The sequence below is a fragment of the Asticcacaulis aquihabitans genome (assembly GCF_032490435.1).
GTDB lineage: Bacteria > Pseudomonadota > Alphaproteobacteria > Caulobacterales > Caulobacteraceae > Asticcacaulis.
Window position 1 is genome coordinate 458,241 of the sequence record NZ_JAVGWM010000001.1, and the last position, 110,684, is coordinate 568,924.

A 110,684-nucleotide genomic window follows, 5' to 3' on the forward strand; every position below is an offset into this window, starting at 1 on the left:
ACGGCCGGCTTCAGGTCGGCGGGAATGTCCGGCATGACGCGGATTTGGACGAAGTTGAAGTAGTACAGCAGCCCGACCCACAGAACGCCGCACAGGACGTGTGCCCAGCGCAGCACCGCCATAAGGAAAATTGTGTCGAACCGCCCCGGCGCGTGCATGCCGAAACCGACAATCACCACTACAGCCAGCAGCAAACTGACGATCATCACATTGCGAAAATTGCCCAGAAAACCAGCCATCGCTTCACCCCTGTTTTAAGCCCGACTCCCACCTTAGGCCAGTTTGCCGCCAATGCCAACCAAACGACCGTTCGCAAAGGCCCATCCGTAGGAAAGCAAAAAGATCATGATGACCAATTCGAGAATGCGTTGGGACAGACCGCGGTATTCAATACCTGCCGCCAGTCCGGACAATCCCACGACGCCGACCAGGGCGCACGCGACCCCCAGCCGAAAGAGCCACGCGGCCTGGCTGTGGCGGGCGGCGTAACCTGCAAGCAAAGCCCCCACAAGACCCGCGATATAGCCTGTCCCTCCGATTAGGTCGTGAATGAGTTGAACGGACCCGGCAGCAGTCGGAACGCACCGAAAATCACAGGGATAGAGCGCGCTGGCGATCAGGTCGGCCGCGTACCAGGCGATCAGGCAAAGACTGACCGCGGACAGCAGATGTTTGCGCATATCGAACGCGGCGATAAGACAAAAGGCCGTAATCAGCAGACCACTCGGCAAAAAGCCCCACCAACTTACGGCGGGGCCTGTCAAAGCACCTGTGGCGCCCAGTTCGCTAATGAATTGTCGGCTTTGATCGTAGCCTGGATAATAGGCGCCGCCAACGCAGATCAGGGCGAGAAAGATGCCTTCCCCCATGATCAACAGACTGAACGACGCCTTACGCATGAACACACTCTACAAACGGCGCGGCCTCACAAGCCGCCCGCCACCATTAAATCAAGGCATTTGTGGCGGCTTTTTGCCACCCTTGAACCCGCCCAGATCGACGATTTCCGCATCAGGATCGTTGCGGTTGACACCCCAGATCAAGATGATCGGCAAGGCGACATAGATAGAGGAATAGGTACCAATCAGGATACCGAACACCATGGCGAAGACCAGCGGAAACAGAGCCGGACCACCGAGAAACAACATACCGGCCAGGGCGAGAACGGCCGTCGAGCCAGTGATGATCGTCCGCGACAGACGCTCATTTTCCGACAGGTTGATGATATCGGCCAGCGGCGTCTTTTTGAACTTACGAAGATTTTCGCGTAACCGGTCGAAAGTAATGACTTTTTCGTTCATCGAATAACCGATGACGGTCAGAAGCGCCGCAATGGACGTCATGGTGAATTCGATTTGCAATACTGCCATGATCCCGATTGTCAGAACGACGTCATGCACGACCGCGATCACGGCGCCGGAGCCGAATTGCAGGCCCGACGGGAAACGGATCCAAATATAGATCAGCATCAACAGTAGCGCCGCCCCTAGGGCCAGGACGCCGGAACGCAACAATTCTGAGGATACCTTGGGGCCGACCACTTCCGTGCGTTTGAAAACGACACCGGGAAATGCCGCCGACAGCTTGCTCTTGACGGCTTCAACGCCAGTTTCCGATTGATCGGCTTCTGCGAGCTTGAATTTCAGGATGACATCGCGCGGACCACCAAAGTTCTGCACCGATGCATCTTCGACGCCAAAATCATGCATACGGGCGCGCAAAACACCCAGATCCGCGACGGCCGGCGTTTCGATTTCCAGCACGTTTCCGCCCGCGAAATCGGTCCCAAGGTTCAACCCTTGCAGGAACAACACCGCAATAGTGCCGATGATGCATAGGCCGGAAAAGACGGCAGCAATCGGCGCATACTTCGTGAAGCGAAAGTGGAACTCGGTCGGGAGGTTTTTAATCAAAGGCCATTGCATGGCGGATTACCTTAAATGGGGAGCTTCTTCGGCTTGGTGGCTCGATACCACCAGCCGAGCAGGACCTGGCTGACCAGAATGGCGGAGAAGACCGAGGTGAAAACACCGATCATCAGCGTCCAGGCGAAGCCACGAACCGGACCGGCACCGAAGACGAACATGATCAGCGCGGCGATCAACGATGTGATGTTGGCATCCAAAATAGAGACCAAAGCACGCGAGAAGCCGACGTCGAGCGCAGCGATTGGCTTATGGCCGGTGCGTTCTTCGTCACGGATCCGTTCATATATCAAGACGTTGGCGTCGACGGCGACAGCAAGGGACAAGATCAAACCGGCAACCCCTGGCAGGGTCAGTGTTGCCTGGAAAGCGGTCATAGAGGCGATGATAAGAAGCAGATTGACCAACAGCGCCGCGATCGACACGCCACCGAAAACGAAGCCATAGGCCAGCAGCATGAAGACAACGATAGTGATAAAGGCGATGATCGTCGAGATAATACCCTTATGGACCGCATCCGCGCCCAATTCGGCGCCGACGGTACGCTGGCTTTCGAACTTGAGCGGCGCAGGCAAGGCACCACCATTCAGCACCGCGACCAAATCGGAGGCTTCACGCGCCGTGAAACTGCCTGTGATTTGACCATGCCCGCCGGTGATTGCGCCCTGGATCGTCGGGGCAGAAACGATACGGCCATCAAGGATAATAGCGAAACGCTTGCCGATATTGCGGGCCGTAGCATTGCCGAACTTGGTCGCACCATCGCCATTGAAAGCGAAATCGATGGCGGGGCGATTATACTGGTCAGTCCCTACCGACGCCTTGGTCAGGCTGTTGCCCGACACGAGCACGGCCTTACGGACGACAAGCGGGCGCCCCATGCTTTCGTCCATAAGCGCTTCGGAGCCCGGCGGGATGCGATTGGCAGCCAGATCGGCCGGACTAACGGTCTCATCAACCATCTGGAAGGTCAGCTTGGCCGTCTGGCCGATAATCTTCTTCAACTGCTCAGGATCGCTTTCGCCCGGCGCTTCGACCGTAATGCGGTTGATCCCTTGGCGCGCGATTGACGGTTCCTTGGTGCCGATATTATCGACGCGGCGGCGGATGGTTTCGATCGACGTGTCAACGGCCAAGGCCGAAACGGAACGGATACCGTCCTGGGTCAGGCTCAGAGTAATGGTTTGGTCGTTGCCACGCTGAATATCGATGTCGCGGGCGCTCGGATTCTTAGGCAACGGCGTCGCCAGTCGGCTTAGCAGATTGAACGCTTCCTGAACGCGGGTCGGATCCGTGATGCGAACCGTCACCGTCGTGCCCTTGGACGCCAGCCCCGAGAACTGGATTTTGGCATCGTTGAGGCGCATACGCGCATCTTCGGTCAGGTTGGTTGTCTTTTCGGTGATCAACGCATCCGTATCCACCTCAAGAAGGAGATAGGAGCCGCCTTGCAGGTCAAGACCGAGGTTCAATATCTGGGTGGGCATGTATCCCTTGACCTGATCCCGCACGGAGGCCGGCAGGAAGTTAGGCAAGGCAAAAAGGGTGCCCAGAAGGACGGCGGCAATTACCAGTCCTACCTTCCAGCGCGATAAGTTGATCATGATCGGAATGCTCGGTCTTGAAACTGCAAAAGGAGGGCGCGATTAGCTCTTGGCGTCGTTGGCCGGTGCCGGTTCGCCCTTGACTCGGACCTCGGCAATCAAGGCCTTGACCACGCGAACATTTACACCAGTGGCGATTTCAACCATGATTTCAGCGTCTTCGATGCGGGTCACCTTACCGATGAGGCCGGACGACAGTACGACCGTATCATTGCGCTTCAAGCCGGCCAGCATAGCCTTGTGCTGTTTGGCACGCTGGCTCTGCGGACGGATCATGAAGAAGTACATGGCGCCGAAAAGGACCAGCATCATCGGCAGCATGGTCAAAAGGTCACCGCCGGCGGCGGGAGCGGCTCCGGCCGCTTGGGCAAAGGCGGGTGTTGCGAACACTAACGTCTCCTGAATGTCATTGATTTCTTACGCACGCCCTTTCAAGTGGCGGGTAAAAATGAGTTCGCCATACATAGGCGGAACAAAAAAAAGGTCAATGACATATTTGCCACGCCCTTTTTCGGCGTCGCCCTCGCCCTACCCCTTTATAGATTAAGGCAGTACGAGTGTCGGATCGATCGGCTTGGCGATATCGGTCGACGGCGTATAGCGGATTTCGAAATGCAACTGCGGCTGGTCTATCGTGCCCGTCTGGCCGACCGTACCGATCACCTGCCCCTTCGACACACGCTCATTGTTTCGCACCTTCATGCTCTTGAGGTGGGAATAGCCGGTGTACCAGCCATCCTCATGCTTGATGTAAATGGTGTTGCCCAGTTCCTTGACCTGATCGCCTTCGTAAACGACGACACCATCAGACGCTGCCTTGATCTCTGTTCCCGCGCTTGAGGCGATATTGATACCGTCATTACGGACGTTCGGCGCGAGTTGACCGAAGGGCACGAGAATTCTCCCCTTGACCGGCCATACGAACTTGCCCTTTCCCATCTGGGCGATCTGGGCATTGGCCGGGAAGCCTGCGGTCGGAGCGGGCTTGGTAACAACCGGCTTGGCGGCAGGCGTAGAGGCCGGCGTCTCGACTGTCCGGATAGGCGGGGTGGCCGCCGACGCTGAACCGGGCGGAGGCACGGCGGGCTTTGTGGAGTGGGTGGGCGTCTGGGATGCCATTGCCGGCGCTTCGGCGACAGGCTTAGCGACAGCAGGTTTTGTGCTCCCAGGTGTTGCTGTCGAAGGCTTTGATGTCGACGCGGCGGCGTCATGATGTGCCGGGGCCACGGCGACCGTCGTTGTCACCTTAGTCATCGCCGGCCCACTGGCATGTTCTTCGCTGCCCTTATCGGTTGCCTTGGCGGGCAACAGAACCTTCTGACCGATACGGATCGGGCTGTCGGCCGTGAGGTCGTTGAGCGTGTACAATTCTTTCACCGGCACGCCGAAACGGCGCGACACACCAAACAGAGTGTCCTTGGCCTGCATGACGTAGACATAGGATACGCGCGTTTCCCGTACGGGCGCCGTCGCGGCGGGTTTGGGCGCGGCGGGACGCGGCGAAACCGTTTCTGCAGGCGGAGGTGGTGGTGGTGGCGGATCCAGATCAGCGACATGCACAGTGCCCGACGGCGCAGGCGTCGTCATGGTGGGCGCCTCATCGACAGGTCGCGGCGCAGGCTGGGTGGGCGCAACTGCCACCGGCGCCGGACGGTCCTGCATATAGATGGGATATTTCGGCTTTATCGGCGTGGCGGTGCACGCCTGCAACGCCAACACCAACGCACCGCCAAGGCCCATCATCGCGAACTGAACCGCCGGGCGGCGTGTACGGCGATCCGGGGAGTGGTCGTGCGGGATCATGATAGGCTCCATCTCAGGGAATTAAGGCTTTGCTAGCCATACTCTATGCGAACTTATGGATAACGATTCGTTTACGGAAGCGCGCAGCAGAGCTCGAAATTCGGTCAAAACCGGGGACAGGCACAAAAAAATCAAAATTTTTGCATTTTGCACATCCAAACCCGCCATCGGCGGACATCAAGGTTTGAAAACGGAAAGCGGCGCCCCTTCGCCGCCCGTCAAATTCTTTGGAGACAAAAATGACTGTCGAGCTTTTTACCCATTTCTGGTGGCTAATCTTCCCGATCATGTGGATGATCTTTGGAATCGTACGCCTCGTACTGCGCAGCCTCTATGACCAGCGCAAGCTGGACCTGATGAAAACCTATCTGGCTCAGGGCAAGGACATTCCCGACGCCCTGCGCCGCGAAATCAACCGTTGAGGATTAAGCCATGGCCTTCACGCAACTCTTTTATAGCTTCTGGTGGCTGATCTTTCCGATCGGCGGCATGTTGATGGGGGTGTTCGCCATGATCAGCCGCCATCTTACGCGCACGGAAACGCTCAGGATGATCAAGATGTACGCGGATCAGGGTAAGGAACCGCCCGCCGCCCTGCTTGATGTACTGCGGTCGGACGAGGATCGGGCCTATGACCGCGATCATTACCGGTATCGCCGTCGTTACCGCTGCGGCCGCAGCCCCTGGGGAGCCGTTGTAACGTTCGGCGCGCTCGCCGCCGGCTTCGGCTATTTCGGCCATTATGGTGAAGGTGGCCCTACCTTTATTGCCCTGGCCACCGGTTTTGGCGTGGCGGCTGCCTGCATGTTCGTTCTGGCGATTATCCGCAGCCTGAGCGCGCCACGCTACGGCGATGATCGTATCGACGACGACCTGAAGAAATAAAGCCGGCAATGCCCACCGACCTCCCGTCCCAGGCTGACCTTATCCAGCGCGCGCGCCAGGGATCGGACGAGGCTTTTTCGCGATTGGTGAATGATCATCAACAGGCGGTGCGCGGCTTCGTACGCCGCCTGTGCGCATTGCCGGACGATGCTGACGATTTGGCGCAGGACGCCTTCGTGACCGCCTGGGCCAACCTGCACAAGCTGATTGACGGTGTGTCGTTCCGTACGTTTGTCTGCGGCATCGCCTATCGCAAGGCGCTCAATGATCGTAGGCGGTTTAACCGCTCAGGCGCGCGCGATACCGAGTGGCATGGCCTGACCCCACAAAGCCATACATCAACCGTTGATTCACGCCTGACCGTTCAGGCTGCGCTGGCCCAATTGCCGATTGATCAGCGCGCCGCCGTATCGCTTTGCGTTGCCGGCGACTATAGCCACAGCGAAGCCGCCGAGATTTTGGGCCTTCCTTTGGGCACAGTTAAATCGCATATTCAGAAGGGGCGTGAAAAGCTCAACGCCCTGCTTGGAGTTTCATCATGAGTGAAGACACCTTGAAAGCCCTGTTGATGGCCGACGAACCGACCCCTTCGCCGGCGCGCGACCTGAGCTTCACCATATCTGTAATGCAGAAGATCGAACGTCGCCGCCTGATTGAAAACATGGCACTGTGCACAGGCGCATGCGCGGCCCTAGCCGTCCTGCTCTACATCGTGATGCCGCACCTTACGCCCGGGCTCATCACCTTGGGTCAGGCCGCAACGCCAGCCTTCGTTACGCTCGCCTGCCTGGCCATGGCGGCCTTCGGCTTGTATCAAATGCGCCCGGCCTTACGGGAATTCGGTATCGGGCTTTAATTTTCCCTGGCGACACCGGCGATAAGCGGTACGAAACGCACCTCGCCCAAATCTTCCTTCAGAAAATCATCACCCTGCAATTTGACATAGCGCATGAGCCGCTGTGTCGAGCCTTTCCCCAGGGGCCCGACCATAATGCCCTTGGGCTTTAGCTGTGCCAGCAAAGGGGTTGGCACTTCCGGCAAGGCTGCCGTCACGAGGATACGGTCGAACGGCGCCTGTTCCGGCCAGCCTTCCCACCCATCTCCAAACCGGTAGATGATGTTTTCCAGCATGAGACGCTTGTGGCGGATTTCTGCCTCGACCATCAATGAGCGATATCGTTCGATGGTATAGACGTAGCGCGCCAAACGGCTCAGGACTGCGGTTTGATAACCGCTGCCCGTTCCGATTTCGAGTACGCGATGCCGCCCCTCTAGCTTCAGCGCTTGGGTCATCAAGGCGACGATATAGGGCTGGGAAATGGTCTGGCCACAATTGATGGGAATAGCGGAATCTTCCCAGGACCTGTCGAGGAAAAGCTCAGGCACGAACAGGTCGCGCGGCGTGTATTCCAGCGCGTGCAGCAGCTTTTTATCTGTAATGTCCTGCGCCTTCAGCGTGTCGAGCAGGCGTTGCAGCCGGGTCCGCTCCGGACCGTCATTAGGTTTCTCAGACATCGGCGGCGGTCTCCACTTTTTTTGGCGCCACCCCGCCGAGCGTTTTCTTCAGACGGTGCAGGGTTTCGTAGTGCGTAAGGTCGAGGTGCAGCGGCGTCACCGAGATACGATTTTCGGCAACCGCCTTCAAATCGCTGCCGTCCGCCAGCTTCTGCTCGTAATTATGAAAATCGATCCAGTAGTAGTCACGGCCGCGCGGATCGACACGCTTGACAGCGTGCATCTCATGCAGATCGCGAATGCCCTGCTTCGTCACCTCGACCCCGGTTACGTCGTCGGCACTGCAATTGGGGAAGTTGATATTGATGATGCAGTCCGACGGCCAACCCTGCTGGATCAGGTTGCTGACGACCGGTGCGCCATAAGTCTGCGCGCCTGACCACTGGGCTTCGATATCGACATCGAAATCGAGACATTGCGACAGGGAAATGGACGGAATGCCAAGCGACATCCCTTGCAGCGCCCCCGCCACCGTGCCCGACAGAGTCACATCCTGCGCCAGGTTGAAACCACGATTGACACCGGACAGCACCAGATCCGGCGGCGCATCCATCAGGTCGTTTACCGCAATCTGGACGCAGTCGGTCGGCGTGCCGGTGACGCAGAACCGCTTGTCCCCCAGATGCTTGGCGCGCAACGGATCATGCAGCGTGACGCCCCTGCCCTTGCCCGACTGCTCATATGTGGGCGCACACACCCAGACATCGTCGCTCAGGGCGGTGGCGATATCATAAAGCACCTTCAGGCCAAAGGCCTCAATGCCGTCGTCGTTGGTCAGCAGGATACGCATGCGCCGTTTGTACGGCGATTTGAAGCCCGTGAGCAAGGGGGCAGCGCCCCCTTTTCAGGCCATTTTAGCCGATATGCGTCAGCCCGCCCATATAGGGTTGGAGTACCGACGGAATAGCGATGCGACCGGCTTCGTCCTGGTAATTTTCCATGATCGCCACAAGGGTCCGTCCGACGGCGAGGCCCGAGCCGTTGAGCGTATGAACGAAACGAGTGCCTTTTTCGCCAGCCTTGCGCGTACGAGCATCCATGCGACGCGCCTGGAAGTCGCCGCAGTTCGAACAGGACGAGATTTCGCGATAGGTGTTCTGTGACGGCAGCCACACTTCGAGATCGTAGGTCTTGCGCGCCCCGAAGCCCATATCGCCGGTACACAGCAACATGGTGCGGAAGGATAGATCGAGCTTTTTGAGGACAGCCTCGGCACAGGCGGTCATGCGATCATGCTCTTCACCCGACTGCTCAGGCGTCGTGATCGAGACGAGTTCAACCTTCTGGAACTGGTGCTGGCGGATCATTCCCTTGGTGTCGCGGCCCGCGGACCCGGCTTCGGCACGGAAACAGTTGGTCAGGGCGGTGAGCCGCAACGGCAACTCTTCCTCCGCGGTGATGGCGTCCCGAACCAGATTGGTCAAGGTCACTTCGGCGGTCGGGATCAGGTAACGGTCGTCCGTCGTCTTAAACAGGTCTTCCTCGAATTTCGGCAACTGGCCGGTACCAAACAGGGTTTCCGCGCGGACCAAAACCGGCGGATTGACCTCGGTGTAGCCATGCTCAAGCGTCTGAACATCCAGCATGAACTGGCCGATGGCGCGCTCCAGACGGGCCAACTGCCCTTTCAGCACGACAAAGCGCGCACCGGACATCCGGGCGGCGGCTTCAAAATCCATAAGGCCGAGCGCCTCACCGAGATCGGCGTGATCTTTAGCGGTGAAGGAGAGAATATTGGGCGCGCCATGTTTGCGCACTTCAACATTACCCGCCTCATCCGCCCCATCCGGCACATCCTCGAACGGCACATTGGGCAATTCGGCCAGCTTGCTTTTCAAAGCTTCGCCGAACTCACGCTGCTTTGTTTCTTCGGCTTCAATCGTGGCCTTCAGGCTCTCGACTTCAGCCATCAAACCTTGGGCCCTGGCCTCGTCCTTTTGGGCCTTGGCCTGACCGATCTGCTTAGAGACCTCGTTACGACGGCTCTGCGCGGCCTGAAACGCCGTCTGGGCAGCACGCAGGTCGGCATCCAAAGCCAGAAGCCCGTCGACATCCGATTGCGCCGTTTCGCGGCCACGGCGCGACCAGCCCTGAACAAAGTTCTGAGGGTTTTCACGTAGAGCTTTGATATCGTGCATGGTCTTAGCCTTGATCTATATGCCGTTCATATCACCCACTGCCGGGCGACATATCGCCGATGGGGATAAGCCATTGTGGCAGTGAGGGTCAAGGGGCCTTGGCGGCGCGACGGTCCGGATTACACCGTCACAGCCCGTCGCCTTGCCGGTAGCAGATGCCTTATGCTGCCGCCTTGCCCTTACGATTGAATTCGATAACCTTCACGCACAGGATCGAAATTTCGTAGAGCAGAACGATGGGAATAGCCAGCATGCATTGCGAAATCGGGTCCGGCGGGGTCACGATCGCGGCGACCACGACGATGGCCAGGATAGCGTAACGACGGAACGAGCCCAGCATCTTGGACGTCACAAGCCCCGTCAGGCCGAGCAGGGTCAAAACGACTGGCAACTGGAAACACAGACCGAAAGCGATCATCAGGGTTTCGATCAGTTGCAGATATTCCGACACCTTCGGCATGAACTGGACGACCACGCCACCGGAGGCAACCACCTGCTGGTTCAGCGAAAACCACAACACCATCGGCAGCATAAGGAAATAGACCATAGCCATGCCGGCCAGGAAGAGAATCGGCGCCGCCAGCAGGAACGGCAGAAACGCCATGCGCTCGCGCTTATACAGGCCCGGCGCCACAAAACGGTAAACCTGGAAGGCCAGAACCGGAAAGCTGACGATCACGCCACCGAACATAGCCAGGCGGAGATTGGTGAAGAACACTTCGAGCGGCGCCGTGGCGATCAGCGGGATATCCTTGACGTTGGCAATCGTCTTCAACCCCATCAGAACCAGAATCAAATCGAACGGGCCCGCGTGGCCATGCGCCTGCTGTTCAGTGTAGAGCGACGACGCGACAGCCAGCGGGCGTGTCAGGGCGGACAGAATATGATTATGGAAGCAGTAGCAGCCGATGACGCAGACCAGAAACGCCACAACCATGATGATAATGCGCGACCGCAACTCGATCAGATGATCCATCAGAGGCGCACGTGACGCCTCAATGTCCAGTTCGTCCGGATCGGCGGTCACATAGCCGCGCTTCGCCTTGTCCTCTATAATGGACGTCTCGGCCGCCTTGGGGACCGGCAATTTGATATCGTCGGTCATGTACCGCTTCTCTTGCTGCCGCTTGCCTTGGCGCCCACCTTACCGGTGCTGCGCGATGCGGTCTTTTTTTCCAGGGACGTATTCTGGGGCGTGTCGAGTGTCGAATCGGCGGCTATAGCGGCCTTCGCCTTGCGCGCAGGTTTGGGCTTGGGCGCGGCGACCGCAGTTTCGGCGACCACTTTCGGAGCGACGTGCAGTTCCGGAGCAACCTCGGCCATCGCCTTGGGCTTACGAACACGCTTCGGCTTTGTCGGCGCTTCATCGACCGGCTTACCCTGCGGCGGAAGTCCCGCCATCTGCGGGTCAGACGCTTCGACATGCGTCCCGAAATCGGCGGCATCGGGTGATGCAATGTCGGTCTGCCCAGAGTAATAGTGGGTGTCCGGCTTGATGCTATTATTGATGTCGTTTTCGATCGCCTTCATCTGATGCGTCATGTCGTCCAGACCGGATATTCGCCCGGACCTAAGCGCATCTACTTCCTTGCGTAGGTCATCCAGTTCGCTCTGTCGCGCCATGTCGTCGAAGGACGTCCGGAAATCGTCGGCCATCCGGCGCATCTTGCCGACAAACCGGCCAAGCTGGCGCAAAAGCTTAGGCAGGTCCTTAGGACCCACCACGACCAACGCCACGACAGCAATAAGAATGAGCTCACCGCCCCCGATACCGGGCACCATGTGAAAGACTTTCTCTTAGAATTCTGAGGCCTGCATCACGCGTGATGCCCTAAGCCGTTAGGAAACTCAAGCCTTGGGCTCGTCTTCGGCCTTTTTGGTCTTCACGTCGTCTTCGTCGTCCTTCAGGCCGTTCTTGAACGCCTTGATACCCTTGGCGGCGTCGCCCATGAGTCCCGACAGCTTGCCGCCACCGAACAAAACCAGGACCACGAGACCGATAATCAGCCAGTGCCAGATGCTAAAGCTACCCATTTTAATCTCCTTAAACCTGCTGCCCCCGCCTTAAAGATGGTGGCGCAGGTCCCAAATGTCAGTCCATACGGACAGATTTACGTCCTTATAGTCGCAGAGCGTCCCATCGCGAAAGTCTTTTTTCCACGAGATCCGGACACATCCCGGTCATTCAGTCTTTCTCGAAAAAATCCTGTGCGAACTCGGTCTCTTCCATTTCTTCCAGAAGGAGCGGGTCCTCCGTCGTCTGACCATTGGACGGATCGGGCACCATGAAGTCGGCCGGCACGTTTATATCCAGCAGCCCTGCGGCGCGCATCTCCGCGGCCCCCGGCAGGTCGGCCAGCGACGGCAGCGAAAACTGCTCCAGGAAGTAGTCCGTGGTGCCATATGTCACAGGCCGCCCGGGCGACCGGCGACGCCCCCGCAACTTGATAAGATTCATTTCATGCAACACGTCGAGCGTGCCGCGCGACAACCCGACACCGCGAACAGCTTCGATTTCCGCGCGTGTCACCGGCTGATGGTAAGCAATAATGGCCAGGGTCTCCAGCGCGGCCTTGGACAGGCGGCGCGGCTCCTCACGTTCCTCGACCATCAGATAGGCCAGGTCCGGCGCCGTCCGAAACTGCCAGCGATCGTTGATGATTTCCAACGACACACCCCGACCGGAATAGCGGGCCCGCAAAGCGGCCAGCGCCTTGCCCACCTCGGCGCCTTCGGGCAGGCGGTACGCGATTTCCGATGCAGACAACGGACCGTCGGCGGCGAATAGCAGGGCTTCGATCGCCCGTTCCAGGGTGTCAGGCGTCATTGGACGCTCCGTCGCTCTTGTTGATCAGGGCCTGACGCTTGCGCATGTAAAGGGTTTCAAACGTGGCCAGTTGCTGGAGTTGCAGATGCCCTTCCTTGGCCAGTTCGAGCGAGGCCGACAAGGTCGAGGCGACATAGGAGACGCGACGCGGACCACCGGCGCTGCGGGGCTGCGGGGCCACCTCATCCAGAGCCGTCCAGTTATTGAGCTTCGGCAACTGCGCCCGCAGATTGTCGCGCGCGTCTTCCAGCGAATAGGCTTCGATACGGCGCGTCGGATCGTAATGGCGTTCCAGTTCGCGCCGGCGCTGCGTGACATAGGCGCTCATCAGGTCAAACACATTAGCCTCGATGCGCGAGGACGGGATGATCAGGCGGGCTTCCGGGTCACCGCGCGCAAACACGTCACGCCGCAGTTGCGGGCGCGAGGTCAGCGCCTCCACCGCCTTGCGCATAGCCTCCAGCTTTTTCAGGCGGTAGGCCAGAGACAGGGCCAACTCTTCCGGCGCCGGTTCGTTGCTCGCCTTGCGTTCGGTTTTCGGCAATAGCAGGCGCGATTTGAGATAGGCAAGCCACGACGCCATCACCAGATAGTCGGCAGCCAGGGCAAACCGCAGACGGCGCGCTTCCTGTATAAAGGTCAGATATTGTTCCGCCAGACGCGTAATAGAAATCTTTAGAAGGTCGACTTTTTGCTGGCGTGCCAAGGCCAAAAGCACATGCAGCGGTCCTTCATAGCCATCAAGATCAAGGATCAGCGCCTCATCGCTGGCAATCTCCTCGGCGACCTCGGGACCAGGACCGTCGAAATCGAGACGCCTTTGCAGCACATCGTTTTCGAACCCCCTGGGGGCGGTGTCCCGCGTGCTCATCTCGAACCCTGCGCCGTCACCGGCCTAACCGCCGCCTGACCTTCCGTCGGATCACGATGCAACTCTGCAATGTTACCACGGGCAAGAACGGCATCAAAGCGCGTCCTCGCTTCGACAACATCGAGCGGTTCGGGCGTCTTCAGTATACGGGTCAAGGCGGCCTTTGCCCGCCGAAGGGCCTCACCTTTCAGCTTCGGCGTTTCATTCAGGACCTGCCTCATCTCGTCCATTTCGCCGTTACAATGCAGCAGCACGTCACACCCCGCCCGCAAGGATGCCTTTGCCCGCTTGTTCAGCGAACCTGATAAGGCGTTCATCGACAGATCGTCGGTGACCAAAAGACCATCGAAGCCGATGACGTCGCGCACCAGCTTGAGGCACTTCCGTGAGGTTGTTCCCGGATCACGCCGGTCTATGGCGGTATAAAGCACATGGGCGGTCATAGCGATCGGCATGTCAGCATTGACCTGGAACGGGTAGAAATCGACAGCCATAAGGTCGTCAAGAGAGCCATCGACACGTGGCAGGTCGTTGTGCGAATCGGCCCCTGCCCGTCCATGCCCCGGAATATGCTTGATGACCGGCAGAACCCCGCCCGCCAGTAGACCTTCGGCGCAAGCCCGGCCCATGACGGCAACATCCTGAGCCGTAGGCGCGTAGGCGCGGTCACCGACAACATCGTGCGCGCCGGCTTGCGGGACATCGAGTACCGGTGCGCAGTCAACATTGATCCCCAAGGCGCGCAGGTCGTGCGCCATGAGGCGTGCGCCAAGCCGGATTATTTCCCGCTGCTCCAATGGATCATTACTGACTTCGCCGAAACGGGACGCCGGCGGATAGTCCGGCCAATGCGGCGGCCGCAACCGGCGGACGCGGCCGCCTTCCTGGTCGATCAGAACAAGCGCGTCATGCCCCACCAGGGCTTTCAGCGAAGCCACCAGCGCCTTGACCTGATCCGGCGTCTCAATATTACGGCGAAACAGTATGAAGCCAAGCGGCTGGGCCTCGGTGAAGAACCGGGTTTCTTCCGCCGTCAGCTCCGTTCCGCCCAGACCGAAAATACAGGCGCCGATTCCCTTGGCCATTATTTTACGATGCAGTCATGCCCGGCTGCCTTGAGCGCCGAACAGAAAGACTTGGCCTTTTCAGACGTTAGCCCCGTGAATGCCGTGCGATAAAAGGTGCCGTTAGGCGTCGTGACCTTTTCGATCTTCTTACCGGCACCGCCGACGAAAAGCCCATAGGACGAAGCGACCTTGGCATATTCACTGTTAGCAATATCGGTCGAGGTGAAAGCGCCGATCTGAACCGACGCTGCGCCGGTGGCAGCCGCGCTAGTCAGCTTGAGCGGAGGAGTCGACGACGACGTAGCGGCAGCGACGGGCGCGGCCGACGACGCGGATGACGCAGAGGTCGCCGCCGGTGCCGGGGCCACGCTGGCCGAAGACAGGGCGCTATTGCTGGCTTGGGACGGCAGAGGACCGGTAATAGGTGCGGCGGGCGCCGGCGCAACATCAACCGTTGGTGCCGGACGTTGACCCGGCACTTCCGAACCCGGCGTAAAGGTGGCGACGCTGGTGTCGTTCATATCCTGATCGCTCAGCGGCTTGGCGTCCTGTACCTGGCCTTCCTTGATATCTCCAATCGAATCACCGACTTCTGGCGCAATCTTGCCATGCTTGTTCAGGCCCGAATTGTACAGGATCACCACGACAAGCAGAAGAACCACCAGACAGATACCGCTGACGATCAGGGTTACCGGCGCCTGGTCACGCGAAGACGGCGTCCGGCGCGGTTCGTAACTCAGATTGTCTTCGGTCGGTGGCGAATAGGTGCCGCGATCTTCCCGGTCAAAGTCTGACATGGTGAACTTCCCCAAACCCGGCGTCCTCACACCGGAAAAAACCAACATAATTCTGATTCCGGCACGGGTGTCCCGCAGAATCGGACGCGAACTATAGAGGGTACAGGACGATTTTGGCACCCCTGTGGCCAAAAATGTCCGCAGGTGGCGTGCTGAAGCATCAGACCTCGCCGCGTGCTATTGCCCCTTTATTCCAGGCTTCTTATCTAGATAACGGTCTGAATGCGACCTACAAGGAGAAAATGTCATGACCGGTGTCACGGATAATGCTGCCGAAAGCCAGTTCGAATTGACTGTCGATGGCCATGTCGCCCATGCCGATTACCGGATAACAGGCGACACTCTATATATCGACTATGTCGAAGCGCCCCCTGCCCTGCGCGGTACGGGCGCCGCCGGACGGCTTATGGAAGGGGTGATGCAGGCCGCAGCCGAGCGTCATCTGTCCGTCGTGCCAATATGTGGCTATGCGGCGGCGTGGATGCGCCGGCACCGCACGCTCTAATCCCTCCGGTCCGGCGTCCTAGCCGCCGCCGAGCAGGCGTTGCAGTCCGGCTTGGTAGTTGGCGATCTGTGAGGTCAGATAAGCCGGGGCTACGCCCGTTCCGCTACCCGGTGTCGTGGTTTTTGACGGCTGCGGATCACCATATTTCAGATACGAATAGACCTTTTGCACATTGGTCATGGTCGCCTGAAGCGACTTTATCGCATTGGCGATATTCTGCGTCGAATTGAGATTGAGCGAGCTGTCGAAGCTCAAGCCCATTTCCTTTTGCGACGTCAGGTAATTAGACGATGTGGCGTCCATGGTCTGGCCGGCCGCATTGCTGACGAGGCCCGCCGACAGGCCAAGCCCCTTCAGGGCATCCTTCCCAGCCGGGCCACTAACGAATTCCATAGAGCTGGAGCCATCGGCGGGCTTGATGTCGAGTTGATCCTGCTGCTTGCCCAGGACCTTCTGAACCGTAACCGTCAACTGATAGCCCGAAGCGCGTTCGATCTTGGTCGCCAGAGACGCCATGGTGTCATCGGCGCTGATCGTAATGGTCTGCTTGGCGCCGCTGTTCGGGTCCACCATGTAGAACAGATCGCCGGCTCGGGTGCTGCTATTGGAAACGATGGTGTTCGAGTCGGTCTGCTGCACGGTCCCGATAGGCAAACCCAGCTTGTCGAGCGCGCTCGAGGAATTTTGCGACACAGCGATGGCGTTGGGCGCAACTTCGCCGTCGGTACCGCTGTAGCGTGTCTGGTACTCAACCTGTCCCGTGTCGACATTCAGCCGCGCCAGGTAGGCGTCTTCGCTGCCGATCTTTGTTGTGCCAGCGATGGCGCCGTTCGTCTGACCGGAAATCCATGCCTTACCGTCCATGAACTGAACCTGGGCATTTTTCTCGGTCCCGGCTCCGCCATAAAAGGCCACTTTGTCCTGGTCTGTATTGCTGAGATTGGCGTCAACCGACAGGGCGAACGCATCGAAACCGCCGGAATAGGTGCTGGTGATCGTACCTGTTTTCAGTAGATCGGGCGACCCGCTGCTGCCTCCCAGATAAACCTTGCCGTTATAGACCGAAATGCCGCTGATATTGCCGCCGCCTATCCCCCCGAGATCGCGCGTATCGATCTGCACGGCTTTACCGGATGAGATGTCATAGGAGGTCAGTACGGCGTCATTTTTTTGCAGACTGGCGACATAGAGTGTCGTCCCGCTGACGGCCAGTTGCGCCGTCTGATCGGTTTGCAGCGTGCCGGTTTGTTGAGTGAACAGACTCTTGCCCTGGGCCGAGAACCCCATGACATAGCCATCCCAACCGCCATAAGACCCTGAGGCGCCCGGCACGGTCGACATGGTCTTGCCGCCGACATAGACCGAATCGTCGGCGCCAAAGGCGACCGACGTCGCTTGATCCGCCGCCGTTGCGCCGCGGCGCTGAGTCCACTGTTCGTTGCCGCTAGCATCAAAGACGGTGACGAAGCTGTCGGTCGTTGTCGGACTTTGACCACTCAGGGGCGCGGTGCTGGCAGCAACACCTGTGCTGACCGGCAAGCCTATCGCATTGGTCTTGGTGGTCGGATTGTCGACATTGAGCGCCCCGGTCACAGAACCGGCTATGGCAACCTTGCCGTCAGCTGAGACGCTCAAGGCATAGCCCGAAGCGGTGTCCGAAGCGCCGAGTGTCCGGGTATAGACTATCTTACCGGCAGAATCGTACTTCATCAGGGCCACATCCTGCGTGCCCTTGATGGCCTGGCCGGAGGTGGTGGCGTCCACATTGGCTAGGACATAGACCGAACCATCGGGACCGGCCGCCGTCGCCAGGGCGTTCTGGGTTATGGCATTAGTGGACTTTGTATCGCCGAGCGTCACATTAGCAACGCTGCTCGGCAGATTGGTCTGCTCCGACTCGCCGGCGACGTAATAGGTGTCGCCGATCTTTGAGACGGGGTCTGCTGGAGTTCCACTCGTGTTAGAAATATCGGTCTGGAATTTCAGCAATTGCGAGGTAACGTCTGTCGTCGCGGCGGATGTGGTCGAGGACGTCGTGGACGATGTACTGCTTGTGCTGGTCGCGGTTGGCGTCTTGGTCGGATCGCCGGTCGATTGCGCGACATAGACGGAATCAGCGGTATCTTGCGCGCTGAACGTCAGGGTCTCGAAAGAAGCGCCGTTTATTTGCAGCCCGTAAGACGCCTGCCCAGGGGAAATCGTCACCGTATTGCCGGCGACGGTCTCAGTTTCCGGGACGGCCGGGGTCGTATGGATGGCAAAACGCGTATCAAGTCCGGCGGCCTTCAGCTTGCCGTTCAGATAGGCCGTGACATTCGACATACTACGCGTTTGGTCGCCCATTTCGGACAGATCGAAATTGACGGCAATCGGCGTGGCTGTGCCGGTTCTCTTCACGCTGACCGAAAACTGGACAGTGCCTTCGAAAGCCTTGACGGCATCCGAGGTCGAACCTTGATGGATGTTCTGCGCCACATAGGTGCTGTTTGTGCGAGCGGCGCCGACGCTGTTTTGAAGATCCTGAGTGAGCGTGCCTTCAGTCAGGTTGACGTGATCATATTTCGTCCCCGACAGGTAGGTTTCAACCTCGCTCACGCCTGCCGTGAAGCGGCTCTGATACGATGCCAGTTGATTGGGCGAGACAGTCTTGGCAGATGCGGCGGTGGCTATGCCTTCAAGTGCATTCAGACCCTGGTAGAGGGTAAAGAGCTTGGTATAGTCGGGCGATGATCCAATCACGTCCGACGTCGCCTGGTTCGGATTGATAAAGTTCTGCCCCTGCATGACCGCGCTCACCAGGTCGCTTTCCTGCGGCGCAGTGCTGGCGCCCGACCAGGGCGCAGCGGGCGCGTCGGAAGAGCCGGTGGGCGAAGTGGTCTTGGTTGATGTATCCGTGGTGCCAGCGTTTGTCGTGCCGTTTGTCGACGTGCCATCCGAGGGCGTTATACCGTCCTTGGCGTCATAATAGCTGGTGAGTAGCGACGACATGTCGCTGGACGAGCTTCCACCCGAACCAAACAGAGACAGGATAAAGGATGAATCGAAGCTATTCATGAGCTGCACCAACACGTGTTGGGCAGACTCTACGGCCTCCATTACTTATTTAGTGTAAATAAATCGAATACAAATCTGCCATTTATTGTTACAAAAATGACTGAATTGCTTCATTATCGCCTCATGCATTGCAGCATTGAAACAATCTATCTTATTGGGTTTTGATGCCGTAGCAATAATGGCAGCAAATTACATTAGGATGGCCTGACCGCGACACCGATGACAGCGGCTGCATTGCGCCGAAACCTATGTGCGCAAGCCTTAGTGTGGTTTGAGTATACGCAGAAGAAAGCGTGTTTCGCGCGCATCCGATCTAGCGGTCAGTTCCCCACCATGCGCCTTGGCGATTTCGGAAGCGATATACAGGCCGAGCCCCAGTCCCTGCTGTGCCGGAGAATCCTTCCCGCGCACAAACGGGTGGAACAGGCGCGCCATGGCGGCAGCGGGAATCGGGACGCCGCCGTTCGCGACCGACAATTCAAAACGGCTTTCGCTGCTTAGCGCCGTAACCTGCACAGGCTGGTTCGGGTCGCCATAGGTCAGAGCATTACCCAACAGATTTGAAAACAACTGGGCAATCCGACTGGGGTCACAATCTACCGGCACAGCCAGGTCGTAATCGACAGCAATCGCCCGCTCCGGCCACCGCACGCGTAGTTCGCTTATGACCTGAGTGAGAACATGTTCCAGATTCGCTTCGCGACGAACGTCGAGCGTCACCCCTCCGCCGAGACGGCCGCGCGCGAAGTCTAGGACGTTTTCAATCAACTCAATCATCCGGCCAGCGGATTTGTGCATCATAGCGACCAAGGTTGCGCCGCGCTCGTTCAGGGGCGTCTTCTCAAGCAGCGTAATGCCTGAGGCAATGGCACCCAACGGGTTGCGCAGGTCGTGGCCCAACACGGCGATGAATTGTTCACGCAGTTCTGCGGCGTGTTGTGCCTCAACCAATCGCGTCTCAGACTGGCGCAAACGTTCCTGACCATCGAGATGCTGGGCGATCAATTCGGCGTAAAGCTGAAACATGCCGATGATTTCCGGCCGGTTGATTTTGGCTGGATTTGGATCAATCGCACACAAGGTTCCAAAAACCGTACCGTCTTCGCGTATGATCGGCACCGAAATATAGCTTTTCAGCCCATACATCAGCGGCGTATGGTGACCGGCATATACCGGATCCTTGGAGGCATCGTCGAACACAACCGTCTGACGGTTACGGCAGATGTCATGGCAGATGGTGGTTTCGACCTTCAGTTCCCCGCCGGCGGTAAGGCCAAACCCAATAGTATCGCGAACATCGCACGCAATCCAGCGATCGGGTGTGACACGGGCGACGGCGGCAAACCCCATACCCGTGATCTGGCAAACGATCTCCAAAATCTTTGGAACGACCGCAATCAGACCAATGGCCGTAACGTCCAGCGCAAGGTCTTTAGCGTCTTCAAGTAAGGCATCGCTCATAGGGTTACTTGGTCACATAAGACGATAACAGGCAAACCTTTCGCCCGGCGGAAAGCGGAAGACTATCCGAAATCCGCAACTAATTGCGCTCCTCACCATATTTGCTGTGGAGCGCCGACCTTACGGTCGCGATAATCTCGTCCGAAACCGCCTCATCTTCAACCGCCCGGGCCAGGACCATAGCACCGACAAGCGTTGACAGCGTGACGATCGCCTGTGCGCGCCCCTCCCCCTCATCGGTCAGGACTGATAGAGCTTCCAGATAATCTCCGACGCCATTGCTAAAAACGGTGCGCACCGGCTTTGGCTGACGCGCGACATCGGCCGCTAACGATGGGAACAGGCAGGCATGTTCCGGGACGTCTCGCATCTTTGTGGATAGATAACGCTCGAAATAGGCTGCAAGTGCAGCCCGGCGATCGCCGGTAGCCGCTTTTAGCCGCTCAGCCTGACGCTTCAACGAGGCATCACACGCCTGGGCCGTCAGGTCATCCTTGGACGTGAAATAGGTGTAGAAGGCGCCATGACTCAACCCGGCCGCCTGCATGATGTCAGCAACCCTTACGCCATCGAAACCATGCTTGCGGAAGCCTTCGGACGCAATACGCAAAATCTCCTCACGATTGGCCTCGACCGTGGCTTTCGATGTTTTCATTATTACCTCTCCTAAACGCACTTGACTATACATGATGATTGTCATAAATGCAATTATGATAGCCATCATGAATAAAATCGGGTCGCGATAGGATGTAGCCATGATTTCCACCCGTCTTGCCACCCATCTCATGCGCCGCAATATCCACTATGGGTGGGTAATGGCGGCCGTCACGTTTCTGGTCATGCTGACGACGGCCTGCGCACTAGGCGCGCCGGGCGTACTCATGCCGCCTTTGGAAAAAGAATTCGGCTGGAGTACGGCGGAAATTTCAGGTGCGTTGGCCTTACGCCTCATTCTGTTTGGCGCCATTGCGCCCTTCGCCGCCGCGCTCATGTTGAAATTCGGCCTGAAACGTGTCGTCGCCTGTGCGTTGACGCTTATTCTGGCAGGTCTGGGCCTGTCGATGATCATGCGCGAAATGTGGCAGTTGGTTCTGTTCTGGGGCGTCTTTGTCGGTATCGGCTCTGGCATGACGGCCATTGTCCTGGGCGCCACCGTGGCCACCCGCTGGTTCACTCACCGGCGCGGTCTGGTCATCGGACTTCTCACCGCCAGCTCGGCGACCGGGCAACTGGCCTTTCTGCCCGTGGTCGCAAAGTTGTCGGAAAGCGCGGGCTGGCGCGTGGCCTTGCTCCTGATTTGCGCGTTGCTGGGCATAGCCCTTGCCGCCGTGCTTCTTCTGTTGCGCGACCGTCCAACGGATCTGGGGCTCCTGCCTTATGGCGAAACCGAAGCCCTGCCCGCACCGCCGCCCGCCCAGTTGTCGCCCATAACCATGCTCATGGAAGCCGCGCGGACGCGCACCTTCTGGATTCTCTTCGGCACCTTCTTTGTTTGCGGCGCTTCGACGAACGGCTTAATCCAAACCCATTTCGTTTCCCTGTGCGGTGACTATGGCATGGCGGCGGTGACGGCGGCCGGTGTTCTGGCCATGATGGGCTTGTTCGACTTTTTCGGCACCATCGGCTCGGGCTGGCTTTCCGACCGCATCGATTCGCGCTGGCTGCTATTCTGGTATTATGGCTTGAGAGGATTGAGTCTGCTGTATCTGCCGCACGCCGAATTCACTTTCGGTGGCCTGTCCCTCTTCGCGGTCTTCTACGGCCTGGACTGGATCGCCACAGTGCCGCCGACCCTCAAATTGACGGCGGAAAAGTTTGGTCGCGAAAAAGCAGGGGTTGTGTTTGGCTGGATATTCGCCGGACATCAACTTGGGGCCGCGGCTATCGCCTTCACCGCAGGCTATATCCGTACCGAATTCGGCGCCTACGTGCCTGCCTTCCTCATTGCCGGCAGCCTGTGCCTGATTGCGGCGTTCATCGTCCTGCTCATCGTGCGCGCCAAAACAGCTGCTCCCGCTCCCGCTTGATCCTGCGCTTACATTCAGCGGCTCAGGCGTGTACTGCGCCTTTGCACGCTTTCCGGATAGGTTTGCGCCATCGTCAATGGAGAATCGACATGGCCACCACAACCCAACCGTCTTCCGGCAATAATGGCGTGCTCGTCATAGTGGCCGTCGCCATTATCGCCATCGTCGCCGTCGCGGCCATCTATCTAATGCAAGATCACCGCACGGGCGGGCAGCGGGTCGGCGACGCTATAGAAGCCCTGCCCCACGGCGTCGACAAGGCGGCCAACAAGCTGGACGACCAGCCGCCCGCCCAGAACGTCCAGCGCAATCTGGACGACGCTGGCAAAAAGGTCGAGCGCAAGCTGAACTAGATAGTATTTCGATTCCGACTGAAGCCGATTGGCGCTCCAAGTCTCCACTGTTATCGGAAATTGTGTCACGCTTTTTCTGAAAGTGACCAAGTTTCATCCGACATAAATAACGGCCTATGCATGTGCGCATCGGCCGTTATTCATGTTGGCAGGCCTGGTTGGATTAATCTTTAGGGGGTGGTTGAAGTTATGCTGCGTTGCGGTATGCTGCACGTCGGGTGAGCGGGAAAGGTAGAAATGCGATGAACCGTATCCCGTATTTTGACGGCTGGCGCGGCTTGGCGATCCTGGCGGTGCTGTTCGCTCACTTCGTATTTTCAGGCCACTTCAATGCCGGCCGGTTTGGCGTTGAACTGTTTTTCGCACTCAGTGGCCGCTTGATGGCTGAAATCCTCTTCGTTAAAGGCGCCGGCCTGAAGAGGTTTTATTTCCATCGTATCAGCCGGATATTTCCCGCACTTATTGCCTTTGCGACGATCATCTTCTTGATTTCAGGACCTTTGTCCATGGGCGTTACCCTGCCTGGATACCTGTCGGTTTTGACCCTGACCTACAACTATGCAATTCCGTTTATCGGTCAAATGCCGGCGATCGACCATATCTGGTCCCTATGTATCGAAGAGCACATGTACATTTTTTTGGGCTTGGTGGCCTTTGTGTGCAGGCGGTACGGCTTTAATCCAGTATATTTGATCGCCATCGCCGCTCTCACCTTTATGATAAACGGACTTGTCCAGTCGAGCTTAGGACTGGGGTACTATGCCGTCTATTGGAGGTCCGACGTAAGAGGCGCGTCCATTTTGGCAGCCGCAGCGATGTATCTTTGTTCTCAAGACGCGCGATTCAAGCCCTACTTCGAAGGACAAACCAGTCTGTACATTGCCATAGTTGCAGCGCTTATCATCAATTTCGATGCTGTGCCGGACGAAATAAAGTACACGGCGGGCACATTGTGCATTTCCTATGCGATGGCCAGCCTTCCGCGCGCCAACAAACTCGCGTTATCCCTTCTGTCGTTCAAACCGCTGACCTATTTCGGCCTAACGTCCTATTCCATCTATTTATGGCAACAGCCTTTTGCCTTCAGTTTATTAAAGTTCCTTGAGCCACTTGGCGTTGGATATAACACCAAGCGGTTGCTATTGCTCGTCGGCGCCATAGCCGTTGGCCTGGTGAGCTATTATGTCGTCGAAGGCCCTTCGCGAAGATGGCTCAACAATTTGGCGGCTCGCCGCAATGCCAAATTATTGAAGACGTGAACAATCCGGGTAAACGTAATCCCCTTCACAATACTAATCGTTATTACGGTCGTTGACATCACATCGACACCTGCCATGGCCGGTTCAAAGAGACTCTAGGTCACCGTGCCTGCCTATAAAATGAGCGTATTTTTTAAAGACGTCATCTGAGGTTGCATGTGGCCTCGGGCATTGTTACCTTGGGAGCATAACAACGGGGACGGGGCAAAATGAATCTTACGCAGCGGACCGGCGCGTCTACGCCGCATTTTTACTTCGGCCATAGCCCTGAATTTTTGCTGTTTGCCGCTGCGGTGGCAGTGCTCGCATCTGTTGGCGTAGCCTGTGTTATCAAATCCGGCTTTCCAGACGATCCGAGCGATTTCATGGAGCATGCAAAGTGGGACGCCGTGCAGGCGGTGAAGCGAGCGGGCTTTGATTGTAAAAACCCCGCCTATTTCGACCATAAATACAGCAAGACGTATAATAGTCTTCGCTATGTTTTGAAGTGCGAAAGCGGAACCTACGAAGTGAGTCTTGAGACAGAAGGTAGATATGGCGAGGTTACGCTCCAATCATCACAATGACTTGGCGATGCTCAACGTCCCACATATCGACTGAGGATCAGAAATGTTCAACCCTCATGACAAGGGTTGAACATTCTGGAATAAAGCCGAACACATTCAGCTTCTTATCAAAAAATTGGTAGGCCCGGAGGGACTCGAACCCCCAACCAGACCGTTATGAGCGGTCGGCTCTAACCATTGAGCTACAGGCCCCCGGATATTCCCCGACAATGCGAAGAAACCTTTGGAGGACGGCGTGCCTACCATGCGGCTTCACATATTTAAAGGGTATTTTTCAACTGTCCGCCGTGTTCAGCCCACATTCATGCGCCATCTGCAATTATGCCCTTACCGTAGAGATACGGCGCCTATGACATTTAAAAAAGAAAGACCCATCCATGACCGCCGTCAACTCCCGCCTGCTGAAGTCCTTCGCCCTTGGCGTTCTCACCGCTGGCCTGGCCGTTGCGCCAATGATGGCCGCCGCTCAGACGACATCTACACCTGTTCTCATGATGCCTGCGCCCAGTACATTGTCGCTGTCCGCTGCCGGCGAAGTCGCGGCAACACCGGACATGGCCACCATTCATTTCGCCGTGGTGACACAATCCGGCACCGCGTCCGGCGCCATGAAGGCAAACAGCGTCAAGATGAACGAGGTCATGGCCGCCCTTAAGGCCGCCGGTATCGCCACTAAGGATATCCAGACGTCGAATCTAAATCTCAACCCGCAATACAATTACGCGGATGGCCAGGCGCCCAAGCTGACCGGCTACCAGGCGCAGAACCAGATCACGGTTCGTATAAACGACCTGAACCAGACCGGGACCGTCATCGATGCCGTCATCAAGGCTGGGATCAACCAAGTCGATTCGATCAATTTCGGCCTGAAGAATGACGACGCTGTGCTGGATCAGGCGCGCCAAAACGCCGTCGCCACCCTGCTTAAGCGCGCCAATCTGTACGCGACGGCGACAGGCATGAAGGTCAAACGCATCATTTCGATCGAGGAAGGCGGCCCCGTCTACAACCAGCCGCAACCCATGATGTTCCGCGCCAAGGCGGCAGACGCCTCGACGCCCGTTTCCGCCGGTGAGTTGCAGCTCAGCGTCAACGTGTCGGCAACCTTCGAACTCGAAAAGTAAATACGATTACCGCCCCTCTTTCGCCCGTCACGGTTCTCCCGTGGCGGGCTTTTTCATTTTCCACACACCTAACGGCATATGTTGGCGTGACACGCCGTTAACACTTTGTTAACCTCAATGCATGTTTGGAAAACGCCCCTCTCATATCGCTGCCCGGACGATTGCCGTCGCCATACCGACGCAAGTCTATATCAGCGCCTTTCACCCGGTTCACATCGGCATCTTTCTGGCCGCCCTGCTTTTCGGCATGAATGCCTGATTGATCTTGCCCTGCCCGCCTCACGGGATTAGGACAGGCGCATGAAAACTCCCGGCTCCGTCACCCCGCTTTTTGTCACCAATCTGTATCGCGCTGATCTGGCGGGCCACGGCAAAATCGACGCCCTGCTCGAAGATCTCGACGACACCTGTCGCGCCATTGCCGACGAAGACGAAGCCGGTCAAACCTGGTCCCAGCAAAAAGGCTATCTCGGCTACACCTCCTATGCCTCGCTGAACGACCTGCCGGCGCGGGCCAGCGTGTTCGCCGAGTTGAAAGCCGTATTGGATGGCCATGTCGCCACCTTTGCTGACGCGCTCGATTTCGACCTGCACGGCAAGAAGCTGAAACTCGATTCGATGTGGATCAACATCCTTGAGCCCATGGGGCACCATTCGAGCCACATCCATCCGCACAGCGTCATATCGGGCACCTTCTACGTTTCCATTCCCGAAGGCGCCAGCGCCCTGCGCCTGGAAGACCCGCGACTGGCATTCATGATGCACGCCCCTTTGCGTAAGGCGTCAGGCAAGGCAGAGCACCAGAGCTTCGTCAATGTCACGCCGCAGGCGGGGACCGTTCTTTTGTGGGAAAGCTGGCTGCGTCACGAGGTCCCGATCAATCTCAGCGACGATGTGCGTATTTCCGTGAGCTTCAACTATGGCTGATATCAAAACCGCTCTGGTCGGGTACGGCTACGCCGGCAAGACCATCCATGCGCCGCTGATCCGGGCGGCAAAAGGGCTTGAGCTGGCCACAGTCGTGTCTTCTCGGCCGGATGAGGTGCGTGCCGACCTGCCGGGCGTCACGGTGGCGCCGGACCTGGGCGACGCTCTCGCCGATCCGTCGATTGAGTTGGTCGTCATCGCCACGCCGAACGACATTCACGCGTCTCAGGCCCATGAGGCCCTGGAGGCCGGAAAACACGTCGTCATCGACAAGCCCTTCGCGCTCAGCGTAGCGGAGGGCGAATCGGTACTGACCCACGCGGCACGTGTCGGCCGAATGGTCTCGGTCTTCCACTGCCGTCGCTGGGACAGCAATCACCTGACCTTTCAGGCGCTGCGGCCACGCCTCGGCGATCTGTACCAGTTCGTACTGCGTTACGACCGCCTGCGCCCTGTGGTCCGCGACCGCTGGCGGGAACGTGCAGGCCCCGGCTCCGGAATCTGGTACGACCTCGGCTCCCATCTGCTCGATCAGGCGCTGACCTTGTTTGGCTGGCCGGAATGGATCAGCGTCGACCTAGCCAACCAGAGACCAGGCGCTACCACCACCGATTATTTTCATGCCGTCCTGGGCTACGGCCCCTTACGCGTCATCCTCCACGCGTCGATGATGACGACTATCCCCGGACCGACCGTAGAAGCACAAGGGTCAGCTGGCGCCTTCGTCAAATTTGGCATGGACGCTCAGGAAGACATGTTGAAGGCCGGACGCACGCCGGGCGACGCCGGGTGGGGCGCCGACCCCATCACCGGCATTTTTACGCCGGTCGTCGATCAGTTGCCCGGCACACCCGAGACGATTGTCCCGTGCCCCGGCAATTATCTCGCCTACTACGAAGGCATTGCGGCGGCGCTAAAAGACAACGCGCCCAATCCGGTAACCGGAGAGGACGCGTTGAAAGTCATGAAGCTGCTTGAACTGGGCTTTATCAGCGCGCAGGAAGGCCGCCGGGTGTCCGCTTAAAGCGGAATCACGCGACGCTTTTTCGAGAAGCTCATATAGCCAACATTGGCACCCAGGCGGAAACCGACACCGGCGCGAATCGGCGCCAGGACGATGCCTTCTGCCCGCTGGTAGGTAATGCCCAGGCCGCCAATGAAATAGGCAGACCCTTCGACACCGGGGAATCGGCGATACATGAAGACCGGCTCACGCAGATTGTAGACCAGCGTAAAGACGCGCGAGGCATTGGCGCCCGTATCGAAACCAATCGACGGCCCCTGCCAGAACATGTGCGTCGGCTCCGCGACGTCCTTCATGAACAGGTTGCCCTTGCCATACCGCACACCGATGCCGACAGCGCCCGATGCCTCGGTACCGGCGATATAGGCCGTCGGATGGTCACCGTAATCAGAGAAGATTTTTTCCAAAGCCCCGCCAAGGGCTTCGACAGTGACACCCAGGAAATCAGATCCGGCGGACAGGATTTCATCGCGGGTATAGTAGCGATATTCGGTCTTCTGGGCCGGCTGGCCTTTTTCAGTCGGATAGTCCTGGGCGGCGGCGATGCGCGGCGCCAAACCGGCGATCAGCGGCGTTGCCGTGGCGGCTACACCGGCCAAAAGAAACTGACGACGCTCCATGGCGTTCACTCCTCAATGTGCGATTGGGGTCTATAGCCAAGAAGGTTAATCAAGGATTTACTAACATCCTCTTACGCGGCAATTCCCCAGTAAACTAAACGATGGCAGGACCGTGTGTCCTCAATAGGGCTCAAATTGCCGCAAGCCCGCCATATTATTTAATAAGCGGAGGCAAACCGAGGTAGACTGCGGCCATGCCGCCTCGCCCCGTTCGCCGCAACCCCTTCGTGCCCGTGGCCATCGTCGCCAGCTATTTGCTCCTGGCCGCATTCTTATTCGCACCCATAGCCCAACCCTGCGGAGACCTGCCTACAGTCTATATTCGTTTGGGGCTTATCGCGGCCCTGTGGGGTCTATTTATCTTTACCGCCCTGTCTGGCCGGCGAAAGGCGTTCTGGCTCGCGCCGCAGCTCTTTGTGCTTGCGAGCCTTCTTCTGACATTGCCACAAGAAATAGCCCCACTGAACACAGACATCTGCTTCATCTCGACCTGATATCGGCTTCGTGGACCTTCAACAGCGACTTGGGGGCCTGTTTCAACCAGACCTGACGCAGATTGCCGCGTATCCAGTCCTCATCGATTCGGTCCTTATGCGCCAGAATGCACGGCCAGTTGCGATGGTGATCGGTGGTAAAAAACGTCTCCGGGTCCGCTTCGAGATAAAAGTCGCGCGTTTCGAAATCCATCTTGAAGACCGGCGCATCCCATTTCGGATTCCAGTAAAACATCGCCTTCTTACCGACCTTGACGTTCGGCGCGCCCCACGACTCCGCGGCCTCGGTGCCGGGCAATTCCAGCGCCAGTTCGCAGAGCCGTTGAAGCGTCAGGCTCATTTGCGCTCAGCCGCCGTCTTGTCACGCGCACCCTTGAATTCGGAGGTATCGCGCCAGGTAGGCCAAACCGTCGAATTGGCCAAGGCAGACCCAATGCGGTAATAGAGAGTGGCATCCTCCACCAATCCCGACAAATCCCATTTCGCCGACCATTCGTCGCCCGGCTGATGGTATCGGTTATCGGTATAATCCTTGCTGAAGGCCTCGCCCGCCTTGACGCCCCCCTTGACCATGTCGTCACCTGACCCAGCAACCAGCATGGGCACGCCGCGCTTGACCAGCGGGAAATGGTCAGAGCGGAAGAAACCGCCGGCTTCCGGTCGCGGTTCGGGCGTTATGGTGCGGTGCTGTTCCGTCGCATACAGTTTGACCAAATCATCGAGCGACGACTGCCCCACGCCTTCGACCACAATGTCTTTTGTCCGGCCATTGACATTTAGGGCGTCCATATTGATGCCGGCAACCGTAAGGGCCAGGGGATAGACCGGGTTGTTGGCATAATATTCCGACCCCAGCAGTCCGCTTTCTTCGGCGGTGAAGGCGATCATGACGATGCTGCGCTTGGGCTTCGGCGCTTTTCCGAAGGCGCGGGCGATTTCCAGCAGGGCAGCGACGCCTGTGCCATTGTCCACCGCACCGTTACAGATCTTGTCCTTGGCGTCCGGCGCGCAGATACCCAGGTGATCCCAGTGCCCCGTATAGAGGATGGTGTCATCCGGGCGCTCGGTACCCGACAGGCGAGCGATGATATTGTGGGTCGTGATTTCGGTGGCGGCGACCTTGTAGCTACCGCTCAGCGTGACATTCAAATCCACAGGGCGGAAGTCCCGCGACCGCGCCTTGACACGCAAGGCCGCCAGATCCTGACCAGCCGCCTTGAACAGGGCGTCCGCCGTTTCATGGCTAATCCATGATTCCAGCTTCGGGCTGGCCGTCGACGGATCAGGCCGGACGATATCGAACTTCGACCCGTTATTGGAATTGCGCACCGTATCCCAGCCGTATGAGGCGGCATCGGCGTCATGGATGATCAACACCCCGGCCGCGCCCCGGCGGGCCGCCTCTTCGTACTTGTAGGTCCAGCGCCCGTAATAGGTCATGGCCTTGCCGTTAAACGTCATCAATTGCGGTTCGACGAAGTCCGGATCGTTGATCAATTCGACCAGAATCTTGCCACGGACGTCTATATCTTTGCCGTCCGGGCCTTTGAAATCGTTCCAGTTACGCTCCGGCGCGCTGACACCATAGCCGACGAAGACCAATGGCGCCTTGTCGAAGGTGACATCGCTGGTCGCACCGCGTGTCGAGACGGTGATTTCAACGCCCTGATGCAGATCCACCGTTTTGCCGTCGGCCAGGTTGAAGGCCAGTTTGGGATCGCTCACCACGAATTGGCGCAGATGCACGTCCTGTGTCCAGGTCCCGTTATCGCCGCCGGGCTGAAAGCCAGCCGCGGCGAAGCTCTTGGACAGATAGTCGATCGTCTTCTGCTCGGCCCGCGTGGTGATGCCGCGCCCTTCGAAATCGTCAGCGGAGATTACCTTTATGTCTTGCGAAATGCGGGCCGCGCTTATGACCGGGGCGTTGGCCGCCGGGGGTTTAGCGGTCGCCGGCAGGGCGATCACCAAAGCGGCCGTAGCCAGTAGAACGGACTTGAACATAGGTTGCCTCCACGAAATCGTTGCCGGTGATGCTAGTTTCCGTCCCGCCGGAGTCAAGCTGTAAGCGAAAGTAAGCCGACCGGATGCGACGGCAAGGGATTGAATAAAGAAGTTATAAGGGTGCGATCCGGTTGGCTTGCGCGGGCGTACCTATTTGCAAACGTCCACACCGCACACGGTGTGGCTTACAAAGGAACCGACATGCGCTCTTTTTCACTTCTCGCCCTGATCGCCGCCGCCTCTCTGACCGCCGGCACCGCTAGCGCACAAAATCCGAACCTGCATCAGCCCGATCAGAACCCCGCCCACCAGATGCATTATTCCCAGAAAACGACCGTGGCCACTTCGGGCAATCCGATGGTCGGTGGCGCGGAAATGTACCCAAACCGCAATATCATTCAAAACGCCATGAACTCCAAGGACCATACAACCCTGGTGGCCGCCATCAAGGCCGCCGGTCTGGTTGACACCTTGTCAGGCCCTGGCCCCTTCACCGTTTTCGCACCGACGAACGAAGCGCACGCGGCCTTGCCGGCCGGTACGCTGGATACCCTGCTAAAGCCGGAAAACAAGGCGACGCTGGTAAAGATTCTGACCTGCCATGTCGTGGCCGGAAAAGTGTCGGCGAGCGATTTATCGACATGGATCGACAAGAATAATGGCGCCTACAAGATCACAACCCTGGGCGGCTGCGTCCTGACCGCCACCAAGGACGATGCCGGTATGATCTGGCTAACCGACGAAACCGGCGCCAAGGGGGAAATCACCATCGCTGATGTCCAGCAATCCAACGGCGTCATCCACGTTGTGGACAAGGTTTTGCTGCCCGCCGCTTAATTTCAGTCGTACGGCCAACTTTAACCCCGGCGTTCTCACCCGCGCCGGGGTCTTTTTACGGGCGGATACATCAGGATATCCAAGCCGGAGACAGGTGTTTTCGCATCTTGCCTCCCCGCAGAATCCGGCGCATAAATTCCCGGCGCTGTTAGCGCTAACAAATTATGCAGGGACGCCACCATGATTTCTTTCACACGCCGCGCGGCGTTGATGACCGCCATTGTGTTCATGTGTGCCACGCCGGTATGGGCGCAAACGCCGTCAGGCTGGGTGGGAACGTGGTACTCGGCACAGATGAAAGCGGGTGCGGACAGCCTATTGCCACCAGAGCTATCCAGCAATCTCACCCTGCGTCAGATCGTGCATATCACCAAAGGCGGCAGCGTTTTCCGCCTGCGTCTGTCGAACGCCATGGGCGCGGACCCACTAGCGATTGACAATATCCACCTCGCCCGTGCGCTTTCGCCTACCTCCGCTGACATAGATTCCTCAACAGACCGAGCCGTCACCTTCAATGGCCGCAGCGACGTCGTTATTCCGGCCGGTGCCGATGTCTTATCCGACCCGATACCGCTTGGTGTTTCCGATCAGGCAAACCTGGCCATAACCTTCCACCTGCCGCAGGCGCCGAAGATACAAACCGGCCACCCGGGATCGCGGGCAACCTCCTATGTGGCAGCGGGCGACCGTGCGGCAGAGACCAGCCTGGCAGACGCGACGCCGGTCAATCACTGGTATCACATCGCCGCCATTGAGGTCATGGCCCCCGCGAGCATTAAAGGGATTATCACGTTCGGGGATTCGATCACCGACGGATATGGCATTACACCGAACAGCAATCGCCGTTTTCCCGACTATCTGGCGCAACGTCTCAAAGATAAGCCTTTTACCGTACTGAATGCGGGCATCGGCGGCAATCGCCTGCTGTTGGACGGCAACGGTGCTAATGCTTTGGCGCGTTTTGACCGCGATGTGCTCAGCCAACCCGGTGTGCGTCACGTCATCGTGCTTGAAGGCGTCAATGATCTGGGCATGCTGACCAAGGAAGGCCCCGTCACGCCGGAAGCCCATGCGGCAATGGTTGAGCAGATCAAACAGGCCTATGTGCAGATGATCGACCGCGCCCATAGCCACGGCCTGAAAATATATGGCGGGACCATCATGCCCTATATGGGCATGTCCTTCTATCATCCGGAGCCGGTCAGTGAGGCCGACCGCCAGGCGATCAATCGCTGGATCCGTGAGTCGGGCCGTTTCGATGCGGTCATTGATTTCGACGCTGCGATGCGTGATCCGGCAAACCCGGACCACTTGCTGCCCGTATATGACAGCGGCGACCACATTCACCCGTCGGAAGCCGGTTACAAGGCGATGGCGGACACAGTAGATGTGAAGCTATTCACGGATTGAGCCGACCTCGACCCAACTTAGCGGGCGTTTTCCGCCGTAGCAACTTGGCTGGGAGGGAGTTTCCAGTTGGTCGTGAAGCGCAGCCAGTTTCCGGCTTGATGACCCGGACGCGCGGTATCTGTCTGGGCCCATTTCAGGACCGTAACTGCCAAGCCTTGACCGAGGCCGTATCCAGGCTCGCTTTCTGAAGCAACGACGCAACGCGTCAGATAGCCGTCCTGACCAATCTGGCAATCGACGGCCGCCTGACCTTCGATGGAAGCGATCTTGGCAGGACGAGGATATTCACCCGCGTCGCTAAGATCACTGCCGTCACGAGTAAAGACATGTGAGTCGCCAATTTGCGGCTCACTGGTCGGTGCGCATTTAACGCCGCCGCCATAGGCCGTGGCGTCTTGAGCCCCGGCACCTGTCGCTGCCAGCCCGCACAGAAGTGATATCGAAAGAACAGCCGATTTCATAAGCCCACCTTATTACGCTTTTCGTGCAGTAAGCTACCGATGGCTATAAAGGGGCAATAAGGAGAGTCTGGCAATCGCTAATTTTGGAATGTGGTTAATCGAGGGCGACCTGCCCCTGCCCCCTGCCCTCTTTCTTCTTGCGGCGCATCATGCTATCCGCAGCCCCATGAGCACAGACCTTTCCAAGATCCGCAATTTCTCCATCGTCGCCCACATCGACCACGGCAAATCCACCCTGTCCGACCGCCTCATCCAATTTACCGGCGGCCTGACCGCGCGTGAGATGAAGGAGCAGGTCCTCGACAATATGGATATCGAGCGCGAACGCGGCATCACCATAAAGGCCCAGACTGTCCGCCTGAACTACAAGGCCCATGACGGCGAAACCTACGTGCTCAATCTTATGGACACGCCGGGTCACGTCGACTTTGCCTACGAAGTCTCGCGCTCCCTGGCGGCGTGTGAAGGCTCTATCCTGGTCGTCGATGCGTCACAGGGCGTCGAAGCCCAGACCTTGGCCAATGTCTATCAAGCCATCGACAACAACCACGAAATCGTCCCCGTCCTCAATAAGATCGACCTGCCCGCGGCCGAGCCCGAGCGTGTGCGCGCCCAGATCGAGGACGTTATCGGCATAGACGCGTCCGACGCGGTGCTGGCTTCGGCCAAGTCTGGCCTGGGTATCGAGGACGTTCTGGAAGCCATCGTCACGCGCCTGCCCGCCCCCAAGGGTGAAGAAAACGAGCCGTTGAAGGCTTTGCTGGTCGATGCGTGGTACGACCCCTATCTCGGCGTTGTCGTTCTGGTCCGCATTTTCAATGGTCGTATGCGCCCGGGCCAGCAGGTCAAGTTGATGAACGCCGGCGCGACATACAAGATCGACAAGCTGGGCGTCTTCCAACCCAAGGCCACCGACGTAGAAAGCCTGGGGCCTGGCGAAATCGGCTTCTTCACCGCCCAGATCAAGGAAGTGTCCGACGCCGCTGTAGGCGACACCATCACTGACGAACGCAAGCCAACCGCCGCCGCCATGACCGGGTTCAAGGAAGTGCAGCCGGTCGTCTTCTGCGGCATCTTCCCGGTCGATGCGGCCGATTTCGAAGATCTGCGCGCCGCCATGGGCCGGTTGCGCCTCAATGACGCCAGCTTTTCGTTCGAAATGGAAACGTCTGCCGCCCTGGGCTTCGGCTTCCGTTGCGGCTTCCTTGGGCTTCTGCATCTGGAAATCATCCAGGAGCGCCTGTCGCGAGAATTCAATCTCGACCTGATCGCGACCGCGCCGTCGGTTGTCTACAAGATCTACATGAACAATGGCGATGTCATCGACCTGCACAACCCGGCCGACATGCCCGATCCGGTAAAGATCGACCATATCGAAGAGCCGTGGATCAAGGCGACGATCTTCTGTCCGGACGATTATCTCGGTGCGATCATAAAGCTGTGCCAGGACCGACGCGGCAGCCAGGCCGACCTGTCCTATGTCGGCGCCCGCGCCATGGTCGTTTACTACCTGCCGCTCAACGAAGTGGTCTTCGACTTCTACGACCGCCTGAAATCAGTCTCCAAGGGCTACGCGTCCTTTGACTATACGATCGAAGAATATCGCGAAGGCGACCTGGTAAAGATGTCCATCCTGGTCAATTCCGAGCCGGTGGACGCGTTGTCGATGCTGGTTCACCGCGACCGGGCCGAAACACGCGGCCGTGGCATGTGCGAAAAGATGCGCGAGCTGATCCCGCAACATCTGTTTGTCATTCCGATTCAGGCGGCTATTGGTGGCCGTATCGTCGCTCGCGAAACCGTGCGCGCCCTGCGCAAGGACGTGACGGCCAAGTGCTACGGTGGCGACGCGACCCGGAAAAAGAAGCTTCTAGAAAAGCAAAAGGAAGGCAAGAAAAAGATGCGGCAGTTCGGCAAGGTCGAAATTCCGCAAGAAGCCTTCATCGCTGCCCTCAAGATGGACAACGACTGATATAGGGCCAAGGGCAGGACTTATCGAGACCCTTCCTCCGGTCCGGGATAAAGCCTGTGCTTTCCGGCTCCGTCATTGGCGCCGGAAAGCGTCATCTGCTTATCGACGGCCCTTTAAGGCTTCGGCATCTTCACGCGAAATCGGCTCAATCTTGGAGATGATACAGCGTGTCGGAATGGCAGATGTGACGTCGCCGGTGATCGTAACATCGACCGGACGGCACACGCGTCCACTGCTGTAATATTCGATGCCGATCGCCTCGTTCTTCGACATGCAGTCTCCGGCCATGGTCAACACCACGGAATTGCCGCGGTAATCGGTCATAAGCAAGGTCTTGCGGTCAATAACGATGGTTTGATCGACAGGCGTCGAAATACACTTATCCGGCTTGGCCGGGGTACGGGCATCCGCCACGGCTCGATCGTCATTGGCCATGGATTGCCCGGCGGCGAGCGCTATGCCCGCGGCAAGCAAGGCGCAAATACCGGCGGTTAAAAGTTTGACTTGGGTCATCAGTTGCTCGGGTCCAAATGTTCCGCTTCTTCGCGGCTGATAGGCTGTACGCTGTTGATAATGCACTTAAGCGGGCGTTCGCCGTTCTGCGACCGCAGAAGCATGGCATCGTACGCGCGGCAGATTTGGGTATTGCCACGGAATTCGAAACCGAACTGATCGAAATCGGTCATACTGCGGCACGGGCCGCCTACGCCCACCTTGTAGGGGTTGCCCGACCGGTCGTAGATCAGCAGCGTTTTCTCATCAACGACGTGGAAGCGGCCGGTATTCTGGCCGTCGAGACATTTCGGGGTCTGTCTGGATACGGCGGTGCGCGAATCGTCCCGATCCTGTGCCAACACAGGCACCGCACCAGACAAGGCCGTAACCGCCACAGCCCCGGCTATAAGTCCGCCGGCAATAAAGCCGGCCAGATACATCTTTTTCGCCATAGTTCTGTTCCTTCCTGCGATGCGCTACTTGGCGCGATCGGCCTTGCGTTTCATTACGTAGGGAGCGGCTTCATCACCGGTCAGGTGGCGGACACTCGTCACTGTGCAGCTTTGCACGCGATTGCCGGACAAGTCGCTATAGAAGATTTCGGCATCCATGGGGCCGCAAACGTCGGCCATGCCGAGGCCGCGAGACCGAATACCAATGCGCACACTGGTATCTATGCCCATGCAGGCGCCACCCAGTTCAAGTTCGTATGCCTCGTTCCAATCCGAAACGATGATCATTTTTTGATCGCTGATTGTATTGAAATTCCGCACATGCGCCGGATCAAAACAGGCGCGCGGGTCGCGATTGACACGGCTTTCGGGATTTGGCCTGCCCGCCGACATCGCTCCAGCCGAAACGGCCATGACACCGCTCACAAAAATGACCCCGAGGCCGAGCGCCGCCAGGGGAAGAATGTAGGTGGATTTCGTCATGATGGCACCTCTGTCGCAGAGTGTACGCAGCCTACCTGAACGGCGTATGAACAGCTTTTATACGCTTGACCGGCGGCAATCGATCAGACGATCCGCTTGGCGTTGCAGGACAGAGGTTTCGCACAAAATTTGCGTCATCACTGTCTTGGCCAGCAAGGGTGCCAGACAGAAGCCGCGCGCACCCAGTCCCGTCAAAAGCCACACGCCCGATTCGGCCTGTCCGGCGACGGGCAGATAATCCGGCGTCGTCACCCGCACCGACGCGCGGGACCGTGAGGGCAGTTGCTTCGCCGAAGCCGCACCGGCGGGCATGACCTTGGCGAGATTGGCGATATTCAGCGCGCGATCCTCGGCGCGGATATCAGATCCACGGTCCTCGCGAACATGGGTCGCACCAAACAAGACGCCATCCGCCAGCGGTAACGCATAGCCGCCCCAGCTAATTGCTCCGGCCAGTCCCTCCGCAAGGGCGACGCATTCGACCTGGCCTCGCACCGGCTGAAGTCGTACCCCTTCGCTCGCGAGATCAAGCATCCCCTCACCGCACGCCAGGATGACCGCATCATATCCCGTAAAATCGCGGCCTTCGCCTTGGACGGTCGATGGGGTTACGCCTGTCACACGCAGCTGGATCGATTTCTGACCGCCCAGTAAGGCGTCAAGCACAACGCGCGGCCGCACCGATAGAGCCGTCGCCAGATAAATGCCGCTCGACGGCGGCACATCGGTTGCCTCACCGGCCGAAAACAGACGCAGGTCTCCTTCGGCAAAGCCCGTCTGCATAACGATCCGGGCAAATCGCGAAGCGTCACGATCCGTGGCTTCATACTGATGTACGCCTTCGGAAAGTATCGCCTCCGGGCACAGGCGCCGATACAGCGCCCCCGCATAGGCAAACGCATCGGCATACAGATCGGAAATCGCATTGGCGCCGGCGTCAAGACGCGGCGTAACCAGCGCGCCTTGGTTGCCGGAGGCGCCCGCGCCGGGATTGCCTGCCTCAAACAGGTCAACATCGATCCCCAGAAGGCGGGCCTGATACACCAGGGCACAGCCGGAAATACCGGCGCCAACGACGGCAATTTTATGTGGACGGGCGGACTGAACCGCAACCTCGCCGGTCCGTATGGCTTCCAGGCGTTCGCGCTTGCGCCCGAACCCCGGCTTCTTTTCGACCGAAAATCCGGCCGCCTGGAGTCCGCGTCGCACGAAGCCCGCGACAGTAAAGGTAGCGAGCGGCGCCCCAGCTCTGGTTTTGGCAGCAATCTGGGCGAGGACATCCTCCGCCCACATATCCGGGTTCAGCGCCGGAGAAAACCCGTCAAGAAAAACGGCATCGGCCATGCCTTGCCACGCGGTGAGCGCCGCACGAACATCCATTAGGCCGAGAGTCAGACTGACGCCCCATTGTGGAAAATCCATGTAGTGAAAGCCACGCCGGCTTTTGGGCCATTGCGCCAGAAGCGCCTCACTCATCTCGGCCAGTTCGGGCCAGTTGCGCAGGGCCTGTCCGGCCTCCTGCGCGCTCATAATAAAGCCTTCGATGGAAAATATATGCAGATGCGCGCCGGGTTCACGCGTCTGGGCCCAAAGCTGCATCACGGCGGCGATATTCAGGCCGGTACCGAAGCCCAATTCCATAAGCGAGACATCTGCCCTGCCCCGCCACAGATCCGGCATGCCGCAGCCCGACAGGAAGACTGCACGTGTTTCGCTCAACCCATCCTGCAAGGAATAATAGATGTCGCCAAACCGACCCGACCTCGGTGCGCCATCTTCGGCAAAGTACAGTTCGGGATTTGCGTCGTTTGTCACGGGACCGGTGTATAAAAACAAAAAGAGGGCTGTCTTGCGACAACCCTCTTTCTAAATCAATGCCCAATGGGCGAGAGATTAGGAAGAAGCGGCTTCCGAAGCAACTTCCGAAGCAGCAGCCGATTCAACGACGGCTTCCGAAACGGCGGCCGACGAAGCGGCTTCTTCGGTGGCGGGCTTCGGGGTGCAAGCAGCAACCGACAGGGCGGCGCCGGCAACGGCAGCGATCAGAGCGATACGAACGATCTTGGAGGTCATGGATCAATTCCCTTATTGATAGTGTTGAGGCCCAGGACCAGCTCCTGAACCTATTGCCGAGAGTGACTAAGCACCCCCGTCAAATTCATGAATTAGTGAGAGGCAGCAGCCGAAGCTTCGGCGGCAGCCGGAGAGGCAGCGACAGCGGCGTCGGTCGCAGCGGCGGAATCGCCAGCAGCAGCCGAGTTGACAGTGGCTTCAGCCGGGGCCATGGCGGATTCACCAGCGGCTTCGTCAGTGGCAGCCGGCTTTTGGCAGGCGGCGACCGACAGGGCAGCCACAGCAGCGGCGGCGACCAGGGCGGTACGTACGATCTTGGAGGTCATAGATCAGATCCTATGTCTAACGTGAGAGCGCCAGGAACTGATACCTAGGCCCGAATATTTTCATACTCATTTTGACCGAGTCCCGCAAGCGCTATTTTCACAAAACTGTGATCGCCAATGCCACCAAAATGGTAAATTTCATCGAAAAAGGCGTATTTTTTGCGCGAAAAGGCAATTTTAACGATCCTTAACGGCGAATTGACATGAAAAATGTGATCTGTGATGCCCTCAGCGAGGGCGTCAACGAAAGACATATTGCTTTCTGATCGTGAGATGGGAGGCGTGAATCGCCCCCAAAGGGGTCAGGCCGCTTCCGCCGGAATATTGTTGAGTGCCTCTTCCATTTCGAGGAAGCTGGGTTGCAGGGTGGTTGGGATATTGCCACGGCCAATTTCCACCGAAATCTGCGCCGCATTGCCATGCAGGTGAGCAATCAGAACGGCCTGAATGATTTTGTAAAATGCCGCATCTTCCTCAATCACACCGCCCATGCGGGCGGCGAAGGGGCCGACCAGTCCATAGGACAGGAGGATGCCCAGGAAGGTACCAACCAGAGCGCCGCCGATCATGGCCCCGAGGATTTCCGGCGGCTCGGTAATGGAGCCCATGGTCTTGACGACGCCCAGAACGGCCGCGACGATCCCCAAGGCAGGCAAAGCGTCGGACAGGGCCTGCATGGCGTGTGGCGGATGCATGGCTTCGTGGTGATGCTTTTCCAGCTGCTTTTCCATGGCGTCCTCGACCTGATGCGGATCTTCGAGGTTCATGGTCATCATGCGCAGGGTGTCGCAGATAAAATCGGTGGCGAAGTGATCCTTCACGATTTTCGGGAAGCGATTGAAAATCGACGATTCGTGCGGCTTTTCGATATGGCTTTCCAGGGCGATGACGCCCTTAGACTTCATGGTTTTGGTCAGAAGAAACAGCAGCGAAAGCAGATCACGATAGTCATTGGCTTTCCATTTTGTGCCGCCGAACACCTTCCCCATGCCGCTGCCCATACCTTTAAGCGTCGTCATGCTGTTTGAGATCAAAGTGGCCCCGACAGCGGCGCCACCAATGGCCATCAATTCATGCGGAAGCGCTTCCAGGATCGGCGCCATATTGCCGCCAGAAATAATGTAGCTGCCGAACACCATGCCGAACAGACAGACAATACCGATAATCTGAAACATATTGGAGAAACACCCAGCGACTCACGTTTGAGCGCCCACTATCGGCGTTAATCATTAATCCTGCGTTTAATCTGCGCCGGATCCGGGCCATTTTACCGACGCTGCTGGATTTACTTACCGTGCCTCGGCCGTGCCGCCACGCATGACGACGAACTGATTGGCCAGGTCGAAACTGAGATAACCATCAGCGGTCATATGGTTCGCACGCTGCCAATCCCGGATGGCTTGACGCGTGCCGACGCCGATCACGCCATCTATCGTTCCCGGGTCGAAGCCGGCAGCCTTCAGCGCTTCCTGGGATTTGATGCGCTGATTGAGGCTGAGCGGCAGTTCCACCGGCCATGGTGTCACCGGCGGTGAACGGCCGGCAATCAGGTCGGCGATCAGGCCCACAGCCAGGGCGTAGGCCGTGGAATTATTGTACTTGCGGATGACATAGTGGTTGGGAAGCGCCACGAAGGCAGGGCCTTTTGCCCCCGACGGCAGCAGAATCGTTGCCTGTTCACCCGTTTCCGCCGGCTTCCAATATCCACCATCGGCGCGTTTGACACCCAACTCTGCCCATTCGGCAGGCGTTTTCTTGGCCGTCTCGGCCAGGTAATAGTCGAACCCGACAGGCAGTATCACCTCAACCGCCCATTCCTGGCCCGGCTTCCAGCCCGCCTTGGCGAGCAGGTTGGCCGACGAGGCCAGGGCATCGGAATCCGAATTCCAGATATCGACCTTGCCGTCGTGGTCGCCATCGGCACCCAAGGTCAGGTAGTTGTCAGGCAGGAACTGGGTCTGCCCCATGGCGCCCGCCCACGACCCTTTCAGGGTTTCGCGGCCTATACCCGAATCACGCAGGATCTTGAGACAGGCGATAAGCTCGCTTTCAGCCCAGTCGCGACGGCGGCCGTTATAGGCGAGCGTGGCCAGCGCCGAAACCACATCTATATTGCCTTGGACGCGGCCCAGATCGCTTTCCATCGTCCAGATGCCGCCCAGGAGTTCCGCCGGCACGCCGGAAGTGGCAACAATTTCGGCGACATTCGGGTTAGCGTCCAGACGCGCGCGGGCCGCCGCGGCGCGCGAAGCTGACACCGCCGTCCGCATATAGGAACTGGCGGGTTTGGAGAATTCCGGTTGCTGAGAATCGGACGAAGTGACACCGGCTTGCGGTTTGACGTCCGCCAGAACCTGAGCGGTAAATTCCGGAGCAAATCCCTTGGCAGCGGCCTTGGCGATAAAGCTCTGTTTCCAGTCGTCGAACGTGGCGTTGGCCGGCAAAGGCGCGGTAACCGCCGGCGCGTCCGCCGCCGTGGGCGAAGACGATGATTCGGCGGCGGGTGGCGATGTCGTCGTGGGCGTCGGCGGCGTGTGAACCGGTCCTTGCGGCGCGACCGTCGTACAGGCAGTCAGGACAGCGAACAGACTTACATAACGCAACCGCATCAGGGACCTCTTGATCATGGGGATAGCTAACCTCATTGTGTTCGCCTTTCCAAGTCCTTAAAGACCTCACTTTGTTGTCAGAATGATGTGACGCCGCCAAAAACAGGCAAATATGCCAATTGGACATTGACAAGTCCCCGCCCCTCCCATAGATACCCGCCCTCTATCGAAGTTGGTGCCTGCGTGCGAGCGGTTGCTTGCCCTGTTTCCGGCTTTAACCGCCATTCCAAAGATCAGGTGAAAACCAATGAAAGTCCGTAGCTCGCTCAAGTCGCTCAAGGGTCGCCATCGCGATTGCAAGATCGTGCGCCGCAAGGGCGTTGTATACGTCATCAACAAGACGGATCCCCGCTTCAAGGCGAAGCAGGGCTAAGTTTGTTGCGGCTGCGAAAGCAGCCTTGACACCTGTCAGCGAACAACGCTTAAAGCCCATGGCTTTAGGCGTTTTTTCGTGTGTCCGGAGGACCAGATGGTCAAGGCAGTTCTGTTCGATGTCGGCAATGTCATCATTACCTGGAATCCGGAAAACCTGTATCGCAAGGTTTTGCCGATGCGGACCGCCGTGCCTGGTTTTTGAACACCGTCGTGCCAATGGACTGGCACAATCACCACGACGCCGGTGTCACGTTTGCGGAAAACCGTATCGAGCGCCTGACCACTTTTCCCGACTATGAAGCGGAAATCGTGGCCTATGACACGCGGTTCGAGGAAATGCTGGGCGGGCTGATCCCGGAAACCATCGCTGTGATCGAAGACCTGCATGCCAAGGGTGTCCCTATGTACGCCCTGACCAATATGCCGACGGAAAAGGCCGAGATGGTTTTCTCGAAAAGTCCGGTTTTTGGTTACTTCAAAGACATCATCGTCTCCGGCGTCGAAAAGCTGATCAAGCCCGATCCGGCCATCTATGACCTGACCCTGCGCCGCCTGGGTCTACAGGCGTCCGATATTTTCTTCACCGATGACAATGCCGACAACATCCGCGTGGCGGCGTCACAGGGGTTTGTCACGCACCTGTTCGACACGCCGGCCACCTTGCGGCCTGCCCTGATGGCCGTTGGCCTGCTTTAATCCACAGCTGCGAATCACTTATCCGCAATCCAGACGTTGAGGTCCCGATTCGCAACGGCTATGGTTAAGGCTATCGCATTTTACAGGATACCCGTTCCATGGCCGACGACGCCCCCTCCTTTTCCTCTGACGACGTTATTTCCGGCGCCGCTCAAACCCGCCTGCGCACCATCATCGAGCGCATAGAACGCCTTGAAGAAGACAAGGCCGGCATCATGGGCGACATCAAGGAAGTCTATGACGAAGCCAAGGGTGAAGGCTTTGACGTAAAGATTCTGCGCAAGGTGGTTTCCCTGCGCAAGAAGGACAAGCTCAAGCGTGAGGAAGAAGAAACGATCCTCGACCTCTATCTGACCGCCATCGGCGATCGCTAAAACCTATTGACGATCATGATACGCCGTCCCCATGCTACAGGTATGAGGACGGCTTTTTCATGCGCAGCGGGTTAGGATCAGGGCCATGGCCTTTAAGACACCTGCAAAGGGCGAAAAGACACCTTCAAGGGGTGAAAAGACTGGGCGTAAAGGACTGACGCGCACTACCCCCCTGCAAACCAACAAACCCCTGCAAACCAACAAACCCCTGCAAACCAACAAACCCCTGCAATCCAAGACGTCCCTACAAACAAAAAAACCTATGCAGGCAGGATCGGGTTTCACCGCCAAGCCGATCTCACCCGCCGATCAGATGAAAGCCCAGAAGAAGGCGCTTCAGGCAGCAACGATTCGCCTGCTGGAAAAGGCGCGCCGCGATGCCGCCGAACAGGGCGTCGATCTGTCTGAGTGGGAAAACGCATTTATCGAAGATGTCGGCGAACGGGTGAAAACCTATGGCCGCGCCTTCGCGGATCCGGACAAAGGCGCTTTGAACGGCACGCTCTCCATGCGTCAGGGGCAAAAGCTGAAAGAAATCCGCAAAAAGGTCAAAGCCAAGGGACGAGTTGGGAAATCGAATGAACCGGATACCTGACCTCAGTCTGAAACGGGACGTGGCTTTGCAGTTCGACCGGCGCGCTTTGCTTCTCGCCCTAACGTCGGCGGTCACCTGGCCAGCGCGGCTGTTTGCCCAGGCACGGGCTGAGCGGCAGGTGCTGGTGTTTTACTACGGCTGGTACGGCACTGTGGCACGGTCAGGAGAAAACAGCCATTGGCTTACCCCCGACACACAGACCGAAAAAATCGCCGATGCGCCCGACTATCCGGTGGGTGGCCCTTATGACAGCCTCGACCCTGCCGTCATCGACCGTCAGATGCGCCAGATAAAGGCGGCCGGGATTACCGGGCTTATCGCCTCATGGTGGGGACGAGGTGATCGCACCGATCGTCAATTCCCCCTTTTGCTCGATGCTGCCGCCCGTTACGGCCTTAAGGTCTGCCCCTATATCGAACAGGCCCAAACCATAGAGTCGGTCGCGGCAGATGTTCTGTATCTGCACGGCCGCTATGGCCGCCACGCCGCCTGGCTCCCCCTGGATGGCAGGCCGGTCGTCATCTTCTTCGACCGCCTGATGCAAACCTTGGGCGCCGATGGCTGGAAACAGGCCCGGGCCCGGATTGAAAAACAGGCGCCCGACGCATTGCGCTTCATCGGCACCGCCAACACAGTGGAGGAAATCGCAGCCCGCAAGCCCGTGTTCGATGCGTTGCACATATATTCCATGCAGTTCGAAGCCGCTGAACGTCGCTGGCTTCCAGCGGTGTGGCGCACGCAATTCTATAAGGCTTGGGTCGCCGCCCAGGCGGGCGCCAAGGTAACGACGGCGACCGTCCTGCCCGGCTTCGACGATCGCCTCTTACCCAACCGCCTGAAAAAACGTCCGGTCATCAAGCGCGGCAACGGCACCCCATTTCGGCAATTATGGACGGCCGCCATCGCGGCCCAGCCCGACTGGATATTCATCGTCTCGTTCAACGAATGGCATGAAGCCAGCCAAATTGAACCGTCCACCGCCTTTGGAACGCGTGAACTCGACACCTGCCGGGAGATGAGCGCCCTATTCCGTGCAGCCAAATACTGAAGCGTCGCACCCTATCAAATCAATATTGATTTGATAGGGTGCGATGCCCCAATCTCCCGGCCAGGTTTATGCTATCGCCGCGATGAAGACAGGTTGAGACACAGGGATTGTCTGGTTCTTGGGTTGCAATGTGCCGTCAGATTTCAGTTCAAATATAACGAGATCGTTGCCGCGCTGATGGGCGACCACGACTCGCTTGAGGTCTTCGCGCAGCAGGAAAAAACGTGGCCAATTGCCCAAGGTTGGCGCGATCTGTAGCAGGTCGAGGTGTCCTGAAGCGACGGCAAACACCGCAATGGAATTGTCGCCCCGATTGGAAATATAGAGCCGGTCGCCGGCTTGGTTAAGCAGAATATGAGCGCAGAAGCTCTCCCCGGTAAACCCGCTGGGCAAGGTGGACAGGGTCTGTATCGCCTCGAAACGTCCATCCGTTGTCTTGCGCAACACGATGACCTGGCTCGACAATTCGGTCGCGATAAAGGCATGCGTACCGTCTTTGTGAAAGACCATGTGGCGCGGGCCGCTTCCGGCCGGCGCCTGATAGGCAACAAACGTGTCGCCGACCGCCCCCGTCGCCGCATCGAACCCGTATCCCAGCACCTGGTCAGTCCCGAGATCGACGCTGTAGATATACTCGCCATGGAACTGGACCCAATGGGCGTGCGGTCCTTCCTGGCGATCGGTCTTGGGGCCCTTCCCAGCATTTTGCCGGATGACGGGTGGTTCTATCAGTTCACCGTTAGCGCCCGCCTTGTAAACTGCGATATTACCTGAAGAATAGTTGGCAACAGCGACATAACCGCCCGTTGGGTCGGTGGCGATATAGCAGGGATCGCGACCGTGGCTTGAAACCTCTCCGGTTGCTTTCCAGTCACGTCCATAGGCGGCGACGCGGCCGTCAGCCTTTTCGTTGAGCAAATAGTATCGCTTTGTTTTTCCGTCATAAGTCCCAAAGGAGACATTTTCGATAGCAGGCATCGCCGTCCCCAATGTCCAGCGATCCGCGCGGCGTGAATAGGTCAGCGGATAGATGCCCCGCGCCGCATCCGAACTATAGGTGCCGACGAAAAATTTCACCTGATCTCCGGAAAAACCACTTGCTGTCGTAGCGCACCCCAACAGGCCGACGGCGGCCGTCACACCCATCAAGGCCGTACGGCGATTCGGTTCCGCCTGAGTGAGCTGAACGACAAACGGATAAGGCGGCATGTGAGGACTCCGGAACAGACCTATTTCTAATTTCGCACCTTAGCCACGAATCCGTACTCTGCGCCAGTGCTTCTTGTTCATGACGTTAAACATAAGTTCTAACCATATAATCGACTGAAAATGATCAACTATTTTTTGGTTTACGCGGGTGGGAACGCTTCCGTCGCCGCAACCGAGGCGGTCAGACAGGTTTACGAGTTCATTAACCTAAAATCGCCAGAATAGCGAAAAATTCCCCACAACACGCCTGAAACGGGTGCCCTAATCAATGTCTCAGCCGGTGAGCGACCAATCCGTCCTTCAGGCCTATGAGCCAATTCATGCCCGCGAAGTCGTTAGCTATGGTCTGGGGGATGCGGGCTTCAACCTGTATTGGGCCCCGCTATCGGCGTTCATGATGGTCTATCTCAGCGATGTGGTCGGTTTGAGTTTGGCCAGCATTGCCAGTTTACTTGTCACCATGCGGCTTATTAGCGCCGTAGCCGATCCGATATTCGGTGCAATCGCCGACCGCACGCACACGCCATACGGGCGTTATCGTCCTTGGTTTTTGTGGCTGGCCCTGCCGCTGGCGTCGGCAGGGATCCTGTTCTTTTCCCTCGGAAGTCTAGCGATTGAGGAACGTCTGACCGCTACCTATATCAGCCTGATCCTGCTCAACCTCATCTATACCGCAGCCAATACCGCCTATAATGCCTTATCCGGCGTTATCACGCTCGATTCCGACCAGCGGGGGCTGATTATCAGCGCTCGTTTTGGCGGCGCATTCCTCAGCGCGGCTGTGATCACCTGGGCAACGCCAAAACTGGTGGCCCTAGCCGGACGCGGCAATCACGCCTTGGGCTGGCAATTCGTCATGACCGTTTTCGGCGTAATCGTCGCAGGCATACTGGTCAATCTGTTCCTCCAAACGCGTGAACGCCTTGCGCTGTCATCTCAGCCTAACCGTAATCCGCTAAGGGATATAGGTAACCTGTTCGCCAACCGCCCCTGGACCATTCTCTTTGCCTTTGGCTTTGCCATGCAGTTCGCATTCATGCTGCATACCGCCATGACCCCTTATTTCATGAAGGTCTGTATCGGCAGGCCGGACCTCATCGTCGGTTTCGTCATGACATTCACGTTGGGACTGGCGGCAGGGTCTGCGAGCGCCGCTGCCTTGACCCGTTGGCTGCCCCGTCAATGGTTGATTGCACTGGCGATGACGGTAGCCGGGGCGAGCAGTCTGGCGCTCTATGCGTGCCCCTCGAACCAAACTGTCCTGATGTTCGCACTCGAAGCTATCACCGGCGCCGCCTTTGGGATGGCGAGCACCCTCGCCTTTGTCATGTGCGCAGACACCGCCGACTACAACGCGTGGAAGACCGGTCACCGCGCAACGGCTATGACCTATTCAATGATCATGTTTGGCAAGAAAATTGGCGCCGCCGCTTCGGCCGCACTCATCGGCGCGGTACTGGCGGGATATGCTGCCAACTCTCTCCTGACGCAACACGTGCTGGGTCATATTCGCGCCCTGATCAGCCTGACGCCGGCGGCGATATGTTTTGGGGCAGCCGGGATCATCGCCCTCTACGATCTGACACCGGATCGTGTGGTCAAGTTACAGGCACAGTTGCTGTCCAGCGTGCGTGGAAAGTCGTCTAACCCGCTTCCTTGACCAATCCTTCCAAGCCGCAATCGCGGACCTTGCGATAGAGGGTCGAACGACCGATGCCCAGGCGACGCGCCACTTCCGACATATGACCGGCATAGACGCCTATGGCGTGTTCGATCAGGTCGCGTTCAATGTCTTCCAGTTTGCGCAGGTGCCCGGCCTCATCCAGAATACGAACCGGCGCGTCATGCAAGGCGCTCAAGGCCTCATGATGTTCTTCCAGAACGCGTACGACGCTTTGGGGAGCAGCCTCCGAAGACGTCATGATTGGCGCCACCTGACCGCTGATGGCCGGGAAATCGAAGGCCTGCAGATGCGGGCTGTCGCTGAGGACGATGGCGCGATAGACGGTGTTTTCCAATTGACGCACATTGCCGGGCCAATCGTAGGCCGTCAACATTGACAAGGCGTCGCCCGATACACCGGTCACGCGCTTGCCTTCTTCGATATTGAAGCGGCGGATAAAGTGATCGATCAGCGCGGGAATGTCCTCGCGGCGTTCGCGCAAGGACGGCGCTTCGATCGGAAAGACATTGAGGCGGTAGAACAGGTCCTCGCGGAAGGCTCCCGCCTTGACCTGATCGGCCAGGTTGCGGTTGGTCGCCGAGATAATGCGGACATCGACCTTGACCGGACGCTTGGAACCGACCGGATCGATTTCGCCTTCCTGCAAGGCGCGCAGAAGTTTGACCTGCATGTCGAGCGGCAGTTCGCCAACCTCGTCAAGGAACAGGGTGCCACCATTGGCCTCCTGAAACTTGCCCAGGTGTTTATCGGACGCGCCGGTGAAGGATCCCTTTTCGTGACCGAACAGAATCGATTCAACCAGATTTTCCGGCAAGGCGCCGCAGTTGACGGCGACAAAGGCCTTGCCTGCGCGCTCCGACGAGCCTTGAATGGCGCGAGCGATCAACTCCTTGCCGACGCCGCTTTCGCCAAGGATCAGCACCGGTATCGACGATTTGGCGGCGCGTTCACCCAGGCGGCGCACGATCTGCATCGCGGCGGAGGCACCGATCAAGTCGTCAAATGAGATGCGATTGGCCGTGTGTTTTTTCAGCCGCGCCACTTCGGCGGACAGATCGCCCATCTGGAGCGCATTGCGAACGGAGACCAAGATACGTTCGGGCGATGCTGGCTTGATAAAGAAGTCCTGCGCGCCGGCCTGCATGGCCTTGACGACCGTATCAATGCCGCCCGATGCGGTCAGCACCACGACCGGCGTACGGATGCCGGCAGCGCGAATTTCCTTAAGGGTATCAATGCCCGACTGACCGGGCATGACCAGATCGAGGATAACGGCGTCGATGCCGGAATTCTGCGACAGTCGGTCATAGGCCTCGTTACCGTTTTCCGCGTGCAGGACGGAAAAGCCCTCGCGTTCCAGTACGGCCTGAATCAGCCGGCGCTGTGTCGGATCATCGTCACAGATCAGGATCGTTTTTGCCATGTCACACCATCAATCGTTCTGAATCATTTGACGAACCCATTCGAAATTCGCCTTATTTTGAAACACAACTAGTCCTTTGGGGTGAAAATCGGGTGTAGAACTATGATTAATGTGCCGTTTTCGTACGCCCTGAAACGAGACACATAGCGGCCAGATAGCATCAAGACAGGCGGGACACAGTGACCGGGGGAAGATTTTCCGGCCAGCCTCTCGATTTTGTCGACGTTTATCGCTATGTCCGCAGCATGAACACAGATACTGCCGCTTCGGCCCCGCTGCCCGTTGATTCCGTCACGCAACTCCCCGTCTGGGATCTGTCCGATCTCTACGACGGTCCCGAAGACCCGAAGATCGCGCAGGATTTCGCGCGGGGCGAAGCTCATATCAAGGACCTGGCCAAGCTTCAGGGGCAGTTCGTGTCGGCGCGCGGCAATGCCGAACGATTGGGCCTGCTTATAGACCAGGCAGCGTCGCTGTATGAAAAAGCCATGGACGATATGGGCGGGGCACTGGCCTACGCCACCTTGGCGTCAACCATTGATCGTGAAAACGCGCGCATCGCCAAGATGCAGTCCGACCTCGGCACGCAAGCCGCGATGATCTCCGCCGACAGTCTGTTTCTGTCTCTGGAACTCAACCAGTTGGAAGACTGGGAAATCGAAAATGCCTTCAAAACCGTCGAGAAAGCGCAACGCTGGCGTCCATGGCTGCGTCGCATCCGCGCCTCGCGTCCGCACGAACTCACGCCCGACCTGGAACGGCTGATGCTGGAACGCATGCCGGCCGTCAGCCAGTGGACGCGCCTGTTCGACGAAACCCTGACGCGCCTGCGCGCCAAGGTCGGCAAGGAATCGCTGACGCTCAATGAAGCTCTGACACGGCTGTCTGCACCGCAGGCCCCGATACGTAAAGCCGCCGCCCTCGGCTTGAGCGCGGCGCTTCGGGACAATGCCCCGGTGCTCGCCCTTTCGCTCAATACGCTCGCCTTTGAAAAGCAGGTCGAAGACCGTTGGCGCAAATATGCCGATCCGGCCGCGTCGCGCCACCTGGCCAACGAAGTGGACAAGGATGCGGTTGACGCCATGGCCGAAGCGGTCAGCGAATCCTACGTCAACCTGTCCCACCGCTATTACAAGCTGAAGGCCAAGGTGATGGGGCGAAAGCAGCTTGACTATTGGGATCGCAACGCCCCCCTCACCCAAGACGTCCAAAAGCATTATAGCTGGGAAGAGGCCAGGAAGATCGTCCTCGACAGCTTCGCCCAGATGGGACCGGAATTCGCCGAGCGCGCCGAGCGCTTCTTCGACCGTCCGTGGATCGACGCCGCCCCCCGCCCCGGTAAATCGTCGGGCGCCTATGCCCACCCGGTGACGGCCAACCGCCACCCCTACGTCATGCTGAACTTCACCGGTGACCGGCGCGAAGTCCTGACCCTGGCCCACGAATTGGGCCACGCAGTGCACCAGACCCTATGCCAGCCGCTGGGCTCCATATTGGCCGACACCCCGCTGACCCTCGCCGAAACCGCTTCCATCTTCGCCGAAGGCCTGGTGTTCGAGCATCTGGTCGCCACGGCCACCCTTGAGGAAAAGAAGGCGCTATTGGCCGGCAAGATCGAAGACGGGCTGAACAGTGTCATACGCCAGATCGCCTTCCATCGTTTCGAGGAAAAGTTCCATGCAGCCCGCCTGGAAGGCGAGGTCGCCCTCGATCAGATCAATGCCATGTGGCTCGATGTCATGGGTGAAAGCCTTGGCCCCGCGATCAAGCTGAATGACGGCTACGAAGTTTACTGGTCTTATGTCAGCCATTTCGTTCATTCGCCGTTCTACGTCTATGCCTATGCCTTCGGCGACTTGCTGGTGTCCGCCCTGATGGAAAAACGCCGCGAAAATCCGGCCGCGTTTACGCCGCTCTATCGCGAATTGCTGGCCGGTGGCGGTACGCGGACCTATGTCGAGGCGCTGGCGCCGTTTGGCATGAACCCGCGCGACAAGTCGTTCTGGAAGATGGGCTGTGCCCGTCTTGAAGGTTTGATCGAGGCGTTCGAAGCTCTCGTTTGATGCGCATTCGCCGGCGCGGATGGATGGCAAGCGTCCGTCTGCGCCGATATGACGCGGTAAAACGACAATTGACCTGTGCGGCGAGCTTTTGTAAGAGCGTTGATAATATCTTCGTGCGCGGAGTCAAATCCGCCCTTTCTCAGGATGAACGCCATGGCTGACACTCACGATCACTCCGACTATGTTCGCGGCGAAATGGACGTGCATCAGCAACAGCATTCATACGACCTGTTTACCGGCCTGACCAAGTGGCTCAGCCTTTACCTGGCGGTGGGACTGACCTTCCTCGTCCTGCTGACATGTACGAAGACCGGATTGATTGGCTCGCTCATCGCGGCGGTCGTGGTTGCGGCGGTCGGCTGGTTCCTGCTGAAGAAGAAGCCGGATCAGGCGCACTGATCGCCGGCGTTCCCCACCATATACCGATTTGATTACTGACGCCCGTGTGCCCTCACACGGGCGTTTTCATTTGCGAATACCGCCATCGGTCTGAGTATTTACCGGAGCAAGAGCAGAACTGGTTGCCTCGTTGCGGCCTCTTTACGCCGCTGGCAAACGCGCATAGTTTAGCCCAAGTAATGATTACAAGGACCAGATATCGACCATTCGATCTTTGACTTGGCGATCATTTACCCATAACAGACACAATAATCATAAGCGGCGCCAAAGTCGTTACGGGTGTATCGAGTATCCTTGTAAGCCTCAGTTAAAAGGGAAGAATCGTGGGCTTAACCCTTGCTATTACCAAAGAACAGATCGCGGGTGAGACACGCGTCGCCGCCACCCCTGACACCGTCAGGAAGTGGACCGGCGCGGGCCATAGCGTAAAAATCCAGACCGGCGCGGGCCTTGGGGCCTCGATTACGGATACGGCTTTCACGGATGCGGGGGCGAGCATCGTCGCCACCGTCAAGGAGGCCTTAGCCGACGCCGACATCGTATTGAAGGTCAGGCAGCCGGCGGCGGATGAAATCGCGGCACTGAAATCCGGCGCGATCGTCATCGCCATGCTGGACGCCTATCGCGAAAAGGAGGCTTTGAACGGTCTGGCCAAGGCCGGAGCCTCCGCCTACGCCATGGAATTCGTGCCGCGCATTACACGCGCGCAGGTCATGGACGTGCTGTCGTCTCAGGCAAACCTGGCAGGTTATCGCGCCGTTATTGAAGCCGCAAATGCCTATGGCAAGGCCTTCCCGATGATGATGACGGCGGCGGGGACTGTCGCTCCCGCCAAGGCCTTTATCATGGGCGTCGGCGTCGCTGGCCTTCAGGCCATCGCCACCGCCCGCCGTTTGGGTGCCGTGGTCACCGCCACGGATGTCCGGCCCGCCACCAAAGAACAGGTTGAATCGCTAGGAGCAAAGTTCCTGGCCGTCGAGGACGACGAATTCCGCAACGCCCAAACCGCCGGGGGGTATGCCAAGGAGATGTCGGCCGAATACAAGGCGAAGCAGGCTGCGCTCACCTCAACCCATATTGCCAAGCAGGACATCGTTATTACGACGGCGCTGATTCCCGGCCGCGCCGCGCCGATCCTGGTCACGCGCGAACAGGTCGCTTCGATGAAGCCGGGTTCGGTGCTGATCGATCTGGCCGCCCCGCAAGGCGGCAATGTCGAAGGCTGCATTCCCGGTGAGACCGTCGATATCAATGGCGTCAAGATCATTGGCCCAAGCAATATCGCCGCCAGCATCGCCGCCGACGCGTCGGCGCTCTATGCCAAGAACCTGCAAGCTTTTGTCGGCCTGCTGATCGACAAGGATGGCAATTTGATACCCGATGCGAAAACCGGCGCCGAGGATGAGATCCTCAAAGCCGCCCTGGTTACCGCCGGCGGTGCCGTCGTTCATCCCAATCTGAAAGGCTAAGTCATGGAAGCCGTAGATCCCACCCTCTTCCGTCTGGCCATTTTCGTTCTGGCCATCTTCGTCGGCTACTACGTCGTTTGGAGCGTGACGCCTGCCCTGCATACGCCGCTCATGGCCGTCACCAACGCCATCTCCTCCGTCATCATTGTCGGCGCCCTGATCGCCGCCGCGGCGACGGCTAACGGTGGCGGCCTGTCATGGGTATCGAAGGGTGCCGGCGGTATTGCGTCGGCACTGGCCGCCGTCAACATCTTCGGCGGTTTCATGGTCACGCGCCGCATGCTGGCCATGTACAAGAAGAAAGAAAAGAAGCCCTCAAGCAGTGATGCGGTCGGGCAAACGAAAGACGGGGGCAAGTAAATGGATTTCGCCAATATTTCCGCCCTCGCCTATCTGGTTTCAGGCGTATTGTTCATACTGGCCCTGCGCGGGCTCTCCTCACCGGAGACCTCACGGAAGGGTAATCTCTATGGCATGATCGGCATGGCCATCGCGGTCGGCGTGACCCTGCTGTCGCTGTTCTTCAAGGGGACACTCGATCCCGTCACCATCGTGATCATCCTGTGCGGCATAGCCGTCGGCGGCATAGCCGGCATGACGATCGCCAACAAGGTTTCCATGACCTCCATGCCGCAACTTGTGGCGGCCTTCCACTCCCTGGTCGGCATGGCGGCCTGTATGGTCGCTGTCGGCGCCCTATACGCCCCTCAGGCGTTCGGGATTGATGACGGCGCCGGCGGCTTGAAAACCCAGAGCCTGATCGAACTGTCGCTCGGCTGCGCCATCGGTGCCATTACTTTCACCGGTTCTGTCATCGCCTTCGCCAAGCTCAACGGCAATATGTCGGGGGCGCCGATCATCCTGCCCGCCCGTCATTTGATCAACATCGCGCTGGGTGTGGCGCTCGTCGCGCTGATCGTCGTGCTGATTGTTACGCACGGCCTGGCCACCTGGGCCTTCTGGGCCATCTTCGCGATTGCTTTGGTGCTCGGCGTGACACTCATCATCCCCATCGGGGGCGCCGACATGCCCGTCGTCGTGTCCATGCTCAACTCATATTCCGGTTGGGCAGCGGCGGCGCTGGGCTTCACGTTGGAAAACATCGCCCTGATTATCACTGGCGCCCTGGTCGGTTCATCGGGGGCCATCTTGAGCTACATCATGTGCAAGGGCATGAATCGGAACTTCTTCAGCGTTATCATGGGCGGGTTCGGTGGCGACACGACCGCAACGGCTGGTGGCCACGTCGAGACACGCCCGGTCAAGCAGGGATCGGCCGACGATGCTGCCTTCATCATGAAGAACGCCTCAAAGGTCATCATCGTCCCCGGCTATGGCATGGCTGTCGCCCAGGCGCAGCACGCCCTGCGCGAAATGGCCGACAAGCTGAAGGAGGAAGGCGTCGAGGTAAAGTACGCCATCCACCCGGTTGCGGGCCGCATGCCCGGTCACATGAACGTCCTGCTGGCCGAAGCCAATGTGCCATATGATGAAGTCTTTGAACTGGAGGACATCAACTCCGAGTTCTCGACCGCCGATGTGGCCTTCGTGATCGGCGCCAATGATGTCACCAATCCGGCGGCCAAGACCGACCCGACCTCGGCGATCTTCGGCATGCCGATCCTCGATGTCGAAAAGGCGCAGACTGTGCTTTTTGTTAAGCGCGGCATGAGTTCCGGCTATGCCGGCGTGGAAAACGAACTGTTTTTCCGCGATAACACCATGATGCTGTTCGCCGATGCCAAGAAGATGGTCGAAGGCATAGTCAAGGCGTTGTAACCCTATTCGGACATGCAAACCGGTTTATGGCGCAACGGACCACCGTTGCGCCATAAATTTTGCACAATCCATGGTCAATGATCCCAGTCATCACATCTGGGGACCTTGATCATGCACCGTCGTAAATTTGCCGCCGTCCTGGCGGCCGCCATAGCCCTATCCACTGCCGGCGGCGTAAGCGCCGCGCCCGTCGAGACAAAAACCCTTCCGGCTGAAAACCTCTTCCCGTTTCTGCGCAACTATTATGCGCTGCCGGCGGCTGAACGCACACAGTTTCATCTTGGCTACGCGCTCAGGGTACAAGGCGCCCGGCCCGATCAGATCAACCTAACCCTCCAGGATGGTGCAAATAAAATTCGTATGGTCCCCGATGCGCAAGGCTACCTCTCCCCCATGCCGACTGACGCTCAGCTAAAGGCAAAGGCCAAGCTGAGTTTATCCCGGCCCGCCGATGCCAAATGCAGCATATCTCTGGAGGTGCTGCCAAATCAGTCACCGGCGCAAAGCATGGAGGCCAAGCCCCTTGCTCTGGCGGTCAGCCAGGCCCATACCGGTTCGAAAAAGCTGGCTGGCCTGCTGGCCATGGCCATGCCGACGCTCGACCGCGTCAATATTCTGGGCGTCACCTCGGGCGAGGTGAAACTGGCCAACGGGACGACCCGTCCCTTGCCCTTTACCCCCGCCTCGACGAGTAAAACAGGTGGCCATTATCCGGCCCACCTGACCTTTGTGCCCGCGGATATGCCAGGCGCCGTTGCCCTGACATTCAATGGTGTACCGACGCGGCTGCTGATCGGTTCCAAGGATTAGGCGCGTTCAGCCGCCATTCAGGCTTAACTTTTTATAGTGCGGCACGTTATGATAAATGATCATAACAAAATCGGTGATGATGATGTCCAAGCTGTTGAATATTTTGTCGAAACCCACAGCCTTCGTGCTGGCCGCAGGTTTGCTTACGGCACCGGCCTTGCCTCAGGCTGTAATGGCTCAGACGACGACCCAAAAGATCGCCGCCTCTGACGCCTTTCCGGGTTTGCAAAAATTTCTGTCCCTGCCATCGGGCGAACGCAGCCAGGTCAATGTCTATTACGTGCTGCGCATCAAGAAGTGCGATAGCTCTCAGGTTCGCTTGACCCTGACTTCCGGCGGAACGACGACCCCACTAACCATCGCCGGTGACGGCCGGGTGACGCCGTTGCCCAACGCTGCGCAGCTTAGCAACGGCACGGTCAATATTTCAGGCCCATCCACCTGTGTCGTCGGCCCGAAGGTGAAGGTGTTCTCAACCCAGGGGCTGAAAACGGAATATGACGCTGCCGGCCTGGCGACCGGCATCAAACAGGGGAATGCCGCCATGACCAAGATTGCCGGCGTCATGGCCGTTGCCCTGCCCAAACTGGATCGCGTGCATTTTATCGGCGGCGGCGAAGCTGTGGCGGAATTCGCCAACGGCCAGAAGAAGCCCCTGCCCAGGACGGGCAACAATGGCGAATACCCGGCTGGAACCCCCTATTTCGTTCCGTCCCAAATGGGGGGTGCAGTCAAGATACACTTGAGCAGCACACCGCGCGCGGTGATGTTCGACAATCCGCCGAAATAGAGAACCTTAAATCACCCCTGGATCTGGGCCTGCTGGGTCTTTACGGCCTTCTGCGCCGTCACATACATACCCAGCCAGCCGCCAGCGAAGGCGCATATCCCGACAATCAGCGGGCAGGCCACGAACAACGTCGTGGTGCTGGGGAGGTGAAGCAGATCTATCCAGAAATAGGCAGTCAGCAATATGCCGGTAATCCAGGCAGGGAACTGGCCGATCTTCCCCATGACAGTGGCAAAATACCCCCCGCCCAGGGCACCCACGGCCCAGGTCACGGGGATGATGATAAAGACCTGACCAGAGACGGTTTTCATCAGTTCGGCACGTTCGGCGGCCTCGACCATATACAGACCCGGCGGGAAGGGAAATAACTGGTCAAGCACGTACTTGGCGATGGTATAGACCAGCATACCAAGGAGAAGACCCGACAATACGACAAGCGTGACAACGAGTACCTGACGCGTTTTGGCGTCATCCCATTCGCTCAGCCATTCCTGGAAACGTTCGACAAACGATGACTTCGCCATGACAACACCCCTGTTTATGACACATTGATGTCCCGTCCGGGGCATCCGGTCAACGCCTCATTGTTAACACATTGTAACTTGTCTTGGCTAGCCCTGCACGGGACGGGGCCGTCCCATGTCGTCGATCGCCACAAAGGTAAAGATTCCCTCGGTCACACGCGTCTTTTCCTCACCCTCGCGCGGGCGGCGATAGGCATCGACCTTCATCTTCATCGACGTGCGTCCCACCGAAACCAGCTTGGCATAGACGGTCACCTCGTCGCCAACCTGGACAGGGGTGAGGAAGACCATGCCGTCCACGGCAATTGTGGCCACGCGCCCCTTGGATACGCGGGCAGCGATATTGCCGGCGGCCAAGTCCATCTGAGACATCAGCCAGCCGCCGAAAATGTCGCCGGACGGATTGGTGTCGGCAGGCATGGCGGTGGTCAGTATTCCGAGATCGGCGGGATCAGGCAGTTCTGAATGATCGTGAGGGCTTTTGGCCATGTCGTTTCGTCCCGTAAAAGAAAAGGCGCTGAAAGCCATTGCCTTCAGCGCCTTGAACTCTGTCGCACCTGACGGCGCGGAGGCTTACGCCTTGGCGGCGCGGGTCGGCGCAGCGATGCCGCCCTCGCGCTGAATGCGCTTGCGGGCCAGCTTACGGGCGCGGCGAACGGCTTCCGCCTGCTGACGGGCGCGCTTTTCGGAGGGCTTTTCGTAATGTACGTGACGCTTCATTTCGCGGAAGGAGCCTTCACGCTGCATCTTCTTTTTCAGGGCCTTCAGCGCCTGGTCAACATTGTTGTCACGGACGAAAATCTGTACCAAAAGGTATCTCTCCATTCAGGGTTCAGGGGCCGAAGAGGTGTCGCCAGAAACTCCGGCAGCCTTCCCATCAGCCAATTGCGGAAAAAGAAACTTGTGCCCGCAAACGAAAGCCTGCGGGAAGATCGGACATGCCCATACATGAGGTCTTAGGACATGTCCAGACAAACCAAGCCTGAAAAGGGATTTTTGCTGATATTTTATGCGGTCTGCGACATTTTGCTGCCGGCAAATCCGCCATAAATCGCTGGTTGCCCCCTTGGCGCGGCCCACGCGAACGCCTATTGTAAGCGCCATGAGCCATCCTGATCCCCTGTCTGGACTAAAAGCCGCTGAATCCCGCCTGGCACAGGCGGTTTCGGCCTATATTCCGAGCTTGGGCGTGAACCGGCAGTCCCTCGAAGCCGGCGTGCGCGTCCTGGGCCTGAGCGAAGGGGAACGCGACCTCATCGCTCCGCACGGCGCCGCCGACATTGCCGCCATTCTGTGGCGCGAATATGATTCGGTTCTGTTGAGCGCGGAGACGGCTGACCGGCTCTCGGGCATGAAGGTCAGGGAAAAAATAGGCTACCTTATCAATCTGCGCCTGGATACAGGGGCGGCTGACGAGAAACTGGCCACGCGGCTGATGGGCTTCTTTGCCCTTCCCGTCCATGCGGCTCTCTATCATCGCCTTCTGTGGCAGACCGCCGACACCATTTGGCGACTGGCCGGCGACACGGCGCTCGATGAAAATCACTATTCGAAGCGCCTCATCGTCTCCGGCATCCTGACGACGGCGATGATGAGCCGCCTGTCACGCGGCCGTGACGCACAAGTGGAACAGGTTAATCGCAATATCGAACAGGTCATGGCCTATGAAAAATTCAAGGCCAAGCTACCCGTAAAACCTGAAGAGGTTCTTCTGAACGTCGCGAAGTCGCTCGGCCGCCTGCGCTTCCGGAATGCGGCGGCATGACATTTCTGCGCGCCCTGCTGATCTGTGCATGGGCTTTGATGTCACTGACCGCGACGGCTGCCCCATCTGCGGCGGCGACCACCGCAAAAGCCGCTGAGATGCCCTGCCACAATATGGCAGACGGTGGACGCGACATGCCCGCCCCCTCACCGATCAAGGGCACTCCCATGGTCATGCCGTGCTGCAGCCAGCCGGTTCTGGCTGCAGCCCCGGCCCCGGTGCCACTCCTACGCCGGCCCCTCCTGTCGCTTCGTCTGAGGCCCGCCATTGCCGCACCCCTCATTGGCCTGCCCGTTCGCCTGGAGCCCCGCCCGCCGAAATTTGCTTGATGGTCTGAACCCTTTTCCCATCATTCAATTTTAGGAGACAGCAATGTCCCACTCCAAGACCGCGACCGCGTTGACGGCGGCGCTTTTCACCCTGGCTGGCGTCCCAGCGTTCGCCCAGGACCACAACGCGCATGCAGATCACGCCCAAGAAAAGCACGATAAAGAAAAGCACGCTCAAGAAAATCAGGCTCAAGACATGTCCGGGATGGACATGTCCGGGATGGACATGTCGGGCATGGATATGTCCAAAATGGACCATTCGCAAATGGACATGACGCCGAAATCAGGATGGACGGTCATGCACCACACCGTACTGAACTTCGTCGCCGATAATCAGGAAGGGCCACGCGGCGGATCAAAGTCGTTTGTCGCTGGCATGACCATGATCATGGCGTCACGCGCGCTTAATGACCGCACCGATCTTGATCTCGACTTGATGCTGTCGCCCGACGCCTTCATGGGCAAGGGCGGGTACCCGTTGCTGCTGCAAACGGGCGAAACAGCGGATGGCGTGCATCATCTGGTCGATGCTCAACATCCGCACGACCTGTTCATGGCGATGACCGCCAAGGTCACTCGCCGGTTTTCGGACGATGCTAAAGGCTTCGTCGTGGTCGGCTGGCCCGGCGATGCAGGCTTCGGTCCGCAAGCCTTCATGCATCGGCCGTCGGGTGAAAATTTCCCGCTGGCGCCCATAACCCACCACTGGTTCGATTCCGGACACATCACCATGGGGGTCGTAACCGCCGGCATGTCACAGGGGCCGTTACAGGTCGAAGTGTCGCAATTCACCGGTCGGGAACCGGATCAATACCGGTTCAATCTGGACCGTCCGCATCTCGATTCGACCGCCATCCGACTGACCTGGACGCTAAACGATCGCCTCTCTGCCCAGGCGTCCTGGGCCCACCAGGTCAGTCCGGAACAATTGCATCCGCAGGAGGATATTAATCGCCAATCCCTGAGCCTGGCCTATGCCGGACCGCGTCTGGCGTCGACCCTCGCCTGGGGCCGCAAGGAGGCCACCGATGGCTCGGAGAAGCCTAGCGACGCCTGGTTGGTAGAAAACACCTATCGCTTTAATGACAAATGGACGGCGCTTGGACGGTATGAGCGAGTCTACAACACCGAACTGGTTGACGGCGCCTATTGGGTGGCCAAGACGGAAATCGGCGCCATTCGCACCTTCCGGATCAATGAGGCTGTGACACTGGGGCTTGGCGTAACGCGCCAGTTCAATACGGTGCCAGAGGCGTTGAAGCCCATTTATGGCGACCATCCGAACGGCACGGTGGGCTTCTTGCAACTCAAGATCAATCCCGTGACAGGGGGGATGTCTGGTATGCGAATGTAAATAAAAAGTCCCGCCGAAACCCAAGTTTCGGCGGGGCTGATATTATCGATCCATCCCAATATTATAGATGGTTCAGAGACTTTAGGCCGCAGCTTCAGCCTTTGCCTTAAGGGCTTCGAGGCCAGTGGCAGTCGAGGTGATATTGACCTCGGAAATGGTGTAATCGGATACGCCATTCACGTGGAACGGGTCTGCGCGCAGCATGGCTTCAACCTCATTGCGGTCACCATTGGCGAAAATCATCCCGCCCGTGCGCGGAACACGGCGGCCGGCAGCCAGGAACAAGCCCTTGGCATAGCCGTCCTTCAACCACGCCATGTGGCCTTCGAGATAGCGATCGACTTCGTCATTGGGGACCTTGTAGGTCAGGGTTACGATGAACATATGACTTTTCCTTAAGAACTTGACTGTTCTTTGCGCTTATTTTGCCTCAAAATCAATTCGCAAGTGCGAGATTAACCCTGATTTCAGACAGATTTGATGCGATTGATATGGCCCATCTTGCGGCCCGGACGCGGATCGTCCTTGCCGTAGACATAGAGCCTTGAAGCCGGTTCGGCAGACAAATCGGGCCAGGCCAGAATGTCCGCCCCCAGAAGATTGGTCATCTCTATGGTGCACCGGGCGGAAGTATCCCCCAATGGCCAGCCGGCGACGGCGCGAATATGCTGTTCGAACTGGTCGCACCAGCAGCCGTCCTGAGTCCAGTGGCCGGAATTATGGACCCGCGGCGCAATTTCATTGAGCAGCAACGCATCGCCGTCGAGCACAAAAAGCTCCACAGCCAAAACACCTACATAATCAAGGCCTTCCAAAACCGCTTTGGCGATATCATGCGCCTCGGCGCTGACGGCCGGCGACACATTGGCGGGTGCCAGGGTGGTCGACAAAATGCCGCCCACGTGATGGTTTTCACCGATCGGAAACGTCTTGACCTGTCCGTCCCAGCCCCGCGCCGCGACGACGGAAATTTCACGCGTGAAACTGGCCTTCGCTTCCAGGATGGATGGCCGCCCATTCAGGCTGTCATAGGCGGCAGGCGCCTCGTCCAGACTGCGGATCCACACCTGCCCCTTGCCGTCATAGCCTTCGCGGCGAGTCTTCAGAAGCGCGGGCAGACCGGATTGCCGCAGCGCGGCATAAAGATCGTCCAGACTGTCCACCGGATAAAAATCGACCGTGCCGATTCCATGGTCCCGTGCGAAGCTTTTTTCCAGCACGCGGTCCTGTGTGATGCGCAAGGCCTTGGACGACGGGGCGACCACCGCGCCTTTACCGGTCAGGTAATCGAGGCTGGACGCCGGCACATTCTCAAATTCAAAGGTGATGACGTCGCAGCTTTCGGCCAGACGGGCCAGGACGGCTTCATCGGTATAGGCCGCCACCTTGGAGGCCAACGATACTTGCGCCGCCGGACTTTCCTTGTCAGGTCCAAAAATGACGACCTTGAAGCCGAGCCGCGACGCGGCCTGGCTCAACATGCGGCCAAGCTGACCATCGCCCAATATGCCGATCGTCGCGCCCAGCGACAGAGGGGACTTCAGCATCAATCTTCTACCGTATCGGGAACACTGTCGGTCTGCGACTGGCGCAGAGCTTCGATGCGCTCAGCCAGCGCCGGATCGGCCAGGGCCAGGATCTGCGCCGCCAAAAGGCCGGCATTCTTGGCGCCCGCCTCGCCGACTGCCAAGGTGCCCACGGGGACCCCGCCCGGCATCTGGACGATGGACAGAAGAGAGTCGATCCCCTTCAACCCGTCGCGCACCGGCACCGGTACACCAAGGACCGGCAGGGTGGTCATGGAAGCGGTCATGCCCGGCAAGTGCGCTGCGCCGCCAGCACCGGCGATGATGACCTTGTAACCCGCCGCCTTCGCACCCGTAGCGAACTCATAAAGACGCTGCGGCGTACGATGGGCCGAGACGACACGGGACGTATAGGCGACGCCCAGTTGATCCAGCGCCGCAGCGGCGGCTTTCATCACCCCCCAGTCGGAGCGCGATCCCATGATGATGGCGATGGGGGGCGTGTCGGTCATTCAGTCGTCCTGAAAGGGCTGTTTTGGAAAGGCGCGGAGTATAGTCGGAAGTGACCGCACTGCAAGCCTTGAGTCCACACCGCGTCATTAACCGCGTTCCCTACAATCTACCCCCGAAAAACGCCACATTTCCCCACCATAAAAGATATATGCCCCACAGAAATGGCATGGGATTGTGCCCTCGTGTGCATTGCACCCGTCACACTTCCGTGCTTTGATCAGAGGCTAGATGAAGACCGCACAGATAATCAGACTATCGGACCGAATGGGACTGGATTCACACCTTCAAAAGCTGGACTCCGCATCGGAAAACGACCTGCAAGCCTTTGATGAGGCGGCGGGAAAGCCTGCGCGCGCCACAACGGCATCGATGCAGAGTCTGCTGGCCCAATATTTCGAGTCACAAGCTTTCGACAACCGGCACTTCGAGCCCAACACGGTCCACGCCCTCAGCGATCCGCAGAGTGAAACGCGCGCCATCAAGCCGGAGGACCTGATCGAGACCCTGCATGTGTCGGAAGCTGCCTTCGTGCCGCTGACGCCTGCGGCCCAGCCTCCCAAAATCGAGTCCCCCAAGGCCGAGCCCCTCCCCCATTCCCCGTCCTCCCTTATCGCCCAGGCCGATTGGTCGGCATCGGCGCGCGAGCTTATCGATTCGCTGATGAAGGAGACGGAGCGCCTGAATGCGCAGGTGGAGCAACTCACCCTGCAACTTCAGGCCGCCCAGGGCCAGGCAGACAACGACGTCCTCACGCCGACCCTCAATCGCCGTGCCTTTCTGCGCGAGGTGCACCGGTGCATGGCCGATTGCCGCCGTTATGGCGAAGAGGCCTGCCTGATCTTCCTGGATATGGACGGTTTCAAAAGCATCAATGACAGCTACGGCCACGCCGCCGGTGACGCCGCACTCATCTATGTCGCGGAAACACTGAATAACAGCGTGCGCGAAGGCGACAGCGTCGGGCGTATGGGCGGCGATGAATTCGCCATACTCCTGCGTCACGCCGACCTCAAATCGTCACGTATCAAGGCGATGAAGCTGGAAGCCGAATTGATGATGGGCACATTCGAACATGCCGGCCTGTACCTGAAGGCTGGTGGATCGTTCGGCGTGCGCGCCTATGCGGCTCAGGCCTCGGCCGAGGCCTGGGTAAGCGAGGCCGACGCGGCCATGTTCCTGGCCAAGAAGGCCAGCCGCTAGAACAGCCGCCCACCATGCCTCAGCATATTGCCGCCCTCGCCCTGCTCGTCCCGGATTACGACGAAGCGATCGCACATTACGTTGACGGCCTGGGCTTTGAGCTGATCGAAGACACCGACATGGGCGGCGGAAAGCGCTGGGTGCTCGTGGCGCCAATGGGTGGCCAGACACGCCTGTTACTGGCGCGCGCCACCAAGCCGGAACAGGTGGCGCAAATCGGGCACCAGGCCGGCGGGCGGGTCTTTCTCATTCTCCACACCGATGACTTCGCCCGCGATCACCGGCGCTTTTCGGACGCCGGCGTGACCTTTACCGAAGCGCCCCGCCATGAGCCCTACGGCACCGTGGCGGTCTTCCGCGACCGGTTCGGCAATCTGTGGGACCTTTTGCAACCGGCCCAAAGCACATGAACGCCGATCTTATCTAGAGCATTTTCCGATCATGCTGGATCGAACAAACGCTCTAGATTTTTGTTTTGACGCACTTTTTGATCCGAAAAGTGCGTCACACTTTTCGGAAAGTGCTCTAATTGCCGAAGCTAAACAAGCGGCGCTGTTCATCGATAGCGAAGGCGTCGGTCATTCCCGCAATATAGTCGCAAATGACGCGCGCGCGCGCCGTCTCGCTGTCCTTTGAACAGACGCGCTGATACCAGTCGGTCGGCAGGGTGTCGGGCTCGGTCATGAACAGGCTGAACATTTCCTGCAAGGTCCGCTTGGCATGCGACCGCGTGCGGTTCAATTTGTAATGCTTGTACATGCGGTCGAACAGAAAGCCACGCAGGCGCGACAGGTCGTCATAAACGCCCTTGGAAAATGAAACCATCGGCCGCTTGGCCACACGCACATCTTCGGCGGTTTCAATACCGTCCGCGGCCAATCGCCGGGCGGTTTCCGCCAGCACGTCCGTCATCATGACGCCGATCATCCGGCGCACGCCTTCCAACCGCCACATCCGCGTATCGATAAGCGGCCAGTCCTTGCGCACAGAATGCAAGGCCGGACCGATCAGGGGCACGTCCAGCAGATCCTGGATCGTGAACAGTTCGGCGCGCAGGCCGTCGTCGACATCATGATTGTTGTAGGCAATATCGTCGGCAATAGCCGCGCACTGCGCCTCCAGAGAGGCAAAGGTGTCCAGGCGCAAATCCCACTGCGCGTTAAAATCCACGATGGATTTCCACGATGGTTCGGTCATGCGATGGCTGACCGGGCCGTTGTGCTTGACGATACCTTCAAGGGTTTCCCAAGTCAGGTTCAGGCCGTCGAACGCCGGATACCGCACCTCCAGCCGCGTTATGACGCGGAAGGTCTGAACATTATGGTCGAAACCACCCCACGGCGCCATGCAGGCGTGGAGCTGATCCTCGCCGGCGTGGCCGAACGGCGGGTGACCCAGATCGTGCGACAAGGCAATGGTCTCGGCCAGGTCTTCATCGAGCGCCAGCGAATGGGCCAGTGACCGGGCGATTTGCGCCACTTCGAGAGAATGGGTAAGACGGGTTCGGAAATAGTCGCCTTCATTGGCAACGAAGACCTGTGTCTTGCCCTTCAGCCGGCGGAAGGCCGTCGAATGGATGATACGGTCGCGGTCGCGGGCATAGGCGGTACGTGTCGCGCTGTCCGCCTCCGCATGCAGGCGCCCCAGGCTTTTTTCGACGTCGCAGGCAAAAGAGGCCAGTTGTTTCACGATGTATCTCCAGTCTTGGCCCCGTCGCTAAACTGATTTTCCTAAAAAATCGCCCATTTTTCTGACCAGGGGGCTGATTTTATAACCGAATGCGCCCATATTCAGCAGGCAAGAGAGAGACCATGAGCCATAACATCACCCTTACCGCTGCTGCAGCGAAACACCTGAACCGTCTCAGCGCTGAGGCCGGTCATCCCGTCATGTTGCGGGTCATGGTCGAAGGTGGCGGCTGCTCGGGCTTTCAATATGTCCTAGACCTTACCGATACGCCGAACGATGACGAAAGCCGGATCAGTTTTGATGGCGCGACCGCTCTGGTCGATGAGGTGTCCGCGCCGCTGATGGCCGGCTCCATGATTGACTATGTCGAAGAGTTGGTTGGTTCTCAGTTCAAGATTCTTAACCCGCTGGCCGTCGCATCGTGTGGCTGCGGCACCAGCTTCTCCATCTAATCTAGTCGTCTCACCATTTGGCAAAGCGCTTGCCCGAATCCGGTCGGCGGCCTAAACATCGGGCTATGAAACTCGCGACCTGGAATGTGAACTCCGTCAATGCCCGCCTGCCGCTCCTGTTGGAATGGTTTCGCGAAGCCCAGCCCGACGTGTGCGGCTTGCAGGAAATCAAATGCATAGACGAGAAGTTTCCCGTCGAAGCCTTTGAATCGCTTGGCTATAACTGCGCCGTCCACGGCCAGAAAAGCTATAACGGCGTCGCCATCGTGTCCAAATATCCAATGAGCGACGTGCAGCGTGGGCTCGACGATGATGTTGACGATCATTCCCGCTATATCGAGGCGGTGATCGAAGCGCCCGAGCCCATCCGCTTCGGTTGCATCTATCTGCCGAACGGAAATCCCATTCAGACGGACAAATATGCCTATAAGCTGCGCTGGCTGGAACGGCTGCGTGCCCGGGCGCAATACCTTTTGACACTTGAGGAAATGACCGTTTTGACGGGGGATTTCAATATTATCCCGACGAAAGCTGATCTGTGGAAAGAAGGTCCGTGGCTGGATGATGCCCTCTATCAACCGGCTGTCCGCGCCGCCTATCAGGGCCTGAAAAATCTTGGCTACACCGACGCCTTCGAAGCCGTCCAGCCGGAAGGCAACCGCTATACCTTCTGGGACTATCAGGCGGGCGCGTGGCAAAAGAACGAAGGCATTCGCATCGATCACCACCTGCTGTCCCCTCAGGCCGCCGACCGCCTCATCGATCTGGTTATCCACAAAGATACGCGCGGCCAGACCCACGATGAAGCCAAACCGTCCGACCACGTGCCGGTCGTCATTGAATTGACTACAAAATCTTAACCGCTTCGCGTGTATTAAAGGTTTCATTAGTCATAAATCAGGGCGCTATCCGATGGCCCATGCCGCCCGTATCTTGTTATATTTTCTGTTCGCCGGTATCGGCCTGACCTTGATCGCGTCCGGCCTGATGTGGTGGTTCGAAGCCTCGCGCCGGTTGGCGCGTGCGCTCAATTCGGCATTGGGCAAGGCAGCCGACGCCGTAATTTATGATCTGGACGGCCACAAAGCGGCGGGGCTTGATTTCACCGCCGGCGATCTGGCGATCATGTGGGAAACCGGCGCGCAAGGGCTCGTCTTTGCCTTCGACGAGATCGAAGGGGCCGAGCTGATCGTTGATGAACGCGTCGTCGCCCGCGCCCAGAAAGGCGAAAGCCGGCGTGTTCTTAATGAAACTCATGCCCAAGCGTCACGCGTTACCCTGCGCCTCATGTTCAACGATGTCGAAACACCGGAGTTCGAGGTCAACCTGTTCGGCCAGGTCAGCCACAATCCCATTCATGCCCAGACGGCGGCCGAAGCTGTCCGGCTGGGACGTAAATGGTTGTCGCATATCGACGCGGTGATCAAACGCCTACCGGCCACGCCCTCTCCCTACTCGCCCCCCGATCCGACGGAAGACAGCGCCCCCGTCGCCGTGGCCCAAACCGCGCCGCGCGCAGCTAAACCGGCGCCCAAACCGGCATCGGTTCCCCCACCGTGGGAAGACGATGACGGCTACGATGACCAAAACGACACGTATAATGACGAAAAGCATTAGGGCGACGTGTTAATATCTTAACGCCGGACTGAATCCGTGGTTAACTTGTTGTTTGTAATACCGACACCAAGCCTGGATACCCGCCTTTGCCGACATATTTGCCGACAATCGTCATTCTTTCAGCCGCCGTACTGGCCATACTGGTCGTACTGTACCGCCTCTACGACTCCCGCGTCGAACAACCCAAGAAGCTTGAGGACGAACTGCGCGAAGGCCTGACCGACGCCGATGGCCGCCGGTACAAGGCCGACGTCATGGCGCTTGAGCCGGTCCGCAAGGCAGCGGCCGCCAGTTCGTACGAAGGCAACCGGGTGATCATCGTGCGCAATTTCGGCAAGGTGCCGCACAAGCCCTACACCATGCATGAATTGCTGGGCATAGAGGTCTTCGTCGATGACCGGGTCGTCGGCCGGGTCGTGCGCGGCGGACCGGTGAAGTTGCTCGACGATATCGCGCCCGTGGTCAACCGTGTGACCATGCGGCTGATCTTCGATGATCCCGCCGACCCTGATTTTGAACTGGTCATGTGGGACCCGCACGACAACCTGACCGCACGCGCCGAAGGTCCGCGCGCCGCCATGAACAATGCGCGCAAATGGTTCTACCACGTCGAAGCCGTCCTGCGCCGCACGGCGACATCCCCGGCACCCAAACCCGCGCCCGTCAGCGGCCCGCCGCCCGCTCCTGCCCCCCTGCCTCAGGTAGCAGCTGCGCCCATCCTGCCGCCCGCGACACCGCCGTCGTCGCCCCCTGCCCCCCCGAAGCAGACCGAAGGCGACGTGCTGAACGCACCACTAATCCCCTATATTTGATCATTTTTCATCCCGCCGCGCAGATCGCTGTGCTAGTCCTGTAAGCGACTCGCCCCGGAGACAACCATGTGGACCCTGGCTCTTGCCTGCGCCTTCTTCCTATTCATCCATCTGCTGATCAGCGGTACGACGATGAAGGAACAGATTATCGGCCGGATTGGCGGCGTCGCCTATTACATCCTGTTCTCATTGCTCTCGATCGGCGGCTTGATTTGGATGGGGATCGCCTTTGCCATGGCGCTGGGCGACCCGATGAATGTGGTTTTGTGGAAGTCGGGCACCTTCCTGCGCGTCATCGGCCTGCTCGGTAATTTTCTGGCTTTCCTGCTAGTGGTTGTCGGTTTGACGACGCCCTCTCCAACCAACCTCCTGGCCCTGCGCCAGTTACCGGATAAGACCGTGTACGGCATTGTCCGCGTATCGCGCCATCCGATCCTGGCCGGTATCGGCATCTGGGCGGCGACGCACCTGATCACCAATGGTAATCTGGCCGCCTGGATATTTTTCGGGTCCATGCTGGCCCTGACCGCTTTGGGCGCCAATAATATCGACCGTAAGCGGCTGGCTCTCATGGGGGACGTCTATGCGTCGATCAAGCGCCGCACCTCGATCGTGCCCTTCGTGGCGATTATCGAAGGCCGGACCGCCTTTGCGCCGGAAGAACTGGGCGTCGCGCGCATGCTTCTGGCGGTATCGATGTTTTCGGCGATTGCTGCACTGCACGAACTCTTGTTCACGGCACGCGCGATTTAACACAATCAAAAATAGATCAATCACGCACCGGCGATAATTTTAGCGTGCCGAAAGCAGACAGGCGGAAATTTGGCTAATTTTCCGTTGATCTTATCACAATTGTTTGAACAAATAGGCCTATGCAGTAGCGCTTGGGTCGTTGCGACCTGAATAATTCAGGTGGGTGGGTTCACGTCGGTTATGAAAGTCTCAGCTTTCACGTTGTTGTTGTTTTTCATATCCGTGGCCTTGGTCATGGCTAGCCTGGTCGGCTATTTCGGCATCGCACCCCAATTACGCGAATACCATTATTGGCTCATGACAGGCGGGTTCGCCGTTTTAGCCCTCGGCATTATCTTCAAGGGGCAGCCGCAGTAAAGTCCGCGGCCGGCCCCCTCTTTAAGCCGACAGCTTAGGCGGGCGCGACGTCTTCATCTATCGCCAAAGCCAATTCCAGCGCCTTCAAAGCCGCCTGGCCGGTGCACAACGGCGCGGCGCGCGTTCCACGAACGCAATCCAGAAAACGGAAGACACTGGTCCCAAGCGGGTCCTTGGCGATGGCGGCCTCAGCGAAATCCGGATTGAGAGCGAACGGCGTGTTGTTTTCAAATTTGCGGTTCAGCAGGTCGATGAACACTTCGCCGCTCGGGTAAACGATACGCATGGTGCGTTCGCGTTCGGCTGCCATACGTGACGCCTTGAAGACCGCCTTCATGCCATTTTCAAAATCAACGTCGGCCGTCACCTCATCCGCGCCGACAGCGCGGTAGCCGTCCTCACGGCGATAGTTGGCCTTAGCCGTCAGCCCGCCAGCGCCAACGCCAGCCAAAGTCAGGGCCAGATCGAGATCGTGGATCATGAGATCGAGCACAACGGAGACATCGAGATTACGCGTCGAGGCCGTCCCATTGCGCACCGCTTCGAGGCGCACAGGAATTTCGGGTACATCATAGAGCCCCATGGCTTCGAACACCGCCCGTTCCTGATGGCCGCACGCCAGCACAAGGTTGGCGGCACGGGCGCGCTCGACCATGGCCTGGCCGTCGTCTTCAGAAATGGCCAGAGGTTTTTCGGTATAGACATGCACACCGGCATCCAGCGCTTTCAGTGCGACGCCGGCATGAGCAAAGGCGGGGGTGGCGATGGTCACCGCATCGATGCTGGCCAGAAAATCCGCCAGTTCATCGCCGCCGAAGGCCTTTACGCCGTGGGGCGCCGCCGCAGCTTCGGCCCGCGCCTTGTCGATATCGTAGATTCCGACAAATTCGACATCCTGTGCCTGCGTGTACTTATTGGCGTGGTACCCGCCGAATACGCCCGCTCCGGCTACGCCCACTCGCAATATGCTGGCCATGGTCCCTCACCTGTCACCAAAATCTCTGCGGGTATGGGCTTAACCCGTTTCGAGGCAAAAAAGGAATACACATTACGGACATAAATTGTGCAAAGCGTCATAATCCGCTTTTTCCCATGGCCCAAAGGGGCTAAAAGCAGCGGCACTTGTGACTATGGAGATCTCCCGTGAACCGATTGTTTGGCGCCTATGTGATCGTCGATTACAGCGCCGCCGAAGGCAAGAAGACCGGCGAATCCTCGGTATGGATTGGCGTGATGAAGCGCGACATCCGCTTCCGCCTGTCCTATCAGTCGCATAACCCAGCAACGCGCGCCGAAGCCGCAACGCTTTTGCGCACGCTTCTGGCTGACTTGCGTAAACGCGGCGACCGCGTGCTGGTTGGCGTCGATTTCGCGTTGGGCTTCCCGCGCGGCACGGCGGCGCGCCTGCAACTAAAGACGGCGGATTGGCGCGGCATGTGGGATTTCCTGGCCAAGAATATCGTCGACAAGCCGGATAACAAGAATAACCGGTTCCAGGTGGCGGCGAAGATGAACCGCCTGATGACCGACGAAGCCTATCCGTTCTGGGGCTGCCCCAAGAGCGACGCGCAGAAATGGCTATCGACGCTCAAACCGGACTCGTTCGGCGATTTCCCTGAATTGCGCCTGACGGAACAGGAAACCCTGAAGCTGCGTAAGGCCGCTCACTCCAAAAGTCTGTGGCAAATGCACGGTGCGGGCGTAGTTGGCGGACAATCGATGCTGGGTATCACTGCGGTCAAATCGCTGGCGGAATCGCTAGGCGAACAGGCGCAGGTGTGGCCCTTCCAGACCGGGTTCAACACGCTTACCGAAGAGAGCGTGGCGGGCCTGTCGACCGTCATCGCCGAAATCTATTCGCCACTATATGAAGGTGCTGCGGAATCCGGCGAAGTCAAGGACGCGACCGGCGTGCGACTGACCGCCACGGCCCTTGCCGAAGCGGACGACAAGGGGCAACTCGGCGCCCTGTTCGCCGGCCCCAAGGGCCTGAGCGAGGCGGACACCGCCATTGCCGCCACCGAAGAAGGCTGGATGCTCGGTGTTTAAATCGCTGGCGGTCTATATTCTGGCCGCCATCGCCGAAATCGCCGGCTGCTATAGCCTGTGGGCCGTACTCAAACTCAAGCAGTCACCTGCTTGGCTGATACCGGGCGCGCTCAGCCTGTGCGCGTTTGCGTGCTTCTGACGCTCATTGATACCCCAGCGGCGGGCCGCGCCTATGCGGCTTACGGCGCCATCTACATAGCCGCATCGCTTGGCTGGATGTGGCTGATCGAAAAACGGCCACCCGATCTATGGGACGGCGCGGGGTTGATCCTGTGCCTGGCCGGTTCGGCGACCATCCTTTTTGCACCGCGCTCGGCATAGAGCCATCGCAGCACATACCTCAGGAGTGGTAACATGACCGCATACGTCATCATGATCAGGGACCGGATGATCGATCCGGCGGAAATGGCTATCTACGCCGAATTGGCCCGCAAGGCGCGCGGCGACACACCACCCCGGCAGTTGGCTTTTTATGGGCCGCATGAAACCCTGGAAGGCGAGGATGCCGACGGCATCGTCATTCTGGAATTCGACGATATGGACGCTGCGCGACGCTGGCATGGCTCCCCTGCCTATCAGGCCGCCATGCAGCACCGACACCGGGCTGCCGACTATCGCGTACTGCTGGTAGACGGCGTAAAGCCAGCCTAGAGCGCTATCCGAAAAGTGTGACGCACTTTTCGGATCAAAAAGCGTGTAAAAACAAAAATTAGAGCGCCGATCTGATGCCGTCAGATCGGAACACGCTCTAAGGCGATCAGGCTGGCATTAATTGCCCGCCGTTGATGTGCACGATCTGGCCGGTGACATAGGCGCTCATGCTGTTCGACGCCAGGAAGACGATGGCCCCAACACACTCTTCCGGCGTCCCGATCCGCTGCATGGGTATGGAACTACGCATGGCCTCCATGCGATCGGCAGGCGTCAGATCGTGAAATGGCGTTGCGATAACGCCCGGCGCAATGGCATTGACACGGATGTTGAGCTTGGCGAGATCGCTGGCCATATGACGCGTGACATTGTACACGAAGGCCTTGGCCCCGGCATACAATCCCGAACCGGGTCCGCCGCCGTTGTTACCGGCAATCGAGCCCAGGTTGACAATAGCCCCGCCGCCGCGCGCCTGCATGTGCGGTACCGCCGCCTGACTGCCTTCGATGACGGACCGAACATTGAGGTTCATAACCCGCTCATAGAGAGCGGCATCCCAATCGAGAAACAGGGTCCGGGTCATCAGCGATCCGGCATTGTTGACCAATATATCCAAACCGCCCAGTTTACGCGCGGCGGCATCGACCAAGGGTCCGGCGTTTGCAGGCGTCATCAGATCGGCCTGCATCAGGTGCGCTTCACCGCCATCGGCGGAAATCAGGTCCACCACTTTTTGCGCTTCGGCTTCGCTGGCGTTGTAGTGGACGACCACCCTGGCACCGAGACGCGCAAATCCCTTGGCCGCGGCGGCGCCTATGCCCGTGCTGGCGCCCGTAATCAGCACACATTTTCCCTGTAGATCATCAAGCATCTCGCACATCCTCACCATATTGCGGGTCAAAAGCACCTCCCAGGCCCTCAGACGCCCTCGACGTGTCTTAGATTGTCACCCTTATGAAGCCATATTTCTAAAGGGCGTCTACGCGCTTGTCGAGTTTAGCACGGCCCGCCGGTCGAGCCAGAGGAACCGCGCCGTTTGGAACGTACCGGAAATCAGCGAGGCGACCACGACGGCCCAGATTAACCCGGCCACGCCCCAGCCAAGGGTCAGACAAAAAACGAACCCCAGGGGCAACATGATAGCGCCGTAGGAGACATAATGGATGATCGTCGGCGCCAGCACGTCCTTGCGCGCCCGCAAGGCCTGCGCCGCCACAACCTGCAGGCCGTCAGGGATGAAGAACAGGCAAGAGAGCAAAAGGCCGGCCTGAATGGTCGGCAACAGGGCCTCGTCATGGCTGTAAAACCGCGCGATGACGCCAGAAAGGAGCGCCGTGAACACAACCACGGCAATCATGAACAGGGCCGCGGATATGAAGCTGACGCGTCCGGTCCGCGCCAGGGCCTCGCGATCCCCCGCCCCGAAGGCGCGACCGACCAGAACCGAACATCCTGCCGACAGTCCCATGGGCACCATAAAGACCACGCTGGCATAGTTGAGCACAACGGTCCAGCTGGCCACCTCGATTTCACCGATATGACCGGCAAACATGGTCATGCCGGCGAAGGCCGCCACTTCGATGAAATAGGCAGCACCCGTGGCGTAACCGACATGGCGTTGTTCGACCGCACCGTGATGGTCTGGCGCCTGACGCCCCATCAGGTCGAACGGGCGCGTCTCCTTGAGGCGCAGTATATGGATAAGCAGGCCGATCGATTGCAAGGCACGCGCCGTCAAGGTCGCCGTCGCCGCCCCTATCGCCCCTTCGAAATGGATGCCGAAAATGGTGACATGCCCTGGTACAAGAAGCAGCAGCAAGATGACATTGAGCGCATTGGCGATCAGGGTGGCGATCAGGGTGTCGCGCGTCCGTCCGAGGGCTTCGAGGAACTGCGTGCCGACCGCGCCGGGCAGGAACAGCGGCATGGAGCAGGCGAATATGATCAAAGGCACGCGCGCGCCTTCGACCATGTCCGGCTTGACGATCAGGCCTAGGAAAGGCGCGCCGCCCACCAGCAGCATAAGCATAAAACCGATGCCCAGCGTCAGCGCGTAGCCGATGCCGCGCTGAAAGACCGCGCCGATCCGGTGCAGATCGCCGGAGCCCAGAAAGTGCGACGTCTTGACCTGTACACCCATGAGCAGCCCCATGGATGTCAAGGCGGGCACCCAATAGAGGGATTGGGATAAGGTGAGATAGCCCAGTTCGGCCGAACTGTGCTGGCCGACCACGATGGTATCCATCAGCGCCATGAGCATGACACCAACGCGTGAGGCGATGACCGGCCATGACAGAGCAAAAAGGGCGGCAAACGCCGCCCTCGTTTGAGGTTCAATTCGTGCGATCAGTCGGTTCATGCCGGGCTCAATAGCCGATTTCGTGATCACACTCAATGCTGGTCGCGAGAGCGCCTAGACGGCATTTTTGACCGCTCCGGACACGCTTGCCGTGTAAAAACTGCCCCATGCCCGCCTGTTATCACCGCAAAGCCTTGCGTGACTTACACCTGCCGACTGGCACGCCTCTTGCGATAGGCAAATCGTCCCTGAGGTTCAGAAGAACCGCCCCTTCCCCTCCGGAGATTTACACATGCAGATAGGTTCATCCTACGCCCTACCGGCCAGTTACGGCACATCCACAGCTACGAAGTCCCAAGCCTCCACCGATCCGCTCAGTCAGATTGCGCCGTCTTCGTCCGACAGCACCGAAGCCAGCTTGATGAAATTCCTCAAGCTGTCGCCGGCGGAAAAGATGCAATACACCTGGCTCAGCAGCCACGGCATGACCAAAGAAAAATTGGCGGCCAAATCGCCTGAAGAACGCGCAGCCATCCAGAAACAGATGATGCAGGAGCTTCAGGAGCAGGCGCGACAACGCCAGGAAAAGACAAATGGCACCGGCACCGCGATCAACGTCGTCGTGTAACAAAAAAGGCCCGGACATCTATCCGGGCCTTTTCATTTTAAGCGGCCTTCGATGCCGCCGTTTTCAAACTGTGCAGCCGTTCCGCGACGAGGAAGCTGAGTTCCAGCGCCTGGTCGGCGTTCAGGCGTGGATCGCAATGGGTGTGATAACGGTCGCGCAGGTCTTCTTCGCTAAGCGCGAAGGCGCCGCCCGTGCATTCGGTGACATTCTGCCCGGTCATTTCCAGGTGCATGCCGCCCGGATGGACGCCTTCGGCATTGGCGATATCGACGAAGGAACGCACTTCCGAAAGGATGCGATCGAACGGCCGCGTCTTGTAGCCATTGGCGGCCTTGACGACATTGCCGTGCATCGGGTCGATAGACCAGACGACCGGTACGCCATGCTTGCGCGTCGCCGCCATAAGCTTGGGCAGACGTTCGGCGATCTTGTCCGAACCGAAACGGCCGATCAGGGTCAGACGACCCGGAATGGCTTCAGGGTTGAGCGTATCGATCAGGCGGAGCAGGTCATCCGGTTCCAGCGTCGGACCGGCCTTCACGCCGATCGGATTCTTGATGCCCTTCATGTAGTTGACGTGCGCACCGTCGAGTTGACGAGTACGCTCACCGATCCACAGCATGTGGGCTGAGGTGTCGTACCAGTCACCGGATGTGGAATCGACGCGCGTCATCGCCTGCTCGTAATTGAGCAGCAAGGCTTCGTGCGACGTGAAGAAATCGACCTGGCGGATTTCCGGTTGGCTTTCCGGTTTGATGCCGATAGCCGACATGAAGCTGAGCGTTTCAGAAATCTTGTCGGCCAGGGCGCGATACCGTTCGCCCTGCGGCGAGCCGGACACGAAACCCAAAGTCCACTTATGAATATTGTACAGGTCGGCATAGCCGCCCTGAGCGAAGGCGCGCAGCAGGTTGAGCGTCGCCGAAGACTGATGATAGGCCTTCACCAGCCGCGACGGATCGGGAATGCGCGCGTCCGGCGTGAATTCCATGCCATTGATATTGTCGCCGCGATAGCTGGGGAGCGTTACGCCATCAATGGTTTCGACCGCCGACGATCTCGGCTTGCCGAACTGGCCGGCGATCCGGCCCACCTTGACCACCGGCTTGCCGCCGGCAAAGGTCAGGATGACCGCCATCTGAAGGATCAAGCGGAAGGTATCGCGAATGTTGTCAGCGGAAAACTCCTTGAAGGATTCCGCGCAATCCCCGCCTTGCAACAGGAAGGCTTCACCCTGCGCGACCTGCCCCAGAGCCGACGTCAGGCGGCGGGCTTCACCGGCGAAAACCAGCGGCGGCAAGTGCGACAGTTCGCTTTCGACGGCGGAGAGGGCCTGGCTATCCGGATAATCGTTCGGAATGTGCAGGGCCGGCAGTTCACGCCAATCTTTTGGGGACCAAATCTTTTTCATAGCTGTATTTACACTCACTACCGGTTTCAACTCAACCGGAAACCAGAAGAGACCTATATAGGAAAAGAAATTACCGTGTAAAGTCTGATGCTTGTAGTTAATTTCGTAACTTTATACTGTGTGTCGCTGCGCGCACAGCCAAAACCGCGGCCATAACCGCAAAGGCGCCTAGGCAATAGAACCAAGATCGCCACAGACCATAACTAATGGTGCCTACGACCAGGAACATGGTGGCCTGGGCCAAGAGGTAGGGCTGGAAACGAGTTGAGAGATTGCCATCGGGTATGGGCGCGACCTCCTCATCAAGGGCGCGAAGTCCGGTTTCATTCGGCAGGTCGGCCACCTCACCCGTCACTTTCAGGCTCCAAAACAGCCAGAACCAGAAAGCCGCGAGGATAATCAACCCCGGGATCCCCAGTTCGAGCCACGCCTGCAACGCCATATCGTGCGGGTGGTTGGGAATGATGGGGTCGAATTGACGCGAGGCTTCATAGCCCCAACCCCAGATAGGCTTTTCCAGCGAGCGAGCAACAGCATAGCTCCAGATATCGATCCGCGCCGCCCAGGACGGCAACAGATCGGTCTTTATCTTTTCCGCCATGCCGCTCTTCATCAGACCATAGATAATGGCCGGAAAGGCCAGCATCGGCACCAGGGTGAGCACCGCCAGCACGCGTTCGGGCTTGAATGCTTTCAAGGCGCGCGGCCAGTACTTCACACCAAAAAAGACAGCCACTGAAGCGGCCATGGCCAACAGGTGGGCATTGGTGTCGCTGGTGATCGCCGCAGCGATCAAGGCAATGACCGTGAAAATAATAATCGCCGGTCGGTGGCGCGCCGCCTGCACCATGGCCAGCGGCCAGAACATCATGAGCAACGCGCAATTGGTATTCGAAAAGCCGACAATCAGCATCTTGTCGCGGCTATGGAAGAACTTATCGCTCAGGCTCTGACGCAGGCCGAAATTGGACACGGCTTCAATCATCTGAACAACGCTGAGGGCCAGGAGCACGTAGACAAACCAGTGGAATATACGCGCCGATCGCGCTTCGTCCTGCGATCGCGCGGCGAACATGGCGGCCCAGGCGAGGAACCAGATGACGATGGGCGCTTCGAAATAGCGCTTCGACGCGGCATAGGCCGTACCGATGTCGGCGCCGCGCACCATCGCTTCGATCATGTCGGAGCGTAGCACAGCCAACAGGAGCATGGCGGCGGTCAGGGCGGCAAAGACACCGAACGCTTTCCAGGAGCCATGTGATAGGAACAGGTGCCCCAGGGACAAAACGCCGATTAGCGCCAACAGCGACGGTAAGCCTGTCGCGGCATAATAGACCCAGACGGCAAAAGCTGTCAGACCGACAAACAGCACCCAGGTCGTATAGCCGTCGCGCAACCGCCGCAGCGGACTCTTGTTTTGCTCCGCAGTCAGAAGCCCCAGCCGGTCGGTCATGCGCGTTTGTCTTTCAAGGTTACCAGTTCTTCCGCCGCTGTCGGGTGGACCGCGCAGGTGGCATCCCACTGCGCCTTTTTCAGTTGCGCCTTGACGGCAACCCCGGCCAGTTGGATCAACTCACCGGCTTCGCCACCGACAATGTGCACACCCAGAACGACATCCGTCTTTTGATCGACAATCAGCTTCTGGAAGATACGGCTTTCGCCTTTGATGAAGGCCGTTTTCATAGACCGGAAGCGCGTCTGATAAACATCGTAGGCTATGCCTGCGTCCTTCGCCTGGGCTTCGGTCATGCCGACCGTACCGATCTGGGGCTGGGAAAAGACGGCCGTCGGGATGTTTTCGTAGTCGTAAGCCGTCTCATTGTCCTTGAACGCCGTCTCAACAAAGGCGATGGCTTCTCGAATGGCGACAGGTGTCAGGTTCAGGCGATTGGTGACGTCACCGATGGCGTAGATATGCGGATGAGTGGTGCGCGAGAAGCGGTCGACCGGAATGGCGCCGTGCGAGTCTGGCGTTATCCCGATAGCGTCAAGGTTCAGGCCTTCGGTTTTCGGCTTGCGCCCCGACGCATACAACACCTGATCAGCCAGAGCGGTCGTGCCGTCGTTCAGCGAAATCTCCATGCCTGCATCCGTCTTTTTCAGGGCGACGGGATCGATCTGGGTGCGGACCTTGATCCCGCGCAGCGCCATTTCGTTGGCTAAATGATCGCGGACATCGTCATCGAAGCCACGCAAGATCTTTTGGCCGCGGTAGAAGAGCGTCACATCGACGCCCAACCCATGCATAACGCCTGCAAATTCAACAGCGATGTAACCACCACCGACAATAGCCAGGCTCTTGGGCAATTCAGGCAGGTTGAACATCTCGTTCGACGTCAGGCCGTGTTCCAGAACGCCCGGACAATGTTGCGGCAGGAAAGGCCAGCCGCCTGTGGCGATCAGGATGGTCTTGGCCGACACGATCCGCTCGCCGCCCTGCTTGCTGGTCAAGACAAGGTGGTGCTCATCCTTAAAGGCCGCGTGGGCAGGAATGACCTCGGCGCCCGCCTTGACCAGATTGGCGGTATATATCTGCGACAAGCGGTCCAGTTCGGCATTGTTGGTGTCACGAAAGACCTGCCAGTCAAACGGGCCGGCTTCGGCCTTGGTCCAGCCGAAACCGTGCGCGTAATGAACCTGCTCGGAAAACTCCGAGGCATAGACCATGAATTTCTTCGGCACGCAGCCGCGCAGAACGCAGGTGCCGCCGGGACGGTCCTCCTCGGCCACGCCGACCTTCAGGCCCAGTTGTGCCGCCAGCCGCGCTGCGCGCACGCCGCCGGAACCGGCGCCGATGACGAAAAGGTCGTAGTCGTACTTGTCCATATCGATACTTTCGGAAAACACGGGCGGAAACGCACGGTCTTCATGCGATTGAAGAGACGCCCCAAGCGGGCCTTAGGGATGCAGGACCTTCACGCCATCGGGCCCGCCGATCAGCGCCACATCCGCCAGATCAAGGAAGAGGCCGTGATCGACCACCCCCGTCAACGACTTCAGTTCATGCGCGAGACCGACCGGTTCGTGTATGGCTCCGCAAGCCACGTCGAAGATAAGATTGCCGCCGTCGGTAATCCAGTAGGGCGCGTCCGCATTTGGTCCCGTCTTGCGCACCTTCGGCATCATGGCGATGTCGAACTCGGTCAGCACGTCAGAAATTCGGTTGACCGTGCCCTTCCAGGCAAACGGCTCGACCTCGATCGGCAAGGCAAACCGGCCAAGCACATCGACGACCTTGGCGTCATCGGCAATGACGATGCAGGATTTCGCCTGCTCCCAAGTCAGTTTTTCCCGCAGCAGAGCCGCCCCGCCGCCCTTGATCAGGGCTAGGCCCGGGCCGACCTCATCGGCGCCATCGACGCACAGATCCAGCGTCCCGACATCATTGATGTCCTTGATGACCAGCCCCAGGCTTTGCGCCAGCTGCGTCGTCTGAACCGAGGTTGAAACAAGGGTCAAATTCATACCGGCCTTGACCTGTTCCGCCACCGCCTTGACGAACCATGCCGCCGTCGATCCGGTGCCCAGCCCCACCTTCATGCCGTCCTTGACATAGGCGGCGGCGGCATCGCCGACCTGTTTCTTTTGTTCTTCTGGGGTCATTTCTTTGTCGCTGCCTTTTCTGCCGCCTTGCGTTCGCGGAATGCCGTGGCCCAGCCGGCCTTTTCAATCTGCTGCGCTCGCTCGAATGCCAAGTCGCCGGGCGCGACATCTTCGGTTATGACCGAGCCCGAACCGGTCATGGCGCCGTCACCGATGGTCACCGGGGCGACCAGCGACGTATTGGAACCGATAAAGGCCGCCTCGCCTATCGTGGTCTTGTACTTGAAATAGCCGTCGTAATTGCAGAAGATCGTCCCGGCGCCGATGTTCGATCCCGCGCCAACACTGCCGTCGCCGAGGTAGCTCAAATGGTTGGCCTTGGCGCCATCGCCGATGGTTACATTCTTCACTTCGACGAAATTACCGATGTGAGCCTCCCGGCCTATGTCCGCCCCGGGACGCAGGCGGGCATAGGGACCGATAAGGGCGCCTTCACCGACGGTGGCGCCTTCGAGGTGTGAGAAGGCGCGAATGACAGCGCCGGTGGCCACGGTGACACCTTCGCCGAAGACGACATTCGGCTCGATGGTAACGCCCGGCGCGATCCGGGTGTCGTGCGAAAAGAACACGGTCTGCGGGGCGGGCATGTGTACGCCGTTGTCCATGAAGCCCTTGCGCACGCCGTCCTGCCAGACGGTTTCAATAACGGCCAGCTCCGCTTGGCTGTTGGCGCCCAGGACTTCGTTTTCCAGTGCAAAGGTGACCCTAGGCTGAAGGCCGTGCGCCCGCGCCAGCCCGACAATGTCGGTCAGATAGTATTCGCCCTTGGAATTGTCGTTCTTCACCTCGGACAGAAGGGAAAACAGACGCTCGCGGTCACAGGCGATTACCCCGGAATTGCAGGCCTTGATCTTCAGTTGCTCTGGCGTGCATTCGCGCATCTCGACAATGGCGTCCAGCTTGTCGCCGTCCAGCACCAGCCGGCCATAGGCGGCTGGGTCTTCGGCGACAAAACCCAGCACGGCCAGGTCCGCATCAAGCGCGAAGACCGGCTCAAGCACCTTAGCGGCCATAAGCGGGCTATCGGCATAGGTGACAATCACCTTGCCATCGAAGGTGGCGAGGGCATCGCGAGTCATGGTGACCGCGTGTCCCGTGCCCATGGGCGGATCCTGGGTGACGATATTGTCCGCCCCCACCCGCCGGGTGGCTACGGCGCGCACTTCGGGGCTATGGTTGCCGACGACGACAATAACGCGCTCGCAACCGACCTCATAGGCAGCGTCGATCGCGCGGTCCAACATGGTCCGGCCCCCGATTTTGTGGAGCACCTTGGGCAGCGGACTTTTCATCCGTGTCCCCTGCCCCGCCGCCAGAATGACCGCAGCGCGCTTCGTATCAACCATGTCACGACTCTTTTTCGTTTGCCTGTCCGGCCGATTTAGCCCAAAGCGAGCCAAAGCGAAACGGCTATTCTATGGCAAAGCAAAGGGATGCGGCGATAAAATGACTCTGGACGGCTATATCATTGCTTTCGATCTCGACGGGACGCTTGTTGACACCGCTCCGGACATTATAGGCGCATTGAACAAGGTGCTGATCGAGGAAGGCGTGAAGCCGTTTCACCTGGATGAGGCCCGGCCCATGATCGGCCGCGGCGCCATGGAATTGCTGCGCCGTGCTTTCGCCCTGGCGGGACAGCCGCTCGCCGCCGAACAGGAAAAGCCCCTTCTCCAGCGTCTGCTGACACTCTACGAACAGCATATCGACGAATTGAGCCGCCCCTATGACGGCATGGTGGCCGCACTGGACGTGCTTGAGGCCGCCGGCGCGCGCTTCGCCGTCTGTACCAACAAACACAACTACCTCGCCGTCGAACTGATCCGCCGGCTCAACCTGTCGCACCGTTTCGGCTCAATCAAAGGCGCGGACGTCGTGCCTAACAAAAAGCCCGCCGCCGGGCATCTGCGCGCCTGCGTCGATGAAATGCAGGGCGACATGGCCCGCACGATCATGGTCGGCGATTCGGAAACCGACTTCCTGACCGCCCGGGCCGCGGATGTGCCGTGCATTCTCTTCACCTTCGGCTATAGCGAGCGCCCCTTGAGCGAGCTGACTCCCAACGCCCTGCTCGATCACTATCGCGATCTGCCGGCCGCCGTCGCCAGTTGCCTCACAACACGGGCATAAAGCAGAAAAGCGCTTGCACGGGGCGCGGACGCACGCTAAGACGCCGCTCCCGATCTGGTAATGGACGCGTAGCTCAGCGGGAGAGCATTCGCTTCACACGCGAAGGGTCACAGGTTCAATCCCTGTCGCGTCCACCACCAGCCTTCCATCGACAAATTGGCCTAAGCCTATTTAAGCGGGCGCGGACTTACGCCTTCATTGGTCATCACCACCGGCTTGATGTGGCCGCTGTCGTCGAAATACATGTGGTCTATGGCCAGTTGGCGGTGATTGCCGTCATTGGTGTCGAGCGGGCGGCGGTGATAGACGATGTACCAATCGTCCGTACCGGGGATATTGACCACCGAGTGATGGCCAGCCCCGCGTGCAATGGTCGTGTCCTGCTGCAATATCTTGCCTTCGCGTTTGAAGGGGCCGAACGGCGAGCGGCTCATAGCGTAAGCCACGCTGTAGTCCGGTCCGGTCCAGTCGCCTTCCGACCACATCAGATAATAGATGCCCTTGCGCTTGATCATGAAGGAGCCCTCGACATAGTCCGGGTCGGGCGTGATCTCCTTGTACATGTCGCCGTCCGGAAGCGGCACCAGGCTTTTGAAATCGGCGCTCAGCTTGACGACGTTGCAATGTTTCCAGCCGCCGTAATACATGTAGTACTGGCCGTCATCGTCGCGAAAGACCATCTGGTCGATGGGTTGTGCGCCATTATGAATGCCGCCGATCAGCGGTTTACCGATCAGGTCGCGGAACGGGCCTTGTGGCTGGTCGGCGACGGCTACACCTATCCCGCCCACCTCGCCTTCGTGCACGTCATTCGCACCGAAGAACAGATAGTATTTCCCGTCTTTTTCCACCGATGATGGCGCCCATAGGGCGAAAGATGCCCAGCCTATGTTTTCGACGTCGAGGACATCCGCATGTTTTTGCCAATGGACGAGATCGGGCGATGAAAAGGCATCGAGAAAGGTTTGGCGCAGAAATGGCGACCATATTTTCGGATTGGCGCGCTGTTGGATCTGGGCCGGGCTGAAATGGGTCGGCGGCATCGGCGCGTCCGCGTCGGCTGACCAGGTCGGGAAAATCCAGTACTGGTCGCCATAGATGCGTATTTCAGGGTCGGCGTACCAGCCCGCCACAATCGGGTTGGCCGCCGAGGCGCCGGACGATATGCCGGCAAATACGGCGATAACCCCGCACAATGCCTTGCGTTTCAAGCTTTTAAACACTTTTTCAACCCTCGAATACTCATTGATCCTTTACACCCGTTCCCGGATTCTTACCGAACCCTAGGTAAGAAGCACACCCGATTCCATGGCGTCTGAACATATAAAACTCGTAACCCAAGCTGAACGCGAAGACACGGCGACGCCGCGCGTCCTTCTTGTCGAAGACTATGCGCCCAATGTGTTGGTCGTGGCGACCTGTCTGGAAAAATTCGGCTATGCCTATGACATTGCCAGCAACGGCCTTGAGGCCGTCGATTTCGCCAAGTCGAACACCTACATTGCCTGCCTGATGGACGTGCAAATGCACGACATGGATGGGTTTGAAGCCACAATGGCGATCCGCGATTTCGAAGCACAGGAAGGCAAGCCACATCTGCCCATTATCGGCGTAACCGCTCACGCCCTGTCGGGGGACCGTGAACGCTGTCTGGCTGTGGGCATGGACGACTATGTCGCCAAGCCGTTCAACCCCGCCGCGCTGGAAGCCAAGCTGGCGGCCCTGCGCCCCTGACGGCTCGTCAGGCGTCCTGCTTGTCTTCGCGCAGAATGCCTTCCAGTTCCTCACGTGACAACTTGGAGAAATTGATCAGGTCGGGCTCACTTTCAAAGAACTCGAACGACCGCTTGAGCGTTTCTATATCGTGATTGCGGAACTTCTTGGCGCGGCGTTCGATATCGGTCTTGGCATGCCCCAACGCGATCATGGCATCGCGCGCCAGGGTCAGGGAGGAGTCGAGCGTTTCCCGATGATAATAGTCAACGCCCGCCCGATGCAGCTCATAGGCATGGCGACGGTTGCGGGCGCGGGCGTAGACCACAAGCCTCGGGAAGTGCTGTTTGGCCAGCTTGACGATTTCTACGGCGGCTTCGGCGTCATCGACGGCGACGATCAGCATCCGCGCCTCCTCGGCACCGGCGGCGCGCAGGAGGTCAAGTCGGGTGGCGTCGCCGAAATAGGCCTTTGAACCGAACTTGCGCAGCAGTTCCACCTGTTCGGGGCTTTTTTCCAGAACCGTGATTTCAAGCCCCTGGCTCACCATGAAGCGGCCGATGATCTGGCCGAAACGGCCGAAGCCGGCGATAATGACACCATTGTGCTCGTCGATTACGTCATAGTCGCGCTGAGGAATCTGGCTCATGAACAACGGCTGGATGAAGCGGCCATAGACGGCAATGAGGATGGGCGTAAGCGCGATGGAGAGAGCGACGAGCAGGACCAGGAATTTCTGTACTTCCGGGTCGATGATGCGCATGCCGCCAACCAGTTGCAACAGGACAAAGGCGAACTCCCCGCCCTGGCTCAGACCAAACGCCAGCCCAAGTGCGGGTGCAGTATCCAGTTTGAACACCCGCCCCAGGCCGAACAGAACGATCCCCTTTATCGTCATGACCGCCACGACAGCGGCGATCAGGCCTACCGGATGAGCCATCAGCACGGTGAAATCCATACCCATGCCGACCGAAATGAAGAACAGGCCCAGAAGCAGCCCTTTGAAGGGTTCGATGTCGGTCTCGATCGTGCGGCGATATTCGGAATTGGCCAAAACCACGCCCGCGATGAAGGCGCCCAGCGCCGGTGAAACCCCGACCAGTTCCATCAGTATGGTGACGCCAATGACCAGAGCCAGCGACGCGGCGGTGAACACTTCGCGCAAATTGGCGCGCGCAATGGCGCCGAAGATGTAGCGCGACAGATATTTGCCGCTGAAAATGACACCCGCAATGACCGCTATGACGGCCACCGGCTGAAGCCAGGCCGGCCAGTGCGCGATCAGGCTGGCGCTATGTCCACCGTCCGTCGCCAAACCGCCAAGATTGAGACTGGATGCCAGCAAGGGAATGATGATCAGGATCGGAATAACGGCTATGTCCTGAAACAACAGAATGGCGAAGGAGGTTTCACCCACCACTGAGTGCGTCAGGTTCTTTTCCCGCAACATCTGCATGACCAGGGCAGTGGACGACAGGGCCAAAGCCATGCCGACGGCCAGTGAGGCCTGCCAGCCGTGCCCAAGCAGGATTCCCGTCGTCATCAGGGCCAATGCGGTCAGGGTGACCTGCAATCCGCCCAGCCCGACAATCTGGCGGCGCAACCGCCACAAAATCGCCGGCTCAAGTTCCATGCCGATCAGGAACATCATCATGATGACGCCGAATTCGGCGAAGTGCATGACCTTTTCCGCCTCGCCGATCAGGCCCAGGACGAAGGGCCCGATTATAACGCCGGCGATCAGATAGCCCAACACAGACCCAAGTTTGAACCGCGCAGCCAGGGGAACCACCACGCAACCGGCGATCAGAAAGACGAACACATTGAGTAAAAGATGTATGTCCATGCGTCGCCTTGCCTCACCTCAGAATCCAGACGACACTATCTAGGCACGATGCCCTGTATGGCAAGGGCGATTGTCAGGCTTATGCAAACCTGCAAAGATAGGCGTTGTGGAAACACGCGCATGTCGGCTCACTACGTAAGGGTGCATCAAGGATGACCAGCCAGTTTTCTTCGGTCGCCACTGAATACGCCGAGGCGCGGCCGACCTATCCCGAGGCCCTGTTCGACTGGCTGGCGCAGCAATGCCCTTCGCACGATCTGACCTGGGACGTCGGTGCCGGCAGCGGACAGGCGTCGCTGGCCCTGGCCGAGCGCTTCACCCATGTTCAGGCCACCGATGTCAGCGCCGAACAACTGGCGGCCATGCCTGCGCACCCCCGCATTACGCGTCATGTCGGTGCGATGAGCGGACTGGACCCGGCGTCCGTCGATCTGGTGACCGTGGCCCAAGCCCTCCACTGGTTCGACCTGGACGCCTTTTACGCTGAGGTGCGCCGCGTCCTCAAACCCGACGGCGTCATCGCCGTGTGGAGCTATGGCATTCCGCGCGGCGATGATGCGGCGCTGACCGCGGCGATAGACCATTTGCACAACGATATCGTCGGCCCGTACTGGACGCCGGAACGTCACCACGTCGAAAACGGCTACGCCGATCTGGCCTTTCCGTTTTCGCAAGTCCCGGTGCCGCCCTTCACTCTTTCGGCGAGCTGGACAATTGGACGTTTGCTTGGCTATTTCCGTAGCTGGTCGGCAACGGCGCGTATGACGAAAGCCACCGGCGCTAATCCAATAGACGCCTATGCACCTGTGCTCCAAGAGGTGTGGGGCGATCCGGATCGTGTTCGTACGATCAGCTGGCCCTTGATGATCAAGGCCGGTCATATGGCTTGACACCCAAGGGCGGCATAGGTTCAACTGGCGTCATGCCTGCTTCAAACGGTCATGGCGATCTTCCGCCTTCGGATCATCCCGTCTTCGATTTCCACGAAGGCACGTCTATGCTCGTTATCGCCGCGCCCCACGTCGGCACCTATATTCCGCCGGATATCGCCGCCCGCCTCAACCCGACCGGACTGGCCGTGCGCGAAACCGATTTTCATGTCCATCGCCTGTTTGATTTCGCCCGCGATCTGGGCGCCACGACGCTTTTCGCCACCCATTCGCGCTATGTCATCGACCTGAACCGCGATCCGCAAGGCCATACCCTCTATCCTGGAAAGTTCGAAACGGGCCTGTGCCCGACAACGGATTTCGACCGAAACCCGATCTATGCCCAAGGTGAGGAGCCGGAAGTCGACGAAATCGCGCGCCGGCGCGACCGCTACTGGCAGCCCTATCACGACCGGCTGCGCCAAAGCCTGACGGCCGCTATTGCGCGTCACGGCAAAGCCCTGCTGATCGATGCCCATTCCATACGTCCTGTCATCCCCAGCCTTTTCGATGGACGATTGCCGGACCTCAATTTCGGGACCAATGGCGGGGCCACTTTGCGCGGCGCGGTCCTGGATGCCCTGGCGAACTGGCGCGGCCGCACCACCAGATATAGCCACGTGCTTGATGGTCGTTTCAAGGGCGGCTACACGACCCGGCATTACGGTGCGCTCTTCCCGGAGGCGCAGGTACTGCAAATTGAAATAGTTCAGGACACTTACCTAGACTCCGGCACGCCGCACCTGTATGACGCCCGCATTGCCGAACCCTTGAGTCTGACCCTGCGCCCGCTTGTGGAATCGCTGGTCGCGTCCCTGTAATCGAGGCCCCCATGATCGCTTTCCACCAAAAGACCGCCGACCGAGGCAACATCATCGACGGCGCAGGCTACGCGGCCGCTCTGCGTGAACGCCTGGCCGTCCATGTCGCCAATCTTAAGGCGGCGCACGGCCTGACGCCTTGCCTGGTCGTGGTCATCGTCGGCGACGACCCCGCCAGCCAGGTCTATGTCAAGTCCAAGGGCGAGATGACCATGGCCATCGGCATGGAATCGCGCACCATCCGCCTGCCCGACACCACGTCGGAAGAGGAACTGCTTCGTCTCATCGACGAACTGAACCGCGACAATGGCGTCAACGGCATTCTGGTCCAGCTTCCGTTGCCGAAACACATGTCATCGCTAAAGGTGATCGACGCCATCAATCCGGACAAGGATGTCGACGGCTTCCATGTGTCCAATGCGGGAAAGTTGGCCGTTGGGCTTGACGGCATCGTGCCCTGCACGCCGCTCGGCTCGCTGATGCTGCTGAAAGACGCCGCCAAAGCGCATGGCGACACCTTGGCGGGCAAGAATGCGGTGATCGTCGGCCGTTCCAACATCGTCGGCAAGCCGATGGCGCAATTGCTACTGGCCGAAGACTGCACCGTGACCATAGCCCACTCCAAGACGCGAGACCTGGCCGAGGTCTGCCGCGCCGCCGAGATTCTGGTGGCGGCAGTCGGACGGCCCCGGTTCATCGCCGGCGACTGGGTGAAGGACGGCGCCTATGTCATCGACGTCGGCATCAACCGCATAGAGGTCGCAACGCCCGATGGCCCCAAGGGCAAGCTGGTCGGCGACGTCGATTTCGATGGCGCAAAGGTGCATGCCCTGGCCATTACACCGGTGCCGAAAGGGGTCGGGCCGATGACTATCGCCTGCCTGCTCAACAACACCATCAAGGCGTTCTGCCTGCAAAACCACTTCCCCATACCGGACGGCGTGTGATGAGCGGCGTGGTCATAATTGGCGCCGGCCATGCGGGCGGCGCGGCCGCGGGCTTTCTGCGTCAATACGGCCATGCCGGACATATTACCTTGATCGGCGCCGAGCCCTACTTGCCCTATCAACGGCCGCCCCTGTCCAAGGCCTGGCTCAAGGGTGAGGCCTCGCTGGACGATCTCTATCTGCGCGGCGACACATTCTATGCCGATCAGGCGATCGATGCGCGCGTCAATACACATGCGGTCGCCATCGACCGCGATCACAAAACGGTCCAGCTGGCCGGCGGTATCGCCCTGCCCTACGATCACCTGATCCTCGCGACCGGCTCAAAGGCGCGCCCTTTTCCCGTTCCTGGCGCAGAGCGGGTGCCGCACCACCTGCTGCGGACCCTGGACGATGCCGAAGCGCTCAAAAACGCCCTTCGACCCGGCCACCGCATCGGCTTGATCGGCGCGGGCTATGTCGGGCTTGAAGTCGCAGCCTCGGCGCGCCACCTCGGCTGCGAGGTCACTGTGTTCGAACGCGAAAGCCGTATCCTGGCCCGGGTTGCGTCCCAGGCCCTGTCGGCCTTCTTCACCGAAATGCATATGGGACGCGGCGTCGGCATTTTTACCGAAGCGCGTATTACCGAGCTGTCGCTGGGCGACGGTGACCAGAAGGTCGTGCATCTGGAAGACGGCCGTACCCACACCTTCGATCTGCTTCTGGTCGGCATCGGCGCTTTGGCCAATGACGATCTGGCCCAGGCGGCCGGACTAGCCTGCGCCAACGGCATCGTCGTCGATGAACAGGCGCGAACCAGCGATGCCAATATTTTCGCCATTGGCGACGTGACGTCGCGCACCTTGCCGCACTATGACGGGCGCTTCCGCCTGGAAAGCGTACCGAACGCCCTGGAACAGGCCAAGCAGGCCGCCGCGGCGATCACCGGCTTCAAGCCACCGGTCGTGGAAACGCCGTGGTTCTGGTCCGATCAGTATGAATTCAAGCTTCAAATCGCCGGCCTGCTGCGACCCGACTGTCGCACGGTGGTGCGTGGCGACCCGGCGTCCGGCGCGTTTTCCGTCTTCCATCTTGACGGCGACAATCAGTTGAAAACGGCCGAATGCGTCAGCCGTCCCGCCGATTTCATGGCCGCCAAGCAATTGATCGCCAAGGATATCGCGCTGGACGACGCGGTGGCCGACCCTGAAGTTTCCCTAAAAACTTACCTGCACCGGTAACTATGTCGCACCGCACAGTTTGAGGGTGACTTTTGCCACGGACTGGGTTTAAGTCGTTTGCAATTATCCTCGCCAAAAGAGGCAAATATGCCAGAAAACGCACAAGAAAAAGCACCCGTAAATCCAAAAGTCTATGCTGACGCAAAGTCCGCGCTGGATGGCCTGGCCTTCGACGGCATGACAGTCATGTCGGGCGGGTTCGGCCTGTGCGGCATTCCGGAAAACCTGATCGCGGCCCTACGCGATTCGGGCGTTACGGGGCTGACGGTCATTTCCAACAATGCCGGTGTCGATGGCTTCGGTCTTGGCCAATTGCTGACGACCCGCCAGATCCGCAAGATGATCAGCTCCTACGTCGGCGAAAACAAAGAGTTCGAGCGGCAATATCTGGCGGGTGAGCTGGAACTGGAATTCAACCCCCAGGGCACGCTGGCTGAACGCATCCGCGCCGGTGGCGCCGGCATACCCGGTTTCTACACCGCAACCGGGGTTGGCACTATTGTGGCCGACGGCAAGGAAATCAAGCGTTTTGGCGATCGCGACTACGTGCTTGAGACCGGCCTGGTGGCTGACCTGTCCATCATCAAGGCGTGGAAGGGTGATGCGCGCGGCAACCTGATCTTCCGGAAGACGGCGCGCAATTTCAACCCGATGATGGCGACCGCCGGCAAGGTTTGCATCGCCGAAGTCGAAGAAATCGTGCCGGTCGGGGCGCTCGATCCCGACAACATTCATACACCCGGCATCTATGTTGATCGTATCGTGCAGGGCACGTTCGAAAAACGCATTGAACAACGCACCGTGCGCGTCAGAGAAGGAGCCTGATCATGCCCTGGAACAGAGACGATCTGGCCAAACGTGCCGCCGCCGAATTGCAGGACGGCTTCTACGTCAATCTCGGCATCGGCATTCCGACCCTGGTGGCCAACCATATCCCCGAAGGTATGACGGTCACCCTGCAATCGGAAAACGGTATGCTGGGCATGGGCCCATTCCCGTATGAAGACGAAATCGACGCCGACCTGATCAATGCCGGCAAGCAGACCATCACCGAGCTGGATGAAACCAGCTATTTCTCGTCGTCCGATTCGTTCGCCATGATCCGTGGCGGCCATATCAATCTGACGATTCTCGGCGCCATGGAAGTGGCGGAAAATGGCGACATTGCCAACTGGATGATCCCCGGCAAGCTGGTAAAGGGTATGGGCGGCGCCATGGACCTGGTGGCCGGCGTCAAACGCGTCGTAGTGGTCATGGACCATGCCAACAAGTACGGCGAATCTAAGGTACTGAAGGCGTGCACCCTGCCACTCACCGGCACAAAGGTGGTCAATCTGATCATCACCAATCTCGGCGTGTTCGAGGTCAAGCCGGATGGTTCAGGCCTGAGGCTGATTGAACTGGCGCCCGATGTCACCCTGGAAGAAATTGCTGAAAAGACCGAAGCGGCCTATGAGGTTGCGCTGTCTACGTAGCCCTCCCCACCCTATGAATAAAAAAAAAGCGCCAGGCATCCCGCCCGGCGCTTTTTTTTCATGAAAAGAGCCCTAAAGCCCTTCGACCTTTTGTCCCTTGGTCGCGGGCGCCATATTTTGCGGCGCAATCGGCAGGGCCGCGACGGAGGATTCGCTGAAAGAGATCAGCCCTGTCACTACCTGCGTCACGGCCTGATTGTAGCCGTTGGCCATCATGTCCATGTCGTTGCGACGGACCGCCACATCGGCGCTGATGAACTTCTGGCCGACCACCATACGATCCGACAGACGGATCAAACGCGCGTCCAGTTCGACCGAAACGGTCGGCCGGTTGCGTGTATAGTCCGTCTGGAACTTGCGTACGCTGACATCCAATCGATAAACCGCGGCCGTAGGGCCGCGCGGCTCCAGGCCCACCCCATGACCGGCGCGGGCGAAACCGGTGGCGATGGCGTCGTGAAGCAAGGCCGAGGCCGACGCCGTCCAGCGCGCTTCGGCAACATAGGACGCCTGGTTGCCTTCGACGGTCAGGATGCGGTCGCCGCCGCTGTCGGGCGGCAGACTAAGCGACCCAAAAATAATCGGCGTGGGCGCGGCCCCCACGGCCACAGGGCCGGATGTCGGCGCGGCCTGCACCAGCGCCGGGTCGTAACCAAAGCGGTACATCTGGGCCGGTTTGGTCTTGGGCAACAAGGTGACGCAACCGGTCAGTAGCAACGCCGCGCAGGCGACCGCCAAGGTGCCTACGCGCTTTGGCAGGCTTCTAGGTTTAAGAGTAGTCATGGGCGAAATCATTGGTTCACCTTTCTTTCCTTGGCGACCGGACGGGCGATTAGGCCTTGCGGACTGGCCTGTGCCTGATCGACCAGCGACTTAACCGAGGCGGAGGCATCGTTCAGGTTGCGCAGGCTTTCTTCAAGCTCGGGTATGGTGCTGGAATTGAGTTGGTCGGCCGGCGCTTTGATCGAGTCGGCCACGGCGGACACATGGTCGGCGGCATCGGCCAGCTTCTTGGTCGCGGCATTGATCTGGTCCAGCGTTTGGGGCACGCGTTCCGCCGCGACCGTGTTGGTCGAATTGGCCAGCTTGGTCACCGCGTCGGCCGCCTGACCGGCGCTGATAATAGCCTCATGCGTATCGTTGATCAGTTGCTCGCGGCCTTTGAGCATGGCCGTAATTTCTTCAAGGTTTTTAAGGCTATCCGAGAAGGTCTTGATATTTTGGTCTGACAGAAGCCGGTTGACACGGTTCAGACTTTCATAGGTATTTTCGATCACCGAACCGGAACCGGACAGCAATTTCGACAAGGCGCTTTCTTCCGAGTGAATCAATGGCGGCGGCGCGTTCGGTTCGTGTTTCAACAGTGGCGCGTTGGCCGACCCCGGCGAAATCTGCATGTAGTAAAGGCCAGTGATCCCCTGCGGCTCAAGCGAGGCGATGGAGTCGACACGCACGGGCGTGCCTTCGTCCAACTGTACCGTGGCGATGACCTGGTGGGTATTGGCGTTGCCCAGGCGAAGCCCGGTCACCTCCCCCACCTTGATGCCGTTGAAATGCACTTCAGCGCCCTTGGTGAGACCATCGACCGGCGTGTTGAATTCGACCTCATAAGTGCCGAAACTCTTGTTGAAGTCGAACTGGATAAACCAGAAGGCAAAGACCAGCAGCACCAATGCCAAGGCAAAGGTGGCCAGACCAACCAGCGCATAGTGGGCTTGACGTTCCATGTTCTACGCCTTTTCTTTCTTGCTCAGACGACCACGCGGACCATGGAAATATTCGTGAATCCACGGGTGATCGGATTTTTCCAGTTGCTCGACAGGCCCCTTTTCTGCCACGTGACGGTCAGCCAGCACGGCGATCTCGTCACAGATGGCATAGAGACTATCAAGATCGTGTGTGATCATAAAGACCGTCAGGTCCATGCTGCGCGCCAGTTCCTTGATCAGGGTATCGAAGGCCGCAGCGCCGATGGGGTCCAAACCCGCGGTCGGTTCATCAAGGAACAAAAGCTGGGCATCGAGCGCCAGCGCACGCGCCAACGCGGCCCTCTTGATCATACCGCCGGACAGTTCAGAAGGCATCAGGTCAGCGGCGCGCAAGGGCAAGCCAGCCAGCGACATTTTCAACAGCGCGATTGACCGGGCTTCGCGACGGCTGAGCCGGGTAAACTCCATCATCGGCGCCATGACGTTTTCAACGACACTCAGGGTCGAAAACAGTGCCCCGCTCTGAAACAGCACGCCCGTCTTGGCAAGGATCTGGCGAGTGCGCGCCTCACTGCCTTCATACAGTTTGTGTCCGAACAGGAAGATGTCGCCCGACGTCGGTTTTTGCAAACCGAGAATAGAGCGCAACAGAACAGTCTTACCGGACCCGGAGCCGCCGACGATGGCGAGAATTTCGCCGCGCTTGACGGTCAAATTCAGGTCTTCATGGATGACATTGGTCCCGAAGCTGTTGTTCAGCCCCGTGATGACGATCGGATCGTCACTTTCATTGTCGAGCGGTGGCAGGACGCGTCTCTTCATCAGAATACAAACCCGTTGAAGAGCATGGCGAAAACGGCGTCGATCATGAACACCAGGAAGATGGATTGGACCACCGCCGTGGTCACCTGACGGCCCAGGCTGATGACGTCATCCTTGACTGTCATACCCATACGGCAGCCTACGACGGCAATGGTGATGGCCAGGAACGGCGTCTTGACCATCCCGACGAAGAGATTGACCACCGGTACATAGTCATGGAGCCGCTGCACGAAGAAGGCCGGGCCATTGCCAAGCGAGCCCCAGATGGCCAGGGCACCGCCAAACATGCCGGCGGCCATCCCAACGAAGGTCACCAGCGGCATCATGAGCACCAGCGCCACCACGCGCGGCAGAACCAGCGCTTCGTAGGGATCGATGCCCAGGACACGCATGGCATCGATTTCCTGGTTCATCTTCATTGAGCCAATTTCAGCGGCAAAGGCCGATGCCGATCGGCCGCTGACAAGGACCGCCGCGATGAGCGGACCGAATTCCCGCAACACGCCGATGGCGACCATGTCGACGGCGAAGACGGCGGCACCGAATTGTTTCAACGTCAGGACGAGCAGAAACGCGAGGGTCGCTCCAACGAACATGTTCGTAACAAAGACGATCGGCAGGGCTTCGAGCCCGGCCCGCTGCATCAGGTTGAACAGCGCGGCCCAGCGTATGCGCGACGGCCGCACGATCGAAACCATCCACAAGGTGATGACGTGGCCCATGAAGGTCGATTGGTTGATGAACCCGCGCCAGAAGCGAGTCATCAACTGACCCAGATAGACCAGCATGAAATAGATGGGGTGCAGCCAGAACCGACGCTTTTCCGGATTGTCCTTCTGGTAGGTGTCCAGATCGCCCTTGCAGGTATCAACCAGACCGTAGAGCCGGTTCCAAGATTCATTCTGCGGGAAGACGTCGCCATCCAGCTTATCGCCCAGAACCTGACGCAGGACAAAGGCTCCGGCGGTATCGAGCGTCTCGAGTTTCTGGCTGTCGACCCGGACCTTGTCGTAGCGCTTGATCGCGGCCTGCAAACGGTTGGCGATCCCCTCCAGGCGCATGATGACCCAATGTCCGGTAAGGGTCAGCACAGCAGCCGAGCTATCCCCTTCGGGCCCTTGGACAGAAAAATCAGCCTGGATGGATTTGGCGGCAGCCTTGGACATACGGTCTTTTAGATAAAATCTACGCACAATCGCGTCAGCAAGTGCCGATCATACATGCCGCTTATTGATAAAATGGCAATAGTGAACGTAAAAAAAGCGTACGTTCCCGTTCACTTTTTGCAAGCGTCTATTCCGCAACCGGCAGGCGGACACGATAAACGCCTTTGAAGCCCTCAGGCTCTATCGGCTTGCCCTTGCGCAGAACCTGAAGCTTGTCCTGACGCGCCAGGCCGATGATCACCGCGCGAATCTTCGGTAATTCACGCTGCCAGTTTTCACGATCAATCGTCTTGGCGACGTCGTTGGGACTTATGGACTCTCCGTCTCGCACCTGCGATAAGAGCTCCAAAATCGTGTCCTCTATAAGCTGAGACATGGGTGTAAGACTCCGGAGTTCTGAAATGAGTGAGCGCAAACTGGAAACGGTGACCGAAGGCGATTTTGCCGGCTGGGTTATGGAACCCGACCGCGAAGGGTTCAACGGTCTGATCGGCCCCTATTACTACCAGGCGGAGGATCCCGCCAACGTCAAAGTGGCATTCAAGGCGGAAAAGCATCATTTGAATGGCGGCGGCACCGTGCATGGCGGCTGTCTGCTTACCTTGGCCGATACATCGCTGTTCATTTTCGCCCTGCCCCATCTCGGAGAAGGTGCTGCCGTCACCCTGCAACTGGATGCGCAGTTCCAATCACCCGGCCGCGAAGGCGACATCATCGTGGCAACAGGTGAAATCACCCGCGCCGGCAAGACGGTCATCTTCGGTCGCGGTGAATTGAAGATAGGCGACAAGGTCGTGATGAGTTTTACCGGCATCCTGTCGCGCAAGCCCACTCAGCCGTCCGGCGACGCCTGATCTATCGACAGACCTAACAAAAAAGCAGGCGGCACCCGGACGGATGCCGCCTGCTTTTTTATGCTAGCTGATAATCTTACAGCCCGTATACCGCGTTCGGCAAAGCGCCAACCACCGCGGCCGACAAACAGGTCGCCAGGAAACCACCGACCAACGCTTTCCAGATCATGCCCAGGATTTCCGGGCGGCGCTGCGGCATAAGCGCGCCGAAACCGGCTGCCGAAATGCCGACCGAGCCGATATTGGCGAAACCGCACGTGGCGTAGGTCAAGATGATGCGCGTACGCGGCGTCATGTCCGCCAGGGGAATAGCTGCCAGTTTCAGGAAGGCGACGAATTCGGTCAGGACCATCTTGATACCGAGGATGGAACCGCCCTTGGCGGCTTCTGCCCACGGTATGCCGATTAGCCAGGCCAGAGGCGTAAAGATGACACCAAGGATGCGTTCGATCGTGACCGGCTGTCCGCCCCAGTTCGGCAGACCACCCAGCACCATATTGACCAAGGCCACCAGCGACACCATGACAATCAAAATGGCGGCGATGTTCATGGCGACCATCATGCCGTCGGCGGTGCCTTTTGACACAGCGTCAACGGCGCTGTCGTATTTGAGCGACGATGAATAATCGACCTTTTCCGTCTTGCGGTCCACGGTTTCCGGCACGATGATCCGCGCCAACAGCACACCCGCCGGCGCCGACACGATGGCGGCCGCCAGGATATGACCGCCAGCGTTCGGCAAGACATCGTTGAGGATCAGGACATAGGCGACCATGGTCGAACCGGCGACGTTTGCCATGCCCACCACCAGCATCATGAACACTTCGGACCGCGTCAGCTTGTCGAGGTAGGCGCGGATGATGATCAGGCTTTCAACGTTGCCGACAAAGATATTCGACGACACGCCAAGCGCGGAGGCGCCGCCCAACCCGATCAGCTTTTCAAACACAAACCCAAAGGCCCGGATGATCAACTTCAGAACGCCCAGGTGCCACAACAGTGCGGACAGCGCCGCGATGACAAGGATCAGAGGCAAAACGCGCAGGGCAAAAACGAACAGCGCCCCTTCATTCGTCACTTGATAGGGTTGCGCGCCGCCGCCCATATAGCCGAAGACGAACTGCATACCGTGGCTGGTGGCGTCGGACAGCGCTGACATGCCAGCGCTGATGCCGTCCAGCAGGACGTGGGATTGCGGAATGGCGAACAGAAGCAGGATGAGCGTGACCTGAACACCGATGGCGCCGAGCGCGAGGAAAACAGGAAACCGTTTCTTGTTTTCCGAAAGCCCCCAGCAGACGAGCAGAATAACGACAATGCCAAGCAGGCTTTGCAGGTTTTCGGGGCCGTAATGAAATGGCAAAGGCGACGCTCCTGAAATTACAGACGATACTAATCCAATATCGCCCGCGCGGTGGCAAGCGGCATTATAAAGAATTTGTAAACAAAAAAGGCGGACGTCCGAAGACACCCGCCTTCCCTGATGGTGAAAATAGGCCCTAGAACTTCGAGCCGAGGCGTACGCCGATCGTGCGCGGCGTATTGGTGATGATGTACGGCCGCTGCACGCACATGCCGCATTCCTGATAGCGGGCCAGTTGGTCGCGTTCATCCGTGGCATTCTTCACGAACAGTTCCGCCGTCCACTTATCCCAATCGACGCCAAAGGACAGGTCGACATTGGTGAAGGCGGCCAGTTTACCCAATGCCGCCGCCGGATTGATGTCATTTAATGTATGGGTTTCGAGGATGCGCGTACGGATGTCGGACGACGCATCCGTCTGGTGAGTTATAGCCACCTGCCAGTACGGCTTATACTTACCGACCTGCCAGGTGTAGCGGGCATTGCCGGCCACCTTGAACTGCGGCGTGATGGGCAGGCGCGTGCCCTTCGGTGCCGAAATAAAGTCCTGCGTGCCGTCGACGACACCGGAGCAGTCGGCGGCGGAGTCACCATCGACATAGCACAGATTGTTGACCGTCTTGGCGTCGGTGAGCGCGGTGCTGGCCGACAGGCTCAGGCCGATAATCTGCGGCGGGTTCCAGGTCACGTCAGCTTCCAGGCCACGAATGCGGGCATTGGGACCATTGTGCACTTCGGTGAAGCTGTTGGCGCCCAGGAAGGCGAACTGGAAGCCTTTCCATTCCTGATCATAGATAGCGCCGTTGACGTACATGGCGCCATCGAGCAGCTTGGTCTTGAAGCCGAATTCGTAATTGGTCAGGTAGTCGGCGGCGTACGGCCGGACATCGGCGCGGCGGTTGATGCCGCCCGGCCTGAAGCCTTTGGAATAGGTGCCGTAAATCATGTAGTCCGGCGTGATCTTCCAGGTCAGATTGAGCTTCGGCGAGATGCCATGCCCTTTTGCTTCCTTGGGAAGAATGGTGCCGTCGGCTTGCTGGACCCCAAGGTTGGTACACGGGCTACCCGGCACGGCCGCCGGCAGCTTGGTTCCGGACGCGTCCTTCGGGTTCGGGTCGCCAAAGCTGCCCGTCGTGAAGCAGCGCCGTTCCCCTGAGCTGGCACCCGCCGCGTTTGCCGGCCCAAGCCCCAGGTCGTAGTCCGGGTTTTCGCCAAAGCCGAAGAAGCCAATCAGCGTATTGTCATATTCAAAGCCGCGCGCCCCAGCCGTAAAGGTCAGGGTCGGTGTAATATCGAAGGACACTTCGCCGAAAATGGCCTTGTCACGATCGATCCGCATTTGCTGGGTCAGCCACAAGGTGCCCGGATGACCGGTGACCGACACATCCGCCGCCAGATCTGCGACCTGATAATCTTGATGGATCAGGTGCGTCTGGCGCTGGTAATAGAGACCACCGACAAAGCGCAGGCGTTGATCCTGCGGGGTTTGGAAGCGCAGTTCGTGGCTATTCTTGGTGAAATGGTCTTCGCCAATGATCTTCTGCTGCGAGGAGATAGGGTCGCCGGCTTCGTTGTGGAAATAGAAATAGCCCGCCACGCCGCCGGCATCCGAATACATGCGGTCATAGGCTTCGGCATAGTCGGTATAGTCGGCTGACGTACTCAGCTTGCGGTCAAGAAACGCCCCGGCATAGGTGACATCGAAAATGCCGATCTTGCCCTGAACCGTCAGAGCCGCCTGGTTGAAGCGATCGCGGGAATATTCCGGCAGGAAGTGCTGGACCTTCAGGTCCCCGACACTGGGGTCATAACCCGCGCTGCCGTTGGCCTTGGTTTCCTGACCAATAATAGAGGCGGTTACAATCCAGTTGTCATCCAGGTCGACCTTGAGCGCCGCCCGACCGCCGGAAATGTCCGCATCGTTATAGTTGTTCTTGACATAGGCATTATTGTTGACGGTCAGACCGCCAATAAACGTACGCGTCCCAGGGACATTGTCGATGAACCCTGCCGTATGGGTGTTCCATCCGACCAGACGCGCTGCGATCCTGTCGCTGAACGGGATATTGACCATGCCTTCGAGCTGGTTGCCGACACCGCCATGCGCCACGGAATTCACCTGAGCATCGAGACGGCCGTAAAACCCACTGGTGTCAGGCTTGTTGGTAATGACGCGCAACGTGCCCGCTTCGGACGATGCGCCGTAAAGGGTACCCTGCGGTCCGGCCAGGGATTCGATGCGGGCGACGTCATAGATATGGACGTCGAGCGCCCCACCGATTGTTGTCACCGGCTGTTCGTCGAGATAGACGCCGACACTGGGCTGCGGGCCGGAGTGGTTGCCGTCCCCCCCAGACGCGACACCGCGAATATAGACACTGCTGCCTTGGTAAGGGCTGTTCTGGAACGTCACACTGGGGAGTTGCGCAACATAGTCGGAGAAGTTGGCGACATTGAGTTGATCCAGCTTCTTCGTCCCCAGGACCTGGATCGAGATCGGCACGTCCTGCAGCCGCTGAACGCGCTTCTGGGCCGTAACGATCACTTCGATCGTTTCATCGGGCTTTGCCGTCTGGGCCGAGACGAGACCGGGAATAGTGGCGAGCATGGTGCCCGTCAGCAAGGTAGTGGTTAAGCGACGCGCATTCATGATGTAACCCCCGTATGTCGGTAGATAGGGGCGAGACTGTGCCTGAGTCCGAACGCCGTCAACGGACATTTGCTGCGACGCAAAATTGCGATCACAATTGTGTCGCAATTGCCACGCCACCTTACGCAACGGTAACTTCCTAACGGGATTGAGGGACGTCCGGATAGAGGTCCAGTACGGTCCCCAACGCCGCTTTCAACGGATCCAGCCACGACTCGAACCCTTGCCAGCCCTCGGTTCCGGCCTTGAAAATCGGCTGGCGGACCTGCTCCGAAGAGGCCGTACGAACGGCGCGCTCCGTTTCGTGGAACCGCAGGCAGGCGTCCTCGAAGTCGAGCCCACAGTGGGCCAACAGGTGCCGCACCTCGGTTTCGGTGTCTTCGACCATGCGCTCATAAAACACACGGTGCACGCGGCCAGGCAGGACGGTATCGACGTGGTGCATCAGACGCACATAGTCGGCATAGTATCGCCCCATGTCGTCAAGGCTGTAGGAAAAGCCTTGGCCGCGCGCGAAATGCTGCTTGAAGTTGGAAAAACAGCACCCGAGCGGGTGGCGGCGCGCATCGATTATAATGGCGTTGGGCAGGATGAGATGGATGAAGGGGACAAACGCCCAGTTGTTTGGCAGCTTGTCGATGAACATAGGCCGGGCGGTCTTGCGCTGAACACGCGTTCGCGACAGATAACTCTCCCCCAGGACTTTGAGGCGTTCCAGCGGAATATCGGCAATCCGCGCGGGATAGTCATGGCCTTCGCGCGCCAGGGCCGGAATGTCGGCCAATTCGGACGTGCCCTCTATCTGGCTATGACTGGAGAGTATCTGTTCGATCAGGGTAGAACCGGCACGCGGCATACCCAAAATAAAGATCGGATCGCGCGCATCGCTGCCGAGGCCTGCGCGGGCGGCGAAAAAGTCTGGCGTGAACAGGTCTATACTCTGATCAACTGATGCCGTCGTATCGTCGGCGCTGTAATCGATCGACCGGCGGCGTAAGGCATTGCCGCGCGCGTAATGCTCAAACGCTTCGGCATGGGCCTTCTGGTCCTCGAACGCCTTGCCGAAGGCGAAATCGAGATGAAACCGGTCCTCATCGCTCAGGTCTGGCTGGGTCAGCGCCGACTGCATGGCCGCCATGTCTTCGGGCGAAAACCGCACGGTTTTAAGATTGGCCAGGCTCCACCACACTTCGCCCAAGGTCGGCTGGATCGCCAGAGCCGTTCGGTAGGCGGAGACGCCTTCATCCTGGCGTCCCACGGTTTTCAGCATGTGCCCCAGGCTCATCCACACCTTTGGCTGGTTGGGGGCACGTGCCACCACGTCCTGGTACAGGCGTATCGCCTCGTCGAAGCCACCGATCTTGCTGAGCGCTGCCGCCTTGAGATTGCTCAAGCCGATATTCTCATTGCCTCCGTCGGCGAGTAAAAGATCCAGTTCGGCTATCGCCTCTTCGGCGCGGTTTTGTTTGTAAAGGACAGAGGCCAGGTTGGCGCGGGCGGCCCCGAACCCGGGCGCCAGTTCAACGGCGCGGCGCAGCAAATTTTCGGAATCGCGATAGCGCCCAATACGCGCTGCCACCTCGGCCAGCATCCGTATGGCGGCCACATCGAACGGATCGGCTTTCAGATGGGTACGCAGAATGGGCTCAGCGATTTCCAGACGATTGTCGTAAAGCGCCAGCGCGGCCTTCATCAGGTCGGGATTTTGCAGCCCGTGCCGGATCGCGATCTGTTCGGGGGTATCGGTCATGGCGCAATTAGTTCAGCACTATCGGCGGTCTGTCCAGCGCAAAGACGCAGTGAAGACAATTCGGGACACGGCGGTCGGCGTGCGGCAATTGTGACGACTTTACATTTCTCAACGAATAGTGATCTGTCAAAAGCCGCAATTCTGTTTAAGAGTCGCATCTTGAACACGTGAGAGAGCTGAAAACTATGAGCCTGGCCCCTGGGCAAAGCGCGTCACAGAATGACGCCACCACCCGCCACCTGCTGGTGGTCGATGATGACGACCGTATCCGCACCCTGTTGAAAGAGTTTCTGTCGCGACAGGGATTTCGCGTCACCGCCGCCGCCCATGCCGACGCCGCCAAGCGCATGTTGCAGTTGCTAGACTTCGACCTGCTGATCCTCGACGTCATGATGCCGGGCGAAGACGGCTTTTCGCTGTCGAAATGGGTGCGCACCAATTCCAACGTGCCCATCCTGATCCTGACGGCGCGCGGCCTGCCCGACGACCGTATCATGGGGCTGTCGATCGGCGCCGACGACTATTTGTCAAAGCCATTCGAACCGCAGGAACTGCTGCTGCGCATCGAAGCCATTCTGCGTCGCGCTGGTGTAAAGCCCGCCCTGCCGAAATCAATCACCATGGGGTCGTTCAGCTTCGACCTGGAACGCTCGGAACTCAGCAAGAACGGCGCCTTGGTTCGCCTGACCGAGGCGGAATCGCAACTGCTCAAATATCTGGCCGAACGCGCCAATGTGCCGGTAGACCGTATGGACCTGGCCAAGGACAGCGTCGACACCACCGGCCGCGCCGTTGATGTTCAGGTCACCCGCCTGCGCCGCAAGATCGAACAGGATCCAAAGAACCCGCGCTACCTCCAGACCGTTCGCGGCAAGGGCTATATGCTGGCGCCGGATTAAGGCCATCCCGAATGGCCTTCAAGCTGCCGCGACTGAAATTCTGGCCTGCCTATATCAAGCGCGCATTGCCGCGCTCCCTGATGGCGCGTGTTCTGCTGATCATCGTGCTGCCGATCGCCATCATGCAGATCGCCGTCACCTGGGTGTTTTTCGACAAGCATTGGGAAACCGTCACCGCCAAGCTGTCGGAAGGTCTGGCCGGCGACATCGCCTGGGCCGTACGCGCCTATGAAGAGGACCCGAGCGCGAAGAATCTGGAAAAAATCAAGGTTCAGGCCGACACGTCAATGCAGTTGTCGATCTCGCTAAGGGCCGGTGAAAAACTGCCGACGAACCAGCGTCCATCGATCTTCTTCGCCTTGAACCGCACCATGAACCAGGCCTTGGGCTACCAGCTCGAACAGCCCTTCTGGTTCGATACGACCCGCTATCCCGGCGTTGTCGATATCCGCGTGCAGGTCAAGGAAGGCGTATTGCGCTTCATCGCGCCAAAGGAACGCGCGTTTGCCACAACCGGCTATATCTTCATCTTCTGGATGCTGGGCGCGACCTGTATCCTGACTGCCATCGCCATGTTGTTCATCCGCAATCAGGTACGAGCCATCGAACGGCTGAGTCAGGCGGCGGAACGGTTCGGCCGCGGCGAGGAAGACCCGAAATTCAAGCCCTACGGCGCCACCGAAGTCCGCGCCGCCGCCGAGGCCTTCCTGAAGATGAAGGCGCGCATCCAGCGCCAGATCGAACAGCGTACCACCCTCCTCGCCTCGGTCAGTCATGATCTGCGCACGCCGCTGACGCGCCTGAAACTCGAACTGGCCATGGCCCCCCAGGACACCGCCACGGAACGCATGAAACAGGACGTGTCGGAAATGGCCTATATGATCGACGAATACCTGGCCTTCGCGCGTGGCGAGATGTCGGAAAATACCGACAGCGTATCGGTCCGGCACTTCATGGACACAATCAGCGACAACATTGCCCGCACCGGTCACAAATTACAGACCGAAGCGCTTGAGACCGATCAGCGCGTGACCATCCGCGAATTAGCGGTCCAGCGCGCCGTGACGAACCTTATCATGAACGGTTTCCACTACGGCAAGCATGTTCGCTTCCATGCCCGCGTAGAAGGGCAACGCCTGCTGCTCATCATCGACGACGATGGCCCCGGCATCGCGCCGGAAAAACGCGAAGAAGCGTTCAAGCCGTTTTCGCGACTCGACGAAGCGCGCAATCAAAACATCAAGGGCGTCGGCTTGGGCTTGGCCATTGCCCGCGACATCGTGCGCGGCCATGGCGGCGACCTGACGCTGGATAGCAGCCCATCGGGTGGCCTGCGCGCCTGTATCAGCCTGCCGATTGCCCAGGCGTGATTATTTCTAAGACGTGATCCAGGCCTGCGCAACGGCCTCAGCGATCTTGATGCCGTCTATCGCCGCCGACAAGATGCCGCCGGCATAGCCCGCGCCTTCGCCGGCCGGGTACAAACCGGTCGTATTCAGGCTTTGCATATCCTTGCCACGAGTGATGCGAATAGGCGATGAGGTCCGCGTCTCGACGCCGGTCATGATGGCGTCCGGATGGTCATAGCGGGCGATCTGGCGGCCAAAGACCGGCAAGGCCTCGCGCATGGCGGCGACGGCGAAGTCGGGCAGGCAGGCAGACAAATCAGTCAGATGCACACCCGGCTTGTAAGACGGCAGCACCTCGCCAAATGCCGTAGACGCCTGGCCCTTGAGGAAATCGCCTACCTTTTGCCCCGGCGCCTGGTAGTTCGATCCGCCCGCCACGAAGGCCTGCGTTTCCAGCCGGCGCTGTAACTCAATCCCGGCCAACGGATGACTAGGATAGTCCCGCTCCGGGTCGATACCGACGACAAAACCGGCATTGGCGTTGAATTCCTTACGGGAATATTGGCTCATCCCATTGGTGACGACGCGGCCAGGTTCCGACGCTGCGGCAACCACCCGGCCACCGGGACACATGCAGAAACTGTAGACGGTCCGGCCATTGGCGCAATGATGCGACAGGCTGTAGGCCGCCGCGCCGAGGTCGGGATGGCCGGCGCAGGCGCCGAAGCGCGCCATGTCGATCCAGGATTGCGGATGCTCGATCCGTACACCGATGGAAAAGGGCTTGGCTTCGATGAACACGCCACGATCATGCAGCATATAAAAGGTGTCGCGCGCGCTGTGGCCAACCGCCAGAACAACCCGATCCGCTTCGAGATATTCGCCGGTATGCAGATGCAAGCCACGCAGGCTGCGGGTGCCGTCCCGAGCGACATGAACGTTGATATCCTCGACACGACGTTCCCAGCGGTATTCGCCGCCCAGCGATTCAATCGTTCGGCGCATATGCTCGACCATGGTGACCAGGCGGAACGTGCCGATATGCGGGTGGGCCTCGGTCAGAATTTCCGGCGGCGCGCCGGCCTCGACAAATTCGGTCAGCACCTTGCGGCCAAGATGGCGCGGATCCTTGATCTGGCTGTAAAGCTTGCCGTCGGAAAATGTGCCGGCGCCGCCTTCACCGAATTGAACGTTCGATTCCGGATGGAGTTCGCCGCGCCGCCATAGCCCCCAAGTATCCTTGGTACGTTCGCGCACCACCTTACCGCGCTCCAATATAATGGGACGCAGGCCCATCTGCGCCAGGATGAGCGCGGCGAAGAGCCCGCACGGCCCGGCGCCGATAATGACGGGACGATGCCTGTCCATATCCAACGCTGGCGTCCCGATGAAGCGGTATTCGGTATCGGGGCTTAGCCTGACGCCAGGATCGCCGGCCAGCCGGTCCAGCACCCCAGGTTCGTCCGTGACCGTCACATCGACGGAGTAGATCATCAGGATCGCCGACTTGCGTCGCGCGTCATGCGCCCGGCGCGCGACGGTAAACGACAGCAGATGTTCCGGCACGATGCCGAGCCGCGCCTGAATGGCGGCCGCCAGGGCCTCCGGCGCGTGGTCGAGCGGTAACTTCAATTCGGTGATACGCAGCATGGCCGTGCTTTAGCGGCAATGAAATCACCACGCAACCGGACGCCCGAAGATTATATCCGGGCCGGGCGTCAAAAAAAGTGCCCGCTCCTTTCGAAGCGGGCACAGAGTTAAAGCCTTCAGGGAAAGGTCAGGCTGTCGTGCGGTCTAGAACTTTGCCGCGACGCCGACGCGCCAGGTACGGCCGTAGAACTCATTCTCGACCAGTTGCGTGCCACCACCCATGGTCCGGCGCCAGACCGACTCGTTGAGGTTCTTGCCTTCGACATAAAGCTGCACATTGCGCGTCACGGCATAGCCTAGCTTGAGGTCCAGCTTGCCATTGGCGGCGGTGTAGATGTCCGTGGCGGCGGTTTCGCCCAGGGTATCGAGGTATTTTGAGCGATAGGAATAGGCGACGCGGGCCGTCCAGCCGTACTTTTCGTAGGTCAGTTCGGCGGTACCGGTCAGGTCTGATGTATAGATCAGGCGAACATCACCACTGCGGCCGGGCGCTCCGTCGCTGCTCGAATCCTGTGCCGTGACATTGAGCGATGTGCCCAAGCCATCGAACGGCGCAGGCAGGCTATCGAACTGCATGACATAGTTGAATTCGACGCCGCTGACCTTGGCCGACTTCAGATTGACGGCCTGAGTGATCGACGCACCGTTATAGACCGTGCCATTGATCAGTTCATTATTGGCTGTGCGGCCGGTGACGAAGATCGGATCGTCAATCGATTTGTGGAAGACGGCGACCGAAACCATACCCTTGCGGCCAAAATAGTGCTCGAAACCGGCATCGAGATTGACCGATTTCAGCGGATTCAGGTTCGGATTGCCGATGTCCAGCGCGTCGTCATCACGGTTGATGTTCACGCGCGGTGCCAGGTCAACATAGTTCGGACGACCGATGGCCGTCGTGGCGGCGAAACGGGCCAGGGTGTTACCGCTGAAATCATAGCGACCGACCAGGGACGGAAACAGGTCGGTATAGTCCTTCTTTCCAAAGCTGTTGAGCGGGGTGTCGAAGGATGAATTTTCGTCGAACGCCTTAGCCGCGTAGTCGGCGGCGGTGTGTTCGACACGAAGGCCGGGGGTTAAGGTCAGATTGCCGCTGTGGATCGTGGCTTGGACAAAGCCCGCGGTGACCTTTTCACGGACATCATAGTCGCCGCCCAGATCGTCGGCCACGCTCTTCGCCTGTTGCAGCACCAGCAGGTTATTGGCCCGGGCATAGGCCAGGGATTTCAGGAAATCGACGGTGGGACCGAAGACATTGCCGTTGATCGGCCCGGCTTCGCCTGATTGGTAATCTGATAGCAACATGTTGCCGCCAATACTATACAGGCGGTAATCGACCTCGCTGCGCTTATGGCGCTCCGAATATTTCACGCCGGTCTTGACGACTGTGTCCGCACCGAACAGCGTGGTCGGCAAGGTATAATCCACCGACGCCTGGTTCATGGTTTCGCGGCCGTGGTCGGCTTCCAGCGTCGCTTCCTTCGCCTTGTACTTTGATGCGTCGTAAGCGGCGGCATTCGGCGTGACGGTGAACAGCACGTCCGACAGGTCGTAGGTTCCCTTCACATCGCTCTTGCCGGTCTGGTAGGAGAAATTATAGCGGGGATCGTCATCCTTGATGGCCGAGGACGACGTCACGTCGACCTCCAGCTTGCCCGCCCCGACGGTAAATTCCCCGCCCAGGTTGACGGTCGAGATATGTTCGTCTTCGAACCGGTACTTGGCGTCGCGAACGGCCGCCTTGGTGGCGGCGAAGCTGGCCGTGCTGCCGACCGGGTTCGTAATCTTTGCCCCGTCGAGATTGACGCGAAACTGCTGGCGCTGCTCCATGTCGGTGAAGTGCGAAAACAAGGTGCGGGCGTACAGATGGAAATCGTCGCTTGGCTTATAGTCAAAATTCAGCGCCGCGCCCTGGCGATTGCGAATGACGTAGTAGTCGCGCAGACGCCAGTCATCCGGCACGCCATTTTTCCAGCCATCCGTCCCTTGGAGGTTATCCGAAGCCTGCGGACGGCGTGACGAATTGAGCGCCGCCACGATACCGAAGGCCTGGTTCGGCCCGAAACGCGTGCCCGCCGACACGTCGGCATCATATGAGGTCTTTTCGTTCAGCTCGAAATAGCCTGCCGAATAGCGCGCCGTCAGGAACGGCTTCTTGCGGTCGAAGGCCGACAGGGTCTTGACGTTGACCGCGCCGGCAATGGCGCTGGCATCGTATTCGGCCGTCTGGTTCTTGATGACTTCGACACTGCCGATAAGGCCTGTCGGGATCGTGTCCAGCTTGACCGAACGCGTATCACTTTCGGGTGCCGCGGCATCCTGTCCGTTGATGCGCACGGCGGCGAGTGAGGGATCGAGACCGCGAATGACGACATAGCGCCCTTCCCCCTGATCATCCGCGACCGTGACGCCCGGCATACGGGTGACAACTTCCGCTACGTTCTGGTCAGGCAACTTGCCGGCGTCGTTAGCGGTGATGACTTCGCGCGTGACCTGCGACGCATGTTTTTGATCGAGCGATTGCCGCTCGGCCGCACGCGTGCCGAATACCACAACATCAACAGGCGCCTCCGCGGTTACAGCGGCGTCCTGGGCCTGGCTGGCCCCAGCAAGACCAAAGGCAAGCGGGGCCATAGCCGCGCCCGTCAACAAATATTTCATCGTATACATTTTTGAAACTACCCCATTTCAAAGAAATATTGAGTGCAAAGTCAATGAACTTTGCTATACCCACGAAAATAGAGGTAATAGTTGGAGCACATGATGTATTTGACAAAATTATATAACAGATTCATGACAACGACTGCCGTTGTCTTAACTGCAACACTCCTGTCCGCATGCACAACTGTACACCCGGAATTAATTTCCGACTCAAAATTACTCGTAAATGGAACCGGGACACCTGTGATTGCGTCAGCGGAAACCCAGGCCGTCGCTACGCTTAATCTGGACAGCGCCGACGACCCCGAAATCTGGGTCGATCCAAACGATTCGCGCCGCGCTCTGATCTACGCCACCGACAAGAAAGCGGGCCTTTACGTCTACGACATCGAAGGCAAGCAAAAACAGTTTCTGCCGGTCGGTCCAATGAACAATGTCGATCTGCGCAGCGGTCTGAAAATTGCGGGCCTGCCCGATACCGTCATCGCGGCTTCGGACCGTGTAAAGGGAGGCGCGGCCCTCTTCACCCTCGATGCCGCCACCCTGCAAACCGCCCCTTCGGGCTTCGTTGCGATACCGGCAAGCGAGGCCTACGGGTTCTGCATGGGGGTTACGCGGGACAATCGTCTTAGCCTGATCATGGTCGGAAAGGATGGCGACGTTACGCAGTCGGTTCTGACCGTCGAAAACGGCCAGCCGAAGGCCACCATTGTGCGGCAATTCGCGGTGGGCAGCCAGTCCGAAGGCTGCGTCGCAGACGATGTCAGCGGACGTTTGTACATCGCCGAGGAAAATGTTGCCCTGTGGCAATATGGCCTAGACCCGGCCAGCGGCAACACCCGAACGGCCGTGGAATCCTTGCCATCGCAGAAACTGGTCGCCGACATAGAAGGCCTGACGCTTCTGCGTGACGGCGTGAAAACCTATCTGATCGCCTCATCGCAAGGCGATTCGGCCTTTGCCGTCTGGCGTGTCGAAGGGGCTACGCCAGTCTATCAGGGCCGTTTCTCAGTCTATCCCGGCAATGGGGTCGATGCGGTGACCGGCACGGACGGCGTAGCGGCGCTTGGTGGCGCGGTCGGTCCCTACGCCAATGGCGTAGTCGTCATGCAAGACGATTCGGACACGGACGGCGAAACGCCAGCCGCGGCCAGTCAGCGCCAGAACTTCAAGATTGTCGACTGGAACACGATCAAGGCCGCGCTAAAGATCGAATAGCCCCGGCGCGCATCCGGTGGACGAGCGTCAGCCCAGTTCCTTCGATCGCTTGTGCGCCGCTTCGACGGAGGCGAGGATGAGTTCATCCAGGCCTTCGCCGGGTTTGCATAGGACATTGAGCGCCGCCTCGGTCGTGCCGCCGGGCGAGGCGACCTTTTTGATCAGGGCGTCCGGTTCCTCACCCGTTTCGTCGAGAAGCCGCGCAGCCGAAATCAGGGTGCCGCGCGCCAGGTCGCGGGCATGGCTGGTCGATAGCCCCGCGGCCTTGCCTGCCTTTTCCAACGCCCGCACAAAGGCGTAGACATAGGCCGGGCCCGATCCCGAGACCGCCGTGGCGGAATTGATCTGGCCTTCGTCGCTGAATTCCACCGTCTGGGCCATGGGCGCGAAGACGCCCCGCGCCGCCGCCAAGGCGGCATCGGAGGCGCCGTACAAACTGGCTACGCCCTTGCCTGTCGCCACGCCGGTCGTCGGCATGACGCGCGCGATCGGATGACCGGCGAAAGCCTGGCCCAATTGCGCCGTCGTCACGCCGGCCATGACCGAGATCAGGGCCGCGTCATCGGCGATATTGCCATTGAGGATCTGCGCCACCGCATACCAGCCCTGCGGCTTGACAGCCAGAATGATGGTTTTCGCCTCGACCCACGCCTCCGGCTGCGGATTGAGCCGTGCACCGTCAGCGGCATAGGCCTGCGCCTCATCACCTGGCTTCAGGTCCAGGATCATCATGTCGGACGGTGCCACATGTCCGGCGATGCGGAACCCCTTCAGAATCGATGATCCCAGCGCTCCGGCGCCAACAAGCAGGATCGGTTTCGCTAAGCTCATGTGGAAATCCTTAGATAGGCAATATGCGGTAAGTAGTCATGACGTCCGCCTCTGGCAAGGCAGGATCAAGCTTCGCCGACCGTTTCGAACAGACAGGCCGCGAACGCGTCCCCGGCGCTTACGGCGCCCTTGAACCAAAAATCGAACGCGGGGAAGAAACGATCCACGGCTTCGGCGGCGCTGTTGATCATATGCGCGCTGGCGCCCACCGACGTGCGCTCAAGCGGATTGAGCGCGACCGTGTGACGGAAAATGACGTCCAGCGTATCGGCGTCACGAAAGACTTCGAAATGGCCAAACCAGACATGCTGGTTGACCAACCCAATCAGTTCGTACAGCCCGCCCAGACGTTCGATCGGCAAGACCTTGCCTGTACCGCCTTCGACATCGAGCGAACAGCACAGTTGCAGGCATTCGCCTTCCGGACGCCAGGAAAACCACATTTCGTAGGTCCGCCAGTCGCCCGTCAG

117 protein-coding genes, 2 tRNA genes and 2 pseudogenes (2 of these 121 cut by a window edge) are annotated in these 110,684 nt (G+C 58.9%); 57 read left to right on the forward strand and 64 right to left on the reverse strand.

Translation table 11 applies throughout. The features are described from left to right. From RCJ00_RS02200 to RCJ00_RS02225, 6 genes are all read right to left on the reverse strand, one after another. Positions 1-239, reverse strand: partial view of a hypothetical protein gene (locus RCJ00_RS02200; protein ID WP_316219975.1) — the beginning only. It extends 403 nt beyond the left edge of the window; 239 of the gene's 642 nt are visible here — the first part of the coding sequence; it begins with the start codon at positions 237-239; its stop codon lies off the left edge, out of view. 33 nt (positions 240-272) lie between these two features. Beyond that, positions 273-899, reverse strand: a complete 627-nt coding sequence (locus RCJ00_RS02205; RefSeq protein ID WP_316219976.1) for a DUF998 domain-containing protein — start codon at positions 897-899, stop codon at positions 273-275. A gap of 51 nt (positions 900-950) precedes the next feature. Next, positions 951-1,925: a protein translocase subunit SecF gene (gene secF, locus RCJ00_RS02210; protein WP_316219977.1), complete on the reverse strand. Its 975-nt coding sequence runs from the start codon at positions 1,923-1,925 to the stop codon at positions 951-953. Between the two features lie 11 nt (positions 1,926-1,936). Then, positions 1,937-3,529 carry a protein translocase subunit SecD gene (gene secD, locus RCJ00_RS02215; RefSeq protein ID WP_316219979.1) on the reverse strand — a complete coding sequence of 531 codons (1,593 nt, stop codon included), beginning with the start codon at positions 3,527-3,529 and terminating at the stop codon, positions 1,937-1,939. A 42-nt stretch (positions 3,530-3,571) separates the two neighbouring features. After that, positions 3,572-3,919 carry a preprotein translocase subunit YajC gene (gene yajC, locus RCJ00_RS02220; protein ID WP_316219980.1) on the reverse strand — a complete coding sequence of 116 codons (348 nt, stop codon included), beginning with the start codon at positions 3,917-3,919 and terminating at the stop codon, positions 3,572-3,574. Positions 3,920-4,072: 153 nt separating this feature from the next. Further along, entirely contained in the window at positions 4,073-5,332 is a 1,260-nt protein-coding gene (locus tag RCJ00_RS02225) for a peptidoglycan DD-metalloendopeptidase family protein (protein WP_316219982.1), read from the reverse strand. A gap of 239 nt (positions 5,333-5,571) precedes the next feature. On the opposite strand from RCJ00_RS02225, the gene RCJ00_RS02230 reads away from it, so the two are divergent. The 4 genes from RCJ00_RS02230 to RCJ00_RS02245 are packed head-to-tail and all read left to right on the forward strand — an operon-like array spanning position 5,572 to position 7,073. Continuing rightward, entirely contained in the window at positions 5,572-5,754 is a 183-nt protein-coding gene (locus tag RCJ00_RS02230) for a hypothetical protein (protein WP_316219983.1), read from the forward strand. A gap of 10 nt (positions 5,755-5,764) precedes the next feature. Next, complete coding sequence (locus tag RCJ00_RS02235) at positions 5,765-6,217, forward strand: hypothetical protein (RefSeq protein WP_316219985.1); 453 nt, start codon at positions 5,765-5,767, stop codon at positions 6,215-6,217. An 8-nt stretch (positions 6,218-6,225) separates the two neighbouring features. Further along, positions 6,226-6,759, forward strand: coding sequence for an RNA polymerase sigma factor (locus RCJ00_RS02240; RefSeq protein WP_316219986.1), 534 nt, complete (start codon positions 6,226-6,228; stop codon positions 6,757-6,759). After that, complete coding sequence (locus RCJ00_RS02245; RefSeq protein ID WP_316219987.1) at positions 6,756-7,073, forward strand: hypothetical protein; 318 nt, start codon at positions 6,756-6,758, stop codon at positions 7,071-7,073. The genes RCJ00_RS02240 and RCJ00_RS02245 overlap by 4 nt, the downstream gene beginning before the upstream one ends. On the opposite strand, the gene RCJ00_RS02250 is transcribed toward RCJ00_RS02245, so the two are convergent. The 10 genes and pseudogenes from RCJ00_RS02250 to RCJ00_RS02295 all read right to left on the reverse strand — a co-directional run bounded on the left by RCJ00_RS02250 (position 7,070) and on the right by RCJ00_RS02295 (position 15,432). Then, complete coding sequence (locus RCJ00_RS02250; RefSeq protein WP_316219988.1) at positions 7,070-7,732, reverse strand: protein-L-isoaspartate(D-aspartate) O-methyltransferase; 663 nt, start codon at positions 7,730-7,732, stop codon at positions 7,070-7,072. The genes RCJ00_RS02245 and RCJ00_RS02250 overlap by 4 nt on opposite strands. Continuing rightward, positions 7,725-8,522 (reverse strand): 5'/3'-nucleotidase SurE, encoded by a 798-nt coding sequence (gene surE, locus RCJ00_RS02255; protein WP_316219990.1) that lies wholly within the window; start codon positions 8,520-8,522, stop codon positions 7,725-7,727. The genes RCJ00_RS02250 and surE overlap by 8 nt, the downstream gene beginning before the upstream one ends. 64 nt (positions 8,523-8,586) lie before the next feature. Then, complete coding sequence (gene serS / locus RCJ00_RS02260; RefSeq protein ID WP_316219991.1) at positions 8,587-9,870, reverse strand: serine--tRNA ligase; 1,284 nt, start codon at positions 9,868-9,870, stop codon at positions 8,587-8,589. A 160-nt stretch (positions 9,871-10,030) separates the two neighbouring features. After that, the gene (gene tatC / locus RCJ00_RS02265; protein WP_411267517.1) at positions 10,031-10,975 is read right to left on the reverse strand and encodes a twin-arginine translocase subunit TatC; all 945 of its coding nucleotides are present in this window, start codon (positions 10,973-10,975) and stop codon (positions 10,031-10,033) included. A 454-nt stretch (positions 10,976-11,429) separates the two neighbouring features. Beyond that, positions 11,430-11,652, reverse strand: a pseudogene (gene tatB / locus RCJ00_RS20635) (Sec-independent protein translocase protein TatB); the annotation flags it as partial. A gap of 66 nt (positions 11,653-11,718) precedes the next feature. Beyond that, a complete protein-coding gene (locus RCJ00_RS02275) occupies positions 11,719-11,904 on the reverse strand; it encodes a twin-arginine translocase TatA/TatE family subunit (RefSeq protein WP_316219993.1) in 186 nt (61 codons plus the stop codon). Between the two features lie 151 nt (positions 11,905-12,055). Continuing rightward, entirely contained in the window at positions 12,056-12,697 is a 642-nt protein-coding gene (scpB, locus tag RCJ00_RS02280) for an SMC-Scp complex subunit ScpB (RefSeq protein ID WP_316219994.1), read from the reverse strand. Then, the gene (locus RCJ00_RS02285; protein ID WP_316219995.1) at positions 12,687-13,568 is read right to left on the reverse strand and encodes a segregation and condensation protein A; all 882 of its coding nucleotides are present in this window, start codon (positions 13,566-13,568) and stop codon (positions 12,687-12,689) included. The genes scpB and RCJ00_RS02285 overlap by 11 nt, the downstream gene beginning before the upstream one ends. After that, complete coding sequence (nagZ, locus tag RCJ00_RS02290; protein ID WP_316219996.1) at positions 13,565-14,653, reverse strand: beta-N-acetylhexosaminidase; 1,089 nt, start codon at positions 14,651-14,653, stop codon at positions 13,565-13,567. The genes RCJ00_RS02285 and nagZ overlap by 4 nt, the downstream gene beginning before the upstream one ends. Then, on the reverse strand, positions 14,653-15,432 hold the full coding sequence (locus RCJ00_RS02295) for an SPOR domain-containing protein (RefSeq protein ID WP_316219997.1): 780 nt from the start codon (positions 15,430-15,432) through the stop codon (positions 14,653-14,655). Before RCJ00_RS02295 ends, nagZ begins: the two co-directional genes overlap by 1 nt. A 247-nt stretch (positions 15,433-15,679) precedes the next feature. Here RCJ00_RS02295 and RCJ00_RS02300 point away from each other — a divergent pair, with 247 nt between their 5' ends. Then, positions 15,680-15,937: a GNAT family N-acetyltransferase gene (locus RCJ00_RS02300; protein ID WP_316219998.1), complete on the forward strand. Its 258-nt coding sequence runs from the start codon at positions 15,680-15,682 to the stop codon at positions 15,935-15,937. An 18-nt stretch (positions 15,938-15,955) separates the two neighbouring features. Here RCJ00_RS02300 and RCJ00_RS02305 read toward each other — a convergent pair whose 3' ends face one another. The 3 genes from RCJ00_RS02305 to RCJ00_RS02315 form a co-directional block, all read right to left on the reverse strand. Next, entirely contained in the window at positions 15,956-18,991 is a 3,036-nt protein-coding gene (locus RCJ00_RS02305; RefSeq protein WP_316219999.1) for a transcriptional regulator, read from the reverse strand. Positions 18,992-19,252: 261 nt separating this feature from the next. Continuing rightward, positions 19,253-20,452, reverse strand: coding sequence for a GAF domain-containing sensor histidine kinase (locus tag RCJ00_RS02310; RefSeq protein WP_316220000.1), 1,200 nt, complete (start codon positions 20,450-20,452; stop codon positions 19,253-19,255). Between the two features lie 79 nt (positions 20,453-20,531). Beyond that, positions 20,532-21,107, reverse strand: coding sequence for a TetR/AcrR family transcriptional regulator (locus tag RCJ00_RS02315; RefSeq protein WP_316220001.1), 576 nt, complete (start codon positions 21,105-21,107; stop codon positions 20,532-20,534). A gap of 100 nt (positions 21,108-21,207) precedes the next feature. Here RCJ00_RS02315 and RCJ00_RS02320 point away from each other — a divergent pair, with 100 nt between their 5' ends. The 4 genes from RCJ00_RS02320 to RCJ00_RS02335 all read left to right on the forward strand — a co-directional run bounded on the left by RCJ00_RS02320 (position 21,208) and on the right by RCJ00_RS02335 (position 24,657). Continuing rightward, positions 21,208-22,479 carry an MFS transporter gene (locus RCJ00_RS02320; protein WP_316220002.1) on the forward strand — a complete coding sequence of 424 codons (1,272 nt, stop codon included), beginning with the start codon at positions 21,208-21,210 and terminating at the stop codon, positions 22,477-22,479. A gap of 89 nt (positions 22,480-22,568) precedes the next feature. Further along, positions 22,569-22,832 carry a hypothetical protein gene (locus tag RCJ00_RS02325; RefSeq protein WP_316220003.1) on the forward strand — a complete coding sequence of 88 codons (264 nt, stop codon included), beginning with the start codon at positions 22,569-22,571 and terminating at the stop codon, positions 22,830-22,832. 242 nt (positions 22,833-23,074) lie between these two features. Further along, positions 23,075-24,091: an acyltransferase family protein gene (locus tag RCJ00_RS02330; RefSeq protein ID WP_316220004.1), complete on the forward strand. Its 1,017-nt coding sequence runs from the start codon at positions 23,075-23,077 to the stop codon at positions 24,089-24,091. 209 nt (positions 24,092-24,300) lie between these two features. Beyond that, complete coding sequence (locus tag RCJ00_RS02335; protein WP_316220005.1) at positions 24,301-24,657, forward strand: hypothetical protein; 357 nt, start codon at positions 24,301-24,303, stop codon at positions 24,655-24,657. Positions 24,658-24,773: 116 nt separating this feature from the next. Here the strand turns inward: RCJ00_RS02335 and RCJ00_RS02340 are convergent. Next, positions 24,774-24,849 (reverse strand) — tRNA-Ile (locus RCJ00_RS02340). Positions 24,850-25,034: 185 nt separating this feature from the next. Between RCJ00_RS02340 and RCJ00_RS02345 the strand changes: the two genes are divergently transcribed. The 4 genes from RCJ00_RS02345 (at position 25,035) to RCJ00_RS02360 (ending at position 27,732) form a co-directional block, all read left to right on the forward strand. Further along, the gene (locus RCJ00_RS02345; protein WP_316220006.1) at positions 25,035-25,781 is read left to right on the forward strand and encodes an SIMPL domain-containing protein; all 747 of its coding nucleotides are present in this window, start codon (positions 25,035-25,037) and stop codon (positions 25,779-25,781) included. Between the two features lie 121 nt (positions 25,782-25,902). Next, complete coding sequence (locus RCJ00_RS02350; RefSeq protein WP_316220007.1) at positions 25,903-26,040, forward strand: hypothetical protein; 138 nt, start codon at positions 25,903-25,905, stop codon at positions 26,038-26,040. 41 nt (positions 26,041-26,081) lie between these two features. Then, positions 26,082-26,708: a TIGR02466 family protein gene (locus RCJ00_RS02355; protein WP_316220008.1), complete on the forward strand. Its 627-nt coding sequence runs from the start codon at positions 26,082-26,084 to the stop codon at positions 26,706-26,708. Then, positions 26,701-27,732 carry an oxidoreductase gene (locus tag RCJ00_RS02360; RefSeq protein ID WP_316220010.1) on the forward strand — a complete coding sequence of 344 codons (1,032 nt, stop codon included), beginning with the start codon at positions 26,701-26,703 and terminating at the stop codon, positions 27,730-27,732. The genes RCJ00_RS02355 and RCJ00_RS02360 overlap by 8 nt, the downstream gene beginning before the upstream one ends. On the opposite strand, the gene RCJ00_RS02365 is transcribed toward RCJ00_RS02360, so the two are convergent. The 3 genes from RCJ00_RS02365 to RCJ00_RS02375 all read right to left on the reverse strand — a co-directional run bounded on the left by RCJ00_RS02365 (position 27,729) and on the right by RCJ00_RS02375 (position 30,847). Next, positions 27,729-28,352 (reverse strand): DUF1134 domain-containing protein, encoded by a 624-nt coding sequence (locus tag RCJ00_RS02365; protein WP_316220012.1) that lies wholly within the window; start codon positions 28,350-28,352, stop codon positions 27,729-27,731. The two genes, RCJ00_RS02360 and RCJ00_RS02365, sit on opposite strands and share 4 nt — an antisense overlap. Positions 28,353-28,832: 480 nt before the next feature. After that, positions 28,833-29,186, reverse strand: a complete 354-nt coding sequence (locus tag RCJ00_RS02370; protein ID WP_316220013.1) for an MmcQ/YjbR family DNA-binding protein — start codon at positions 29,184-29,186, stop codon at positions 28,833-28,835. After that, positions 29,183-30,847 (reverse strand): M28 family metallopeptidase, encoded by a 1,665-nt coding sequence (locus RCJ00_RS02375; protein ID WP_316220015.1) that lies wholly within the window; start codon positions 30,845-30,847, stop codon positions 29,183-29,185. Before RCJ00_RS02375 ends, RCJ00_RS02370 begins: the two co-directional genes overlap by 4 nt. 201 nt (positions 30,848-31,048) lie before the next feature. On the opposite strand from RCJ00_RS02375, the gene RCJ00_RS02380 reads away from it, so the two are divergent. Then, positions 31,049-31,684 (forward strand): fasciclin domain-containing protein, encoded by a 636-nt coding sequence (locus RCJ00_RS02380; protein ID WP_316220016.1) that lies wholly within the window; start codon positions 31,049-31,051, stop codon positions 31,682-31,684. A gap of 180 nt (positions 31,685-31,864) precedes the next feature. Next, a complete protein-coding gene (locus RCJ00_RS02385) occupies positions 31,865-33,094 on the forward strand; it encodes an SGNH/GDSL hydrolase family protein (RefSeq protein ID WP_316220017.1) in 1,230 nt (409 codons plus the stop codon). A gap of 17 nt (positions 33,095-33,111) precedes the next feature. Here RCJ00_RS02385 and RCJ00_RS02390 read toward each other — a convergent pair whose 3' ends face one another. Then, positions 33,112-33,555, reverse strand: a complete 444-nt coding sequence (locus RCJ00_RS02390) for a TonB family protein (protein WP_316220018.1) — start codon at positions 33,553-33,555, stop codon at positions 33,112-33,114. Between the two features lie 166 nt (positions 33,556-33,721). Between RCJ00_RS02390 and lepA the strand changes: the two genes are divergently transcribed. Beyond that, positions 33,722-35,527: a translation elongation factor 4 gene (lepA, locus tag RCJ00_RS02395; protein ID WP_316220019.1), complete on the forward strand. Its 1,806-nt coding sequence runs from the start codon at positions 33,722-33,724 to the stop codon at positions 35,525-35,527. 99 nt (positions 35,528-35,626) lie between these two features. Here lepA and RCJ00_RS02400 read toward each other — a convergent pair whose 3' ends face one another. The 9 genes from RCJ00_RS02400 to RCJ00_RS02440 form a co-directional block, all read right to left on the reverse strand. After that, entirely contained in the window at positions 35,627-36,040 is a 414-nt protein-coding gene (locus tag RCJ00_RS02400; RefSeq protein WP_316220020.1) for a DUF6491 family protein, read from the reverse strand. Then, complete coding sequence (locus tag RCJ00_RS02405; RefSeq protein ID WP_316220022.1) at positions 36,040-36,474, reverse strand: DUF6491 family protein; 435 nt, start codon at positions 36,472-36,474, stop codon at positions 36,040-36,042. The genes RCJ00_RS02400 and RCJ00_RS02405 overlap by 1 nt, the downstream gene beginning before the upstream one ends. Before the next feature lie 24 nt (positions 36,475-36,498). Continuing rightward, complete coding sequence (locus RCJ00_RS02410) at positions 36,499-36,957, reverse strand: DUF6491 family protein (RefSeq protein WP_316220023.1); 459 nt, start codon at positions 36,955-36,957, stop codon at positions 36,499-36,501. Between the two features lie 57 nt (positions 36,958-37,014). Further along, a complete protein-coding gene (mnmC2, locus tag RCJ00_RS02415) occupies positions 37,015-38,772 on the reverse strand; it encodes a tRNA (5-methylaminomethyl-2-thiouridine)(34)-methyltransferase MnmC2 (RefSeq protein WP_316220025.1) in 1,758 nt (585 codons plus the stop codon). Between the two features lie 78 nt (positions 38,773-38,850). Continuing rightward, complete coding sequence (locus RCJ00_RS02420; protein ID WP_316220026.1) at positions 38,851-39,030, reverse strand: hypothetical protein; 180 nt, start codon at positions 39,028-39,030, stop codon at positions 38,851-38,853. 92 nt (positions 39,031-39,122) lie between these two features. Then, complete coding sequence (locus RCJ00_RS02425; RefSeq protein WP_316220028.1) at positions 39,123-39,356, reverse strand: hypothetical protein; 234 nt, start codon at positions 39,354-39,356, stop codon at positions 39,123-39,125. A gap of 44 nt (positions 39,357-39,400) precedes the next feature. Beyond that, positions 39,401-39,610, reverse strand: a complete 210-nt coding sequence (locus RCJ00_RS02430) for a hypothetical protein (RefSeq protein ID WP_316220029.1) — start codon at positions 39,608-39,610, stop codon at positions 39,401-39,403. Between the two features lie 48 nt (positions 39,611-39,658). Then, complete coding sequence (gene motA / locus RCJ00_RS02435) at positions 39,659-40,531, reverse strand: flagellar motor stator protein MotA (protein ID WP_316220030.1); 873 nt, start codon at positions 40,529-40,531, stop codon at positions 39,659-39,661. Positions 40,532-40,645: 114 nt separating this feature from the next. Then, a complete protein-coding gene (locus tag RCJ00_RS02440) occupies positions 40,646-41,965 on the reverse strand; it encodes a lytic murein transglycosylase (protein WP_316220031.1) in 1,320 nt (439 codons plus the stop codon). Positions 41,966-42,212: 247 nt separating this feature from the next. Between RCJ00_RS02440 and ykgO the strand changes: the two genes are divergently transcribed. The 5 genes from ykgO to RCJ00_RS02465 all read left to right on the forward strand — a co-directional run bounded on the left by ykgO (position 42,213) and on the right by RCJ00_RS02465 (position 45,053). Then, positions 42,213-42,338, forward strand: a complete 126-nt coding sequence (gene ykgO, locus RCJ00_RS02445; RefSeq protein WP_006274063.1) for a type B 50S ribosomal protein L36 — start codon at positions 42,213-42,215, stop codon at positions 42,336-42,338. A 200-nt stretch (positions 42,339-42,538) separates the two neighbouring features. Continuing rightward, entirely contained in the window at positions 42,539-43,036 is a 498-nt protein-coding gene (locus RCJ00_RS02450; RefSeq protein WP_316220038.1) for an HAD-IA family hydrolase, read from the forward strand. A gap of 98 nt (positions 43,037-43,134) precedes the next feature. Continuing rightward, positions 43,135-43,410: a nucleoid-associated protein GapR gene (gene gapR, locus RCJ00_RS02455; RefSeq protein ID WP_023457900.1), complete on the forward strand. Its 276-nt coding sequence runs from the start codon at positions 43,135-43,137 to the stop codon at positions 43,408-43,410. 85 nt (positions 43,411-43,495) lie between these two features. Next, positions 43,496-44,005 (forward strand): hypothetical protein, encoded by a 510-nt coding sequence (locus tag RCJ00_RS02460; RefSeq protein ID WP_316220039.1) that lies wholly within the window; start codon positions 43,496-43,498, stop codon positions 44,003-44,005. Beyond that, entirely contained in the window at positions 43,989-45,053 is a 1,065-nt protein-coding gene (locus RCJ00_RS02465; protein WP_316220040.1) for a glycoside hydrolase family 71/99 protein, read from the forward strand. The genes RCJ00_RS02460 and RCJ00_RS02465 overlap by 17 nt, the downstream gene beginning before the upstream one ends. 66 nt (positions 45,054-45,119) lie before the next feature. Here the strand turns inward: RCJ00_RS02465 and RCJ00_RS02470 are convergent, their stop codons facing one another. Then, the gene (locus RCJ00_RS02470) at positions 45,120-46,262 is read right to left on the reverse strand and encodes a lactonase family protein (protein ID WP_316220041.1); all 1,143 of its coding nucleotides are present in this window, start codon (positions 46,260-46,262) and stop codon (positions 45,120-45,122) included. Between the two features lie 268 nt (positions 46,263-46,530). Between RCJ00_RS02470 and RCJ00_RS02475 the strand changes: the two genes are divergently transcribed. Next, positions 46,531-47,922 carry an MFS transporter gene (locus tag RCJ00_RS02475; RefSeq protein WP_316220042.1) on the forward strand — a complete coding sequence of 464 codons (1,392 nt, stop codon included), beginning with the start codon at positions 46,531-46,533 and terminating at the stop codon, positions 47,920-47,922. Here RCJ00_RS02475 and RCJ00_RS02480 read toward each other — a convergent pair. Further along, the gene (locus RCJ00_RS02480) at positions 47,906-49,369 is read right to left on the reverse strand and encodes a sigma 54-interacting transcriptional regulator (protein WP_316220043.1); all 1,464 of its coding nucleotides are present in this window, start codon (positions 49,367-49,369) and stop codon (positions 47,906-47,908) included. The two genes, RCJ00_RS02475 and RCJ00_RS02480, sit on opposite strands and share 17 nt — an antisense overlap. 245 nt (positions 49,370-49,614) lie before the next feature. Here RCJ00_RS02480 and RCJ00_RS02485 point away from each other — a divergent pair, with 245 nt between their 5' ends. From RCJ00_RS02485 to RCJ00_RS02515, 7 genes are all read left to right on the forward strand, one after another. Beyond that, complete coding sequence (locus tag RCJ00_RS02485) at positions 49,615-51,432, forward strand: M3 family oligoendopeptidase (RefSeq protein WP_316221078.1); 1,818 nt, start codon at positions 49,615-49,617, stop codon at positions 51,430-51,432. 153 nt (positions 51,433-51,585) lie between these two features. Beyond that, a complete protein-coding gene (locus tag RCJ00_RS02490; RefSeq protein WP_316220044.1) occupies positions 51,586-51,831 on the forward strand; it encodes an aa3-type cytochrome c oxidase subunit IV in 246 nt (81 codons plus the stop codon). 323 nt (positions 51,832-52,154) lie between these two features. Then, a complete protein-coding gene (locus RCJ00_RS02495; protein WP_316220045.1) occupies positions 52,155-53,300 on the forward strand; it encodes a Re/Si-specific NAD(P)(+) transhydrogenase subunit alpha in 1,146 nt (381 codons plus the stop codon). A gap of 3 nt (positions 53,301-53,303) precedes the next feature. Then, complete coding sequence (locus tag RCJ00_RS02500) at positions 53,304-53,660, forward strand: proton-translocating transhydrogenase family protein (RefSeq protein WP_316220046.1); 357 nt, start codon at positions 53,304-53,306, stop codon at positions 53,658-53,660. Then, on the forward strand, positions 53,661-55,079 hold the full coding sequence (locus RCJ00_RS02505) for an NAD(P)(+) transhydrogenase (Re/Si-specific) subunit beta (RefSeq protein ID WP_316220047.1): 1,419 nt from the start codon (positions 53,661-53,663) through the stop codon (positions 55,077-55,079). Positions 55,080-55,190: 111 nt separating this feature from the next. Continuing rightward, positions 55,191-55,889: a hypothetical protein gene (locus RCJ00_RS02510; RefSeq protein ID WP_316220048.1), complete on the forward strand. Its 699-nt coding sequence runs from the start codon at positions 55,191-55,193 to the stop codon at positions 55,887-55,889. A gap of 55 nt (positions 55,890-55,944) precedes the next feature. Then, entirely contained in the window at positions 55,945-56,679 is a 735-nt protein-coding gene (locus RCJ00_RS02515; RefSeq protein WP_316220049.1) for a hypothetical protein, read from the forward strand. An 11-nt stretch (positions 56,680-56,690) separates the two neighbouring features. On the opposite strand, the gene RCJ00_RS02520 is transcribed toward RCJ00_RS02515, so the two are convergent. The 3 genes from RCJ00_RS02520 to rpsU all read right to left on the reverse strand — a co-directional run bounded on the left by RCJ00_RS02520 (position 56,691) and on the right by rpsU (position 58,013). After that, complete coding sequence (locus tag RCJ00_RS02520; RefSeq protein ID WP_316220050.1) at positions 56,691-57,203, reverse strand: hypothetical protein; 513 nt, start codon at positions 57,201-57,203, stop codon at positions 56,691-56,693. Positions 57,204-57,290: 87 nt separating this feature from the next. Beyond that, a complete protein-coding gene (locus RCJ00_RS02525; protein WP_023457914.1) occupies positions 57,291-57,692 on the reverse strand; it encodes an acyl-CoA thioesterase in 402 nt (133 codons plus the stop codon). A gap of 84 nt (positions 57,693-57,776) precedes the next feature. Beyond that, the gene (gene rpsU, locus RCJ00_RS02530) at positions 57,777-58,013 is read right to left on the reverse strand and encodes a 30S ribosomal protein S21 (RefSeq protein ID WP_316220052.1); all 237 of its coding nucleotides are present in this window, start codon (positions 58,011-58,013) and stop codon (positions 57,777-57,779) included. 292 nt (positions 58,014-58,305) lie between these two features. Here rpsU and RCJ00_RS02535 point away from each other — a divergent pair, with 292 nt between their 5' ends. Genes RCJ00_RS02535 through RCJ00_RS02545 form a run of 3 tightly spaced genes read left to right on the forward strand, consistent with a single transcriptional unit; the run spans position 58,306 to position 60,651 of the window. Continuing rightward, entirely contained in the window at positions 58,306-58,968 is a 663-nt protein-coding gene (locus RCJ00_RS02535; RefSeq protein WP_316220053.1) for a COQ9 family protein, read from the forward strand. Continuing rightward, a complete protein-coding gene (locus RCJ00_RS02540) occupies positions 58,965-59,297 on the forward strand; it encodes a hypothetical protein (protein WP_316220054.1) in 333 nt (110 codons plus the stop codon). The genes RCJ00_RS02535 and RCJ00_RS02540 overlap by 4 nt, the downstream gene beginning before the upstream one ends. A 43-nt stretch (positions 59,298-59,340) precedes the next feature. Further along, a complete protein-coding gene (locus tag RCJ00_RS02545; protein WP_316220055.1) occupies positions 59,341-60,651 on the forward strand; it encodes a hypothetical protein in 1,311 nt (436 codons plus the stop codon). An 81-nt stretch (positions 60,652-60,732) separates the two neighbouring features. Here RCJ00_RS02545 and RCJ00_RS02550 read toward each other — a convergent pair whose 3' ends face one another. The 3 genes from RCJ00_RS02550 to purE all read right to left on the reverse strand — a co-directional run bounded on the left by RCJ00_RS02550 (position 60,733) and on the right by purE (position 62,689). Further along, positions 60,733-61,035 (reverse strand): YciI family protein, encoded by a 303-nt coding sequence (locus RCJ00_RS02550; RefSeq protein WP_316220056.1) that lies wholly within the window; start codon positions 61,033-61,035, stop codon positions 60,733-60,735. Between the two features lie 83 nt (positions 61,036-61,118). Then, positions 61,119-62,198 (reverse strand): 5-(carboxyamino)imidazole ribonucleotide synthase, encoded by a 1,080-nt coding sequence (locus tag RCJ00_RS02555; RefSeq protein WP_316220057.1) that lies wholly within the window; start codon positions 62,196-62,198, stop codon positions 61,119-61,121. Next, the gene (gene purE, locus RCJ00_RS02560) at positions 62,198-62,689 is read right to left on the reverse strand and encodes a 5-(carboxyamino)imidazole ribonucleotide mutase (protein WP_316220058.1); all 492 of its coding nucleotides are present in this window, start codon (positions 62,687-62,689) and stop codon (positions 62,198-62,200) included. Before purE ends, RCJ00_RS02555 begins: the two co-directional genes overlap by 1 nt. 265 nt (positions 62,690-62,954) lie before the next feature. On the opposite strand from purE, the gene RCJ00_RS02565 reads away from it, so the two are divergent. Then, positions 62,955-63,890 carry a GGDEF domain-containing protein gene (locus RCJ00_RS02565; RefSeq protein WP_316220059.1) on the forward strand — a complete coding sequence of 312 codons (936 nt, stop codon included), beginning with the start codon at positions 62,955-62,957 and terminating at the stop codon, positions 63,888-63,890. A 14-nt stretch (positions 63,891-63,904) separates the two neighbouring features. Continuing rightward, positions 63,905-64,300 (forward strand): VOC family protein, encoded by a 396-nt coding sequence (locus RCJ00_RS02570; protein WP_316220060.1) that lies wholly within the window; start codon positions 63,905-63,907, stop codon positions 64,298-64,300. Positions 64,301-64,415: 115 nt separating this feature from the next. Here RCJ00_RS02570 and RCJ00_RS02575 read toward each other — a convergent pair whose 3' ends face one another. Next, complete coding sequence (locus RCJ00_RS02575; protein ID WP_411267525.1) at positions 64,416-65,582, reverse strand: deoxyguanosinetriphosphate triphosphohydrolase; 1,167 nt, start codon at positions 65,580-65,582, stop codon at positions 64,416-64,418. A gap of 119 nt (positions 65,583-65,701) precedes the next feature. Between RCJ00_RS02575 and RCJ00_RS02580 the strand changes: the two genes are divergently transcribed. From RCJ00_RS02580 to RCJ00_RS02605, 6 genes are all read left to right on the forward strand, one after another. Next, positions 65,702-66,031, forward strand: a complete 330-nt coding sequence (locus RCJ00_RS02580; RefSeq protein WP_316220062.1) for a HesB/IscA family protein — start codon at positions 65,702-65,704, stop codon at positions 66,029-66,031. Positions 66,032-66,096: 65 nt separating this feature from the next. Then, complete coding sequence (xth, locus tag RCJ00_RS02585) at positions 66,097-66,891, forward strand: exodeoxyribonuclease III (RefSeq protein WP_316220064.1); 795 nt, start codon at positions 66,097-66,099, stop codon at positions 66,889-66,891. A gap of 52 nt (positions 66,892-66,943) precedes the next feature. Further along, entirely contained in the window at positions 66,944-67,648 is a 705-nt protein-coding gene (locus tag RCJ00_RS02590) for a hypothetical protein (protein ID WP_316220065.1), read from the forward strand. Between the two features lie 86 nt (positions 67,649-67,734). Next, entirely contained in the window at positions 67,735-68,460 is a 726-nt protein-coding gene (locus RCJ00_RS02595) for a hypothetical protein (RefSeq protein WP_316220066.1), read from the forward strand. A gap of 66 nt (positions 68,461-68,526) precedes the next feature. Then, positions 68,527-69,213, forward strand: coding sequence for an NnrU family protein (locus tag RCJ00_RS02600; protein WP_316220067.1), 687 nt, complete (start codon positions 68,527-68,529; stop codon positions 69,211-69,213). Positions 69,214-69,447: 234 nt separating this feature from the next. Then, positions 69,448-69,570 carry a hypothetical protein gene (locus tag RCJ00_RS02605; RefSeq protein WP_316220069.1) on the forward strand — a complete coding sequence of 41 codons (123 nt, stop codon included), beginning with the start codon at positions 69,448-69,450 and terminating at the stop codon, positions 69,568-69,570. A gap of 34 nt (positions 69,571-69,604) precedes the next feature. Here RCJ00_RS02605 and RCJ00_RS02610 read toward each other — a convergent pair whose 3' ends face one another. Further along, on the reverse strand, positions 69,605-70,546 hold the full coding sequence (locus RCJ00_RS02610) for a Gfo/Idh/MocA family protein (RefSeq protein ID WP_316220071.1): 942 nt from the start codon (positions 70,544-70,546) through the stop codon (positions 69,605-69,607). A gap of 167 nt (positions 70,547-70,713) precedes the next feature. Here RCJ00_RS02610 and RCJ00_RS02615 point away from each other — a divergent pair, with 167 nt between their 5' ends. From RCJ00_RS02615 to RCJ00_RS02625, 3 genes and pseudogenes are all read left to right on the forward strand, one after another. Further along, a complete protein-coding gene (locus RCJ00_RS02615; RefSeq protein WP_316220072.1) occupies positions 70,714-71,619 on the forward strand; it encodes a cobalamin biosynthesis protein CbiG in 906 nt (301 codons plus the stop codon). Then, positions 71,612-71,940, forward strand: a pseudogene (locus RCJ00_RS02620) (YnfA family protein). Before RCJ00_RS02615 ends, RCJ00_RS02620 begins: the two are co-directional and overlap by 8 nt. 33 nt (positions 71,941-71,973) lie before the next feature. Further along, positions 71,974-72,270, forward strand: coding sequence for a DUF1330 domain-containing protein (locus RCJ00_RS02625; RefSeq protein ID WP_316220073.1), 297 nt, complete (start codon positions 71,974-71,976; stop codon positions 72,268-72,270). 106 nt (positions 72,271-72,376) lie between these two features. Here RCJ00_RS02625 and RCJ00_RS02630 read toward each other — a convergent pair whose 3' ends face one another. Both RCJ00_RS02630 and RCJ00_RS02635 read right to left on the reverse strand, forming a co-directional pair. Beyond that, complete coding sequence (locus RCJ00_RS02630; RefSeq protein ID WP_316220074.1) at positions 72,377-73,141, reverse strand: SDR family NAD(P)-dependent oxidoreductase; 765 nt, start codon at positions 73,139-73,141, stop codon at positions 72,377-72,379. Between the two features lie 108 nt (positions 73,142-73,249). After that, on the reverse strand, positions 73,250-74,629 hold the full coding sequence (locus RCJ00_RS02635; protein ID WP_316220075.1) for an MATE family efflux transporter: 1,380 nt from the start codon (positions 74,627-74,629) through the stop codon (positions 73,250-73,252). A 232-nt stretch (positions 74,630-74,861) separates the two neighbouring features. Between RCJ00_RS02635 and RCJ00_RS02640 the strand changes: the two genes are divergently transcribed. Next, the gene (locus tag RCJ00_RS02640) at positions 74,862-75,197 is read left to right on the forward strand and encodes a hypothetical protein (protein WP_316220076.1); all 336 of its coding nucleotides are present in this window, start codon (positions 74,862-74,864) and stop codon (positions 75,195-75,197) included. A gap of 37 nt (positions 75,198-75,234) precedes the next feature. Here the strand turns inward: RCJ00_RS02640 and RCJ00_RS02645 are convergent, their stop codons facing one another. The 5 genes from RCJ00_RS02645 to glmU form a co-directional block, all read right to left on the reverse strand. After that, complete coding sequence (locus tag RCJ00_RS02645) at positions 75,235-76,608, reverse strand: class II 3-deoxy-7-phosphoheptulonate synthase (RefSeq protein ID WP_316220077.1); 1,374 nt, start codon at positions 76,606-76,608, stop codon at positions 75,235-75,237. A gap of 97 nt (positions 76,609-76,705) precedes the next feature. Then, a complete protein-coding gene (locus RCJ00_RS02650) occupies positions 76,706-78,061 on the reverse strand; it encodes an O-antigen ligase family protein (RefSeq protein WP_316220078.1) in 1,356 nt (451 codons plus the stop codon). Continuing rightward, positions 78,058-79,434, reverse strand: a complete 1,377-nt coding sequence (gorA, locus tag RCJ00_RS02655; protein ID WP_316220079.1) for a glutathione-disulfide reductase — start codon at positions 79,432-79,434, stop codon at positions 78,058-78,060. Before gorA ends, RCJ00_RS02650 begins: the two co-directional genes overlap by 4 nt. 72 nt (positions 79,435-79,506) lie before the next feature. After that, positions 79,507-80,211 carry a ribose-5-phosphate isomerase RpiA gene (gene rpiA, locus RCJ00_RS02660; RefSeq protein WP_316220080.1) on the reverse strand — a complete coding sequence of 235 codons (705 nt, stop codon included), beginning with the start codon at positions 80,209-80,211 and terminating at the stop codon, positions 79,507-79,509. Next, positions 80,208-81,557: a bifunctional UDP-N-acetylglucosamine diphosphorylase/glucosamine-1-phosphate N-acetyltransferase GlmU gene (glmU, locus tag RCJ00_RS02665; protein WP_316220082.1), complete on the reverse strand. Its 1,350-nt coding sequence runs from the start codon at positions 81,555-81,557 to the stop codon at positions 80,208-80,210. Before glmU ends, rpiA begins: the two co-directional genes overlap by 4 nt. Positions 81,558-81,657: 100 nt before the next feature. On the opposite strand from glmU, the gene RCJ00_RS02670 reads away from it, so the two are divergent. Together RCJ00_RS02670 and RCJ00_RS02675 are read left to right on the forward strand one after the other, a co-directional pair. Further along, on the forward strand, positions 81,658-82,341 hold the full coding sequence (locus tag RCJ00_RS02670) for an HAD hydrolase-like protein (protein WP_316220083.1): 684 nt from the start codon (positions 81,658-81,660) through the stop codon (positions 82,339-82,341). Between the two features lie 62 nt (positions 82,342-82,403). Further along, positions 82,404-82,478 (forward strand) — tRNA-Val (locus RCJ00_RS02675). A 30-nt stretch (positions 82,479-82,508) separates the two neighbouring features. Here RCJ00_RS02675 and RCJ00_RS02680 read toward each other — a convergent pair. Then, a complete protein-coding gene (locus RCJ00_RS02680; protein ID WP_316220084.1) occupies positions 82,509-83,564 on the reverse strand; it encodes a glycoside hydrolase family 43 protein in 1,056 nt (351 codons plus the stop codon). 85 nt (positions 83,565-83,649) lie between these two features. On the opposite strand from RCJ00_RS02680, the gene RCJ00_RS02685 reads away from it, so the two are divergent. Further along, entirely contained in the window at positions 83,650-84,075 is a 426-nt protein-coding gene (locus tag RCJ00_RS02685; RefSeq protein ID WP_316220085.1) for a response regulator, read from the forward strand. 7 nt (positions 84,076-84,082) lie between these two features. Here the strand turns inward: RCJ00_RS02685 and RCJ00_RS02690 are convergent, their stop codons facing one another. After that, the gene (locus tag RCJ00_RS02690; protein ID WP_316220086.1) at positions 84,083-85,900 is read right to left on the reverse strand and encodes a monovalent cation:proton antiporter-2 (CPA2) family protein; all 1,818 of its coding nucleotides are present in this window, start codon (positions 85,898-85,900) and stop codon (positions 84,083-84,085) included. A gap of 152 nt (positions 85,901-86,052) precedes the next feature. Between RCJ00_RS02690 and RCJ00_RS02695 the strand changes: the two genes are divergently transcribed. The 6 genes from RCJ00_RS02695 (at position 86,053) to RCJ00_RS02720 (ending at position 91,292) form a co-directional block, all read left to right on the forward strand. Beyond that, the gene (locus RCJ00_RS02695) at positions 86,053-86,790 is read left to right on the forward strand and encodes a class I SAM-dependent methyltransferase (protein ID WP_316220087.1); all 738 of its coding nucleotides are present in this window, start codon (positions 86,053-86,055) and stop codon (positions 86,788-86,790) included. 32 nt (positions 86,791-86,822) lie between these two features. Then, complete coding sequence (gene hutG, locus RCJ00_RS02700; RefSeq protein ID WP_316220088.1) at positions 86,823-87,650, forward strand: N-formylglutamate deformylase; 828 nt, start codon at positions 86,823-86,825, stop codon at positions 87,648-87,650. An 11-nt stretch (positions 87,651-87,661) separates the two neighbouring features. Beyond that, on the forward strand, positions 87,662-88,597 hold the full coding sequence (locus tag RCJ00_RS02705; RefSeq protein ID WP_316220089.1) for a bifunctional 5,10-methylenetetrahydrofolate dehydrogenase/5,10-methenyltetrahydrofolate cyclohydrolase: 936 nt from the start codon (positions 87,662-87,664) through the stop codon (positions 88,595-88,597). Next, positions 88,594-89,817 carry an NAD(P)/FAD-dependent oxidoreductase gene (locus RCJ00_RS02710; RefSeq protein ID WP_316220090.1) on the forward strand — a complete coding sequence of 408 codons (1,224 nt, stop codon included), beginning with the start codon at positions 88,594-88,596 and terminating at the stop codon, positions 89,815-89,817. Before RCJ00_RS02705 ends, RCJ00_RS02710 begins: the two co-directional genes overlap by 4 nt. Before the next feature lie 87 nt (positions 89,818-89,904). Continuing rightward, positions 89,905-90,642 carry a CoA transferase subunit A gene (locus RCJ00_RS02715; protein WP_316220091.1) on the forward strand — a complete coding sequence of 246 codons (738 nt, stop codon included), beginning with the start codon at positions 89,905-89,907 and terminating at the stop codon, positions 90,640-90,642. 2 nt (positions 90,643-90,644) lie between these two features. Next, entirely contained in the window at positions 90,645-91,292 is a 648-nt protein-coding gene (locus RCJ00_RS02720; protein WP_316220092.1) for a 3-oxoacid CoA-transferase subunit B, read from the forward strand. Between the two features lie 72 nt (positions 91,293-91,364). On the opposite strand, the gene RCJ00_RS02725 is transcribed toward RCJ00_RS02720, so the two are convergent. From RCJ00_RS02725 to RCJ00_RS02745, 5 genes are all read right to left on the reverse strand, one after another. Then, entirely contained in the window at positions 91,365-92,075 is a 711-nt protein-coding gene (locus RCJ00_RS02725) for an ABC-type transport auxiliary lipoprotein family protein (RefSeq protein ID WP_316220094.1), read from the reverse strand. 8 nt (positions 92,076-92,083) lie between these two features. After that, positions 92,084-93,019 (reverse strand): MlaD family protein, encoded by a 936-nt coding sequence (locus tag RCJ00_RS02730; protein WP_316220096.1) that lies wholly within the window; start codon positions 93,017-93,019, stop codon positions 92,084-92,086. A gap of 3 nt (positions 93,020-93,022) precedes the next feature. Further along, positions 93,023-93,823 carry an ABC transporter ATP-binding protein gene (locus tag RCJ00_RS02735; RefSeq protein WP_316220097.1) on the reverse strand — a complete coding sequence of 267 codons (801 nt, stop codon included), beginning with the start codon at positions 93,821-93,823 and terminating at the stop codon, positions 93,023-93,025. Next, complete coding sequence (locus RCJ00_RS02740) at positions 93,823-94,989, reverse strand: MlaE family ABC transporter permease (protein WP_316220098.1); 1,167 nt, start codon at positions 94,987-94,989, stop codon at positions 93,823-93,825. The genes RCJ00_RS02735 and RCJ00_RS02740 overlap by 1 nt, the downstream gene beginning before the upstream one ends. A 127-nt stretch (positions 94,990-95,116) precedes the next feature. Then, a complete protein-coding gene (locus RCJ00_RS02745; protein ID WP_316220099.1) occupies positions 95,117-95,365 on the reverse strand; it encodes a DUF3253 domain-containing protein in 249 nt (82 codons plus the stop codon). A 25-nt stretch (positions 95,366-95,390) separates the two neighbouring features. On the opposite strand from RCJ00_RS02745, the gene RCJ00_RS02750 reads away from it, so the two are divergent. Then, a complete protein-coding gene (locus tag RCJ00_RS02750; RefSeq protein ID WP_316220100.1) occupies positions 95,391-95,843 on the forward strand; it encodes a PaaI family thioesterase in 453 nt (150 codons plus the stop codon). A 76-nt stretch (positions 95,844-95,919) separates the two neighbouring features. Here RCJ00_RS02750 and RCJ00_RS02755 read toward each other — a convergent pair whose 3' ends face one another. The 3 genes from RCJ00_RS02755 to RCJ00_RS02765 form a co-directional block, all read right to left on the reverse strand. Then, the gene (locus tag RCJ00_RS02755; protein ID WP_316220102.1) at positions 95,920-97,206 is read right to left on the reverse strand and encodes a NupC/NupG family nucleoside CNT transporter; all 1,287 of its coding nucleotides are present in this window, start codon (positions 97,204-97,206) and stop codon (positions 95,920-95,922) included. 136 nt (positions 97,207-97,342) lie between these two features. Next, positions 97,343-99,856 carry a TonB-dependent receptor gene (locus RCJ00_RS02760; RefSeq protein ID WP_316220103.1) on the reverse strand — a complete coding sequence of 838 codons (2,514 nt, stop codon included), beginning with the start codon at positions 99,854-99,856 and terminating at the stop codon, positions 97,343-97,345. A 139-nt stretch (positions 99,857-99,995) separates the two neighbouring features. After that, positions 99,996-101,606 carry a tetratricopeptide repeat-containing sulfotransferase family protein gene (locus RCJ00_RS02765; protein WP_316220105.1) on the reverse strand — a complete coding sequence of 537 codons (1,611 nt, stop codon included), beginning with the start codon at positions 101,604-101,606 and terminating at the stop codon, positions 99,996-99,998. 185 nt (positions 101,607-101,791) lie between these two features. On the opposite strand from RCJ00_RS02765, the gene RCJ00_RS02770 reads away from it, so the two are divergent. Both RCJ00_RS02770 and RCJ00_RS02775 read left to right on the forward strand, forming a co-directional pair. Beyond that, positions 101,792-102,505, forward strand: coding sequence for a response regulator (locus RCJ00_RS02770; RefSeq protein ID WP_316220107.1), 714 nt, complete (start codon positions 101,792-101,794; stop codon positions 102,503-102,505). An 11-nt stretch (positions 102,506-102,516) separates the two neighbouring features. After that, complete coding sequence (locus RCJ00_RS02775) at positions 102,517-103,875, forward strand: ATP-binding protein (protein WP_316220108.1); 1,359 nt, start codon at positions 102,517-102,519, stop codon at positions 103,873-103,875. A 6-nt stretch (positions 103,876-103,881) separates the two neighbouring features. Here the strand turns inward: RCJ00_RS02775 and RCJ00_RS02780 are convergent, their stop codons facing one another. Further along, positions 103,882-105,504 carry an NAD(P)/FAD-dependent oxidoreductase gene (locus tag RCJ00_RS02780; protein ID WP_316220109.1) on the reverse strand — a complete coding sequence of 541 codons (1,623 nt, stop codon included), beginning with the start codon at positions 105,502-105,504 and terminating at the stop codon, positions 103,882-103,884. 144 nt (positions 105,505-105,648) lie between these two features. Continuing rightward, on the reverse strand, positions 105,649-108,165 hold the full coding sequence (locus tag RCJ00_RS02785) for a TonB-dependent receptor (RefSeq protein ID WP_316220111.1): 2,517 nt from the start codon (positions 108,163-108,165) through the stop codon (positions 105,649-105,651). A 243-nt stretch (positions 108,166-108,408) separates the two neighbouring features. Between RCJ00_RS02785 and RCJ00_RS02790 the strand changes: the two genes are divergently transcribed. Then, positions 108,409-109,383, forward strand: a complete 975-nt coding sequence (locus tag RCJ00_RS02790) for a phytase (RefSeq protein ID WP_316220112.1) — start codon at positions 108,409-108,411, stop codon at positions 109,381-109,383. A gap of 27 nt (positions 109,384-109,410) precedes the next feature. On the opposite strand, the gene proC is transcribed toward RCJ00_RS02790, so the two are convergent. Further along, positions 109,411-110,214, reverse strand: a complete 804-nt coding sequence (gene proC / locus RCJ00_RS02795; protein WP_316220114.1) for a pyrroline-5-carboxylate reductase — start codon at positions 110,212-110,214, stop codon at positions 109,411-109,413. A gap of 65 nt (positions 110,215-110,279) precedes the next feature. After that, positions 110,280-110,684 carry the 3' portion of a type III secretion system chaperone family protein gene (locus RCJ00_RS02800; protein WP_316220116.1) on the reverse strand. The gene runs 123 nt beyond the window's last position, so the window shows 405 of its 528 coding nt (coding positions 124-528); the start codon falls outside the window, past its right edge; the stop codon is at positions 110,280-110,282.

Bases quoted from the DNA above. Each gene is read 5' to 3' on its own strand.
- RCJ00_RS02775 (WP_316220108.1), top strand. From the start codon at position 102,517: ATGGCCTTCAAGCTGCCGCGACTGAAATTCTGGCCTGCCTATATCAAG.
- RCJ00_RS02740 (WP_316220098.1), bottom strand. From the start codon at position 94,989: ATGTCCAAGGCTGCCGCCAAATCCATCCAGGCTGATTTTTCTGTCCAA.
- RCJ00_RS02725 (WP_316220094.1), bottom strand. From the start codon at position 92,075: ATGACTACTCTTAAACCTAGAAGCCTGCCAAAGCGCGTAGGCACCTTG.
- RCJ00_RS02580 (WP_316220062.1), top strand. From the start codon at position 65,702: ATGAGCCATAACATCACCCTTACCGCTGCTGCAGCGAAACACCTGAAC.
- RCJ00_RS02715 (WP_316220091.1), top strand. From the start codon at position 89,905: ATGCCAGAAAACGCACAAGAAAAAGCACCCGTAAATCCAAAAGTCTAT.
- RCJ00_RS02475 (WP_316220042.1), top strand. From the start codon at position 46,531: ATGTCTCAGCCGGTGAGCGACCAATCCGTCCTTCAGGCCTATGAGCCA.
- RCJ00_RS02630 (WP_316220074.1), bottom strand. From the start codon at position 73,141: ATGCTTGATGATCTACAGGGAAAATGTGTGCTGATTACGGGCGCCAGC.
- RCJ00_RS02565 (WP_316220059.1), top strand. From the start codon at position 62,955: ATGGGACTGGATTCACACCTTCAAAAGCTGGACTCCGCATCGGAAAAC.
- tatC (WP_411267517.1), bottom strand. From the start codon at position 10,975: ATGACCGACGATATCAAATTGCCGGTCCCCAAGGCGGCCGAGACGTCC.
- motA (WP_316220030.1), bottom strand. From the start codon at position 40,531: ATGTTTCAGATTATCGGTATTGTCTGTCTGTTCGGCATGGTGTTCGGC.
- RCJ00_RS02245 (WP_316219987.1), top strand. From the start codon at position 6,756: ATGAGTGAAGACACCTTGAAAGCCCTGTTGATGGCCGACGAACCGACC.
- RCJ00_RS02305 (WP_316219999.1), bottom strand. From the start codon at position 18,991: ATGAATAGCTTCGATTCATCCTTTATCCTGTCTCTGTTTGGTTCGGGT.
- RCJ00_RS02770 (WP_316220107.1), top strand. From the start codon at position 101,792: ATGAGCCTGGCCCCTGGGCAAAGCGCGTCACAGAATGACGCCACCACC.
- RCJ00_RS02640 (WP_316220076.1), top strand. From the start codon at position 74,862: ATGCAGATAGGTTCATCCTACGCCCTACCGGCCAGTTACGGCACATCC.
- RCJ00_RS02420 (WP_316220026.1), bottom strand. From the start codon at position 39,030: ATGACCTCCAAGATCGTTCGTATCGCTCTGATCGCTGCCGTTGCCGGC.
- RCJ00_RS02205 (WP_316219976.1), bottom strand. From the start codon at position 899: ATGCGTAAGGCGTCGTTCAGTCTGTTGATCATGGGGGAAGGCATCTTT.
- RCJ00_RS02275 (WP_316219993.1), bottom strand. From the start codon at position 11,904: ATGGGTAGCTTTAGCATCTGGCACTGGCTGATTATCGGTCTCGTGGTC.
- RCJ00_RS02535 (WP_316220053.1), top strand. From the start codon at position 58,306: ATGAGCCATCCTGATCCCCTGTCTGGACTAAAAGCCGCTGAATCCCGC.
- RCJ00_RS02250 (WP_316219988.1), bottom strand. From the start codon at position 7,732: ATGTCTGAGAAACCTAATGACGGTCCGGAGCGGACCCGGCTGCAACGC.
- RCJ00_RS02635 (WP_316220075.1), bottom strand. From the start codon at position 74,629: ATGAACCGACTGATCGCACGAATTGAACCTCAAACGAGGGCGGCGTTT.
- RCJ00_RS02390 (WP_316220018.1), bottom strand. From the start codon at position 33,555: ATGAAATCGGCTGTTCTTTCGATATCACTTCTGTGCGGGCTGGCAGCG.
- proC (WP_316220114.1), bottom strand. From the start codon at position 110,214: ATGAGCTTAGCGAAACCGATCCTGCTTGTTGGCGCCGGAGCGCTGGGA.
- RCJ00_RS02380 (WP_316220016.1), top strand. From the start codon at position 31,049: ATGCGCTCTTTTTCACTTCTCGCCCTGATCGCCGCCGCCTCTCTGACC.
- RCJ00_RS02510 (WP_316220048.1), top strand. From the start codon at position 55,191: ATGCACCGTCGTAAATTTGCCGCCGTCCTGGCGGCCGCCATAGCCCTA.
- scpB (WP_316219994.1), bottom strand. From the start codon at position 12,697: ATGACGCCTGACACCCTGGAACGGGCGATCGAAGCCCTGCTATTCGCC.
- RCJ00_RS02515 (WP_316220049.1), top strand. From the start codon at position 55,945: ATGATCATAACAAAATCGGTGATGATGATGTCCAAGCTGTTGAATATT.
- glmU (WP_316220082.1), bottom strand. From the start codon at position 81,557: ATGGTTGATACGAAGCGCGCTGCGGTCATTCTGGCGGCGGGGCAGGGG.
- RCJ00_RS02335 (WP_316220005.1), top strand. From the start codon at position 24,301: ATGAATCTTACGCAGCGGACCGGCGCGTCTACGCCGCATTTTTACTTC.
- RCJ00_RS02645 (WP_316220077.1), bottom strand. From the start codon at position 76,608: ATGAAAAAGATTTGGTCCCCAAAAGATTGGCGTGAACTGCCGGCCCTG.
- RCJ00_RS02460 (WP_316220039.1), top strand. From the start codon at position 43,496: ATGGCCTTTAAGACACCTGCAAAGGGCGAAAAGACACCTTCAAGGGGT.
- serS (WP_316219991.1), bottom strand. From the start codon at position 9,870: ATGCACGATATCAAAGCTCTACGTGAAAACCCTCAGAACTTTGTTCAG.
- RCJ00_RS02235 (WP_316219985.1), top strand. From the start codon at position 5,765: ATGGCCTTCACGCAACTCTTTTATAGCTTCTGGTGGCTGATCTTTCCG.
- ykgO (WP_006274063.1), top strand. From the start codon at position 42,213: ATGAAAGTCCGTAGCTCGCTCAAGTCGCTCAAGGGTCGCCATCGCGAT.
- RCJ00_RS02760 (WP_316220103.1), bottom strand. From the start codon at position 99,856: ATGAATGCGCGTCGCTTAACCACTACCTTGCTGACGGGCACCATGCTC.
- RCJ00_RS02375 (WP_316220015.1), bottom strand. From the start codon at position 30,847: ATGTTCAAGTCCGTTCTACTGGCTACGGCCGCTTTGGTGATCGCCCTG.
- RCJ00_RS02430 (WP_316220029.1), bottom strand. From the start codon at position 39,610: ATGTCTTTCGTTGACGCCCTCGCTGAGGGCATCACAGATCACATTTTT.
- lepA (WP_316220019.1), top strand. From the start codon at position 33,722: ATGAGCACAGACCTTTCCAAGATCCGCAATTTCTCCATCGTCGCCCAC.
- RCJ00_RS02605 (WP_316220069.1), top strand. From the start codon at position 69,448: ATGGCTAGCCTGGTCGGCTATTTCGGCATCGCACCCCAATTACGCGAA.
- RCJ00_RS02750 (WP_316220100.1), top strand. From the start codon at position 95,391: ATGAGTGAGCGCAAACTGGAAACGGTGACCGAAGGCGATTTTGCCGGC.
- RCJ00_RS02720 (WP_316220092.1), top strand. From the start codon at position 90,645: ATGCCCTGGAACAGAGACGATCTGGCCAAACGTGCCGCCGCCGAATTG.
- RCJ00_RS02525 (WP_023457914.1), bottom strand. From the start codon at position 57,692: ATGGCCAAAAGCCCTCACGATCATTCAGAACTGCCTGATCCCGCCGAT.
- RCJ00_RS02650 (WP_316220078.1), bottom strand. From the start codon at position 78,061: ATGACCGACCGGCTGGGGCTTCTGACTGCGGAGCAAAACAAGAGTCCG.
- RCJ00_RS02780 (WP_316220109.1), bottom strand. From the start codon at position 105,504: ATGCTGCGTATCACCGAATTGAAGTTACCGCTCGACCACGCGCCGGAG.
- RCJ00_RS02520 (WP_316220050.1), bottom strand. From the start codon at position 57,203: ATGGCGAAGTCATCGTTTGTCGAACGTTTCCAGGAATGGCTGAGCGAA.
- RCJ00_RS02365 (WP_316220012.1), bottom strand. From the start codon at position 28,352: ATGGAGCGTCGTCAGTTTCTTTTGGCCGGTGTAGCCGCCACGGCAACG.
- RCJ00_RS02570 (WP_316220060.1), top strand. From the start codon at position 63,905: ATGCCTCAGCATATTGCCGCCCTCGCCCTGCTCGTCCCGGATTACGAC.
- RCJ00_RS02465 (WP_316220040.1), top strand. From the start codon at position 43,989: ATGAACCGGATACCTGACCTCAGTCTGAAACGGGACGTGGCTTTGCAG.
- gapR (WP_023457900.1), top strand. From the start codon at position 43,135: ATGGCCGACGACGCCCCCTCCTTTTCCTCTGACGACGTTATTTCCGGC.
- RCJ00_RS02490 (WP_316220044.1), top strand. From the start codon at position 51,586: ATGGCTGACACTCACGATCACTCCGACTATGTTCGCGGCGAAATGGAC.
- nagZ (WP_316219996.1), bottom strand. From the start codon at position 14,653: ATGGCCAAGGGAATCGGCGCCTGTATTTTCGGTCTGGGCGGAACGGAG.
- RCJ00_RS02470 (WP_316220041.1), bottom strand. From the start codon at position 46,262: ATGCCGCCTTATCCGTTTGTCGTTCAGCTCACTCAGGCGGAACCGAAT.
- RCJ00_RS02540 (WP_316220054.1), top strand. From the start codon at position 58,965: ATGACATTTCTGCGCGCCCTGCTGATCTGTGCATGGGCTTTGATGTCA.
- RCJ00_RS02440 (WP_316220031.1), bottom strand. From the start codon at position 41,965: ATGCGGTTGCGTTATGTAAGTCTGTTCGCTGTCCTGACTGCCTGTACG.
- RCJ00_RS02225 (WP_316219982.1), bottom strand. From the start codon at position 5,332: ATGATCCCGCACGACCACTCCCCGGATCGCCGTACACGCCGCCCGGCG.
- RCJ00_RS02350 (WP_316220007.1), top strand. From the start codon at position 25,903: ATGTTTGGAAAACGCCCCTCTCATATCGCTGCCCGGACGATTGCCGTC.
- RCJ00_RS02310 (WP_316220000.1), bottom strand. From the start codon at position 20,452: ATGAGCGATGCCTTACTTGAAGACGCTAAAGACCTTGCGCTGGACGTT.
- secD (WP_316219979.1), bottom strand. From the start codon at position 3,529: ATGATCAACTTATCGCGCTGGAAGGTAGGACTGGTAATTGCCGCCGTC.
- RCJ00_RS02355 (WP_316220008.1), top strand. From the start codon at position 26,082: ATGAAAACTCCCGGCTCCGTCACCCCGCTTTTTGTCACCAATCTGTAT.
- RCJ00_RS02230 (WP_316219983.1), top strand. From the start codon at position 5,572: ATGACTGTCGAGCTTTTTACCCATTTCTGGTGGCTAATCTTCCCGATC.
- RCJ00_RS02625 (WP_316220073.1), top strand. From the start codon at position 71,974: ATGACCGCATACGTCATCATGATCAGGGACCGGATGATCGATCCGGCG.
- hutG (WP_316220088.1), top strand. From the start codon at position 86,823: ATGCCTGCTTCAAACGGTCATGGCGATCTTCCGCCTTCGGATCATCCC.
- RCJ00_RS02480 (WP_316220043.1), bottom strand. From the start codon at position 49,369: ATGGCAAAAACGATCCTGATCTGTGACGATGATCCGACACAGCGCCGG.
- RCJ00_RS02695 (WP_316220087.1), top strand. From the start codon at position 86,053: ATGACCAGCCAGTTTTCTTCGGTCGCCACTGAATACGCCGAGGCGCGG.
- RCJ00_RS02285 (WP_316219995.1), bottom strand. From the start codon at position 13,568: ATGAGCACGCGGGACACCGCCCCCAGGGGGTTCGAAAACGATGTGCTG.
- secF (WP_316219977.1), bottom strand. From the start codon at position 1,925: ATGCAATGGCCTTTGATTAAAAACCTCCCGACCGAGTTCCACTTTCGC.
- RCJ00_RS02485 (WP_316221078.1), top strand. From the start codon at position 49,615: ATGAACACAGATACTGCCGCTTCGGCCCCGCTGCCCGTTGATTCCGTC.
- purE (WP_316220058.1), bottom strand. From the start codon at position 62,689: ATGACCGACACGCCCCCCATCGCCATCATCATGGGATCGCGCTCCGAC.
- RCJ00_RS02400 (WP_316220020.1), bottom strand. From the start codon at position 36,040: ATGACCCAAGTCAAACTTTTAACCGCCGGTATTTGCGCCTTGCTTGCC.
- RCJ00_RS02590 (WP_316220065.1), top strand. From the start codon at position 66,944: ATGGCCCATGCCGCCCGTATCTTGTTATATTTTCTGTTCGCCGGTATC.
- RCJ00_RS02705 (WP_316220089.1), top strand. From the start codon at position 87,662: ATGATCGCTTTCCACCAAAAGACCGCCGACCGAGGCAACATCATCGAC.
- RCJ00_RS02410 (WP_316220023.1), bottom strand. From the start codon at position 36,957: ATGACGAAATCCACCTACATTCTTCCCCTGGCGGCGCTCGGCCTCGGG.
- RCJ00_RS02500 (WP_316220046.1), top strand. From the start codon at position 53,304: ATGGAAGCCGTAGATCCCACCCTCTTCCGTCTGGCCATTTTCGTTCTG.
- RCJ00_RS02785 (WP_316220111.1), bottom strand. From the start codon at position 108,165: ATGAAATATTTGTTGACGGGCGCGGCTATGGCCCCGCTTGCCTTTGGT.
- RCJ00_RS02735 (WP_316220097.1), bottom strand. From the start codon at position 93,823: ATGAAGAGACGCGTCCTGCCACCGCTCGACAATGAAAGTGACGATCCG.
- RCJ00_RS02600 (WP_316220067.1), top strand. From the start codon at position 68,527: ATGTGGACCCTGGCTCTTGCCTGCGCCTTCTTCCTATTCATCCATCTG.
- xth (WP_316220064.1), top strand. From the start codon at position 66,097: ATGAAACTCGCGACCTGGAATGTGAACTCCGTCAATGCCCGCCTGCCG.
- RCJ00_RS02360 (WP_316220010.1), top strand. From the start codon at position 26,701: ATGGCTGATATCAAAACCGCTCTGGTCGGGTACGGCTACGCCGGCAAG.
- RCJ00_RS02425 (WP_316220028.1), bottom strand. From the start codon at position 39,356: ATGACCTCCAAGATCGTACGTACCGCCCTGGTCGCCGCCGCTGCTGTG.
- RCJ00_RS02690 (WP_316220086.1), bottom strand. From the start codon at position 85,900: ATGGACATACATCTTTTACTCAATGTGTTCGTCTTTCTGATCGCCGGT.
- RCJ00_RS02320 (WP_316220002.1), top strand. From the start codon at position 21,208: ATGATTTCCACCCGTCTTGCCACCCATCTCATGCGCCGCAATATCCAC.
- RCJ00_RS02550 (WP_316220056.1), bottom strand. From the start codon at position 61,035: ATGTTCATCGTAACCCTGACCTACAAGGTCCCCAATGACGAAGTCGAT.
- RCJ00_RS02505 (WP_316220047.1), top strand. From the start codon at position 53,661: ATGGATTTCGCCAATATTTCCGCCCTCGCCTATCTGGTTTCAGGCGTA.
- RCJ00_RS02730 (WP_316220096.1), bottom strand. From the start codon at position 93,019: ATGGAACGTCAAGCCCACTATGCGCTGGTTGGTCTGGCCACCTTTGCC.
- RCJ00_RS02330 (WP_316220004.1), top strand. From the start codon at position 23,075: ATGAACCGTATCCCGTATTTTGACGGCTGGCGCGGCTTGGCGATCCTG.
- RCJ00_RS02240 (WP_316219986.1), top strand. From the start codon at position 6,226: ATGCCCACCGACCTCCCGTCCCAGGCTGACCTTATCCAGCGCGCGCGC.
- RCJ00_RS02670 (WP_316220083.1), top strand. From the start codon at position 81,658: ATGACTCTGGACGGCTATATCATTGCTTTCGATCTCGACGGGACGCTT.
- RCJ00_RS02345 (WP_316220006.1), top strand. From the start codon at position 25,035: ATGACCGCCGTCAACTCCCGCCTGCTGAAGTCCTTCGCCCTTGGCGTT.
- RCJ00_RS02300 (WP_316219998.1), top strand. From the start codon at position 15,680: ATGACCGGTGTCACGGATAATGCTGCCGAAAGCCAGTTCGAATTGACT.
- RCJ00_RS02555 (WP_316220057.1), bottom strand. From the start codon at position 62,198: ATGCTGAAGTCCCCTCTGTCGCTGGGCGCGACGATCGGCATATTGGGC.
- rpiA (WP_316220080.1), bottom strand. From the start codon at position 80,211: ATGACCCCAGAAGAACAAAAGAAACAGGTCGGCGATGCCGCCGCCGCC.
- RCJ00_RS02745 (WP_316220099.1), bottom strand. From the start codon at position 95,365: ATGTCTCAGCTTATAGAGGACACGATTTTGGAGCTCTTATCGCAGGTG.
- RCJ00_RS02545 (WP_316220055.1), top strand. From the start codon at position 59,341: ATGTCCCACTCCAAGACCGCGACCGCGTTGACGGCGGCGCTTTTCACC.
- RCJ00_RS02405 (WP_316220022.1), bottom strand. From the start codon at position 36,474: ATGGCGAAAAAGATGTATCTGGCCGGCTTTATTGCCGGCGGACTTATA.
- RCJ00_RS02765 (WP_316220105.1), bottom strand. From the start codon at position 101,606: ATGACCGATACCCCCGAACAGATCGCGATCCGGCACGGGCTGCAAAAT.
- RCJ00_RS02325 (WP_316220003.1), top strand. From the start codon at position 22,569: ATGGCCACCACAACCCAACCGTCTTCCGGCAATAATGGCGTGCTCGTC.
- RCJ00_RS02610 (WP_316220071.1), bottom strand. From the start codon at position 70,546: ATGGCCAGCATATTGCGAGTGGGCGTAGCCGGAGCGGGCGTATTCGGC.
- RCJ00_RS02295 (WP_316219997.1), bottom strand. From the start codon at position 15,432: ATGTCAGACTTTGACCGGGAAGATCGCGGCACCTATTCGCCACCGACC.
- gorA (WP_316220079.1), bottom strand. From the start codon at position 79,434: ATGGACAAGTACGACTACGACCTTTTCGTCATCGGCGCCGGTTCCGGC.
- RCJ00_RS02685 (WP_316220085.1), top strand. From the start codon at position 83,650: ATGGCGTCTGAACATATAAAACTCGTAACCCAAGCTGAACGCGAAGAC.
- RCJ00_RS02385 (WP_316220017.1), top strand. From the start codon at position 31,865: ATGATTTCTTTCACACGCCGCGCGGCGTTGATGACCGCCATTGTGTTC.
- RCJ00_RS02315 (WP_316220001.1), bottom strand. From the start codon at position 21,107: ATGAAAACATCGAAAGCCACGGTCGAGGCCAATCGTGAGGAGATTTTG.
- RCJ00_RS02370 (WP_316220013.1), bottom strand. From the start codon at position 29,186: ATGAGCCTGACGCTTCAACGGCTCTGCGAACTGGCGCTGGAATTGCCC.
- surE (WP_316219990.1), bottom strand. From the start codon at position 8,522: ATGCGTATCCTGCTGACCAACGACGACGGCATTGAGGCCTTTGGCCTG.